The sequence below is a fragment of the Dactylosporangium siamense genome (genome assembly GCF_016862795.1).
Classification (GTDB): domain Bacteria; phylum Actinomycetota; class Actinomycetes; order Mycobacteriales; family Micromonosporaceae; genus Dactylosporangium; species Dactylosporangium siamense.
The window spans coordinates 1-113,457 of record NZ_BONQ01000107.1 but is presented as its reverse complement, the minus strand read 5'-3'; the positions used below and the strand labels follow the sequence as shown (position 1 = coordinate 113,457).

The following is a 113,457-nucleotide window of genomic DNA, read 5'->3' as shown; positions in this document are numbered from 1 at the left end:
GCACCCAGCATCCCCGCCGTCGACACCAGCGCCGAAGAACCCACGTACACCGCGCCGTCCCACTCCGTCAGCAACCGCAACAACCGCTCCACATCACCCGTCGAGTCCTTCACCCCCACCACCGGCAACGACGGCAACACCTCCACCGGCACCGCACCACCCGCCACCACCGGAAAGTGATACGCCAGCACCGGCCGCCCATCCGCCGCCGACACCACCCGCTCGTAGAACACCCGCAGATCCCCCGCCCGCCGCGGCGGCGCCACCAGCACCGCATCCGCACCCACCGCCACCGACGCCGCCGTCAACTCCGCCGCAGGACCCGCCCACGCACCACCCGCACCCGCGATCACCGGCACCCCGGGACACGCCTGCCGCACCGCCGCCACCAACGCCACCCGCTCACCATCACCCAACGCGTCCGCCTCACCCGTCGACCCCGCCACCAGGACCGCCCGCACACCGGAAGCGACAAGGCGCTCAGCGTGCCGGGCCGTGCCCGCGACATCCACCGACCCGTCCGCCTCGAACAGCGTCACCAGCGCCACCGCGACACCCCGCCACAACGGATTCCGCTCCACAGTCATACCCGAACCCTAAGCTGGGACCCGGGTGCGCAGGCCGTCGGCGTGCCAGCGCACCCACCCACACATGAAGGCGCCGCCGACCGGACCGGTCGGCGGCGCACGTCTCATGAGGGGCGAGCACCCCACCAGCAGGGACCGCCATCGGCCACCCACCACATCCTGACCCGCTCACGGCCGGCCGTCTCACGCGCCACCCACTGCGCCCTCAACAGCACCGTCCTCGCGAACGCGGCACCTCGAACACCGGCCGTCGTCGTCTCCAACCGTCGCCGCCAGGTCACCTACACCCGGCACCACGGCGCGCCCAACACCCGGCGGGCCCCGCTACACGGTGACGTCGACGTGCTCCACCGCGGTCGCGTCCGTCGCCTTCTCCGTGTCCTCCACCGGCTGCGCGGCGGTCCGCGACGCGGCGAACGCCATGATGAACGACCACGGCGGCATCCCGCCGACGTTCGTCACCGCCCCCGTCGGGGACAGGTGATAGCCGGTCAGCCCCGAGATGGCCGCCCGGTCTCCCGGTGTCAGCTGGCTGAGCACCTGCTGCGACCCGGGCAGCCCACCTTTCGGGGGCGGCGCGACCGGCTCGACGGCCGGCGGGTTCGTCGTCTTGTTCTGCGCTGCGGCGTGCGTCGCCGGCGACAGCTGTCGAATCTCCATGGGGTGCCTCCCGAAGCGTCCGTGCTTCCAGCTGATCCTCGCTGATCCTCGTGTACATCACAGCATTTCCGCAGGTGAACGGGCAGCCCGGTGACCGCAGGTACATGTCTGACCGAACGGCTGACGCGGTTCCCACCCGCCCCGGACGGTGCTTCCGCCCCGCCCTCCCCTGTCGAAGACAGGGGTTTCAAAAGGCGTGCCGTCAGGCACGTCACCTAAGGCGTCCTAGGATGCTAGGATTAGAGAACGGCGACCGAGGTCGCATCGCTAGATCAGGTTGTCGTCAGGCCTGCTCGAGCAGTGCAAGCCTGTCAGCACGGCCCTGCGCCTGCCAGATCGCGCGCGCAGCCTGCACGTGCCCATCGGCCACACCCGCGTCCTGAGCCAACGCGGACAGGCGGACGTGCGCCTGTGCAACGCCGTCCCGACGACCGACCCGCTCGAAGTCAGCCAGCGCCGCAGTCGCCATGGAAACCGCGACCTGCGGATCTGCCGTCGCTACCGCGATCCCGAGCCGGCACGTCGCCTGCCCGATCGTGTCACTCAGCTGCGAGTACAGATCGAGCGCAACGTCGAAAAGATCAACAGCGGGAGCCAGCTCGCCACGGGCCACAGCGATCTCCCCGAGGACGGTCACACAGTCGGCCTGACCTCGGCGGTAGCGCATCCGTGCGTACAGTGGCTCGGCCCGTTGGACCGCGGCACGCGCGGCCTCGAAGTCCCCGCGCGCCAACGCCACCTGGCCCTGCCCCCGAATGCAATTGGCCCGGCCAAGAACCACACCGGTGCCCTGATACCACGCGAGCGCTTCGGCGTATCGCCGATCGGCCTCATCCACGTTGTTGATCGCCAGCGCCACGTCGCCGAGGCGCCGGCTCAGGTCGGCCGCCTCGAGCCGGTCACCGATCTCGTCGACCAGCACCAGCGCCGCCTCGAACAACCTGATGGCGTCATCGTATTCAGACAATCGTTCGGACACGTCACCGCGGGTCTTGAAGCAGCGAGCCTCGCCCCGCCGGTCACCGACTGCCCGATACAATTCGGCTGCCTGCTCGAACGAGGGCAGTGCGGCCTGAAACTCCGACTGTTCGAACGCGGTGTCACCGATGTGTTTGACGGTGTGCGCCTGCCACTGGACGTCGCCTGAGGCCTCGAACAGCGGCAATGCTCTCGTGAGGAATCGTTGCGCGTCGTCGAGCTCGCATCGGCGCAACGCAATGTCGCCGAGTCGATAGAGACATTCGCCTTCAAGTGCCAGGTCACCGATTCGGTGAGATGCCTCGGCCGCAGCCTCGAGCAGCTCCGTATCGCCGATGCCGGACCAACGTGTGAACTCGCCCAACGCGCAGGCCGCCTGGATCGCCGCGGCCGGGTCGTCGTCGGTCAGGCCGATGCGCACCGTCGCGTCGAGATTTCCGCTTTCTGCGACCAGTCGCGCGCTCACCTGCGCACCGTTGTCGGAAACGACCTGCGAACCGAACTGCTTGGCGAGGTCGAGGTAATGCTCAAGGACCACCGAACGCAAGTCGGTGGACATCGGCCGCTCCCGCGCAACGTAGTCACGGATCGGCGCCAATGTCCGCAGACGTCCCTGGTCGTCGAAGGCGAGACCGACCCTGCGCAGCGTCGCCGCAGCAGTGTCCGCCGTTCCCGGCATTAGTCGCTGCAGGTCGTCCAGGTCGATGCCGTCGGGCAGCGCACCGAGGGCGGTGAGCAGACGATGGGCGACCCCGTTCATGCGGGGACTACTGAGGGTGAGTTCAACGGAGACATCCATTCCGTCCGGCCCGGGAAACCCATCGGTAACCAGGCTACGTTGCGTTGTCCATCGCCGCCAAAGGCCCCGCAGGTTCGGTTCGCCCTGGGCGACTGTGGCGAGCAGCTTCAATGCGAGTGGTACACCGTCCTGCGCCGCGACCAGGTCGCCGAGATGGTGATCGCGGGAGTACTCGTCTCCGGCGATGGACAGGAACATCTGCCGTGCCACTGCCTGATCCAGCGGCCGCAGCATCACGCGACGCACGGCGAACCCGACACTTGGCGAGGACGCGCCGCGAATGCTGGCCGCGAGTCCCAGCCCGGGTATTGCCACGAGCTGGTCCAGCAGGTCCTCGACCTGATCACGATCGTGCTCCCACGCCGTGGCGAGCTCATCGAGCGCCAGAAGCGTCGGCTCGGCGGCCAACGCGTCGATCACAGCCTCCATCAGGCCTTGACCGATCGGGATGTGCAGCGCCACAGCGATCTCAGCAAGGATCGCGTCGGCCTGCGTCTCGCCGCCGCATCTGACGAAAAACCGCCTCGGGCCGAACCGTTCAACCACGGCCGGGTGGTGCAGTGCCGCCCGCAGAACGGTGCTCTTGCCGATGCCAGGCGCACCATGCACCCAGATCGGGACCGGAGGCTGCGCCGCGACAGCCGTCGCGACCTCGGCAACGTCACCGTCGCGACCCAGGCACAGCGGCGGCGCCGGGATGCTCGGGCGCAACGCCCGCGGTCCGGGCGGTTGGGACGGGATGACCGGCGGCCGCGGCGGGGGCGTGGCGTCCGCGAGAAGGCTCACCAGGAGCCTGCCGTCGCCGGCCGCCCGGTCCACGCCCCCGAGCACCGCGTCCGTTGCGGCGACGACGTCGAATCGTTGCTGCTCCGCCTCGGTCCAGACATCGCTGATCGAGACGACGTCGGCGCCGTCGAGGAACTCTGACAGCAGTCCGGTTGCCGGCGCCGTGTCGAGGCGGGTGCCGACGATGACGAGGGGTCCCGTCCGGTGTGACGCCAAGCGGTGCAGCAGGAACCTGTCGACGCGGTCGGCCATGATGAAGGTGTCGAGTTCGTCGAGCCAGAGAACCGCCCGACGCAACGGAATGTTGGCCTCCACAACGGCGACGAACGACGCCGGGTCTCGCGGCACAACCAACGTCCGGCGCGGATGGACCCGTCGTAGGGCCTCGAACGCCGCCCTCGACCGACCGCTGCCGTGCGGTCCCTGCACGACCAGCACCCGAGCGGTGCGGAGCATGCCGTCGAGCACTTCGTCGACATCACGGCGCACGTAGGTGGACGTGGCAGCGGCCCGTGCGTGCACACCGACCAATGCCGGCTGATCGACTTTGCCGACCTGCGGCAGCGTGTTGCGTTCGTCGACGAGGCAATGGCGGACCAGAATCCCGCGCTGGTCGCCGTTGCCGTCCACGGACTTGCCCCACCAACTTGCGATGAGGTCGGCGAATACGGCGAAGGGAATTGTCAGCGTGCTGGTCAGCACCAATGTCCACATCGGGCTCGACGGCAACAGGCCCCGAGCCATCGCAATGATCAGACCGCCCGCCACAGCGACCAGGCCGAGCCCAACCAGCAATCGGCCACGCATCGGGCGGCGCCCCTCCGTCCGTTCGGGTACAACAGGTGTACCCGATTTCATCGCGGGAAGCTACCCCGCGATCATCGCCAGTGAGGAACCTCGCCGGTATCGACGAGTTTCACCACATTGCGATCGACGAGTTGAGCTTCGTAGTAGTACCTGGTCGGTGGCAGAAATTCAGCCGTCAATGCGAGAGCCTCTCGTGCTGCGGCGCGTAAACGCATCGGCGGCACGCCCAGTTGCTCTTCCGCGGCGCGAGCCAGATACGACAGCGCGTGATGGCCGAGGAAGCTGTCGTAACCGAGACTCAGGATCTGACGCGGGTCCGCACTGACGTCGCGGCCGATGACGTTTGTCGGCGGCAATCCGGACAGGCCGAGCCCGAGACGGATGCTTTCGTCGACGTAGACCCCGCAGTCGCGATACAGCAGTTCGGTGGCCGAACCGTCCAGGCGGAACGAAAGCAGCGTGTTCTGTCCGTGTGGCTCCACCGCGACACCTGTCCGCGTTACGGCACGCACCCACAGACGGACGGCGGCGGCCACGATCCGGTCGGCGACGAACGAGCCGGCGTCCTCGCCTGACGCCGCTACGAGCTGCCGCAGCAGCGACGGATCACCTGGACTCCGCACGTCCTCGCCATACAGCGCGAACAGCGGCACCGTCACCGGCAGGCGTTGCGCGCCGACCGGCACAGCGTCGCGGATCAGGAAGCCCCACGCGTCCTCGCCCTCACCGATGTAGCCACCGGCGACCTCCGGCAGGATCGGCACGTCGGCGTCAATGAGTTCGTCGGACGCCCACAGTTGCAGTTCGATCACCGGCTTGCGCAGCCGGCGGGTGAACCGCGACAGGCGGCGCGGGTAGTGCAACTTCACGAAGTGCGAGTCGACCGGGGCTCCGTCGATCTCGAGGACGAACACCGTGCGGGCGTTCGCGGAAGGCACGACCCGCAGCTGCGGGCCTCGTTCACAGTCCAGCAACTCGCGGCGCAGGACCAGGTCGTCGCTGTCCAGGGCATTCGGGTGCACCGGCAGCAGCAGATCCGCGCCGTCACGGTACAGCGCGGCGAGCGGCGACGGATGTCGTGACACCAGGAACCCGCCGAGCCCCGGCGGGATGCGGAACGTAGGCACCGTGAACGCAGCGGCACCTAGCTGCGGGTGATACTCCGTCGAGATGTCGACGTCGGCCGCGAACGGGCTGTAACTGCGGGTGCCTCCGCCGAGGTATCGCTCGGCGTACTGCCAGATGGCGGTCCCGTCGCTGTCATGTTCGCTCCAAGCGTCCAGGCGCATCCGTCGGAGCCTACCGCCACACCGGCTGGCGCCCGGTGTCGACCAGCTTCCAGTCGTTGTTGTCGTACAGGACGTCGTCGTAGTAATAGACCGTCGGCGGGAGCAGGTCCTGTGCCGTGAAGGCGGCCCGGGCGGCTGCGTGCAGCGACGACGGGCGCACGCCCCAGCGCTGCTCGGCGAGCGCCGCCACGTAGGACAGGGCGTGGTGGCCCATGAAGCTGTCGTAGGTGAGGCTGAACACCTCGTCGGCGGCCATCGGCACGTCGCGTGGGATCACGTTCGCCGGTGGCAGCGGCCCCGTCAGGCCCAGCCCGGCACGGCGGGCCGCGTCGACGTAGATCGCGCAGTCGCGGTACAGGATGCGGCTCTCGCGGCGGTGGACGTCGAAGGCGAACAGCGTGTTCTGCCCGTGTGTCTCCAGGGGGCAGCCGGTGTCGCGGGCCACCGACGCCCACAGCCGCACCATCGGCTCCACGATCCGCGAGGCGACGAACGCCGTGGGGTCCTCGTCGAAGGCGTCGACGAGCTGCTCCAGCAGGGTCGGGTCGGTCGGGTGGTGCAGGTCGCGGCCGTACAGGGCGAACAGCGGCACCGTCCACGCCGGGGCGGGGGCAAGGGGGCGGGCGGCGCGCAGCAGGAAGCCCCAGGCGTCGTCGCCGGACCCGGAACCCGGACCGGAACCCGAACCGGACCCCGGACCGAAGGCCGAACCAGACCCCGGACCGGAGCCCGCGCCGAACCAGCCGCCGCCGACCTCCGGCAGCACCGGGGCGCCGACGCGGACGAGCTCGTCGGACACCCACAGTTGCAGCTCGATCACCGGCTTGCGCAGGCGGCGGGTGAAGCGGGACAGGCGGCGCGGGTAGTGCAGCTTCACGAAGTGCGGCTCGACCGGGGTGCCGTCGATCGCGGTGACGAAGACGGTGCGGGCGTTCGCGGTCGGCACCGCGGTCAGCGTCGGGCCCGGCGGTGAGGCCAGCAGCTCAGCGCGGCCGACGAGGTCGGGGGCGTCCAGCGCGTTGGGATGCACGGGCAGCAGTCCCTGATACAGCGAAGGCAGCGGCGACGGCACGACCGGCGAGGCGACGTGCACGCTGCCGGGGACCTGGAACGTCGGCAGCTGGAACGTCGGCGTGCCCCGCTGCGGATGGAAGGCGTCGTCGATGTCGAGGTCGCCGGCGTAGGGGCTGTAGGTCCGGGTCCCGACGCCGAGATACCGTTCCGCGTACTGCCAAAGGGCGATCGGGTCAGTCGAGTCGAGCTGCATCGCCGAGAAGCGTACCGGTGCATGGACTGGAGTCGACTGGTGGTTCCCCCGCACGTGTCCGCCGCCATACTCGCCGCCGAGCGGCCGGTCTGTGCCTACGTGTACGACCGGGCCGCGCTGCACGCCAACGTGCGGGCCCTGCGCGCGGCGCTGCCGGCCGGGACCCGGATCGCGTACGCGATGAAGGCCAACGGCGACGACCGGGTCGTGGCGGCGGTGCTGACCCAGGTCGACGGCCTCGAGGTGGCCTCCGGCGGGGAGCTCGCCGCGGCCGTCGCCGCCGGGTCGCCGTTCACGGTGTTCAGCGGGCCCGCGAAGACCGACGCGGACCTGCGCGCGGCGGTGGCCGCCGGGGCCGTGGTCAACGTCGAGAGCCTGCACGAGTTGCGGCGGCTCACGGTGTACGGGCCTGCGCGGGTCTGCCTGCGGGTCAACCGGTCGCACCCGGCCCTGCCGGGCAGCCATGCGATGGCGGGGGTGCCGACCGCGTTCGGGATCGACGAGGAGCTGCTGCCCGAGGCGGTCCGGCTGGCCCGGGAAGGCGGCCTCGACGTCGCCGGGTTCCACCTGCACGCGGTGTCCAACAATCTCGACGCGGCCGCGCACGCCGCGTACATCCGCGACGCCGTCGCGTGGGCCGGCGAGGCCGCCGGACGGTGGGGCGTCCGGGCGCCGATCGTCAACGTCGGCGGTGGGTTCGGGGTCGACATCGCCGGCGACGGCAGGTTCGACCTCGAGGCGTTCCGGGACGCCCTCAGTGATCTTGATCTCCCGGACGGGGCGACGCTCGTCGTGGAACCGGGCCGGTTCGTGGCGGCCAGCGCCGGGTGGTACGCCGCCGAGGTCCTCGACGTCAAACGGACCCACGGGCGCTGGTTCGTCGTCGTGCGCGGCGGCACGCATCATTTCCGGCTGCCGGCGTCGTGGGGGTACAGCCACCCGTTCACGGTGCTGCCCGTCGACGCGTGGCCGTATCCGTTCGAGCGGCCGCAGGTCCGCGACGCGACCGTGGACGTCGCCGGTGAGCAGTGCAATCCCCGCGACGTCCTGGCCCGCGACGCGCCGGTCACCGCCGTGCGGGCCGGGGACGTGCTGGTGTTCGCCAACACCGGCGCCTACGGGTGGGAGGTGGCGCACCACGACTTCCTGCGCCATGCCCACCCGGAGCTCATCGTCATCTGAGGTCAGCGGGGCGCGAACTGCGAGCGGACCGCGCGCAGTGCCTGGCGGCGGGTGTCGCCCTTGAGCGTGTCGACGTAGAGGGTGCCGTCGAGGTGGTCGGTCTCGTGCTGCAACGCCCGCGCGAGGAGGCCGCTGCCGGACACCGTCACCGGCTCGCCGTGCTCGTCGAACCCCTCCGCGGTGGCGTGCATCGCCCGCGGCGTCGGGAACCACAGGCCCGGGATCGACAGGCAGCCCTCCTCGCCGTCCTGGGCGCCGTCCACCGCCGTGATCGTCGGGTTGACCAGGTAGCCGACCTGCTTGTTCGCCGCGTAGGAGAACACCCGCAGGCCCACCCCGATCTGGGGGGCCGCGACCCCGGCGCGGCCCGGCTCACCGGTCACGGTGTCCAGCAGGTCACGCACCAGCGCGCGCAGCTCGGCATCGAACGAGGTCACAGTCTCGCAGGGGGTGCGCAGCACCGGGTCGCCGAGCACCCGGATCGGTCGGATCGTCACGCGTCACAGGCTACTTCGGGGCGGCGTGAACGCCGGTTGACGAGGGCCTAAACTATGCCGACTTCCCACCCCCGGAGGCACACCCATGGCCTACCAGGCCGACAGGGCGGACGTGCGGTCACACCGCAAGAGCCCAGCTCAGCGCAGATCACGGCGCCTGTCGTTGATCATCGGCGCGGTCGTCGTCGTGCTCGTCGCCGGCGGCACCGCCTACGGCGTCAGCCGGCTCGTCAAAGCTTCCTGTAACGGCACCGTCACCGCGAAGATCGTCGCGTCGCCGAGCACGGCGCCGCTGCTGCAGTCCCTCGCCAAATCGTGGACGGACGGCGACCCGACCGTCGCGGGGCGTTGCGCCCGCGTCGAGATCGCCGGCCGGGAGACCGCCTCGATGGCGCAGGCCCTCGGCACCGACTGGGACACCAAGGCCGGCTCCCCGCCCGACGTGTGGGTGCCGGACTCCACCGCCTGGGTGCGCCGCGCGTCGACCGCGGCGATCGCCGAGCGGATGATGCCGGACCTGCAGCCGATGCTGGCCCGCACCCCGTCGGTCCTGGCGATGCCGAAGCCGATGGCGGAGGCGCTCGGCTGGCCCGGCGGCGAGCTGTCCTGGCAGGACGTCATCAACAAGGTCGCCGCCGACCCGCAGGGCTGGGCGAAGTACGGCAAGGGCGACTGGGGCAAGTTCAAGTTCGGGATGAGCGACCCGCTGCAGTCCACCGCCGGCCTGCTCGCCCTGATGGCGATCCTGGACGGCAACGACGACGGTGAGGTCACCGCCGAGGAGCAGGCCACCCTCGCCAAGCTCAAGCAGGAACGCGCCGTCTACACCGACACCACCGCGCAGCTGCTGGACGGCCTGGGCAAGGCCGACGACCAGGATCAGGCCGCCGCGTTGCAGTACATCTCGGCGTTCCCCGCCCTCGAGCAGGACGTCCTGGCGTACAACAAGACCAACCCGAAGGTCCCGCTGGTCGCGGTGTACCCGTCCAACGGCAGCGCCGACGCCGACAACCCGTACCTCGTCCTCGACGCGCCGTGGGCGGAGAAGGACAAGCAGGACGTGGCCCGGCTGTTCCTGGCGTACCTGCGCGGCCCGGACGGGCGCAAGGTGTTCCTCGACGCCGGGTTCCGTGACCCGAACCGCGACGCGGGCACCGCCATCAGCGGCAACAACGCGTTCAGCGCCAAGCTCAAGACGGTGCCGCGGGCGGTGCTGCTGCCCGAGTCGGTGAAGCAGTCGATGGACTCGTGGACGGCACTGACCCGGCCCACCAACGTCCTGATCGTGCTGGACATCTCCGGCTCGATGGCCGAGCAGGTCCCCGGCACCGGACGCAACCGCATGCAGCTGGCGAAGGACGCCGCCCGCGAGGCCGTGCAGCTCTTCGACGGCGACGTCGACGCCGGCCTGTGGGTCTTCTCCACCCGGCAGAACGGCCAGCAGGACTACAAGCAGCTCATCCCGATCGGCCGGGTCGGCGACCAGGTCAACGGCAAGCTCCGCCGGGACCAGATGGTCGCCGCGATCGACAAGCTCGCCCCGGTCGGCGACACCGGCCTGTACGACACCGCCGCCGCCGCGCAACAGGCGGTCGTGGACGCGTACAAGCCCGGCGCCACCAACCTGGTCGTGCTCATGACCGACGGCAAGAACGACGACCCCACCGGCGGCCTCACCCTCGACCAGCTGCGGCCCAAGCTCGAGGCGAACGCCACCAGCGACAAGAAGGTGCCGATCGTCACCGTCGGATACGGCAACGACGCCGACTTCGTGGCCCTGCAGGAGATCTCGCGGGTCAGCGGCGGCGCCCTGTACACCTCGAAGACCGCGTTCGACATCAACGAGGTGCTGCTCACGGCGATCTTCGGCAAGGTCTGATACACCGGCCCTGACCGCCGCCTCCCGCTCGTCGCGGGTCAGGCGGTCAGGGCCGCCTTGATCGGGGCGGTCTTCGCCGCGGCCTCGGCGACCTCGGCGGCCGGGTCGCTGTCCCAGACGATGCCGCCGCCCGCCCAGACGTGCGCGAGCCCGTCGGCGACCGCGACGGTGCGGATGGTCAGGCCCAGGTCGATGCGCAGCCGACCGTCGGGGCCGTGCCCGACCCAGCCGGCGGCGCCCATGCTCGGGCCGCGACCGACCGGCTCCAGGGCGCTCACCACGTCGATCGCGGCCAGCTTCGGGGCACCGGTCACCGAACCGCCCGGCCACACCGCGCCGAGCAGCGCGGCGAGGCCGACCCCGGGGGCGAGCTGGGCGCTGACGGTCGACTCGGCCTGCCACAGCCGGGACCAGCGGCGGATGGCGAAGAGCTCGTCGACACGGACGGTGCCGGTGCGGGCCACCCGGCCGAGGTCGTTGCGCTCCAGGTCGACGATCATGATGTGCTCGGCGCGTTCCTTGATGGACGCCAGCAGGTCGGTGCGGCCCTGCTCGGTCGCGGGCCGGGTGCCCTTGATCGGGCGCGTCACCGCCCGCCCGCCGGTGACCTCGACGAGCGTCTCCGGCGACGCACACGCGATCCACCAGGCCGGGGTCTCCCGGGTGCCACCACCGCACAGCACGCCGCCGTAGCGGGCACCCGGGAGGGCCGCGACCCGGCCCAGGGCGGCCCGCGGGTCACCGGCGAACGGGGCACTCGCGTGGCCAACGACGTTGGCCTGGTAGACGTCGCCGCGGGCGATCGCGTCGCGGACCGCCTCGACCGCGGCCCCGTGCTCGGCGGCGCTCCAGCTCGGCGCCCACGGACCCACCGTCCCACCGGCCCGCGCAGTGCGCGGCGCTTGCGCACCGGAGCCGGGGGGCGCCGGTGCGTGGCCGTAGACGACCGCGACGAGGTCCGGCACCGTCGGCGCCGGGGACGCGACCCGCGACGGCGGCGCGAGCAGCACCGCGGCACCGCACACCGTGTCCGTCACGGTGTGTGATCGCGAGACATCGTTGACGGGAAGTCCGGCGGCGGCGAGGAACGCCTCGAGGATCGACAGCGGATCACCGCCGTCGCGGGAATGCCACTCGAGCCGGGAACGCTCCCATACGTGTGGCATGCACGACGGGACGGACCCGGGAGGATGAAGATCCACCGACCCGGGCCGATACCCGACGACCGGTCCTAATGTGCTCATACGAATGGCGGATTATCCCCAAGTTGTGTCGCAACGTGTTCGGAATCAAGTCGTTGGCCGTAGTAGCGTGCATCCCTGGTCATGTGAACAACCACACAGGCCTCAACTGAACCTCTCAATCGGAGACCCCCGATGCTCTGCCAGCACCAACCATCGTGTCCCTCAGCCGCCGACTCCGACCACGAAGCCGCCAGGATCACGGCCGCGCACCCCGAACAGGGGTGGAGCCTCCTGTGCAACGGAGTGATCGTCTTCGAGGACACCGGAGAGCTTCTCCCCGACTGCAGCGTGATCGAACCGCACCGCGGCCCGGCCATGCATGTCCTGGTCCGAGCCGCCTGATTCGTCACCCTCAGTAGTCAATCACTCCTCGTAAGCTGACGCCGGCGGGCAGGAGCACACCAGGTTCCGGTCGCCGTAGCTGTCGTCGATCCGCCGCACCGGTGGCCAGTACTTCGCCACCGACACGCCGGCCGGATACGCGGCAAGCGACCTCGGGTAGGCGTGCTCCCACTCGTCGGCGATGACGGCCGCGGCCGTGTGCGGCGCATTGCCCAGCGGGTTGTCCCCGGCGGGCCACTCGCCGGCCGCGACCCGGTCGATCTCCGCACGGATCGCGATCATCGCGTCACAGAACCGGTCCAGCTCCGCCAGGTCCTCGCTCTCGGTCGGCTCGACCATCAGCGTGCCGGTCACCGGGAACGACATCGTCGGGGCGTGGAAGCCGTAGTCGATGAGCCGCTTCGCCACGTCCGCGACGCTCACCCCGGTCGCCTTCGTGATCGTGCGCAGATCCAGGATGCACTCGTGCGCGACGAGGCCCTCGCTGCCGCTGTACAGCACCGGGTAGTGCTCCCGCAGCCGCGCCGCCACGTAGTTCGCCGCCAGCACCGCCGTCGCCGTCGCCCTGGTCAGGCCGTCGGGACCCATCAGCCGCAGGTACGCCCACGGGATCGGCAGGATCCCCGCCGAACCCCACGGCGCCGCCGACACCGGACCGACCGGCGCCTGCGGGTCGAGGATCGGGTGCGACGGCAGGAACGCCGCCAGGTGCGCGCGGACCGCCACCGGGCCGACGCCGGGACCGCCACCGCCGTGCGGGATGCAGAACGTCTTGTGCAGGTTCAGGTGCGACACGTCCGCCCCGAACTGCCCCGGCTTGGCGTAGCCGAGCAGCGCGTTGAGGTTCGCACCGTCCACATACACCTGGCCACCCGCCTCGTGCACCTTCGCGCACAGGTCGGAGATGCCCGTCTCGTACACCCCGTGCGTCGACGGATACGTGACCATGATCGCGGCCAGCCGGTCCCGGTGCAGCTCGATCTTCGCCTCGAGGTCACCGAGGTCCACGTTGCCCAGCTCGTCACACGCCACGACGGCCACCCGCATACCGGCCATCACGGCGCTGGCCGCGTTCGTGCCGTGCGCGCTGGACGGGATGAGACACATGTCCCGCTCGGTGTCGCCCCGCGAGTGGTGATACGCGCGGATCGCCAGCAACCCCGCCAGCTCCCCCTGCGAGCCGGCGTTCGGCTGCAGCGACACCGCGTCGTAGCCGGTCACCTCCGCCAGCCACCGCTCCAGGTCGCCGATCAGCTTCCGGTACCCCTGCGTCTGCGACGCCGGCGCGAACGGGTGCACGTTGGCGAACTCGGGCCAGGTGATCGGCTCCATCTCCACGGTCGCGTTGAGCTTCATCGTGCACGACCCGAGCGGGATCATCCCCCGGTCCAGCGCGTAGTCCATGTCCGACAGGCGCTTGAGGTATCGCAGCATCGCCGTCTCCGAGCGGTGCGTGCCGAACACCGGGTGCGACAGGTAGTCGCTGGTGCGCCGCAGCTCGGCCGGCACCACGTCGGCGGTGTCCAGCTCCGTCACGTCGACGTGCGACAGCCCGAACGCCGCCAGCACGTCGCGCAGGTGACCGAACGTCGTCGTCTCGTCGCACGCGATCCCGACCCGGTCGGCGTCCACCTGCCGCAGGTTGATCCCCCGGTCCGCGGCGGCCCGCGTCACCTGCTCCGCCCGGCCCGGCACGACCGCCGTCACCGTGTCGAAGAAGGCCTCGTGCTCCGTGGTGACCCCACCGGCCCGCAGCCCCGCCGCCAGCCGCACCGCCATGTCGTGCGTGCGCGAGGCGATCCCCCGCAGCCCGTCCGGACCGTGATACACCGCATACATGCTGGCCGTCACGGCGAGCAGGACCTGCGCGGTGCAGATGTTGCTGGTCGCCTTCTCCCGCCGGATGTGCTGCTCACGGGTCTGCAGCGCCAGCCGGTAGGCCGGGGCGCCGTCCGCGTCCTTCGACACCCCGACCAGCCGGCCGGGCAGCGTGCGCTCCAGGCCCTTGCGGACCGACATGTATCCGGCGTGCGGTCCGCCGAAGCCCATCGGCACCCCGAACCGCTGGGCGCTGCCGACCGCGACGTCCGCGCCGAACGCACCCGGCTCACGCAGCAGGCACAGCGCGAGCAGGTCCGCGGCGAACGTGACGATCGCGCCCTTCTCGTGCGCTTCCGCCGTCAGCTGCTCGTAGTCGCGGACCGCGCCGGACGCGCCCGGGTACTGCAGGTGGATGCCGAAGAACTCCTCCGGCAGGTTGTCCGTGCTGAGGTCGACGGTCTCCACGGTGATCTTCAGCGGCTCGGCCCGAGTCCGGATCACCGCGAGGGTCTGCGGCAGGACGTCCTTGTCCACGACGTAGACGTCGGCCTTGACCTTCGACGACCGGCGGGCGAGGGTCATCGCCTCGGCGGCCGCGGTCGCCTCGTCCAGCAGCGACGCCCCCGCGACCGCCAGGCCGGTCAGGTCCGTGATCACCGTCTGGAAGTTCAGCAGCGCCTCGAGCCGCCCCTGGCTGATCTCCGGCTGGTACGGCGTGTAGGCCGTGTACCACGACGGGTCCTCGAGCACGTTGCGCAGGATGACCGGCGGCGTGTGGGTGCCGTAGTAGCCGAGGCCGATCATGCTGACCAGGGTGCGGTTGGCCGACGCCAGAGCCCGCAGCTCCCCCAGCACCTCGGCCTCGGACGCCGCGAGGGGCAGCGCGAGCGGCTGGTGCCAGCGGATGGAGCCGGGAATGGCGGCCGTCATCAACGCCTCGACCGAGTCATACCCGACGGTCTTGAGCATCCGGGACTGCTCGTCCGGGGATGGTCCGATGTGCCGGCTGGCAAAATTGGTCATTGGCCACACTCTTTCGGATCCGGGGTCGGGGGTGCGCGCGTCCCTCCCCCTCTGTCGTGTGGCCTCCAGAGGTGCCAACCCGTCGCGGTCCTTCTGCCTGAGAGGTTCCGGGGAGGATTTGCCCCTTCGGCGCCGTCCTGGGTGCAGACGGTCTCTCCCGCGCGGGTATTGCCGGCGTGCCCAATCTACCAAGTACCGCGAACATGACCATGGTCGCTCCCCGTGTGCGACGCCACAGCCGCTAGTGCGTCCTAGGAAGCTAGGTTATGATTCAGGGGCGGCAGCGGGCGGAGTTCGCGTCCACCATCAGCAGCGAGCTGTCGACCGCCTCGAAGTCCTTGCCGGAGAGGCCTTTCAAGGCGTTGAGCTGGTCGTTCTTCCACCGGTCGTCCTGGGTGCCGGAGAAGAACCATGCAGATCCGTTGTCGGAGAGGATCGCGCCGTACTGCTTGAGCGCCTGCGCCACCACGCGGGCCTGAGGGGGGAACTTGGAGATGTCGACGGAAGCCTTCAGGCGGAAACGGGCGCCCATCGGGGGCAGCGCCGCGTCGGTGGCCGACGAGGCGGCGTGGCGGGCCGGCCAGACATAGGCCTTCTTCGTGCGGGGCGCGGTGAAGCGGATCGCGTGGTCGATCCGGCCGGCCACGACCTCCTCGGCGCGTGGCAGCCCGGCGAGGATCGACAGCCCGGCCGCGTCCGCCGACGTCCAGCCCGCCTTGCGCAGGTCGTTGCGGCGCAGGTCGAACACGGCACCTGAGCCGGCCTTCCAGGAGCCGTCCGCGTTCGGGTGGGCGTCGAACAGTTCGTATGCCTTGCACGCCGCGGTGTCGTGGACGATGACGTGCCGGTCGCCGTCGGCGTTCGGGCCGCCTTCGACGCGGGCGTTGCGCGGGATCGGGTAGGGGCCCTTGTCGCTCTCGTCGGCGTACTCGAAGGTGACCTTGACCGTGGCCTGCCCCGCGCCGACGGTCGTGACCGGGATACCGAACGGCGCGCCGTCGATGAGCCCGGCACCGAAGTCGGGATGCGCGTGCGCGGACGACCCGATGCTGGCCACCCAGGCCGCCGAGTCCCGGTGCACGGGCAGCTTCGACACGTCGGCGTGCCAGACGTTGTCGGCCGGGAAGATCGAGCAGGCGCCCTGAGCGGCGCCGCCTGACGCCGATGGGCCGGACGACCCAGGCGAGGCGCCCGGCGACAGGCCCTGCGCGCCGGACTCGGCCGACGCGCCCGACGCGCCCGACGGGCCCGTGGCCTTGGCGGCGTCGGCACCTCCGGACGAGCTGCAACCGCTCACCGTCACCGCAACCATCACCATGACCGCCAGCGCGGCACTGCGCCTCATGATCCTCCTCGGGTCGGCCCCCGATCCTCACGGACCAGCCGGGACGATACCCGGACCCGCTGTCCGACTCATGAGCGAGGCCACCCGCCCTCGCCCGGGTACCCGCTGGTTGACCTGCGCCTAGCAGGTGTTACCTGGCCGCGTGTTCAAGTCTGTCGGGTGGTCAGGGTCTGGTGGGCGGCGAGCGCAGCCCATGCCTCGGCACGGCGGTGGAGGTCGGGGATGGCGTCGGTGGCGGCAAGGGCCCTGCGGCGAAGTGCGGCCGATAGGCAGGGTGCCAGCACGACCAGGCCCTCGGTGCGCCATTCTTGGCGGGCGACGGTGAGCATCTCGGTGAGGATCTGGTCCAGGTGCGTGTCGGCGCCCACATGAGCGAGCCAGCACAGTAGTCGCACACGCCAGCGTTCGCTGTCGAGCTCGGCGATCGCGACGAGCACGTCGGCTGCCGTCGTTGTCCGCAGCGGTTCGGGCAGGTGCGGGATCAGGTCGATCAACCAGATCGCGCGACTTTCCGGGTCGGTGACGGCGCCGACCGCACGTGCCACCTCCGTCAACGTGTCGATGGGCAGAAACGCGGCAAGGCCGACCACGGCGGCACCGGCCAGGTCCATGCCGTCGACGGTGTGGACAGCGTCGCGCAGCACGGTGGCCCGTTGCTCGCCGTGCAGGTGCGGGAGCAGGGCTCCCCAGGTCTCGAGCCGCTCTTCATCGGGGAGCCCGGCCGTCATGGCCAGCGCCGTGTCGAGCAGTGCGGGCGGCAGGTGCGGGGCGAGGATGCCGACCAGGCGGGGCCGGTCGTGCGGTGGCAGGTCCGCGACGAGGGCCAGCGCCTCGCGGAGCAGGGTGGTCCGTTGCGCTGCGGGAAGGTGCCGGGCCAGGGCGGCGGACGCCTCGACACGGCGGGGCAGGCGATCAATCGCGGCGACGGCTGCGACGGCATCGGACCGCACGGCCGGGCGTTGTCCCGGCGGCACGTGTGGCAGGGCCGCGGCCAGCGTGGTGGCCAGCCAGTATTGGTCGGTGAATGCCGTGACTGCAGGGACCGCCACGCCGAGAAGGTCGCCGGGCACACAGGGCAACAGGTGCTTCAGCGCCCATGCCCGGTACGGCTCGCCACCGATGGCGGCGGCCACGGTCAGCGCTTCGCCGATGAGCTGCGGCGGCAGGAACGGGGCGACGTCGGCGAGGGCGTTGGCCTGGACCTCATCGCGCTGGTGTTGGACGGTGGGGGCACCCTCGGCGGCGGCAATCCCGCGGGGATCGGTGGGCATCGGGTCCGGCAGACGCCGGTACAGCGCGGCGCTGCGATCACGGAGACTGTCAGGGTTCAGTGCGTGAGCAAGCGCCTGCTGCGGGGTCCAGAAACCGGCGGCCACGAGAAGACCCAACAGCTCGGCCGGCACCCGGCCGGTGAGGGGCCCGACATTCCGGGCCACGACACCGTCGTCAAACACGATGGTGGTCACGGGGGTGTCCGGGGGCGCAGGTGGTGGCGGACGCGGGCGGCCTGGCGGGTGAGGTGGTCGCGTTCCGGGAGGCTGGGGGCGGCGTGGGAGGCCTCGGCGTAGAGGTCGGCGGCGCGGGCCAGGTCGCCGGCGCGTTCGTGCAGGTGGGCCGACACGGCCGTGAAGCGGGGCACGGACGGATCCACGGCCGCCAGGGCCGCCAGGCCCGCCTGTGCGCCGTCGGCCTCGCCGAGGGCCACCGCGCGGTTGAGGCGCACGACGGGGCTGCCGGTCAGGGTGAGCAGCTCGTCGTACCACTCCACGATCTGCACCCAGTCGGTCTCCTCGGCCGAGCACGCGTCGGCGTGCAGGGCGGCGATCGCGGCCTGCGCCTGGTATTCGCCCAGGCGGTCGCGGGCCAGGGCGGTCTGCAGGATCGTCACGCCCTCCGCGATGAGGGTGGTGTCCCAGCGTGAGCGGTCCTGTGCGGCGAGGGGCACGAGGCGGCCGCCGGGGTCGGTCCGGGAGGCGCGGCGGGCGTGTTGCAGCAGCATGAGGGCGAGCAGCCCGGCGACCTCGGGCTCGTCGGTGAGCGTGGTCAGCTGCCGGGCGAGCCGGATCGCCTCGGCGGCCAGGTCGACGTCGCCGCTGTAGCCCTCGTTGAAGACGAGGTACAGGACCCGCAGCACCGTGCCGAGGTCGCCGGGCTGGTCGAGCGGCTGGCCCGCGAGACGCTTCTTGGCGCGGCTGATGCGCTGGGCCATGGTCGCCTCGGGGACCAGGTACGCCGCGGCGATCTGCCGGGTGGTCAGGCCGCCGACGGCGCGCAGGGTCAGGGCGACCGCGGCGGCGGGTGGCAGGGTGGGGTGCGCGCACAGGAAGTACAGGCGCAGCGTGTCGTCCGTGGCGAGGGCCGGGCCGTCCGGGGCGAGCGCGTCCACGGCGAGCTCACGGCCGCGGCGGGACGCCTCAGCGCGCACTTCGTCGAGGTGTTTGCGCCAGGCGACCGCGACCAGCCAGGCCTTCGCGTCGCGGGGTGGATCGTCCGGCCAGGTCGACAGGGCCTTGATGAGGGCCTCCTGCACGGCGTCCTCGGCCGACGCGAAGTCCGCTCCGCGCCGGACGAGGACACCGATCACCGCGGGCACCAGGTCCCGCAGCAGGGATACGTTCACTCCGGGTCCGTCAACGACATGGTGAGCAGGGGCCGGACCTCCAGCCACTCCTGGATCGGCCGGCCGCCGGGGCCGGGGGCGGCGGACAGTTCGCCGGCCAGTTCGACGGCGCGGTCCCAGGACTCCACGTCGATGACCATCCAGCCGGCGATGAGGTCCTTGGTCTCGACGAACGGGCCGTCGGTCACCGGCGGGCGGCCCTCGCCGTCGGACCGGATGAACGCGCCCTCGGGCGAGAGGGCACGTTCGTCGACGAGCTCGCCGGTCTCCTGCAGTCGGACCGCGAAGTCGCGCATGTACTGCACGTGCGCGTCGACCTCCTCCGGCGTCCACTGGTCCATCGGCGCGTAGTCGTGCGCCGGCTTCGGACCGCCCCGGTAGTGCTTCAGCAGCAGGTACTTCATGGTCGCTCTCCTCCGGAAGGCCGCAAGAACGCGGCGTTGCACCCCTGGGACGGAGCCGCCGCCGCCTTCTCGACACACAGGCCTGCCTGAACTGAAAAATATCAGCGTGCGGCGACCAGGCCGTAGGAGGACGGGGTCACGTTCGGGAACACGTCGCCCAGGGCGCCGAGACCGCAGCGGCGCTGCAGGATCTCGCCGATGACGGAGCGGTAGTCGGTGGTGGCGGCCAGGTCTCCGGCGGCCAGCTTCGCCGGGGCGAGGCCGGGCCAGGTGCCGTGGACACGGCCGCCGCGGACGCCGCCGCCGAGCAGGAGCATGGCGTTGCCGTTGCCGTGGTCGACGCCGCGGGAGCCGTTCTCCGCGACGCGCCGGCCGAACTCGCTCAACGTCACCAGGGTGACCCGGTTGAACGCGGCGCCGAGGTCGGTCGCGAACGCCTCCAGGGCCAGGGCGAGCTCGTTGAGGTGGTCGTGCATCCGCTGGCCCTTGACGGCGGTGCCGAGGCCCTCGTGCATGTCCCAGTCGCCGAAGTCGACCGTTGCGGCCATCAGCCCGACGTTGGCCTTGACCAGGCGGGCGACGTCGCGCAGGGCCTTGCCGAGCGCGGTGTTCGGGTAGGTGGCCGCCGGGGTGTACGCGCCGAGGGCCGCGACGGTGCCGAGGGTGCCGTTGACGGCGCGGGCCGGGTCGGCCAGGACCGCCGGGGCACCGTCGAAGAGCTTCGCGAGGGTCGCCGCCATCGGGGTCTTCGCGTCGTTGCCGGCGAGCTTGAAGGTGTCCACGGCGGCCATCGACACGTCGGGGGCCGGCCCGGCGAACAGCCGCGCGGGGCTGGTGGCGCCCATCGCGACCCCGGCGGTCGGGGCGGTGGCACCGGCGACGCCGAGCATCCGGTCCAGCCAGCCGGTGCGCACGGACGTGCCGGCGGCGGCGCGCTCGAGGTCCTCCATCGCCTGGAAGTGCGAGCGGGACGGGTTGGGCTGGCCGACGGCGTGGACCGCGCCGAACGTGCCGGCGGTCCAGCGGGCCAGCAGCGGCGCGAACGCCGGGTTGAGCCCGAAGGTGCCGTCCCCGGCGATGACCGACGCCTTCGGCACGGCGATCGTGGGGCGGGCGGTGTAGTAGTCGGGGTCACCGATCGGCACGACGGCGGACAGCCCGTCGAAGCCGCCGCGCAGGGACAGCACGACGATGGTGTCGCCGGTGTACGGGGTGCCGGCGAACGCCAGCCGGGTGGCGAGTCCCTCGCCGACGAGCCCGGTGAGGGCCGCGCCGGCACCGATGGCGGCGGCCCGGCCGAGCAGCCCCCGGCGGGACAGACCGGTCGTGTCGGGCGTGCAGCAGGAGGAAGGCAGCGTCGAGGAAGGCAGCGTCACAGCGGTCACCTGGCCAGGAAGTAGGGCGAGTCGAGGATGAGGGCGATGAGGTGCGGCAGCCGGCCGGTGACGGCGGCGTCGGTGGCCTTCAGCGGGCTCGCCGCCGTCTTGCCGACGAAACCCAGCAGCGCCGCGCTGTGCACCGGCTGCAGGGGCATGCCGACGAGCCGGGTCGCGAGGGCGTCGATGAAGGCGCCGTGCGTGGCCGGCAGCGACGGCACCAGCGACGCGAGCATGGACGCGGGGCGCACGAGGGGTTTCGGGTACCAGCCGGCGGCGAGGTTCAGGTGCGCGTTCCAGCGCACGAGCAGGCTGGACGGCGCGGTCCAGGCGGCGGCGACGTCGGGGTAGCCGTTCGGCGGGGCCCACCGCATCGGCGCGTGGCCGGCGTCGACGAGGTAGTTGTAGAGGCCGCGGACGCCGTCGGTGCCGGTCGCCTCGGGTTGCAGGCCGAGGATCCGGACGGTGGCGGCGAGGTCCTCGAACGGGGTGCGGACCTTCGCCCCGATGGCGGCGGCGAACTCCGGGGACGTGAACAACGCCCGCAGGACCGGGCCGATCGCCGACTTCTGCTGGACGTACACCTGCTGCAGCCGGGAGACGAGCGCGGCCGGTGGGTCGTCGGAGACGAAGCGGACGCAGAGCTTGCGGGCGATGCGCTCCGCGGTCGCCGGGTGCTGGGCGAGCATCTCCACGAACGCGAGGGCCGCCGCCTCGCCGCCGCCGGCGGTGGCGTTGTCGTGCCGCCAGCCGAGGACGGTGACGGCGCCGGTCGCGTGCTGGGTGGCGTCGAACTTGTACAGGCCGGTGGTCTTGTCGACGGTGAGGCCGGTGAGCAGCCGGGCGGCATCCTTGACGTCGGCCTCGGTGTAGATGAGGCCGACGGTGTGCAGCTCCATCAGCTCGCGGGCGTAGTTCTCGTTGGGTTTGGCCCTGGTGGAGCTGCGGTTGTCCAGGTAGGACAGCATCGCCGGGGCGGTCGCGGTCGCCTTGAGCAGGTCGGCGAACCGGCCGAGGGCGTGCTTGCGGATGAGGCCGTCGTAGGCGGTGCGGCTGTCCCACACCTCGCCGTAGGGGCAGGTGACGTTGAGGTGGTTGGACCACACGTCGACCATCACCTCGAGCAGCTGCCGCTTGCTCCACGCGGCCCGCGCCACGGCGGCGGAGCCGAGCTGCTGCATCGCGTCCCACGCGCCGAACTTCAGCGTGCCGGCCTTGACCTTCGCGCGGATGCCGGCGATGTCGAGGCCGATCAGTGGGTACCGGGTGAGCAGCGCGTCGCACGCCGAGTCGTCGATGGTGGCCGGGGCCAGTTGCCGGTTGAGCCACGCGGCGGCGCCGATGTCGCGGATCTCGGCCTCGGCGGCCGGGTTCGGTCCGTAGGTGGCGCGGCGCAGCAGGTGCAGGACCGGGTCCTGGGGGGTGAAAGCGGTCACGCCGTCTCACGTCGACACGGTGGCGGCCGGTCTGACGAGGGTGCCCGTCGCGCTCCCCCACGGCACCTGGTCCGCACCACGCGCCCGCCGTGATCCGGAAGACCTCGACCACCCAGGGGTGCACAAGGCCTTCCGGATCATGAGTCAGGCGGCGCGGACGGCGGCAGTGAAGGCGGCGATCGACGGGTGCGCGCCGGTGCCGGCCCGGTAGGCGAAGCGGGTCCGGCGGCGGGTTCGCAACGGCGTCAGCACCACCCCGGCCGGCGCGACCGGCGCCGCACCCGGACCGGACGGCCCGACCGGCGCCGGATCGGACGGCGAGGACGGCGCCGCCGCCGCCGCGGCGGACGGCGAGGACGGCGGGCGCAGCGCGAGCTCCGGGACGACCGCGACGCCCTGGCCGGCGGCGACGAGGGTCAGCACGGTCACGAAGTCGTCGGCGTGGTGGCGGGCCCGGGGCAGGAACCCCTCCGCCTCGCACGCCCGGATCGTCATCGTGTGGCACAGCGTGCCGGGCCCGGCGAGGATCCACCGCTCGTCGCGGCAGGCGGCGAGGTCCAGGGGCCGGGTCGCGGCGAGGTACATCGTCTCGTCCAGCAGGGGCGCCGTCTCCAGGGCCGGGTCGGGGGCGATCGGGACCAGGTCGTAGTCGTGCACGAGCGCGACGTCGAGGGAGCCGTCGCGCAGCCGGGCCGGGACCAGCGCCGGGTCGAGCTCGTCGACGGTGAGGTCCAGGCCCGGGTGCTCGCGGGCGAGGGTGGCGAGCGCCGTGGGCAGCAGGGTCCGCATCGCGGTCGGGAACGCGCCGATGCGCAGCGGCCCGGTCAGGCCGGTGCGGGTCGCGGCGAGGGCGGCGGTGGCCCGTTCGAGGGCGGCGAAGACCTCCTCGGCGTGCGCGGCGAGGACCGCACCGGCGGGGGTCAGCGTGACACCGCGGCCGGTGCGGGCCAGCAGCGCCGCACCGGCCTCCCGCTCCAGGGCGGCGAGCTGCTGCGACACCGCCGACGGGGTGTAGTTGTGGGCGGCGGCGACGGCGGCGATGGTGCCGCGGTCGGCGAGGTCGCGCAGGAGGCGCAGCTTGCGGACGTCGAGCATCAGCTCAGCTTATGCTCGCCGCGACGAACGTGAACTGGACCTTCCGCTGCACCCCCTGCACGCTTGCTTGGCATGAAGGGAATTTTCGTACCGCTGGTGACACCGTTCGACGCCGACGGGACGGTGGCGCTCGACGCGCTGTCCGCCCTCGCCCGGGACGTCCTCGACGAGGGGGCGGCCGGACTGGTCGCGCTGGGCACGACCGGGGAGCCGGCCACGCTGAGCGACGCGGAGCGGGCCGCGGTCGTCGACGTCTGCCGCGACGCCTGCGCGCGGCACGGGGTGCCGCTACTGGTCGGGGTCGGCGGCAGCTCGACCGCCGGGACGGTCGCCGCGGTCCGTGAGGTCCGGGGTGACGCGGCGATGGTCGTCGTGCCGCCCTACACGCGACCGGGCGCGGCCGGGGTCCTCGCCCACCTGCGGGCCGTCGCCGCCGCGTCGCCGGTGCCGGTCGTGGTGTACCACGTGCCGTACCGCACCGGGCAGCCCCTGGACGTGGCGTCGCTGCTGGAGATCGCCGCGATCCCGGGCGTGGTGGGGATGAAGCTGTCCGACGGCGCGGTCAGCGGCGACACGGTCGCGTTCCTCGGCGGCCTGCCGGCCGCGTTCGCGGTCCTCGGCGGCGACGACACGGTGATCGCGCCACTGCTCGCGATCGGCGCGGCCGGCGGCATCCTGGCCTCCGCGCACGTGGCGACCGGTGCGTTCGTGGCCCTCGCCGAGGCGTGGCGCGACGGCGACGTGCCGCGCGGCCGGCGCCTGGGCACGGCGCTCGCGGCGGTGTCGGCGGCGCTGTTCGCCGAGCCGAACCCGGCCGTCATCAAGGCCGTCCTGCACGCGACCGGGCGGATCCCGACCCCGGACGTGCGGCTGCCGCTGCTGCCCGCCTCGGCGGCGGCAACCACCGCGGCGCTGCGGGCCCTCGACCGTGTCACGGCGGGCGCCACGACCGGGTGAACACCACGGGCGGACATCGATGCATCGTCACGGCACGATCACCCGCCGGCGTCATCGGCGCGCTTGCCCCACGGATTCACATACCGGACGGTTCGACCAGCTTGGCACGGTGGCACGTTCGGGGGATACCCGGTTGTTGAACAGCACGTACCGTCGAGTTGTCACCAAGCGTTAGCAACTGAGGGGGAACACCCATGAGCGACTTCGACACCGGCGCCGACTACGGCCACGTCGAGGCGGGTCAGGAGCACGAGTCGCTGGACCAGCTCCACCAGGTCGAGGGCAGCGAGAACAACTACGACTCGCAGTTCGGCGTCTTCGAGCAGGACCACGCCTCGGCCGAGTCCACCAGCTTCGACCAGGGCCACCACGTGGAGTACACCAACCCGTCGGGTGCGCACTACGAGGAGTCGGACTTCACCTCGTACGACCACAACGAGGCCGAGACCGACCACATCTTCGCCGCCGAGGGCTCCGAGTCCGCGAGCTCGTCGGAGTTCGGCCAGCTCGACGCGCTCCAGCACCAGCTGGACACGTCGTTCGCCTCCGCCACGGAGCTGCACACCGGTGGTGCCGGCGAGCTCGGCGTCGCCTCCAACTAAGCGCCTCCAACTAAGCACCTCCGTCTCAGCGCCTCACCCCGAAGCCGGTCAGCCCCGCAGCTGGCCGGCTTCGTCGTGATCCGGAAGACCTTGACCACCCAGGAGTACACAAGGTCTTCCGGATCACGGGACAGCGGCGCCGCTGATCCACTAGAGAGCCCTAGAAAGCCCTGGAAAAGCCCAGAAAGCGTTGGCCGGTGTACCGCGGGGAGGGCTGATCCAGCCGCGGACATCGGCCAACGCTCTACGAGGCGAGGCAGGCGGTGCCTCTGCGTCTCAGCTGCCGGGTCAGCAGCTGGACGCGAACCCGATCACGGCGACCGAGTTGCACGACACGTTGATCGGCATCTGGAAGGTGTTCGAGGACTGGTTGCCGTTGCCGAAACCGACGTTGTAGCCCGTGGTCCAGTTGCCGCCGTTGCTGTTGTACGCGTACGCGCCGCCGCCACCGTTGCTGCCGTTGCCGTTGCCGTACGAGTTGTTGTGGTAGTACGAGTTGTTGTCGTCGTACGAGTTGTTGTTGCCGTACGAGTTGCTGTTGGCGCTGTGCTTCTTGTGCTTCTTCTTCTTGTGGCTGGTGGCGTTCGCGTTGCCATTGCCGTTGCCGTTGGAGTTCCCGGCACCGCTCCAGCTGCCGCCGTCGCCGTTGTAGGCGTAGGCGCCACCGGAGCAGTTGGCGTTCGCGAAGCCGACGATCGCCACTGCGTTGCCGCAGATGTTCACCGGCACCTGGACCGTGGTCGAGGACTGGTTGCCGTTGCCGAACCCGACATTGGGCCCGCTGACCCAGTCGGCGTGGGCGGCGGTGCCGGTGAGCGCGAGGCCACCCAAGGACAGCGCGGCGATCTGCACCGACCGGATGAGCCAGCGATTCATGATGACGACCTTTCGACGAGTGATCGACGGTGAACGTCCGTCGCGACCCCCACTTAACCCGAAATGCGAGTCCTGGACGGATATTTCACGAAAAACAGTCACGCAATGCACCCGCAAGGTTACGTAATGTAGCCGGCTCCGGCGTGGCGCCAACGGGTCAGCGACACCCACCGATCTTCGCGATACTCGTGTCCATGCGCCCCGCCCGTCTCCCCGCAGCCGCGCTCGTCGCGGCGCTTGCCCTTGGTGGGCTGTCGGCGTGCTCGCCGCCCTCAGAACCCCTGCTCGCCGTCGGGCGCAACCCGGCCGGCCGCCCGATCCTGCACATCCAGGCGTGCCCCGGCGGCACCGTGCACGGCGTCTACCTGCGCGGGCCGGAACCGGCGCCGTCCGCCCCGCCGTCCGCCGTGACACCGGCGCCAGGCGGCACGGCACCCAGCACGGCTGGCGGGGCCAGCGGGTCGTGGCCGGCCGGATGGGCCGTCGGCGGGCCTGCGACCGGCGGCGCCCAGGGTGACATCTGGCGGGTCGCCAACGTCAGCGACACCGGCCAGGCGTGGACCATCGAGATCGGCACCACCCCGCAGGGCTGGCAGGACACACCGATCTGGGGACTGCCCCCCGGTCCGCCACACCTCTCGTCCACCGGCAGCTACACCGCCTACGTCAGCAGCGCCCAACCCGACATCACGTGGGTCGACTTCACCCTCGACGACCTGGACGGGCTCAAGGACGGCGAGGTGTGGACGCACAAGGGACACAGCCTCGACGAGCGGGCCATGACCCTCGAGGCGTTCCGCGAGCAGGCCACCGCCGCCTGCTGACCCGGGTCACCGGACGGCCCGGCGGCGGCGGCGCCACACGTACACCAGCGAAAACGACAACACGAGCAGCGCGGCCAGCACGATCGCCGGCGTCTCGTAGCGGTGCACGAAGGTCCGGACCCGCTCGAGGTTGCCGCCGGCGAAGGCGCCGACCGACACCCACAGCGCGGTCCACAGCGCACCGCCGATCGCGTCGCGGACCGCGTACTGGCGCCAGGGCAGGGCGATCGCACCGGCGATGAGGCCGTTGGTCTGGCGCAGGCCGTCGATGAACCGGGCCACGACGACGATGTTGCGGCCGCGGCGGGCGAAGAACTCCTCGGCGCGGGTGAGCCGCGGCTCGGTGAGACCCACCCGGCGGCCCCACCGCAGGATCACCGGGCGGCCGGCCCGGCGGCCGAGCCAGAACCCGAGGTTGTCGCCGGCGACGGCGGCGGCGAAGGTGATCACGACGACCAGCGGCAGGCTCATCGAGCCGTGCCCGGCGAGCACCGCGGCGGCCACCACCACGCTCACCGCCGGGGTGGGGATGCCGATCCCCTCCAGCAGCACGAGCAGGGCGAGGGCGGGATAGCCGTAGCGCTCCAGTTGTTCCACGGGACAATGAGATCATGTCGAGTTGGTACGAGTCGCACATCGACCGGCAGATCCGCGAGGCCCAGGAGGCGGGGGCCTTCGACGACCTGCCGGGGGCCGGGAAGCCGCTGCCGGACCGCGGGGAGCTCTACGACGAGGACTGGTGGATCCGTGACCTCGCCCGGCGGGAGGGTCTGCCGGGTGGGGTCCCGCCGACGCTGCGGCTGCGCCGCGAGGTCGAGGACCTGCCGTCGTTGCTGCCGACGCTGCGGACCGAGGAACGGGTGCGCAAGGTCGTCGCGGACCTGAACACCCGCATCGAGCAGGCCCGGCGCGGGATGCTGGACGGGCCGGCGACCATCCTTCCCCCGCTGGACGCGGAGGAGATCGTGCGGCAGTGGAGAACGGGCCGTTGACATGACCGCCTGAGGGCACCTACGGTTCCACCAACTGTTAGTCAATCTGCCTATTAGTTGGGGGCGACAGCAAATGCCGCTGGGCGGATCCTCAAAGCTGCTCAAGGCGCTCAACGAGGCGGCCGCGCTCGGGCACCTGCTCGACCACGGCCAGCTCACGCGCGCCGAGCTGCGCTCCCTCACCGGACTGTCCAAGCCGACGATCTCCGAGGCGGTCAAGCGGCTCGCCGACGCCGACCTGGTCGTCGGCGCCGGCCACGAGACCGGCCGGCCCGGCCCCAACGCGGAGGTGTACGCGGTCAACCCCGACGCCGCCTACGCCGTCGCCATGTCGGTGCGTGACGGCGCGCCGTCGCTGACCGCGTCGCTGCACGACCTGCGCGGCGTCCAGCGGGCCAGGCTCGCCGTCCCGGTCGACTTCACCCACACCGACCCGGTCACCGCCGTCACCGGCACCATCGACGCGCTGTGCGCGGCGGCCGGCGTCGGCCGGGACCCGGTCGCCCACGTCCAGCTCGCCGTGGCGGGCGCGTTCGACCCCCGGGACCGGGTCATCCACCACGTCGACGTGCCCGGCTGGAGCCGCCGCGGTCTCGTCGACGACCTCGCCTCGGCGGCCGGCGTGCCGGTGGAGGTCGACAACGACGTCAACCTCGCCGCACTCGCCGAACGCGCCCACGGCGCCGCGCAGGGCTACGACTCGGACGGGTTCGCGCTGCTGTGGCTCGGCGAGGCGGGTCTCGGCCTCGCCATCGACCTCGGCGGCGGGAAGCTACTGCGTGGTGCCCGGGGCGGCGCCGGCGAGATCGGCTACATGCCGGTCGCCGCCGACGGCTTCCGGGACTTCCACGACCTGGTCAGCGGCGACGCCGTGCACGCCCTCGCGGCGGAGCGAGGGGCACCGCTCACCGACACCGCGCTGCTGCGCGAGCTGGCCGAGCGGATCGTGCTCGGCCTGGCCGCCATCGTCGCGGTGCTCGACCCGCCACTCGTGGTGCTCGGCGGGGAGATCGGCCGGGCCGGCGGGGCCGCGCTCGGCGAGGCGGTCGCGAAGGCGCTGTCGCGGGCGGCGCCCCTGGACACCGAGATCGCCGTGAGCACCGTCGAGGACGACGCTCCCCTGCTGGGCGCCGCGGACGCCGCGCTGTCCGCCGTGCGCCGGGCCCTGCTGGACACCCTGCGGCAACCGGGCGCATAGCCGCCCCCTGAACCACGGACGTCGGCCGATCTGGCGGCATCGACCGACGTCCGTGTGCTACCTCCACAATCCCCCATGCAAGTGATGTCGGTCAATACATGTGTAGGCCGGCCACTTCCGCACGCCCAGGAGGACCCCCTTGCGTCGCATCGTCCCCCTCATCCCATTACTCACTGCAGTGGCGCTCCTCGCCGCGGCCTGCACCCCCGGCCCCAAGGACAAACCGATCGCCGACCCCGGCGCCGACGTCTCCGGCACCGTGGAGTTCTGGCACTTCTTCACCGACCGCGAGGCCACCGCCATCGACGGCGTCGTCGCGGACTTCCAGGCGTCCCACCCGAAGATCAAGGTCGTGGTCAAGTCCGGCCAGGACGACTCGAAGATGACCCAGGCGATCGGCGGCGGGCAGGGCCCCGACGTCGGGCTGTCCTACTCCACCGACATCGTCGGGCAGTTCTGCGCCAGCGGCGCCTGGCTGGACCTCGGGCAGTACCTGACGCGCGACAAGGTGTCCCTCGACGGGTTCCCGCAGACCGTCAAGGAGTACACCCAGTACAAGAACAAGCGGTGCGCGATGCCGGTCCTCGCCGACGCGTACGGCCTCTACTACAACAAGAAGCTGTTCGCCGAGGCCGGGATCGCCGGCCCGCCGAAGACCCTCGATGAGTTCGCCGACGCGGCGAAGAAGCTCACCAAGCGCTCCGCCGACGGCACCATCCAGGTGGCCGGGTTCCTGCCGCTGTGGGGCTTCTACGAGAACGCCCCGTCGCACCTCGGGCCGATGGTCGGCGGGCAGTGGCTCAAGGGCGACGGCACGTCCGCGATCGGCGGCGACCCCGCCTGGCAGACGTTGCTGAAGTGGCAGAAGGACCTGGTCGACTGGTACGGCTACGACAAGCTCGAGGCCTTCCGCGCCTCCCTGGGCGACGAGTACTCCGACGCGAACGCCTTCCAGAAGGGCCAGGTCGCGATGAACTTCGACGGCGAGTACCGCATCGCGTTCGCCAAGGACCAGGCGCCGGACCTGCAGTTCGGGGTCGCCCCGATGCCGACGTCGAGCCCGGACCGGTACGGCTCCGGCTACGTCACCGGCAACGTCATCGGCATCTCCCGCACCGCGAAGAACCCCGAGGCGGCGTGGGAGCTCATCAAGTATCTGACCACGGACACGAAGGCGATCGTGAAGCTCGCCAACACCCTCAAGAACATCCCGACCACGAAGGACGCCCTGGCCTCGCCGGACCTGCACCTGGATCCCGAGTTCAAGGTGTTCGTGGACATCTTCAACCACCCGAAGACCAGCACCACGCCGCCGTCGTCGGCCGGGCCGGCCTACCAGGAGACGTTCCAGACGTTCTGCGACACGTGGCAGAGCGGCGGCGCCGCCGACCTCGGCAAGGGACTGTCCGATGTGGACAAGCAGGTCAACTCGCTGCTGCAGCTGGGCGGGTAGCGTGCCCCACAAGCTCCGCCACGCGCTGACCGTCGCCTCGTTCATGGCGCCGGCGACGGTCGGCATCGTGGTCTTCTTCCTCTACCCGCTGGGCTCCGCGGTCTACTTCTCGTTCACGAAGTTCGACCTGCTCAGCACCCCGGAATGGGTCGGGCTGCGCAACTACCGGCACCTGTTCGACGACCCGTTCCTGACCCGCGCCGCCACCAACACCCTGTGGCTGTGCGTGATCATGGTCCCGGCCCGGATGCTCGGCGGACTCGCCACCGCGATGCTGCTCACCGGCCTGCGCCGCGGTTCGGGGATCGTGCGCACGATCTTCTACCTGCCGGCGCTCGCCCCGCCCGTCGCCGCCACCCTCGCCTTCGTCTACCTGCTCAAGCCCGGCGTCGGCCCGGTCAACACGGCGCTGGCGCAGGTCGGGATCGACGGGCCGCTGTGGTTCAACTCCCCCGACTGGTCCAAGCCGTCGCTGGTGCTGCTGTGCCTGTGGGCCGTCGGCGACGTGATGGTGCTGTACCTGGCGGCGCTGCTGGACGTGCCGCAGGCGCAGCTCGAGGCGGCGCGGATCGACGGCGCCAACGCGTGGCAGCGGTTCCGTGCCGTGACCCTGCCGAACATCGCACCCGTCGTCACGTTCACCGCGGTCATCGGCGTCATCACCACGCTGCAGTACTTCGCGCAGGCCGCGGTCGCCGCGTCCGCGGCCAGCGGCCAGGCCACCACCGGCGCCGGGATCTCCTCGACCTTCGGCTACCCGGAAGGGTCCACGTTCACCTACCCGCTGTGGCTGTACGTCGTGGGCTTCCGCTACGGCGCCCTCGGCTACGCCAACGCGATGGCGGTCGTGCTGTTCCTCGTCGCCTTCGCCGTCTCCCTGCTGCTCCTGCGCCGATCCCTGAAGGTGACATGAACCGCTGGTTGTTGTGGACGGCCAGGTACAGCCTCGCGATCGCGCTGTGCGTCATGTTCGTCGCGCCCGTGGCCTTCCTGCTGCTGACCTCGCTGATGACCGACTCGCAGGCGCTGACCGCGTCGTACTGGCCGCACCAGTGGCGGTTCGCCAACTACGCCGACGTGTTCAGCAAGACGCCGCTGCCGCGGTACCTGCTCAACACCGTCATCTACGCCGTGGCCGCGACCGGGTTCATGCTCCTGTCCAGCGTCCCCGCCGCGTACGCCCTGGCGAAGCTGCGCTGGCGGGGGCAGAACGCCTACCTGGTCGTGATCGTGTGCATGATGATGATCCCGCCGCAGGTGACGACGGTGCCGCTGTACCTGATGTGGGCAAATGTCGGGCTCACCGGCACGCTGGTGCCCCTGGTGCTGCCGATGCTGCTGGGCGACGCGTTCTCGATCTTCCTGCTGCGGCAGTTCCTGCTCACCATTCCCGGCGAATACCTCGACGCGGCCCGGGTCGACGGCTGCGGCGAGTGGCGGACCCTGCTGCGCGTGGTGCTGCCGATGGCCCGGCCCGGGATCGCCGCCGCAGCATTGTTCCAGTTCTTCTACGCCTGGAACGACTACTACGGCCCGCTGCTCTACACCAGTGAGAACGAGCACAACTGGACGCTCTCTTTGGGCCTGGCGTCCTTCAAGACCCTGCATCATGTGCAGTGGAACCTCGTCAGCGCCGCGACCATCCTCACGATGGTGCCCGTCGTGGTGCTGTTCTTCTTCGCCCAGCGCGCGTTCGTGCAGGGTGTCACGCTGACAGGAGTCAAAGGTTGAAAATCGCCGTCGTCGGGGGTGGCTCCACGTACACCCCGGAGCTCATCGACGGGTTCGCGCGGCTCGCCCCGTTCGCCTCGGAGATCGTCCTGCTGGACCCCGCCCACGAGCGGCTCGAGGTCGTGGGGGCGTTCGCCCGGCGGCTCATGGCCGCGCACGGGCACCCGGCGAAGCTGCGGTGGACCTCCGACGTCGACGACGCCCTGGCCGGGGCGTCGACCGTGGTCATCCAGCTGCGGGTCGGCGGGCAGGCGGCGCGGATCAGCGACGAGACCTTCCCCCTGGCGTGTGACTGCGTCGGGCAGGAGACGACCGGCGCCGGTGGACTGGCGAAGGCGCTGCGGACGGTGCCGGTGGTGCTGGACATCGCCCGGCGGGCCGACCCGGGCGCGTGGATCGTCAACTTCACCAACCCGGTCGGGATCGTGACCCGGGCGCTGCTGGACCACGGGTTCAAGGCGGCCGGGCTGTGCAACGTGGCGATCGGCTTCCAGCGCCGCTTCGCCGCGACGCTCGGGATCGACCCGTCGTCGGTGGTGCTGGACCACGTCGGGCTCAACCACCTGACGTGGGAGCGGGCGGCGTACGTGGACGGCGTCGACCAGCTGCCCGGACTCCTCGCTTCGCATCTTTCGGACATTTCATCCGAAGTCCAGATTCCGGCGGAGGTGCTGGCCTCGCTCGGCAACGTGCCGTCCTACTACCTGCGGTACTTCTACTGCCACGACCTCGTGGTCTCCGAGGAGCGCGGGCAGCCCACGCGGGGTGCGAAGGTCGCCGAGATCGAGGCCGCACTGCTGGACATGTACGCCGACCCGACCCTGACGTCAAAGCCCGAACTGCTCGGCCAGCGGGGCGGGGCGTTCTACTCCGAGGCGGCCGTCGGGCTGATCGCGTCCCTGCAGCACGACGACGGCGGGATCCACGCCGTGAACGTCCGCAACGCCGGCACCATGCCGTTCCTGCCCGACAACGCCGTCATCGAGGTCACCTGCCGGGTCGGCGCCGCCGGCGCGACCCCGCTGCCCGCGCCCCCGCTCGACGCGCACCAGCGCGGCCTGGTCGGCGCGGTCAGCGCCTACGAGGAGCTGGCCGTCGACGCGGCCGTGCACGGCGGGCGGGACCGCGTCTACCGCGCGCTGCTCGCCCACCCCCTGGTCGGCCAGCACACCCAGGCGACCCGGCTCACCGACGACCTGCTCGCCGCCAACCGCGACCACCTCGCGTGGCTGCGGTGACCGCTCAGTTTCCAGCTCCCCCGGCTCCGCCGGCGGTTCCGTGGGGGGCTGCGCCACCCCACACCCCCCATGCTGCGCACTCAAGCCTTTTTGCCGCGCTGGACGGCGGCAACTCCAAGACCGACGTGGTCCTCGGCGACTCCGACGGCCGGATCCTCGCCCGGATCCACGGCCCTACGATCTCCCCGCACGTCATCGGGCTGCAGGGTTGCCTGGACCAACTGGGCGACCTGGTCCGGCGAGCCAGGGCCACCGCCGCGGTCCCCGCCGGGCTGCCGTTGAGCCGGCTGTCGGCGTACCTCGCCGGCGCCGACCTGCCCGTCGAGGTCGAACGCCTCAACGCCGGCGTCACCGCACTCGGCCTCGCCGACGCCGTCACCGTCGACAACGACCTCTTCGCGTTGCTGCGCGCCGGGACCGCCGACCCCGACGCGGTCGGCGTGGTCTGCGGGGCCGGGATCAACGCCGCCGGCCGCCGCCGCGACGGGCAGACGTCGCGCTTCCCCGCCCTCGGCCAGCTCTCCGGCGACTGGGGCGGCGGGCAGCACCTCGCCCCGCTCGCGCTCTACCACGCGGTGCGCGGCGAGGACGGCCGCGGGCCGGCCACCGGGCTGACCGCGGCCGTCACGGACCGGTTCGGGCTGCCGAGCGCCGAGGCGGTCAGCGTCGCGCTGCACCTCGGTGACCTGCCCGCCGGCCGCATCGACGAGCTGTGCGAGGTCCTGTTCACCGTCGCCGCCGCGGGCGACGCGGTCGCCGCCCGGGTCGTGTCCAGGCTCGCCGCGGAGATCGAGGCGTTGGTACGGGTGGCCGCCGGCCGCCTGTCGCTGCTGGACGCCCCGTACACCGTCGTGCTCGGCGGCGGGGTGCTCACCGCCCGCCATCCGCTGCTGCACACGGACATCCTCGGCAGGCTGGCCAAGCTATCGCCGCGGGCGTCGGTGACGGTGCTGTCCTCGCCGCCGGTGGCGGGCGCGGCGCTGCTCGCCCTCGACGCCCTGCACGGCGGGCCCGTCCCCGCCACGATGGAGGCAGCCGTCCGCGCCGGCCTGTAGGGACAGACAGAGCGTATCGATCCCCATTACCGTGCGTCTGGTGACCGGCACGGTGGACGGGGGTCTGTGATGCGGCGACAGAGCGTGGTGTGGCTGGCGGCCGGGGTGCTCGCGGTGGCCGCGGCGACCGGGGCGGTCGCCGCGGCCTGGCCCTTGAGGGCAGAGCCACCCGCGAAGCGCATCTCGATCGACGCGGTCTACGCCGACGGGAGCGCGTTGCGGGTGCACCTCACGTTTTCCAGCTGCGACCAGGTCGACCGGATCGACGTCGTCGAGGAGGCCAGGGCCGTGCGGCTCAGCGCCTACGTGCGCGACCGGCCGTCGCCGACGTGCGGCACGGCACCGATCGACCAGTTGACCGTGGACGTGCGACTGAACGACGCCCTGGACGACAGGTCCGTCGTGGACGACGCGACCGGGGGCAACGTCCTGGTCCGCTGAGTCCCGGCGCTCACAACCGGGCGCCGCCAGCCGATGAGGCTGTGAGGTCAGGCACAGAACTGGCCGATCGGTCAGGTTCTGACCGATCGGTCAGGCATGCTGGCCGTCGGAGGTGACCCATGGCCCGGAGCAAGACCCGCGACGAGATCCTGACCGCCGCAACCCGTCAGTTCGCCGAGTCCGGCTACAAGGGCACGTCGCTGCAGGACATCGCCGCCGAGGTGGGCTGCTCCAAGGCGACCCTGCTGTACCACTTCGACAGCAAGGACGCGATCCTCGCCGAGCTGTGCGCACCCGCCATCGCCGAGCTCCGTGACCTGCTGGACCAGGTCGCCGCCGCGCCCGACCCCGACACCGCGCGGAAGATCGCGGTGCAGGGCTTCGTCGATCTCGCGATGCGGCACCGCCGGGAGATCCAGGTCATCTACGGCGACCTGCCGGCCCTGCTGCTGCAGCCCGCCCTGCAGCCGGTGCAGGTGCTGACCGAGCAGCTGCACGCGACGCTCGCCGGGACCTCCGGCTCGGCGCAGTCGCGGCTGTCGGCGAAGTTCGTCCTCGCCGGGCTGCCGGCCGTCATCTTCGCCTGCACCGAGTTCGACGACGAGACCCTGCGGGCGGCGCTCATCGCCACCGCCGGCCGGGCGCTGGAATCCCTCTCGTAACCCCTCACGACAAGGACGACCGATATGGCAACCGTGCTCTACCGGCTGGGGCGGGCCTCGTTCCGGCACCGCTGGCTCGTGCTGATCATCTGGGTGGTGGTCCTCGGCGGGCTCGGCGGTGCGGCCGCCGCGTTCAGCGGTGCCACCTCCAGCGACTTCACCATGCCGGGCACCGAGTCGCAGCGGGCGATCGACGCGCTGAAGTCACAGTTCCCGGAGGCCAGCGGCGCCACCGGCACGATCGTCGTCGCCGCCCCGCAGGGCCAGCAGCTGACCGCGTCGAAGAGCACCGTGGACGGGCTCGTCGCCGAGGCGTCGAAGCTGCCGGGCGTCCTCGGTGCGCTCGACCCGTTCCAGACCGGTGCCCTGTCGCAGGACGGGCGGTACGCGCTGATCACCGTGCAGTTCGCCGACCGGGCCGACAAGGTCACCGACGAGCAGCGCACCGCCTACGAGAACAGCGGCGCCGCGGCACGGCAGGCCGGGCTGACGGTCGAGCACGGCGGCGAGGTCATGAACAGCGAACCCGAGGTCGGCGGCACCGAGGGCATCGGCGTCCTCATCGCCCTCGTCGTGCTCGTCGTGACGTTCGGCTCGCTGGTCGCGGCCGGCATGACGATGCTCAACGCGCTCATCGGCGTCGGCGCCGGCATGGCCGGGCTGTTCGCGCTCAGCGGCGTGGTCCAGCTCACCAGCACCGCGCCGGTGCTCGCGCTGATGCTCGGCCTCGCCGTCGGCATCGACTACTCGCTGTTCATCACGTCCCGGCACCGGCAGAACCTGGTCGACGGGCTCGCCCCCGACGAGGCCGCCGGGCGGGCCGTCGGCACCGCGGGCTCCGCGGTCGTCTTCGCCGGCGCCACCGTCGTCATCGCCCTCGCCGGCCTGTTCGTCGTCAACATCCCGTTCCTGACCGTCATGGGTCTGGCCGCCGCGGGCACCGTCGCGGTCGCGGTCCTCGTCGCGATCACGCTGCAGCCGGCGCTGCTCGGCTTCGCCGGCCGGCGGATCCTGCCGAAGCGCCTGCGCAAGACCGGCGAGACCAGTGACACCGTCGTCCACCACGTCGAGGGCTTCGGCTTCCGCTGGGCCCGGGCGATCACCCGGTTCCGCGTACCGGTGCTGCTCATCGGCGTCATCGGCCTGGGCGCACTGGCGATCCCGGCCGCGGACATGCGCATCGCGCTGCCCGGGGCCAGCGCCGGCCCCACCGACTCCCCGGCGCGCAAGGCCGCCGACCTCATCGACGAGGGCTTCGGCCCCGGCTTCAACGGCCGGCTCGCGCTGGTCGTGTCCACGGACTCGGCCGACACGACGAAGGCGAAGGCGCAGGAGGCCCTCGGCGTCCTGCAGGGCACCACGAACCTCCTGGCCGCGACCCCGCCAAACTTCAGCCGCGACGGCAAGACCGCGCTGCTGGCGATCATCCCGAAGACCGGACCCACCGACGAGGCCACCGAGACGCTCGTGCACGACGTGCGCGCCAAGGTCAAGCAGGTCCAGGGCGCCGACATCGCGCTGACCGGCCAGACCGCCGTCGGCATCGACGTGTCGGAGAAGCTGTCCGACGCCATGCCCCGCTACCTGCTGCTGGTCGTCGGGCTGTCGGTGCTGCTGCTGATGCTCGTGTTCCGCTCGATCCTGGTGCCGTTGAAGGCCGCGGCCGGGTTCCTGCTCACCGTCGGCGCGACGTTCGGCATCACCGTCCTGGTGTTCCAGCAGGGGCACCTGGCCTCGCTGGTCGGGCTCGACACGCCCGGCCCGCTGGTCAGCTTCCTGCCGATCCTGCTCATCGGCATCCTGTTCGGCCTCGCCATGGACTACGAGGTGTTCCTGGTCTCCCGGATGCGGGAGGACTACGTGCACGGCGCCGGCCCGCAGGAGGCGACGATCAGCGGCATGGGCCACGGCGCTCGGGTCGTCACCGCGGCGGCGCTCATCATGACCTCGGTGTTCGCGGGCTTCATCCTCCTCGACGACCCGGTCATCAAGTCGATGGGCTTCGCCCTCGCCATCGGCGTCGCCATCGACGCGTTCGTGGTCCGCATGACCATCGTGCCGGCGGTCGTGTCGCTGCTCGGCCGCGCCGCGTGGTGGCTGCCGGGCTGGCTGTCGAAGCTCCTGCCGAACGTCGACATCGAGGGCGAGAAGCTCCGCGAGCACCTCGCCGCCGCGCCGGAGCCCGAACCCGCGCACGTCTGACGCACCGCTCGGGCGGCGACAATTCGCTCGCCGCCCGAGCGGCCGGTCACCACACTGGGCGCCGTGGACGACGCGTTTCACGACAACATGCTGTGGCCGGTCCGGGTCGTCCTGCCGAACCGCAGAGGTCCCGGTCAAGCCGGAGCGGATCGCCGCGGCCGCGAAGACCGCGGTGGAGCGGATCGGGGCGCTCGCCGCCTGGAACCCGGGCGCGGTACGCTGAGGCGGATTTCGAAAGGACGTGGTCGCGAGACACGACAAGCCGGAGACGGGGCCCTGGTCGGGGAGCTGACCGAGGGTCGGGGTCTTGTGCCGTTCCCTAGTGGGCAACGGCGTCGCTCCCTTGTACTTCTCGCCCGGCGCCAGCGTGCGCCGCGATCACCCTTTGGAAGATCATGATTCTCGTCACCGGTGCCACCGGCACCATCGGCTCCGAACTCGTCCCCCTGCTCGCGCGGCGCCACGCCGTGCGGGCCATGACCCGCCGCCCGTCCTTCCTCGGCGCGGTCTACGGTGACCTCGACCGCCCGGAGACCCTGCCCGCCGCGCTCGACGGCGTCACCTCCGTGTTCGTCCTGGTCCCCGGGTACGGCCCGGACGGTCCCGTCCAGGAACGCGCGCTCGTCGCCGCGGCCCGCGCCGCCGGCGTCCGGCACCTCGTGAAGCTCTCCACCAGCGGCGTCACCTTCGGCGCCACCGACGCGATCTCGACCGGCCACCGCGCCGGCGAGGACGTCATCCGCGAATCCGGGATTCCGTGGACGATCCTGCGGCCGGGGACGTTCATGACGTACCTGGAGCAGTACGCGCACGGCATCGCCCACGACCGCACCATGACGGTCACCGAAACCGACCCGGCCTCGGCGATGGTGCACCCCCTCGACGTGGCCGCCGTCGCCGCGACCGTGCTCACCCGCCCAGGCCACACCGGGCAGGAGTACACGATCACCGGGCCGTCGGCGCTGTCACCGGCCCAGCAGGCGGACACCGTCGCCTCGGCGATCGGCACACCGGTGCGGCTCGTGGTGCGCACCGTGGCGCAGACCCGCGCGGCGTTCGAGGCCCGCGGCTGGGGTGGCCCCCGGTTGGAGGCGCTGCTCGAGCTCAAACGCCAGTCCGGCGCCTGGGATCACACGGTGTTCGACACGGTGCCGCGGGTGACCGGCCGGCCCGCGCTGACCCTGAGCGACTGGGTCGAGGACCACGTGGACCTGTTCACCGGCGCCTGACCACCACATCCATCTCCAGGTCCCGGCCGAGCGCGCCGCTCAGGCCGGGCAGCAACGCCTCGCCGCGCCGGCGGTGGTCGCGCAGCCGCGGTGACGGCGGCACCCAGGTCGAACAGGGCCCGCGGCGACCCGATCAGGAACAGGGTCGCCGCGGCGCCGGCCACCAATGGCAGGGCGTCCCGGCCGCGCCGCACCGCGCGCCGGCTCCTCAGCGGGGTAGCGCACAGCCCTGCACCACGTACTGCTGCCAGGCGCTTCCCACCAGCGGCAACTGTGCCTTCGCCGTGCGCTGCACGCCGTCCTGCGTCATCACCGGCAGCTCGACCGGCAGCGGCATGCTGCCGGCGCCCTCGCCGCAGGTGATGGTGGCACTGACCGCGAGCCAGGCGGTCGCCCCCGGCGGGATGCGCCGATGCCCCCAGACCATGACGTCCGCGGGCTTCTCCGCCCCGAGGAGCTCGATCGTCCTCGGCCCGCCGTTCGCAACGGCGACGGTGCCCTCGACGACAAACCGTCCGCTCCCGCCCGACGCCGACCCCATCCCCGCGACGCTGAGGTGGAGCGAGACCTCCGACACCTCGCGGTCCCGCTGCCGCCCGGCCTCCCACCGCTGCCCTGCCACCGCCCCGGCGAGCAGGCTCACCAGCCCGACCAGCACCAGCATTCCGGTGGGCACCCGCTTGGCCGCCAGCCGCCGCCACGGCGGGACCGAAGGGCCCGGCCGGTCCTCGGCCACATCGAGGTCGATCACCAGGTCCAACGAAGTCTCCCCCATCGCACCACGCTACCGAGCCCGTCGCCGGCGCCACGTGGGTCGGGGTCGGCTGCGTCGTGGACGCGCTCGACGACCCGCGGCTGCGCCGGGACCTGCGGGTGCGCTCCCTGCTGCACCGCCGCGATCTCTGACGCGAACGAAGAGGGTCCTTTACAAGAACCGTAAACAAACTTAATAATGGCGAGCACCGTCGATGGAGGTCCACCCCCATGAAGCGCATCGCGCTCATCCTCGGCGCCGCGATCCTGCTGGTGACCGGTCTGCTCGTAACCACGAATGCCTATGCCGCCAACCTGTTGACCAACCCCGGGTTCGAGAGCGGCTCGCTGAGCGGCTGGTCGTGCACCGGCTCCGGCTCCGGGGTCGTCACCACGCCCGTGCACGGCGGGTCGTATGCCCTCAACGGCAACGCCACCGCCTCCGACACCGCCCAGTGCACGCAGACCGTCACGGTCCAGCCGAGCACCGCATACACGCTGACCGGTTGGGTCCGCGGCTCGTACGTGTACCTCGGCGTCACCGGCGGAGCGTCCACCTGGACCAGCGGCACCGGCTACAGCAAGCTGACCGTGCCGTTCACCACCGCCGCCGGGCAGACCTCCGTCCAGGTCTACCTGCACGGCTGGTACGGCACCGGCGCGTACAACGCCGACGACATCTCCCTCGACGGCCCGGGCGGCCAGCCCAGCCCGACGACCGCCTCGCCGTCGCCCAGCCGGTCCACGAGCCCGTCGGCCAGTCCCAGCGCGTCTCCGTCGAAGTCTCCGTCGACCTCCCCGTCGCCGTCGACCTCGCAGCCGCCGGTGACCGGGTTGCCGAAGCACGCGCTCATCGGCTACCTGCACGCCAGCTTCGCCAACGGCTCCGGATACGTCCGGGTCGCCGACATCCCGGCCGCCTGGGACATCATCAACCTGTCGTTCGGGGAGCCGACCTCGGTCACGTCCGGCGACATCCGGTTCAACCGCTGCCCGGTCGCCGAGTGCCCGAACGTGGAGTCCGACGCCGACTTCCTCGCCGCGATCAAGGCCAAGCAGGCCCAGGGCAAGAAGGTCCTGATCTCCATCGGCGGGCAGAACGGCCAGGTGCAGCTCACCACCACGGCGGCCCGGGACGCGTTCGTCAACTCGGTCAGCGCGATCATCGACCGGTGGGGCCTGGACGGCCTCGACATCGACTTCGAGGGTCACTCGCTGTATCTGAACGCCGGCGACAGCGACTTCCGCAACCCGACCACGCCGGTCGTGGTGAACCTGATCGCCGCGCTCAAGACGCTGAAGGCGAAGTACGGCACGAAGTTCGTGCTGACCATGGCGCCGGAGACGTTCTTCGTGCAGCTCGGGTACCAGTTCTACGGCGGCACCAGCGCCGGGGACAACCGGGCCGGTTCCTACCTGCCGGTCATCCACGCGGTGCGTGACTTCCTCACCGTGCTGCACGTCCAGGACTACAACTCGGGTCCGATCACCGGGCTGGACAACCAGTACCACCAGATGGGCGGCGCCGACTTCCACATCGCGATGACCGACATGATCAAGGCCGGGTTCCCGGTCGCGAACACCGGTCAGACGTTCCCCGGGCTGCGCGCCGACCAGATCGCGTTCGGCGTGCCGGCCGCGGTCAGCGCCGGGAACGGCTATGTGGCGCCGGCCGTCGTCCAGGCCGCCGTCAACTGCCTCGTCAAGGGGACGGGCTGCGGGTCGTACACCTTGCGCGGGGGCACCTCACCGGCCTTCCGCGGGCTCATGACCTGGTCGATCAACTGGGACCGGTACTACAGCTGGGAGTTCATGAACACCCAGGAGCCGTTCCTCAACGCCCTGCCGTAGTTTCGACGGTGTGAGCGCACTGGATCTCGTCAGCACCTGGCCAGTCACCACCGCGTCGGTCGCGGTCGTGGGTCCCGAAGGGGTCCGCGACCGCACCGGTCCGGACGATCCCCTGCCGTGGGCGTCGGTGACGAAGCTGCTGACGGCGCTGACCGTGCTCGTCGCGGTCGACAAGGGCGACGTCACGCTCGACGAGGAGGCCGGACCGGAGGGCTCGACGGTCCGGCACCTGCTCGCGCACACGTCCGGGGTCGCGTTCGACGACGACACGCGGGTCGCCGCGCCCGGCCGGAAGCGGGTCTACTCCAACCGCGGGTTCGAATACCTGGCGGACTTCGTCCTGACCCGCACCGGCGGCACGTTCGCGGAGCTGCTCACCGAGTCGGTGCTGCGGCCGCTCGGCATGGGTGGCACCACCCTGGAGGGCTCACCGGCCGCCGGTGCCCGCGGCCCGCTGTCCGACCTGGCCCTGCTCGGCCAGGAGCTGCTCGACCCGAGTCTGGTCCCCGACCTCATGCCGGAGGCCGTGTCCGTGCAGTTCCCCGGGGTGTCGGGGGTGCTTCCAGGCTTCGGCCGTCAGGACCCGAACGACTGGGGTCTGGGCTTCGAGATCCGGGACGGGAAGTCCCCGCACTGGACCGGTTCGCGCAACTCCCCCGCCACCTTCGGCCACTTCGGCCGCAGCGGCACGTTCCTGTGGGTCGACCCGGTCGCGGGCCTGGCCTGCGCCTGCCTCACCGACCGCGACTTCGGCGACTGGTCCGCCGAGGTGTGGCCGGTCCTGTCCGACGCCGTCCTGGGCTGACGACACCGGTCCGGACACGGCGGCGGGGCGCCCTCGTGGGTGAGGGCGCCCCGCCTTGTGCGGTGCCGGGAAAGCGTCACGACCAGCTGGACGTCGACCAGTCGTCGGCGGACCAGTAATGGCCGCTCCAGTAGTGACCGGACCAGTAGTGACCGGTCCAGTACTGCTCGGACCACTCCGGGTCGCTCCACGAGCCGGAGCCGGTCCACGGCGTGCCCTGCCACGAGGCGGCGGCCCAGGTCCGCGACGCCGACGGCGGGACCCAGCGCTGGTTGTCCTGGTCGAGGCAGTCCCAGATCTGCAGCTGGATGCCGTTGGTGGAGTCGAAGGCGGTCACGTCGAGGCACTTGCTCGAACCGACGTTCACCAGCTGGCGGGCGCTGTTGACGCGCCACTGCTGGGCCGGGGTGCCGTTGCAGTCGTAGAGCTGGACCTTGGTGCCGTTGACGGTGCCCGCGGCGGTGACGTCCAGGCACTTGCCGAGGGCCTGCGCCGTGCCGTCCGCGGCGAGGACCCAGTACTGCGCCGGGGTGTTGTTGCAGTCGTACAGCTGGATCGGCGTGCCGTTGATGTTCTGCCGGTTCTGCACGTCGATGCACTTGCCCGCGAAGCCGGTGATCTGTCCCGTGCCGCCGGTGCCGCCGGCCCCGGTCCAGGTGTCGCCGGCCATGCGGTACCCCATCCACATGCCGCCGTTCCAGGACGTCTTGCTCGCGGCGAGGTTGGCCCAGGCGGTGCCGTTGAACGGGCCGAAGATGGAGTTCTCGCCCTTGAGCTCGATGTTGTTGAACGACAGGTGGTTGCCGCCGCGGGTGGTCTCCAGGGAGCCGGTGCCGGTGCCCTTCGCGATGGTCTGCGTCGCGGACGGGGTGGCCGCGGCGACGGCGGCGGAGACGTTGAGCTCCTTGAGGCCCTGCGTCTTCGCCGCGCCCGTGGTCAGCGCGGTCGCGCTGCTGGTCAGCAGCTTCTTGACCTGGTCGGGGGTGAGCGACGGCCGCTGCTGCAGCAGCAGCGCCACCGCGGAGGCGGTCACGGCCGCGGCCTGCGACGTGCCGCTGCCCTTGAAGCCGGTGTCGCCGACGCGCGCCGTCGGGTACTGCTGGTCGACGTTGGAGCCCGGGTCGCGCAGCGACACGATCGACGTGCCGGGCGCCAGGATGTCGACCTTGCGGGCCTGGTTGGAGTTGTTGGTGTAGGTGGCCAGGTCGTCGTCGGTCATGGCGATGGTGTTGTTGGTGGTGGACGCGCCGACCGCGAGGACGAACGGGTCCATCGCCGGGTTGGTGAGCGCGGTGGTGGTGTTGCCGTCGTTGCCGGCGGCGACGACGACCACGATGCCGGCCTGCCACGCCTGCTCGACGGCGAACATCAGCGGGTCGACGGTGGAGGCCGACATGCCGCTGCTGCCGTAGGACAGGTTCAGGACCCGGATCGGGCTGGCCGGATCATGGTTGCGGTTCTGCACGACCCAGTCGATCGCGGCGATCATCTGCGACACGTCGTTGGCGCCGGTGGCGGTGCCGACCTTGACGGAGGTCACCTTCGCCTTCGGGGCGAGGCCGATCGTGCCGGAGGCCGCGTCGTTGCCGACCATGATGCCGGCCATGTGCGTGCCGTGGCCGAACGTGTCCAGGTAGCGCAGCTGGCCCGACTGCGACTCGAACGACAGGTCGGGGCCGTTCACGACCTGCGCCGCCGGCAGCCCGGCGACCGGGGCGACCCCGGTGTCGATCAACGCGATGCCGACCCCCTGACCGGTCAGCGACGCCGCGGCACCGCTGTCGGCCTTGATGATCGACCGCACGCTCTTGAGCGTGGTGCCGGCACCCGCCGGCCATTCGTCGGCGGACCAGCCGCCACCCAGACGGCTCGCGCCGGCCTCCGGGCTGGTCACAGCCGCGGCTGGAACGCCGACCCCGATCAGGCCCAACGACGTCGCGACGGCTACCAACCCCGACGCGCCAGCGCGCAGTCGACGACGGCCCGTCATCGGCTTCATCATCCGCATCTCCCCATCCATGGAGCACGAACACACTCACTCCGTGCGTTCGAATCACCACGATGCGGTGTCATACACCGAAAGTCACGGGCCGGTGACCAGAATGCGCCGAACACCCGACAGGCTTTCCGACCTGCTGTCATACCCCCCGCCGGTGGCCACCGGCGAACACCTGACAGCGGGGCGCTGGCATACTGCGGCCGTGGTGTTGTCCCGGCGGTGGTCCCTGTTGCTGATCGTGGTCGCGGTGTGGAGCTGGCTGATCTGGCCGCGGTTCCTGCTGGCCATCTGGGACGACGAGCGGTCCTGGACCGTCCCGCACGGCTCGGCGTTCTTCTGGATCCACGTCCTGCTGATCACCGTGTCGCTCCTGTTCGGCACCGCGGTCGGGGTGCTCGGACTCCGCGGCCTGCGCGCCGCACGCGTTCGCGACCTGTAAGGACGGCGGCGGGCGGCACCCCATAGGGTTGGCGCATGGCGGAAACCGTGGACGTGGTGGTGGTCGGGCTGGGTGTCGGCGGCGAGGAGGTCGCCGGGCGCCTCGCCGAGGCCGGCCTGAGCGTGGTCGGCGTCGAGGGCAGGCTCGTCGGCGGCGAGTGCCCCTACTGGGGCTGCGTGCCGAGCAAGATGATGATCCGGGCCGGCAACGCCCTCGCCGAGGCCCGCCGCGTGCCGCAGCTCGCCGGCGCCGCCGACGTGCGCGCCGACTGGGCCCCGGTCGCCCGGCGCATCCGCGACGAGGCCACCGACTCGTGGGACGACAAGGTCGCCGTCGACCGCCTGGTCGGCAAGGGCGTGACGTTCGTGCGCGGCTGGGCGACGATCACCGGCGCCGGCGAGGTCACCGTCGGCGACCGCGTGTTCCGCGCCTCCCGCGGCATCGTCCTGGGCACCGGCACCGAGCCGGCGGTCCCCCCGATCGACGGCCTGGCCGGCACCCCGCTGTGGACCAACCGCGAGGCCATCGAGGTCGAGACCCTCCCCGCGTCGCTGATCGTGCTCGGCGGCGGCGCGATCGGCGTCGAGCTGGCCCAGGTCTTCGCCCGCTTCGGCGTGACCGTCACCGTCGTGGAGGCCCTCGACCGGCTCGTCGCGCTCGAGGAGCCGGAGTCGAGCGACCTGGCCCACGACGCGCTGACCCGCGACGGCGTCACCGTGCACGTCGGGGTCAAGGCCGCCGAGGTCCGTCATGACGGTGGCGGCTTCACCGTCAACCTGTCCGACGGCCGGACCGTCAGCGCCGAGAAGCTCCTCGTCGCCACCGGCCGCAGGGTCGACCTGTCCAAACTCGGCGTCGACCGGGTCGGCCTGGACCCGGCCGCCCGCAGCGTCACCGTCGACGAGCGGATGCGCGCCGCCGACAAGGTCTGGGCCGTCGGCGACGTGACCGGCCACGGCGCGTTCACCCACATGGCGATGTACCAGGCGGGCATCGCCGTGCGCGACATCCTCGGCCAGGACGGCCCGCCGGCCGACTACCGGGCCACGCCGCGGGTGACGTTCACCGACCCGGAGATCGGCGCGGTCGGCCTCACCGAGGCGCAGGCCCGCGCCGCCGGCACCCGGGTCCGGGTCGGCACCGGCCAGGTCCCGTCGTCGTCCCGCGGCTGGATCCACAAGGTGGGCAACGAGGGCTTCATCAAGCTGGTCGAGGACGCCGACCGGGGCGTCCTGGTCGGCGCGACCTCGGCCGGCCCGGTCGGCGGCGAGGTCCTGTCGGCCCTGGCGGTGGCGGTCCACGCGCAGGTCCCGGTGGAGACGCTGCGCCACATGATCTACGCGTACCCCACCTTCCACCGGGGAATCGAGGACGCGCTGCGCGACCTGCACTGACGAAGCCCGCCTTTGCTCAGAATGCCATCCGGCACGCCGATAGGATGCGCACGACGAGAAGGCTGGAGGTGCCCGGGTGGTCCTGCGCCGCGACCGGCTCTGGCTCGCGCTCCTGGTGCTCGGCGCCCTGTGCACCGCACTGTTCGCGCTGGACGTCGCCGCCGACCTCGCCTCCGCGGTGATCGGCGTCGTGTGCATCGCGGCCTGGGCGTTCGGGCCGCGCCTGCACGCCGTGCACCCGCGCCGCCCGTGGCGGCTGATGACGGCGGCCGCGTCGTTCTTCCTCGTCGGGATCATCGTGCGGGCCCTGCTGGTCGACCAGCCCGCACCGGTCGCGCAGATCGGCGACGCGTTCACCATCTGCGGGTTCGGGTTCTTCATCGCGTCGCTGGTCACGTTCCAGAGCCGGTGGGGCATCGACCGGCACGCGCTGGTCGACGGGCTCATCGTGTGCGTCGGCTCGGCGCTCGCCTCGACGCTGCTGTTCGTGCAGCCGGCCGCGTCGATCCCCGGCCGGCCGCTGATCGTCACCCTCATCGCCGGGCTGTATCCGCTGCTGGACACCGTCACCGTGCTGCTGGTGGCCAACCTCGCGTTCACCACGGCCAAGCGGCAGCCGTCGTTCATGCTGATGGGCGCCATGATGGTGCTGGTCTTCGTCGGTGACCTGGGCTACGCGATCATCGGCCGGCACGGGGACGTGACCGGGCCCCGGTTGATGGCACTGCCGTTCCTGCTGGCGTTCACCCTCGGCGGCGCCGCCGCGCTGCACCCGACGGCGAAGGCCCTCGCACGGGCCACGCCGCTGCCGATCCAGGCGTGGTCGGTGCCGCGGATGCTGCTGATCGGGCCGGCGGTCGCGACGCCGTTCGTGCTCACCGTCACCCTCAGCGCCGACACGCCGGTGAAGCGCTGGGCACTCGGCCTCGGCGGCGCCGCGATCGTCGCGCTGCTGCTGGCGCGGGCCTCCGCCGCGGTGCAGAGCCACGCCGCCGCGCAGCGCCGCTTCGAGCACCAGGCGACCCACGACCCGCTGACCGACCTGCCGAACCGGCGGATGCTCAGCATCATGGTCGAGCGGCTGCTGGCCGACGAACGAGGCGACCAGCGCGGCGACCGGGCCGCGAACGTGTGGATGTTCTACCTCGACCTCGACGGGTTCAAGCTGGTCAACGACTCATGGGGGCACCCGGCCGGCGACCAGCTCATCGTCTCCATCGGCACCCGGCTGCGGCACGCGCTGCCGGACACGGCGACGATCGCCCGGGTCGGCGGCGACGAGTTCGTCATCGTGCAGCGCTGCACCGAGCCGGAGGCCATGGCCAACGCCCGGCGGATCATGGAGTGCGTCGAGCACCCCCTGACGGTCGTCACCGCCGAGGGCGGCACCGCCGAGGTGGTGATCGGCGCCTCCATGGGGATCGTGCAGGCGCCCAGGAACACCCGCGCCGACCGGGCCGACGCGCTCATGCGCGACGCCGACACCGCCATGTACCGGGCGAAGGAGTCCGGTCGCAACCGCTGGACCGTCTTCGACGCCTCGATGCGCGACGCGGTCCGCGAGCGGGTCGAGATCGAGGTGGCGCTGCGCGCCGCCGTCGCGCAGGAGCAGCTCAGCATCGCCTACCAGCCGATCGTCGCGATGGACACCGGCCGGCCCGCCGGCGCCGAGGCGCTGTGCCGGTGGCAGCACCCGGTCCGCGGCTGGATCGGACCCAACATGTTCATCGCCGTCGCCGAGGACTCCAACCTCATCTCCGCGCTCGGCGCCTGGGTGCTGCGCGAGTCGCTGCTCCAGCTGGCCCGGTGGCGCGCCGGCGGCGTGGTCGACGACGACTTCTGGATGTCGGTGAACGTCTCACCACGGCAGCTCGGCGATCCGGCGTTCGCCGAGCGGCTCGGCCGCACGCTGCGGCAGACGGGGGTGCCGGCCGCCAACCTGGTCCTGGAGATCACCGAGTCGGTCATGGTCGAGGGCAGCGACCTGACCGAACGCGTCCTCGTGGAGCTGCGCGCCCTCGGCGTGCGGATCTCCGTCGACGACTTCGGCACCGGGTTCTCCGCGCTGGGTTACCTGCGCCGGCACCCGGTCACCGGGGTGAAGATCGACCGGTCGTTCGTCAACGGTCTGGGCACCAGCGCCGAGGACGAGGAGATCGTGCGGGCCGTTGTCGCGATGAGCAGCGCCCTGCATCTCGCGGTCGTCGCCGAGGGCGTGGAGACCGAAGCGCAGCGTGATGTGCTCCTTGCGCTGGGTGTACCCCTCGCGCAGGGCTGGCTGTGGGGCCGCGCCGTCGACCCCGACGCGTTCGCCGCCGCCTGGGCGGTCCGCGTGGCACTGCCGGCGGCCGCTCCGTCAGACTGAACGGATGACCGACACGATCACCGCTGAGGACGCCCACCTCTGGCTCGAGGAGGTCGACGGCGCCGACGCGATGGCCTGGGTCCGGGACCGCAACGCCGAGACCGTCGCCGCGCTCACCGGCGAGGCCCGCTTCGCCGAGCTGCGCGACGGAATCCGCGTCGTGCTGGACGCCGACGACCGGATCCCGATGATCGCCTGGCACGGTGAACGGGTCTACAACCTGTGGAAGGACGCCGCCCACCCCCGTGGCCTGTGGCGGCGCACCACCCTGGCGGACTACCGCGCGGGCGAGCCCACCTGGGACACGGTCCTGGACCTCGACGCGCTCGCCGCCGCCGAGGACGAGAACTGGGTCTGGCAGGGCGCCACCTACCTGCGCCGCGGCCCCCTCGCCGGCGACCACCGGGCGTTGCTGTCGCTGTCCCGCGGCGGCGCCGACGCGGCCGTCGTGCGCGAGTTCGACCTGGATCGCAAGGAGTTCGTGGCCGACGGCTTCTTCCTGCCCGAGGCGAAGAGCGACGTCAGCTGGATCTCGATCGACGAGATCTTCGTCGGCACGGACACCGGGCCGGGCTCGATGACGTCGTCGGGCTACCCGCGGCAGGTCCGCCGGTGGCGGCGGGGCACGCCCTTCGCCGACGCCCCGCTGGTCTTCGAGGGCACCGACGACGACGTCTCCGTCCGCGCGTCCAGCGACCCGTCCGCCGCCGGCGAGCGGGCCGTGATCCGCCGGTCGCTGGACTTCTTCCACGCCGAGCGGCACCTGCTCGCCGGCGGCGTGCTGACGAAGCTCGACGTGCCCGACGACGCCGGCGTCGACCTGCACCGCGACTGGCTGCTCATCCGGGTCCGCACCGACTGGGCCGTCGGCGGCGCCACCCACCCGGCCGGGTCGCTGCTCATCGTGAACCTGGACGCATTCCTCGCCGGCAGCCGGGACCTGACGACCCTGTTCACGCCCGACCCGCACACGTCGCTGTCCTACAGCGACTGGACCCACGACGGGCTCATCCTGGTCCTCCTCGCCGACGTGCAGAGCCGCCTCGAGCTGCTGACGTTCGTGGACGGGAGCTGGGAGCGCACCGTGCTGGGCGGCCTCGAGCTGGGCCAGACCGACGTGTGGGACACCAACGCCGACGCCGACGAGCAGTACCTGCTGCTGTCCAGCGGCTTCACGCTCCCGCCGACGCTGCGCCACGGTGTCCTCGGCGGCGACCCGCCGACCACGCTGAAGCAGGGCCCGTCCTACTTCCCCACCGACGGGATCACCACCAGGCAGTTCTTCGCCACGTCCGCCGACGGCACGCAGGTGCCGTACTTCGTGGTCGGCAACCCCGCCGCGGGACCGGGGCCGACCCTGCTGAGCGGCTACGGCGGCTTCGAGGTGTCGCGGGTCCCGTCCTACAGCGCGATCATCGGCCGCGGCTGGCTGGCCCGCGGCGGCACCTACGTGGTGGCGAACATCCGCGGCGGCGGCGAGTACGGGCCGCAGTGGCACCGCTCCGCGCTGCGGGAGAACCGGCCGCGGGCCTACGAGGACTTCGCCGCGGTCGCCACCGACCTCGTCGAGCGGGGCATCACCACGCGCGCGCAGCTCGGCATCGAGGGCGGCTCCAACGGTGGCCTGCTCATGGGCGTCATGCTGACCCGCTACCCGGAGCTGTTCGGCGCGATCGTGTGCGCGGTGCCGTTGCTGGACATGCGCCGCTACCACCTGCTGCTGGCCGGGGCGTCGTGGATGGCGGAGTACGGCGACCCCGACGTCGCCGACGACTGGGCGTATCTGCGGCTGTTCTCGCCGTACCAGAACATCAGCGAGGGCGTGCCGTACCCGCCGACGCTCATCACCACCTCGACCCGCGACGACCGGGTGCACCCCGGCCACGCCCGCAAGATGGTCGCCCGGCTGCGCGAGCACGGCCACGACGTCCGCTACTACGAGAACATCGAGGGCGGCCACGGCGGCGCCGCGGACAACGCGCAGCTGGCGTTCAAGTGGGCCCTGGCGTTCGAGTTCCTGTGGCGGACGCTGGCTACGGAGTGACCGGCAGTGCCTCGCCGCGGCGGATCGCGGCGAGGTGCTCCGGCGGCATGATGCGGCGGGTGGTGCGCCGGTAGCGCCACACCTGGGCCGCGCCGAGCCCCCACAGCAGATACTGGATGGCGAACGCCCACTTGTACGCCCCGAGCGTCGGGTGGGCGGCGCCGTCGCGGGTCTGCAGGTCCAGCAGCACCCCGATGCCGATGATCACGACGATGGACGCGGCGAACCCGCCGACGTTGACGATGCCGGTCGCCCCGCCGATCCGCGCCGCCGGGTTGAACGACCGCGCGTAGTCGAACCCGATCATCGACCCGGGCCCGTTCACGGCCAGGACCAGGACCAGGCCGGTGAGCACGGCGACCGGCGCCCGGCCGGGCCACAGCAGCACCACGGCCCACGCGAGGGCCGAGCTCGCCACGATGCCCAGCACGAGGGTCGAGCGGTGATACGGCAACCGCCCGCAGAAGTGCCCGACGACCGGCCCGAGGACGATCCCGCCGACGGTCAGCAGCGACAGCAGCAGCGCCGCGGTCGCCGGGGCGAGACCCTCGCCCTGGGTCAGGAACGGATACCCCCACAGCAGCGCGAACACGCTGCCGGAGAACTGCGCGACGAAGTGCGTCCACAGGCCGAGCCGGGTCCCGGGGTGCTCCCAGGAGCGCTTGAGGCCCTTGTCGGCGCTGTTCGCGTCCGTTGCCTGGGGTGTCGCCGCCTCAGGCGTGTCCTTCAGCGTGAACGCCACCAGGGTGATCGCGGCGGCGCCCAGCCCGGCCGCGCCGACGAACGTGGCCGTCCACCCCGCGTCGCGCAGCAGCACCACCAGCGGCACCGCCGACGACAGCGCGCCGAGCTGCCCGACCATGCCGGTGAGCTGCACCATCAACGGGTTGCGGCGCGGCGGATACCACATCGCGACGACCCGCAGCACGCTGATGAACGTCATCGCGTCGCCGACACCGATGAGCACCCGGGCCGCGATCGCGGGACCGATGTCGTCGGCGTATGCGAACAGCAGCTGCCCGGCCACCATGAGCAGCCCGCCGCCGACCAGCATGCGCCGCGACCCGAACCGGTCCAGCAGCACCCCGACCGGGATCTGCATACCGGCATAGACGGCCAGCTGCGCCACGGACAGCAGCGCCAGCAGGGACGTGCCGACCCCGAAGCGGTCCGCCGCGGCCACCCCGGCCACGCCGAGCGAGGACCGGTGGAACACGGCGATGATGTACGCGGTGAGCCCGATCGCCCACATGACATGTCTGCGCATGGCACCTGCGACGCTAGCGCCGCGCGGCGGTTTCCGGACCGGTTTGTGACGCCGCTCAAGTGTGGGCTTGCGGACACCCCATACGCTGTCCAGGTCCACTTTGTCTCGCGTCTTGAGGGCTCCCAGTCATGAGCGACCTGACCGCCACACCCATCCGGTGGGAGCACTCGGGTGACGGCGAGTTCCCCTATCACGCCGAGGTCGACGGTCGCACCCTCACCGTGCGGGTCAACGACTTCCCGGCGGAGCCCCTGTACACCCTCATCGTCGACGGGTCCGAGCTGGTCGACCTGGACGACTGGCCCACGGTGTGGCGCCGCCCGCCGGCGCCCGCGCACCTGCTGGACCTGATCGCCCGCCCGATCACCACAGATCTGCTGTGGACCTGGTCACGGCGGATCTGCGGGGTCACCACCGAGCACCCGGCGGAGGTCGCCGCGCTGCTCGGGCTGCCCGCGCCGACGCAGGACGACTTCGGCCGGCTGTTCGTGCAGCCGAGCCCGCCCGGCACCGCCCGGCTCGAGCTGTCCTTCGACCGCGCGGGCCTGTCCGCCGTCGTCATCCACTTCACCGAGCCGGCCCTCACCCGGGCCGAGCTCGACGCCTGCTTCGGCCCGAGCCAGGACCTGCCCCGCATCCACTGGGACTCCGCGCACGTGACCGCCCACCGGATCACCGCCCCGGAGGCGCCGCTGACGTGCGTGCTGCTCGCGTCGTTCAGCACCCAGCCGGCCCCACCGACCCGCGCCACCAGGATCACACTGCGCCGCGACCACCACTGACGGTCTCTTCGCCCTTCTCGGCGCCCTTGCCCGCGCCCGCGCCTGCTTCGGCGCCCTTGTCCTGTCCGGCGTTCGTGCTTTCGTTGGCGCTGCTGCCTTCCGCGGCGTTGCTGCCTTCCTCTGCGTGCTTGTCGGCCTCGGCGCGCTTGTCGGCCTCGGCGTGCTTGTCGGCCTCGGCGACCGCGGCGGCGACACGGGCGTTGGTGATCTGGAGGGCGGCATACCCACCCGCGGCGACCGTGAGCAACCCGGCCACCACGATCGGGGTCCGCAGGTCGCCGGCTCCGACTTTGGCAAGCGCACCGCCGGACAGCGCACCCAGGGGCATCACGCCCCAGGCGACCACCCGGTAGATGCCGATGGTGCGGCCGAGCAGCGCGTCCGGGGTCAGTCGCTGCCGGAGCGAGCCGTACACCACGTTCCACACCAGGATCGCCCAGCCCGTCAGCGCCCACCCGAGCGCCGCGACATACGCCGAGCGGGTGGCGGCCGCGAGCAGCAGGCCCAGCCCCGTGACGATCGCCGCGAGGGCCATCGTCCGCCCGCGCCCGGCCCGCGCCGCGACCCACGCGGCACTCTGGCTGCCGGCCAGCGCGCCGACCGCCGACGTCAGCAGGAAGAACCCGAACGCCGCCTCCGGCACCCCGAGCGTCTCCCGGGTCCACAGCACCACCAGCGCCGTCCCCATGGCGTTGGCGAACCCCAGCACGACGACCACGGACAGCAGGTCCCGATGCACCCGGTGCCCGCGCACGAACCGCAACGCCTGCCCCATCGCCCGCACCATCCGCTCCGGCTGCCCAGCCGTCGCCCGATACGTGCCGGGCAACGCCAGCATCAGCACCACCGCAACGGCGTAGCAGGCGACGTTGACCCCGAACGCGGCCCCCGCCAGCAGCGCGAACACGGCACTGGCCAGCGGCGGCCCGATGAAGCTCTGCGCCAGCAGCTCCGCGCCCAGCAGCCTGCCGTTCGCGGTCTCCAGCCGCTCCCGGTCACCGACCACGGCCGGCACCATCGAGCCGACCGCGTTGTCATACACGGTCTCGCAGGCGCCCAGCACCAGCACCACCGTGTACAGCAGCCACAACGACGCCCGATCGACGGCGACCGCGCCCAGCAGCACCGCGAGCACCCCGGTGCGCACCACACCGACGAGCAGCGCCAGCCGCCGCCGGTCATACCGGTCGACCAGCACCCCGGACGGCAGCCCGAGCACCAGCCACGGCAGGAACCCGAGCGCGGTCAGCACCGAGAACGCCAACGGGTCGCTGGTCAGCCGCGCGGCCAACAGCCCGATCGAGACCCGATACACCCCGTCGCCGAGATTGCCCGCGGCCACGGCCGCCCACAACTGGTTGAACCGCCGGCCGAGCCCCCGCTGCGCCATCTTGCCCACCTAACCGGACACCACGCCCCGACACCACCCGGAAATCCACGATCGTGAACCTTTACGCTCTCGGCGCAGCGCCGGCCACGGCGCACCGTCGCGGCCTCGTGGTGCACAACGGCTGGGTGGCGCATTTCGGTGAAAACGTGCAGCGCAGGGGGCGTCCACAAGCCCCCACCCCTTCACTTCCTGGCGAACATCCGCGCGACATTCGACGCCGGCATGGTTGCCGTCCACGACGCCCGTCGCCCAGACCGCCACCTGCCGGCGGTCGGGCGGGCGTGATCGAAGTCGTGCACGGGCTGTGCGGACAGCCGGCCCGCTACTTCGAGCACCGGGGAGATCCACTCCTAGCGCGCAACAAGCGGGCAAAGCGGCCGATCCGGGCGCGGCAGCACCGGATCGCGCGTGCCGGGCGCGGAGGTCGTTGCCGGATTTCTCCACAACGCGCAGAACCCGGGCACCTGAACCCGGACATAGTTCGGCTTGTCGCGCCACCACCCGCTGGGACCCCTGGACAGATCGACGTCGTGGACCGGCCGTCCGGAAGGGCCACGAGACGCTTCGATCCCGCCGTGCACGGGCATCACGACCGCGTACGCGGGCTACAGGATGCAAACGGCGGCGCGGCCGAAACGAGTCCTGTCTGGAAGCGCGGGTCCGCCATCACTCCGCAACCGCGAATGCCCGAAGCGCGCAGGCCAGCCCGGCCGTACACCCACCACGCGGACACGACCCGATGGGCGCCGTTCCACCAGCGGAAAGGGACGTGTAGGTGGCCGGGTCGCCACGAGCCCCGGTCTCTGACGAGCCTCCGGCTGACCGGGCCACCATCGACTGAAGTCGGAGCCCTCCCGCGCCCGGCTGATCAGCTGTGGTGCCCAGGCAGGGCGCAACGCGCAGTACGGTCTTCGGGTGAACGTCGTGCACGGGGTCATCACCACGGAAGGCCGGCTCGCCTGCTGGGCGGAGACGCCGGCCGGGCCCGGCTCGGGTCTGCAGCGCCGTCCGCGGCGGGCGGTCCCGCACCCGTTCGCGGCGCTGCCCCCGCTGGACGGCGAGGTGGGCACCGCCGATCTGGCGCTGCCGACGGTCGGCGCCCGTCCCGCCCCGTCCCCGGAACTGTCGGCCGCCGCGCCGGCGGACGCTGCCCGGACGATGCTGTGGACCGTCCCCGTGGTGCACGTCCCGGCCGGCGTCGAGCTCGAGCCCCTGCCCGTCACCGACATCGACGCCTACGAGCCCGAGATCGTGCCGGTCACCGACATCGACGCCCCCGAGCCCCAGATCGTGCCCGCCACTATCGGCGAGGCCCTCGAGCCCGAGATCGTGCCCGCCACGGACGGCGAGGCCCTCGCCGGCGGCCCTGGCGCCCTCACCGGTGGGCCGGCAGCGGGCCCGGGCCGCGGGTCGGTGGACGACGTCCGGCCGGGCGCGTCGATCGGCGCGCTCACGGATCTGGTGACCTTCGCCGTCGACCTGGTCCGGCGGGGTCGGGTCCTGCCCGACCTGCTCGACCATCCGATCGAGGCCCGCTGGCGCCCCGTGCTGTGGGGCGACGACGCGGTCACCTTCGAGGCGCTGTGGCGCGCGATGCCGGGGATCGCCTGCGCCGCCGGTGACTGGACCGCGGAGGAGGCGGTCCGGGCAGCGCTGGACTTTCAGGTCGACGCGCTCGTGCGGGCGGCCCTCGGCGACCGGCAGATCCTCGCCGAGGGGCAGGTCCGCCAGGACGGCACCGTCCGTGCCTGGCTGGCCGCGCTCACCGGGCCCGACCCAGCCCTGCGCGAACGCCCGACCACCGCGCCGAACGAGACCGCCGGACCGGGCCGCGGCGCCGGGCAGGACGGCGGCGGCAACGGGTGGCACGCCGACACCGCCACCAGACTCGGCCTCGGCACCGGCCACGGCACCGGCACCGGGACTGACACCGGGACTGACACTGGCACCGGCGAGCCGACGGGCACCGGTGGGCGCGTGGTGCGGGAGAGCACCGACGTGCGGCGGGTGCGCGACACGATCCGCAGGTGGACGGCGAGCGGGCGGCCCGCCGCGGTGCGGTTGTGCTTCCGGCTGACCTTCGTCGAGGAGTTCGACGACGGCGAGGACGACGCTCGGGGGCCGGCCCCGGGCGGCGCGGTGCGGGTGGACGACGGGCGGGACGCCTCCGGGTGGCTGCTGGAGTTCCTGCTCCAGCCGGTCGCCGAGCCCGGGCTGCTCGTGCCGGCGCAGGACGTGTGGCGCGACGCGTCCTCGCCGCTCTTCCGGTGGGTCGACTACCCGCAGGACGTGCTGCTGGAGGACCTTGGGCGGGCCAGCCGGCTCTGGCCCGAGCTGGACGAGGCGCTGCTCCAGGCCCGGCCGGAGTCCCTGCGGCTCGACACGATCGGCGCCTACGGCTTCCTGCGGCACGCGGGGATGCTGCACGACGCGGGCTTCGGGGTGTTGCTGCCGGCGCAGTGGCAGCGGCGGCAGGATCTGGGGCTGACGCTGACGACGCATACGGCGCAGCCGGCCAGCCCGGTGCTGCGGGACACCACGGCGAACCGGGACGCGATCGTGCGCTACCGGTGGGGTCTGGCGATCGGCGACGAGTTCCTCAGCGAGGCCGACCTGCAGGAGCTCGCCCGGGCGAAGGTGCCCCTGGTGCGGCTGCGTGGCCGCTGGGTGCACCTGGACCGGGAGCGGTTGCGGGCCGGGCTCGCGTTCCTCGCCCGCGGCGGGCAGGGGCACATGTCGGCCGGGGAGGCGATGCGGCTCGTCCGGCTCATCCCCGAGAGCGAGCTGCCGCTGCCGGTCACCGGCGTCGACGGGACCGGGTGGCTGGCGGACCTGCTGACCGGGCGGGCCGTGGAGCGCCTCGAGCTGCTGGACCCGCCGGCCTCGCTCAACGCGACCCTGCGCCCCTATCAGCGCAAAGGCCTGTCGTGGCTGGCGTTCCTCGACGGGCTCGGGGTCGGGGCGCTGCTCGCCGATGACATGGGCCTGGGCAAGACCGTGCAGGTCCTCGCCCTCGAGGCATTGCTGCGCGACCGGAAACGCAGGCCGCCGACGCTGATCGTGTGCCCGCTGTCGGTGCTCGGCAACTGGCGGCGCGAGATCGGCCGCTTCACGCCGGGGCTGCGGGTCGCGGTGCACCACGGCACCGAACGGGCGCTGCGGGACGACGTGGACCTGGTCCTCACCACCTATCAGGTGGCCACCCGCGACGTGGACCGGCTCGCGGCCAAGGACTGGGACCGGATCGTGCTCGACGAGGCGCAGCACGTGAAGAACAGCACCAGCGCCGCGGCCCGGGCGGTGCGGGAGATCCCGGCGCGGCACCGGGTCGCCCTCACCGGCACGCCCGTGGAGAACCGGCTCACGGAGCTGTGGTCGATCGCCGACTTCCTGAACCCCGGCATCCTCGGGCCGGCGAGCATCTTCCGGGCCCGCTACTCGGTGCCGATCGAGCGTTACGCCGACGCCGACGCGGCCGCCCGGCTGCGCCGGGTCACCCGGCCCTTCCTGCTGCGGCGGGTGAAGACGGACCGGGCCGTCATCGCCGACCTGCCCGACAAGCTCGAACGCCGCCAGTGGTGCAACCTCACCCTGGAACAGGCGACGCTCTACAAGGCGGTCGTCGACGAGCTCTTCGTCAAGCTGCGCGAGGGGCGGGCCGGTGACCAGCGCAAGGGCCTGGTGCTGTCGGCGATGACCAAACTCAAACAGGTCTGCAACCATCCGGCGCACCTGATGGGTGACGGCACGCCCCTCGCGGGGCGGTCGGGGAAGCTGGCCCGCCTCGAGGAGATCCTCGCGACCGCGCTCGACGCCGGGGACCGGGCGCTGGTCTTCACCCAGTTCGCCAAGTTCGGCCACCTGCTGACGCCCTACCTCGCCGCGCGGCTCGGCACCGGCGTCGAGTTCCTGCACGGGGGCACCGCGAAGGGCGCCCGCGACGCGATGGTGCAGCGGTTCCAGTCCGGGGAGGGTCCGGGGGTGCTGCTGCTGTCGCTGAAGGCCGGCGGGACCGGGCTCAACCTCACCGCGGCCAACCACGTCGTGCACGTGGACCGGTGGTGGAACCCGGCGACCGAGCAGCAGGCCACCGACCGGGCCTTCCGCATCGGGCAGCGCCGCGACGTGCAGGTCCACACCTTCGTCTGCGTCGGCACCATCGAGGAACGCGTCGACACCGTCATGGCGGAGAAGCGGACCCTCGCCGGGGTCGCCGTCGGCAGCGGTGAGGGCTGGCTCACCGGGCTGTCCACCGACGACCTGCTGGACCTGATGACGTTGCGGCCGGAGGCGGTTGATGAGTGACACCAGGTGGTCCCACCAGTTCATCGCCATGCTGGAATCCTTGCGGATGGGCACGACATTTTCCGTCGGCCGCCGCTACGCCCGCGCCGGCAACGTCCGCTCGTTGACCATCTCCAGCAGCGTGGTGACCGCGCTGGTGCTCGACGAGGACGGCGAGACCTACCGGTCCCGGATCGGCACCAAGGCGTTCACCGCCGCGGACTGGGCCCGCATCGAGCGGGCGCTGTCCCAGGAGGCTCGCTACGCGGCGAAGCTCCTCGCCGGCCAGCTGCCGCAGGATCTCGACAGGATGCTCGAGAGTTACGGCCTGTCGCTGTTCCCGCAGAGCCTCGCCGACCTCGTCATGGACTGCGACTGCCCCGGCTGGCAGAAACCGTGCCGGCACCTCACCGCCGCCTGCTACGTCCTGGCCGAGGAGTTCGACAACGACCCGTTCCAGATCCTCGCCTGGCGCGGCAAAGGCCGGGACGAGCTGCTCGAACAGCTCCGCGGCCACCGGGTGTCGGCGCTGAGCCACGTCGGCGACAAGGAAGCGCCTCAGCAGCACACGCCCAGCGCGGGGTTCTGGACCGCCGGCCCGAGACTGCCGAAACCCGCGGAACCGTTGCCCGGCACCGAACGACGCAGCGACGCCATCCTCGACCAGCTCGACCACCTGGGGCTCACCGCCGGCCGGTTCGAGGTCGGTGACCTGCTCCGTGACGTCTACCGCACACTCGGTTGCGGCGACGCCGAGCGAGACGGTACCGTCGAATCCAATCGCGGCTGAAAACGTCGCGGTCGCGGTCGAGAGGCGCTGCGACGGGCCCGGAAGGGTTCGCCACGCTCGGCCGTTGACTACCCTTGACCCAAGGGCGCCTCCTGTCACCGGGAGGTGACCTTAGGCTATGCACAAGTTCCTGCAGACGCGCAACGGGATCGAGTTCGCCGTTGCCGACCTCTCACTCGCGGCCGCCGGCCGCACCCAGATCCGCCTCGCCGAACACGAGATGCCGGGCCTGATGGCGACGCGGCGGGAGTTCGCCGACGCGCAGCCGTTGCGGGGCGCGCGGATCGCCGGTTCCCTGCACATGACCGTGCAGACCGCGGTGCTCATCGAGACGCTCGTCGCGCTCGGCGCCGAGGTCCGCTGGGTCTCCTGCAACATCTTCTCCACCCAGGACGAGGCGGCCGCCGCGGTCGTCGTCGGCCGCGACGGCACGCCGGAGGAGCCCAAGGGCACGCCGGTGTTCGCGTGGAAGGGCGAGACCCTCGCCGAGTACTGGTGGTGCACCGACCAGCTGTTCGACTTCGGTGACGGCCTCGGCCCGAACATGATCGTCGACGACGGCGGCGACGCCACGCTGCTGGTCCACAAGGGTGTCGAGTTCGAGGCCGCCGGTCAGGTGCCGCAGCCCACGGCCGAGGACTCCGAGGAGTTCGCGTTGGTCCTCGGCACCCTCGCCGACAGCCTCGCCAAGGACAACCGGCGCTTCACCAAGATCGCCGCCGGCATCCGCGGTGTCACGGAGGAGACCACCAACGGCGTCAAGCGGCTCTACAAGCTCGCCGAGTCCGGCGAGCTGCTGTTCCCCGCGATCAACGTCAACGACTCGGTCACCAAGTCGAAGTTCGACAACACGTATGGCATCCGGCACTCGCTGCTGGACGGCATCAACCGGGCCACGGACGTGATGCTCGCCGGCAAGCTCGCCGTCGTCTGCGGCTACGGCGACGTCGGCAAGGGCGCCGCGGAGGCGCTGCGCGGGATGGGCGCCCGGGTCGTCGTCACCGAGATCGACCCGATCTGCGCGCTGCAGGCCGCGATGCACGGCCTGCCCGTGGTGCGGCTCGAGGACGTGGTGGAGACCGGTGACCTGTTCATCACCACCACCGGCAACAAGGACATCATCATGGCCGCCGACCTGGCCCGGATGAAGCACAACGCGATCGTCGGCAACGTCGGTCACTTCGACAACGAGATCGACATGGCCGGCCTGGCCAGGATCCCCGGCATCGTGAAGAACGAGATCAAGCCGCAGGTCGCCGAGTGGACGTTCCCCGACGGCCACGCGGTGATCGTCCTGTCGGAGGGCCGCCTGCTCAACCTGGGCAACGCGACCGGACACCCGAGCTTCGTGATGTCCAACAGCTTCACCAACCAGACGATCGCGCAGATCGAGCTGTTCACGAAGCCCGACGGTTACGAGCGCCAGGTGTACCGCCTGCCGAAGCACCTCGACGAGAAGGTCGCCTCGCTGCACCTCGAGGCGCTCGGCGTGCGGCTCACCGAGCTGAGCAAGGAGCAGGCGGAGTACATCGGCGTGGACGTGGCCGGCCCGTACAAGCCGGAGCACTACCGCTACTGAGGCTCAGCGGCTCTCCTCGCAGAACCGCTTGAACCCTTTGAGGTCCATGTGCAGCCGGGCGTGCAACGCGGCGTCCGGCTGCCGCTCATACATCCGCACCAGGCTGTCGTCCAGCTCCGCGACCGCGACCACGTCGGTGGCGTCGTCGCCGGCCGCCGACAGCCAGAACGACTCGACCAGCGCGTCACTGTCCCAGCGGACGAACCGGCCCGGCTCGACGTCGGCGAGGACCGCGTCGATCTCGACCCGCCGCCCGCCGATGTCCAGCGCCAGGTGCGCCGCGGTGTCGTGCACCGGTGTGACGCCGAGGACCCCGGACATGAAGCGTGCGTATTCGCTGAACCGCACCAGATGCTCATACGCGGACATCGGCGACACGGCCACCCGCATGGTGTCCTGGGTGACGATCATGAGACACCACCCCCTTGGCAGTTCAACCGTACGCCCAGAAATGAGCAGCGCATGATCCGGCAGTTCCAGTGGTCTGACTACGACGCCGTCGTCTCCGTGTGGGCGGCGACGGGCCGGGACGTCGTGCCCCGCGCCGAACTGGAGGCCAAGCTCACCCGCGACCCCGAGCTGTTCCTGGTGGACGAGGTCGACGGCGTGGTCACCGGCGTGGTGCTCGGCACCTACGACGGCCGCCGGGGCTGGATCCTGCGGCTCGCCGTACACCCGGACCAACGACGGCAGAAGATCGCGACGCGACTCGTCGAGGAGCTCGAACGCCGCCTGGCGCACCTCGGCTGCCCACGGATCAACCTCATGGTGCTGCCGGACAACGCCGCCGGGCTCAGCTTCTGGCAGCGACTGGGCTACCTGCCGGTCCCGGACGTCCTGTGCACGAAGCCGTTACGAGCGTAGGGCGGCCGTCGCGAAGTCCCGCATTCCCTCGTCGAGGCCGACCCGGGCGGTGAAGCCGAGCTCCGCAGCGGCGCGGGCCGGCGACGCGACCACGTGGCGCACGTCGCCGGCGCGGTAGTCGCCCGTGACGACCGGCGCGGGCCCGTCCATGGCGGCGGCGAGCGCGGCGGCCATGGCACCGACCGTCGCCGGCCGGCCGGATGCGACGTTGAAGGCCCGGAATCCGTCAGGAACAACGCCGACGGCGAGGACGTTGGCGGCGGCGACGTCCGAGACGTGGACGAAGTCGCGGCGCTGCGCGCCGTCCTCGAACACCCGCGGCGCCCGCCCGGCGGCAAGGGCCGAGCGGAAGATGGCGGCGACCCCGCTGTACGGCGTGTCGCGGGGCATGCCCGGCCCGTAGACGTTGTGGTACCGCAGCGCGACGGCGGTGCCCGCACCGGCGATCGACCACGCCTGCACGAGGTGCTCCTGGGCCACCTTGGTCGCGGCGTACACGCTGCGGGGGCGCAGCGGCGCGTCCTCGTCGACGTCGACCGGCTCCAGCCGGCGCCCGCACGACGGGCAGCCGGGCTCGAACCTGCCCGCGGCGAGGTCGCCCTCGACGCGTGGGGCGGGTGCCGTCGGTCCGTGGGCGGAACATTGATAGGCGCCTTCGCCGTACACGACCATCGAACTGGCCAGGACCAGCCGCCGAACGCCCGCGCGGGCCATCCCGGCGAGCAGCACGGCGGTGCCGAGGTCGTTGCAGCCGACGTACTCCGGCAGGTCGGCCAGGTCGACGCCCATGCCGACCATCGCCGCGTGGTGGACGACCACGTCGACCCCGTCCAGCGCGGCGTCGACCGCGTCCCGGTCCCGGACGTCGGCCCGCGCGAACGTGGGGTCCGGGCTGCTGTGCGCGGCCGGGTGCAGCACGTCGAGCACCGTGACGTCGTGGCCGGCATCGTGCAGGGCGCCGGCGACATGGGTGCCGATGAATCCGGCTCCGCCGGTGACAAGGATCCGCATGCCCCGACGCTAGGCAGCTCCGGATCGCACCAAAAGCCGTGTTCGCGGTTCGTAATGGTTGGTTCGCGGCACGTAAGATCTTTGCCTGCTCACCCTCGGTAGCGTCCGATCCGTGCCAGATGTCGTGTTGCCTTGTCTCAACGAAGCCGCCGCGTTGCCGTGGGTGTTGTCCCGGCTGCCGGACGGCTACCGCGCCGTCGTCGCCGACAACGGCTCCACCGACGGGTCGCCGGCGATCGCCGCGGCGCACGGAGCCGTGGTCGTCCACGCCGCCCGGCGCGGGTTCGGCGCCGCCGCGCATGCCGGCCTGGAGGCCGCGACCGCGGACGTCGTGTGTTTCATGGACGCCGACGGCTCCTTCGACCCCCGGCAGCTTCCTTTGGTCGCCGAGCCGGTCCTGGACAATCGTCTCGACCTGACACTGGGCCGGCGCCGCCCGACGAGCGTCCGGGCGTGGCCCGTGCACGGCCGGATCGGCAACGCCGTCGTGGCGTGGCGGTTGCGGCACGCAGCCGGGATTCGGGTGTACGACCTGGGCCCGATGCGCGCGGCCCGACGCGAAGCGCTCCTGGGGCTCGGCCTGCTGGACCGCAGGTTCGGCTACCCGCTCGAGATGGTGGTCCGGGCGGCGGAGGCCGGGTGGCGCATCGCCGAGGTCGACATCGACTACGCGCCGCGGATCGCCGGCGGCCGGTCGAAGGTCACCGGCACGGTCCGCGGCACCGCCCGGGCCGTCCGGGACATGACGAAGGTGCTGGCCCGATGACCACGCCCCGGGTGCAGCTGCTGCTGCTCGCCAAGACCCCCGTGCCGGGCCGGGTGAAGACCCGGCTCTGCCCGCCGTGCTCCCCGGATCAGGCCGCCACGATCGCCGCGGCGATGCTCGCCGACACCGTTGACGTGCTCACCGCCGCCCCGGCCGCGAAGAGGACCCTCGTGGTCGACGGCGACCTGCCCGCGCCGCCCGGCTGGGACCGCCGGCCACAGCGCGGTGACGGGCTCGGCGAGCGCCTGGCCGCCGCGTACGCCGACACCGCGCTCCCGGGCGTCGCCACGCTGCTCGTCGGCATGGACACCCCGCAGCTGCGCATCGGGCACATCGTCGCGGCGTGTGCGGCGCTCGCGACCGCCGGCGCGGTCCTGGGCCCGGCCGAGGACGGCGGCTGGTGGGCGCTCGGCCTCCAGGATCCGGCGATGGCCCGGGTCCTGGCGGATGTGCCGATGTCCACATCGGACACCGGGGCGGCGACCCGGGCCGCCTTGAGCGGCCTCCAGGTGGCGACGCTGCCGACGCTGCGCGACGTCGACACTGCCGCCGACGCGTGGGCCGTCATCGGGGACTGCCCCGACAGCCGTTTCGCACGATCGGTCGCGGTGCTGTGACCGCCCCGATGGCCGTGTACGGCGCGGCATTGCGCCGTGCCGCCCGCGGGGACGACGCGGCAATGGACCTGGTCGACCCGGACGGGACCGTGGTCCGGCCGCTGGACGCCGGCGCCTGGTCGGGCCGGCTCAGGCCCGGCGACCACCGGCTCATCGACCGGTGCGCGGACGGCACCCTCGACCTCGGTTGCGGGCCCGGCCGGCTCATCGAGGCCATCGCCGCGACCGGCCGCCGCGCCCTCGGCGTCGACATCAGCCCGCAGGCGGTGCGGTACGCCCGGCGCCGCGGCGCACCGGCCATCCGCGGCAACCTGTTCGGCCCGCTGCCGGGCGAGGGCGGCTGGGCCTGCGCGGTCCTCGCCGACGGCAACATCGGCATCGGTGGCGACCCGGCCCGCCTGCTCGCCCGCTGCCACGCCCTCATCGCCACCGCCGGCAGCGTCCTCGTCGAGGTCGACCCGCCCGGCAGCCGGACCTGGAGTGGGCACGTCGCCCTGACCGGCGCCGACCGGACCAGCTCCACGTTCGCGTGGGCGTTCGTCAGCGCCGACGACATCACCGCCGTCGCACGCGACGCCGCGCTGCGGCTCGCCGGGACCTGGACGGAGGCCGGCCGATGGTTCGCCCACCTGACGCCCTGACCGCGCTGTCCCGCCGGTTCACCTCACCGCTGCGCTCGCCGCGGCTGACCGCCCACCTGGGACTGTGGCTCGCGGCGGCCTTCACCGTGTGCTTCGCGACCGGCCTGCTCAGCCACGCGATCCAGCACCCACCAGGCTGGTTCCATTGGCCGGCGCGGCCGGTGCAGCTGTACCGCATCACCCAGGGACTGCACATCGCGACCGGGCTCGCCTGCTTCCCGCTGCTCACCGCCAAGGTGTGGTCGGTGTTCCCGAAGCTGTTCGCGTGGCCGCCGGCCCGCAGCGTGCCGCACGCCCTGGAGCGGGGTGCGGTGGCGCTGCTGTCCGGCGCGGCCCTGTTCGAACTCGTCACCGGGCTGCTGAACATCGCGTACTGGTACTCGCTGATGCCGTTCGGGTTCGTCGGCGCGCACTACTGGACCGCGTGGCTGCTGATCGGCGCGATGCTCATGCACCTCGCGGCAAAACTGCCCGTCATCCAAGCGGCGCCGCCCGCGGACCGGTCCCGTCGTAACGTGCTCGCACTCGTCGGCGCCGCGGCCGGCGTCATCACCGTCGCCACCGTCGGGCAGACCGTCCGGCCGCTGCGGCGCCTGTCCGTGCTCGCCCCGCGGCTGCCGGACGTCGGCCCGCAGGGCCTGCCGGTCAACAAGACCGCGGCCGCGGCGGGGGTCGCCACGGTGGACGCCAGCTACCGGCTGCAGGTCAGCGGACCTGGCGGCCGGCACGCATTCAGCCTCGCCGACCTGGAGGCGCTGCCGCAGCACACCGCCACATTGCCGATCGCGTGCGTCGAGGGGTGGAGCGCCACCGCCGAGTGGACCGGGGTCCGGGTCGTCGATCTGCTCCGGCTCGTCGGCGCCGCCGACCTGGACCTGCCGGTCGCCGTCGAGTCGCTGCAGCCGGCCGGCGCGTACCGGACGTCCACCTTGGAGGCGGGACCGGCCCGGGACCCGCTGACCCTCCTCGCGCTCAGGGTCGGCGGCGCGCCGCTGCACCCGGATCACGGCTACCCGTGCCGGCTGATCGCGCCGAACCGCCCGGGAGTCCTGCAGACGAAGTGGGTCGGTGCCCTCACCGTGTTGTCCGCGTGAGGCCCGCGCTGCTCGTCGCGGGCCTCGCCGTCACCGGCTACGGCGCCTACGGCTGGCTGACCCACGACGGCGCACAGCCGTTGGGGCAGCTGGTCTTCCTCGCCGTCCTGCTCGTCACCCACGACTTCGTCGTCGTCCCCGCCGTCATCCTGGCCGGCGCGGCGCTCGCCCGCTGGGTGCCGGGACCGGCGCGCACCCCGGTCCGGGCGGCGCTCGTCGTCAGCGCGGCGGTGAGCGTGGTGGCGCTGCCGTTCATCGTCGGCGCCGGCCGGATCGCCGACAACCCGTCCGCGTTCCCGCAGCACTATGGCCGGGGGCTCGCCCTCGTGCTCGCCGTGGTGTGGACGGCCGCGGCGGCGTGGACGGCGGTCAACCTCAGGAGGCGGCGGTGACCGCCCGGAGGATCGCCGCTGCCGCGTGTCTCGCCGCGACGGTCGCCGCGGTGTTCCTCCCCGGCCGCTGGTACCTGCTGATGTGGGTGCCGTTCGCGGCCGGCGCCTACCTCGTGTGCCGCCTCGACCGCCGCGCCGCGCTGGTCCTCGTCCTGCTCGGCGGGGCCGCACTGCCCCTCGCCGCCGCGATCGAACCGCCGAACAGCAGCGACGACATGTACCGCTACGTCTGGGACGGCCGCGTCCAGCGCGCCGGCATCGACCCGTACCGGTTCCCGCCGTCCGCGCCGGAGCTCACGGGCCTGCGCGACGGTTTCCTGTGGCCGGACGCGTCGAACTGGTGCGTGCCGAGCGGCTGCACCCGGATCAACCGCCCGGACGTCCCGACCATCTACCCGCCCGTCGCCGAGGCCCTGTTCGCGGCGGTGCCGCCGGGCAACCGGGAACGGCCGATGCAGCTGACGATGGCCGCGTTCGCGTTCGGGACGGCGGCGTTGCTCTGGTACGCGCTGCGCCGGCTCGGCCGGGACCCCCGCCGCGCGGTCCTGTGGGCGTGGTGCCCGCTCGTCGCGCTCGAAGCGGGCAACAACGCCCACGTCGACGTGGTTGCCGTGGGTGTGGCTGCCGGTGCCCTGTTCGTGCTGGCCCGGGCCCGGACCCGGCGGGCCGCCGCGCTGGGTGGGCTGCTGCTCGGCCTGGCCGTCGCCACCAAGCTCACCCCGGCGCTGCTCGGCCCGGCGGTCCTGCGCCGGCGGCCGGTGACGGTCATGGTCGCCGCCGCCGGTGCGGTCGCCGCCGTCTACCTGCCGCACGTCCTTGCCGCCGGTCCCGCCGTCCTCGGCTACCTGCCCGGTTACCTGCACGAGGAGGGCTACGCGAACGGTTCCCGGTTCGCGTTGCTGAGCCTCCTGCTGCCGTCGGCGGTGGTCGCGCCGGCCGCGGTGCTGCTGCTGGTCGTGGCCGCCCTGCACACGCTGCGGACCTCGGACCCCGACCGGCCGTGGCGGGGCGCCGCCGTCATGGTCGCCGCCGCGCTGCTCGTCACCGCACCCGCCTACCCGTGGTACTCGATGCTGCTCGTGATGCTCATCGCATACGGCGCCCCCGCCGAATGGCTGGTCCTCGCCCTCGCCGGCACGTTCACGCAGCTGTCGTCCGACCTCGGTCTCGCGACGTCCACCGTGCAGCGCGCCGGGTACGGCCTCGCACTTCTCGTGATCGTCGCCGGCATAGGATCACGACATGCGTCTCGGCGTGCTGCTCCTCCCGACCGACCCGTGGCCGCAGACCGTCGCCCGCGCGCGGCATCTCGAGGCGCTCGGCTACGCACACCTATGGACTTATGATCACTTGTCGTGGCGGCGGTACCGGAACCTGCCGTGGCATGCGGCGCTGCCGTGGCTGACCGGGCTCGCCGGTGTCACCAGCCGGGTCCGGCTCGGCACGATGGTCACCTCACCGACGTTTCGCCACCCGGTGTCCCTGGCGAAGGAGGCGATGACCCTCGACCACGTCAGCGACGGCCGGCTCACGCTCGGGATCGGCGCCGGCGGCACCGGTTTCGACGCCACCGTGCTCGGCGAGGAGGTGCGCACGCCGCGGCAGCGGGCCGCACGGCTCACCGAGTTCGTCGAGGTCCTCGACGGGCTGCTGCGCGAGCCGGCGTACTCCCACCGCGGCGAGCACTACACGGTCGAGGACGCGCGGATGGTCCCGGGCTGCGTGCAGCGGCCCCGGCTGCCCCTCGCGATCGCGGCCGCCGGCCCGAAGACCCTGGCCCTCGCCGCCCGGCACGCCGACGCGTGGATCACCTACGGCGAGCCGGACGCGGCCGACCAGTCCCCCGCCGCGATCGAGGCCGCGGTCCGGAAGCAGGCCGCGATCCTCGACGAGCGCTGCGCGGAGATCGGCCGGGACCCGAAGACCGTGGACCGGATCTACCTCGTGGGCAACACCGAGGAGCGGCCCCTGGCCAGCGTCGCGGCGTTCGAGGACTTCGTCGGGCGCTACCGGGCGCTCGGCTTCACCGACATCGTCTTCCACGACCCGCGCCCGGACGACCCGGTGTGGACGGAGGACCCGGCGATCGCCGATGCGATCGCCGAGCGCCTCATCCGCTGAGAACCTCTACCAAAAAGCTCACCACGCGAACCGCTCCCGGTGCAGGCGGGCGGGCGGGACCCCGAGCTGCCGGGCGGCCCGCAGCACGGCGTCAGTCCAGGCGTCGGGGCCGCACACGTAGACGTCGTGCTCGGCGATGTCCGGGGCGAGGTCGCGCAGCGCCTCGGTGTCGGTGTAGTCGGCGTAGCCGGCCGGCAGCCACGAGCCGGGTGCGGCGCGCGGGCCGACGAGCGGGACCAGCCGGACCCCGCGCCGGCGGGCCAGCCACTCCAACTCGGGCAGGAACGCGACCTCGTCGGGGCGCCGGGTGCGGTAGACGAGCGTGGCCTTGGCGTGGCCGTAGGGCAGGTCCCACAGCAGCGCCAGCAGCGGCGTCACGCCCACCCCGCAGGCGAGCATGGTCACCGGGCCGCCGGAGTACGTGTCCGCGGTCATCCGCCCGTACGGCCCTTCGATGAGCACCCGCGTGCCGGCGCGCAGCGCCGCGACCCTGGCGGTGCCGTCACCGACGGTCTTGACCGTGATCCGGAGCCGGTCGGCGCGGGGCGGCCCGGACAGCGAGAAGGGGTTGCCACGCAGGGCGCCGCGGCCGTCGAGGAACCGCCACACGAAGTACTGCCCCGCGCGGGCGTCGAGCCGGTCGAGGTGCCGGCCGGTCAGGTACACCGACACGAGCCCGGGCGCCTCGGTGACGACCCGGTCGACGGCGAGCCGGTGCCGCAGCGTCCGCCAGATCGGCAGGCCGACCCGGAACACGACGACGGCGCCGGCCGCGGCCAGGTAGGCGCCCCACCAGTACGCCCGGGCCGCCGGTGCGCGGAAGTCGCTGCCGAGCACGAGTTCGTGCGGCAGGGCGAGGGCGACGCCGAGGTAGGCGTAGAGGTGCAGGAGGTGCCACGACTCGTACCGCAGCCGCCGCCGCACCGACCGCACGGACGTGACGACGACGAGCACCAGCGCGGCGAGGGCCAGCAGCGCCAGGATCATGCTGGGACCGGTGAGCAGCGTCCACAGCCGTCCCGGGTCGGCGCCGGCGCGGGCGGTCAGGGCGAGGACGACGTGCGCCAGGAGCAGCTGAAACGAGGCGTGCCCGGCCCACCGGTGCCAGCGGGCGACGGTGTCCCGGCCGTGGGCCCGCTCCAGCCACGGGATCCGGGCCATCAGCACGACCTGCAGCAACAGCAGGTCCGCCGACCACAACGCGGCGAGCCGCCCGGCGGCGGCGATCCCCTGGGGCGCCGCGTCGAGGCCGGCCGCCCACAGCACGGTGACGATCATCAGGCTGGCCGCCGCGACAATGCTCACGATGGTCGAATGTACGAATCACGCCCCGCCCGCGGCACTGGTTGTGAGCATGCCGACGATACTGGAATAAGCGTTATCGGATGCCCCCGGAATCGTCGCGGGAATACGGTTGAAAAACACCGATCGCCCCGCCGTCGACGGCGGGGCGATCGTGCGTTTCAGTGCGTTTTTGTGCGGTCCTGTCAGCCGCCGGCAAACTTGGGCTCGATGCCACACTTCGCTTTCGCGTCGAGGCAGATCTTCACCAGCGGGCCGAGGTTCTCCGGCTTCCACGCGTTGACGAAGTCGCCGTGCATGGAGGAGGCCATGCCGGAGGACAGCGCCAGGCCGTTGCCGCCGAGCGACTCGTAGTTGACCATGAACGACAGGTTCGGGATGGCGACCGGGTACTGGCCGGCGCACTTGCCGTTCTGGGCGGGTCCCATGTGCGACTTGTGGTCCGGCGAGTCGATGTGCTTGCCGTCCCAGCAGTCCTGGAAGACCAGCTGGAAGATGAGGTTGCCACCGGGCGCGCAGACGGGCCAGTTGCCGTCGGCGCTGCGGCCGGTCTCGGCGCTGCCGGCGCACCAGAACTGCCCGCCGGCCCCCTTCGGCGTGGCGACCTGGCGTTTCGCGTCGCCGTGGACCATCACCAGGCCGGGCGGGAAGGGCACCGTCACCGACGGGTCGGGCAGCCGCGAGCCGTAGTACACCCGGAAGCTCTTGATCTTCACCGGCTGCCCGTCGCGGGTCAGCTGCGGCACCCAGTAGGCGCTGTTGTCGCCGGGCGCGTTGCAGTTCGTCGACCGGTTGAACAGGTCGGCGGGCCTGGTCGCCGCGTCCACGGTCGGGCCGAAGAAGGTGTGCAGGTGTGAGGCCCCGGCGAGGCCGGGCAGCACGATCGGGTCGTCCTTCGCCTCGTTGGCCACCGCGCAGTCGGTGTGGAACTCCGCGACCCGGGTCGTGCCGGCCGGCACCGGCAGCTGCTTGATCGCGTTGAACGCGGCCAGTTCCCGCTGCCAGGCGGCCTGGTCGACGGGCACCCACCCGGCGGTGGCGGCACCACCTGACGCCGATGCCGACGCCGAGGGCGCCGGGGCGCTGCTGGCCGGCGGCGCGACGGTCGCGGTCGCCGGCGGCCGGGTCACCGGGCCGAGCGTGAGGTAGTTGATGTTGACGAAGTCGGCGGGCTGCGCGCTACGCATGACCGCGACGATGGTCTGCCGTCCGGCCGGGACGCTGCCCGCCCTGGCGGTGACGGTGGTCCACCGCTGCCAGCCGCCGGTGTAGGCGACCGGGAACGTGGCCAGCAGCGTGCCGGTCGGGGTGCCGAGGTGCAGTTCGATGGACCCGCCCGCCCGACTCTGCGCGGCGATCCGGGCGGTCAGGTCGGCGCCGCCGACGGTCACGTTGTCGAACTGCAGCCAGTCACCGTCGGCCAGCCAGCCGACGTTCTTCCCGCCGCCGGTGTCGGCGGTGTTCTCGGTCTTCGCGCCGGACTGCGCCGAGAACGACTCCGCCTCCAACCGGGCGGCCGGCGGGGCGGTCTCCTCGGCGCTGGCGGTGGCGATGTAGGTGCCGGTGGCGCCGAGCGCGAGGACGACGGCGACCCCGACGGCCACCCTCCCCCGCCGCCTCGTGCGCCCCGGAGGTCTGCTCGAACCTGATTCTTCTGCACGCATTGAAGGTCCTTCGTCTTGCCGTGCGCTGCAATGTCTGGGCACGTTGCGCAGGCAAGTATGGTTCCGCCGCGACACTTGATTCAAGACATAAAGGAAGAATTCGAAATGGTCCGCGACAACGCACCAGGTGAGCGGTTCCGACCCACTCGATTACACTTTTCCCGGACCCGTTTCCTTAATTCTTTCTTAGAAGTGCACCGGTCAACTGATACGAGGTAGCGCCGCGATCAGCGCGTCGAACACCGCGGGGTCGTGCCGGTCCGCCCTCGCCGCGGGCAGCACGGCGGGAAGGCCGTCCGGCGGCAGTTCCCAGCGCACCCGGCCGGGTGCGGCCAGCTCCAGCGCCTGGTACCACTCCCGCAACGGTTCCGCCAGCCGGACGTGCAACGCGAAGTTGCGACGTTGACGGGTCGGGTCGCCGTCCCGGCGCCGGTGCAGTTCCTCAACGGACGGCAGGGAAACCAGCACCACGTCGGCGAAGCCGAGACGGCCGGCCGCGATGGCAGCCCGGTTCGCGGCCACCTCGAGCGCCCACAGCTCCGGACTGGCCGCACCGATACGGACCAGCGACCAGGAATAGTGCAGCTTCAACGGGTCGTCGTCGCAGACGGCCAGGCCAGAGGCCCGCTCCCGCGCTACCGCGGCCTGCCACCGGCCGCAGTTCACCTCCGACCAGAAGGCAGCCTGCGCCGGCAGGTCCCCGTCGTCCGGTTCCGCGCCGGTCGGCGCGTACTCGGCGACCAGATGTTCGGGGTGGTGGCGTCGGCACCACGTGGTCTTGCCGGCCGCGCTCGGGCCGGTCACCGCGACGATCACACCTGACATTCTGCCCAGCAACCAGCGCGAGTCTCGCAACACCCTCAGCGCTGCAGCCGCGCGGTCCACTGGTGGCCCGGGTGCACGCGGGCGAGGAGCCCGGCGAGGTTCGAGCGCTGATCCGGGCTCAAATGCGGCACGGTGCCGTCAAAGTCGGCCTGGTCCTTGGGCCGGGCATGTTTGGCCTTGAACAGCAGGACCAGCTCGGGCGCCAGATACGGGATGCCGTCCGGGGTGTGCCGGATGATCTCGCGGTAGGGCAGCCGGACCGTGGGATCGCGCCGGCAGATCCAGGTGTCGCCGTCGTGGGGTTCGCGGAAGACGTCGAGCAGGTAGTCGCCGGTGGCCGGATCCCGCAGCCAGGTCTGGTGGGTGGCGGCCAGCACGTCCGGGGTGGGGTCCACGCAGATCCGGCCGCTGCCGACCGCGTCGAAGGCGTAGCCGGGGAACCGGGCGCTGACCTCGGCGAAGTCAGCGGCCGGAACGGCGATCTCGATGTCCCCGTGGGCTCGGGTCTGCTTGCCACGGAACAGATCCAGGGCCCAGCCGGCGGCCACGCACCAGGTGCTGCCGATCCCGGTCAGGCGCCGCGCGACCTCGGCCGGCGTCCAGCACGACGCCCATCTGGCGGGGAGGGCATCGAGCTCGGCTGCGGAAAGCTTGACGCCCGGCGGGTGGTCCACGACACCATTCTCGCAAGGCGCCGCCCCGGCGCGCGACGTAGGATGACGGGCAGTGCTGGTTCGCCCCTCCACCCCGAGGGGCGTCGTAAGAGGGAACCCGGTGTGAATCCGGGGCTGCCCCGCAGCGGTGAGTGGGAACGACCGCCGTCATGAGCACTGGGTCCGCGAGGACCTGGGAAGCGACGGCCAGTAGGAGACCGGAGACGGTCGCGCCCGCGAGTCCGAAGACCTGCCCGCACCGCGTGCGCGACCCCGCGCACGCCGCCGACGGCTGCGCGGGCTGGCCACGGGCGACCCGGTGCCGTTCGACGCCCCGGTCTGCCCACGTGCCCCTCCCGGGTGGTCGTCGACCACCTCGAGGGAAGGGAACACCGGCGTGACGACAACGCCATTCGGCCTGAGCACCGTGCTCGGCTACCCCCGCATCGGCCCGGACCGGGAGCTCAAACGGGCCCTGGAGTCCTACTGGGCCGGCCGGATCGACGCGACCGCCCTGCACCGGATCGGCGCCGAGCTGCGCGCCGCCGTGTGGCGGGACCTGCGGCACATCGGCGTGGACGCGATCCCGTCGAACACGTTCTCGTACTACGACCACATGCTCGACGCCGCGGTCGCCGTCGACGCGGTCCCGGACCGGTTCCGGCGCCTCGGCCTCGACGAGCTCGACACGTACTTCGCGATGGCCCGTGGCACCGCCGGCGAACCGGCCCTGGAACTGACGAAGTGGTTCGGCACCAACTACCACTACCTGGTCCCGGAGATCGGCCCGGACACCGTGTTCGTCGCCCGGCCCGGCAAGCCCGTCGCCGAGTTCGCGGAGAGCCGCGCGCTGGGCATGACCACCCGGCCGGTGCTGGTCGGGCCGGCCACGTTCCTGCTGCTGGCCAAGGCCGCGAGCGGCGCACCGGAGGGGTTCCGCCCGTTCGATCGCCTCGACGATCTCGTCACCGTCTACGCGGAACTCCTCGCCGAGCTTGCCGACGCCGGTGTCGCGTGGGTACAGCTGGACGAGCCGGCGTTCACCACGGACCGCACCGGCGCCGAGATCGACGCGTTGCGCGGTGCGTACGCCCGGCTGGGCGCGGTGCGGCAGCGACCCCGGCTGTTCGTGGCGTCGTACTTCGGGGAGCTCGGCGACGCGCTGCCCGCCCTGCTCGCCACGCCCGTCGAGGCGGTCGGCATCGACCTGGTCGCCGGGCCCGGTGACGTGAACCGGCTGGCCGGCTGCGGACCGATCCCGGGCCGCACGATCGTCGCCGGCATCGTCGACGGTCACAACATCTGGCGGACCGACCTGCGCGCCGCAGCGGCCCGGGCCGCCGTGCTCACCGGCGTCGCCGACGACGTCGTGGTGTCCACGTCGTGCTCGCTGCTGCACGTGCCGGTCGACCTCGACGCCGAGCCGGACCTCGACCCGGACCTGCGGGCGCGGCTGGCGTTCGCCCGGCAGAAGGCGGGCGAGGTGGCCCAGCTCGGCCGGGCGCTGCGCGACGGGGTCGCGGTCCTGCCCGAGCCGCCGGGCGCGGCGCCGGCCGCGTGGCGCGACGAGCGCGTCCGGTCCCGGCTGGCCGAGCTGCCGGTGCGCCGGCGCGAGGCGTACCCGCAGCGCGCGCGGGCACAGCAGGACCGGCTCGGCCTGCCACCGCTGCCGACCACGACGATCGGGTCGTTTCCGCAGACCGACCAGCTGCGCAGGGCCCGGGCGGAACTGCGCGCCGGCACCCTCGATGCCGACGGCTACGCCGAGCGGATGCGCACCGAGATCGCCGACGTCGTCGCGCTGCAGGAGCGGCTCGGCCTGGACGTGCTCGTGCACGGCGAACCGGAACGCAACGACATGGTGCAGTACTTCGGTGAGCAGCTCGCCGGGTTCGCCGCCACCGCCAGTGGCTGGGTCCAGTCCTACGGATCCCGGTGCGTGCGCCCGCCGATCATCTACGGCGACGTCAGCCGGCCCGCGCCGATGACGGTCGGCTGGGCCGGCTACGCCCAGTCGCTGACCACGCGGCCGGTCAAGGGCATGCTCACCGGCCCGGTCACGATCCTCGCCTGGTCGTTCGTGCGCACCGACCAGCCCCTCGCCGACACCGCCAACCAGGTCGCCCTCGCCCTGCGCGACGAGACCGTCGACCTCGAGGCCGCCGGCATCCAGATCATCCAGGTCGACGAGCCGGCGTTGCGGGAGCTCCTGCCGTTGCGGCGGGCCGGGCAGCGGGCGTACCTGGACTGGGCGGTGACGGCGTTCCGGATCGCGACCGGCGGCGTCGCCGACGGCACCCAGATCCACACCCACCTGTGCTACTCGGAGTTCGGCGAGGTGCTGCCCGCGATCGACGCCCTCGACGCGGACGTGACCAGCATCGAGGCGTCCCGGTCGAAGATGGAGATCCTGGCCGACCTGCGCGCCGCCGGTTACGGGCGGGGCGTCGGGCCCGGCGTGTACGACATCCACTCGCCGCGCGTACCGGCGCAGCACGAGATCACGGAGGCGCTGCGGCTGGCGGTCGCGGCCGTGCCGGCGGACCGGCTGTGGGTGAACCCGGACTGCGGGCTGAAGACGCGGGGTTACCCCGAGGTCGAGCGGGCCCTCGCGGGTCTCGTCGCGGCCGCCGCAGAGGTCCGGGCCGAACTGCGCTGACCAGGCCGTGGCGGGGGCCTGCCGGTCCCCGCCACGGCGTGACGCCCGTCGATGGGCGAGCGCGGGTCACCTACCATCCGGGCAACCGCCAAAAGGGGGCCGGAATCCATGAGTGACCCAGCCGATACCCGCGGGCCGTTCCCGTTCCGCCAGGACGACCTGCCGGAGAGCCGCCTCCTGGCCGGCGTCGCGCACACCCTCGCCGACTTCCGGACCTGGAGCGACACCCATCCGGCCCTGGTCGAGCGGTACACCGACCGCTGCACGGCGCAGGTCCTGGCCGCCGGGTCGCGGCGCCGCAGAGACCAGCAGCAGGCGCGGGAGGTCGCCCACTTCAGCGTCTTCAACCTCGCCGAGCTGCCACCGGCGGTCACCAGGGGCCTGCCCAGCGTCCGCGAGGTCCTCGCCGGCATCGATGAGCGCCGCGGGGTCCGCGGGGTGGTCGGCACGCTCGCGCGGCACCTGCCGGCGCTGCGGGGCAGCACCGAGCTGGACTGGCTCGCCGCGCGCCTCGAGCACCTGCACCGCATCCTGCCCGACACGGTCGTCCGGGCCGGCGGCATGGGCAAGGTCGTGCGGGCCACGACCGGCGTGCTGCTGATCGCCGCGCACGAGACCGCCGGCGCCGACCCTGGCACCGCGCGGGCGCACCTGGCCGGCGTCGTGCGCGGCGCGTACGGGTTCGGCGCTGCCTACGCCATCGTCGACGACACGCTGCACGACCTGCCCGGCGACCATCTCCCGGCGGAGCACCGCGAGCGGCTGCACGAGCTCACCATCAAGGGCCTCGCGACCGGGCAGCCCGCCGACCCCGCCGAGCTGCCGGACCACCCCCTCGCCGAGGAGCTGCACGCCGTGCACGGGTGGCTGCTGGACGCGTACCCCTTCGACGAGCACCGGCACCTGTACCACGCGGCCGAATCGATGTACCTGGCCCAGCACCGCGACGCCCAAGGGTTGTCGGCGCGGCTCTACCCGGACATGTTCGTCAAGGCCGGGATGAGCCGGGTGATCGCGAACCTGCTCGCCCGCCGCACCGTCGGCGACGAGTTCTACCGCCGCAGCATCAACACGACGTTCATCAGCCAGCTGCGCGACGACCTCATCGACGCCGCCGAGGACGAGCGCGCCGGCCGCCGGACCCCGTTCACCGACCCGGGCGGCTCCGACCCGCTGTATGACCTGTTCGCCTACCCGGCGTACGTCGCGGAGGAGGTCTACGGCGGTGACCCGGCCGTGGCCGACGCGCTGGCGTACTACACCGCGACCCGGCTGAGCCATCACCTCGCCGCCGACGCGGCGCGGGCCCGGACGCGGCGGTTCGCGCCCACCGGCGCCGTCGAGCGGTTCATCAGCGCGACCCCCGGCCGCCGCCGGGACGTGGCGGAGCAGCGGCTGCGGGAGCGGGCCGGGCAGGTGCTGCGGCACCGCGCACCCACCTCCGTCGACTGCCGGACGTTCATCGCCGACCGGCTGCCGTACCTCAACGGCCTGCTGCACCGGCGCTGGCCGGTCCGGAAGGGCGACGACCTCGACGCGGTCGTCGGCTACGCCCTGGCCGGCTCCGCGAAACGGCTGCGCCCCGCGCTCGGGCTGATGCTCGCCGAAGGACTCGGCATCGCCCCGGCCGCGATCGAACCGGTCCTCGTCGCCGGCGAACTGTTCCACACCGCGAGCCTGATCTTCGACGACCTGCCCGCCCAGGACGGCGCGACCCTGCGCCGCGGCCGGCCCGCCGCGCACACCGTGTTCGGCGAGGCCAGCGCCCAGCTCGCGGCGCTGTCGATGATCTCCTCCGCCTTCGGCCTCGTCGCGCAGCTCGACCGGGCGTTCCCGGCCCGCCGGGTCACCGCCGTCATCGACTACGTCGGCACCGTGCTCGGACCCGCCGGCCTCTGCCGGGGCCAGGACCTCGACCTGCGGCTGGGCCGCGACGGCGGCCCGGTCAGCCCGGCGCAGATCATCGACATGTACAGCCTGAAGACGTCGACCGCGATCGAGGCGTCCCTGGTGCCGCTGCTCATGCTGGCCGGCCACCCGGCGGAGCAGATCGACCTGCTGAAGCGCTACGCCCACCACGCCGGCGTCGTGTTCCAGCTGCACGACGACGTCCTGGACGCGACCTCGTCCACGGCGCTGCTCGGCAAGGACGCCGGCCACGACACCGCCAAGGCCAACATCGTGCGCACCTGCGGCCTCGCCGAGGCGCGCCGCCTCACCGACGCCCACCTGGCCGAGGCGATCGCCTGCTGCGACCGGCTGCCGTTCAACACCGACCTGCTCGCCTGCGCGGTCCGCCACTTCGCCACCCGCCGCCACTGACCCGTGCGCCGCCGCCGCGCTACGCCCCGGCGCCCGGTTGGGTCCGCTCGGCGCATTTCGCCGAGCCGCAGCCGCAGCCGCACGCGTCACGACGGCCGGGGCGTTCGGGGTCTACCCCGTGGGTTGCGGGCCCAGGTCGGTGGCGGCGGCCTTCCCGGGCCGGATCAGTGACAGCGCGACGAGCGTGGCGGTGGCGGCCAGGCCGAGGAGGGTCAACCAGTGCAGCGGCCACAGCACGTATCCCGCCCAGGGCGGTCGGAGGTAGCGTTCCGGCTGGCCGAGGGACCACAGCCCCAGGTAAGCGACCAGGGTCGGCAGCAGGAACAGGGCCATCGCACCGGTCGTGAGCAGGGCGGCGAGGACCTGCACCATCACGCCGTGCCGGCGGATCCGGTAGATGGTCGCGGCGGCGAACAACCAGCCGCCGAGCGCACCGATCAGCCAGCCCGCGGCGAACCCGGCCGGCGCGAGGGCGGGCTCCTCCTGGACGATCTCGATGCTGAGGAACGTCCCCGGCGGCTCCGCCGACGCCGGGATGTCCATCCAGCGCACCCAGATCACCAGGCCGTCGCGGGACGCCGACACCGCGGACCCGGCGGAGGTGAGCGGCGGGTCGACGGCCGGACGGAACTTCCAGCCGGCGGCGGTGAGCCGGCGGGCGACCACGTCGGTGGTCGAGCCGGGCACGTCGCGGGACTCGACGTTGCCGACATACGCCGGGCTGCTGCCGTCCGGTGGGACCAGGCCGCCGAGCAGGCCGACGGACCGGTTCAGGTCCTGGTCGTAGGGCACGCCCATGGCCGTGCCGATGATCTGCTTGGCCTCCGCGTCGCCCGGCAGCCCGGGTGAGGTGAGCCAGGCGGCCCAGCCGCCGGCGGCCGCGCCCATCGCGCCGACGACGAGGGCCGCGAGGACCGCGACGACCCGCGGGGCGATCCCGATCGGGAGCCGGAACCGTTGCCGCAGGCCGCCCTTGACGAGGTCGGCCGCGGCCCGGCGGGACGGCCGGCGCTGCCCCGGCTCGGCGGCGTCCAGCAGCGTGGTCACCAGCTCGGCGCCCACATCCTTCCGGAACGCCCTCGGATACCAGCGCAGCAGCCGCCGGTAGCGCCGTTCGAGCTCGTTCGTCGGTTCCTCCATGGCTGGCACGCGATCAACGTACAGCCGCCGCTATACAACGTCAACCGTACTATCACCGGACGGCGATCACGACGTTGCCGACCTTGCGGCCGCTGTCGACGTACCGGTGCGCCTCGACGATCTCCGCGAGCGGATACGTGCGGTCGATGACGACCCGCACCTTCTGCTGGGCGAGCAGCTCCCGCAGCTCGGCGAGCGCCGCGTGCTTGCGCACCGACATGCCGGTGCGCACGCGCGGCCCGCCGGTGACCGCGGTCCGCCACGCGTGCACGGTGTTGACCAGGCCGGTCGTCGGCAGGTAGCTGCCGCGCGGCGTCAGGACCGGGCGGCACCGGGCGAACGAGCTGCGGCTCACGGTGTCGAAGATGATGTCGTACCGTTCGCCGCTCGTGGTGAAGTCCTCGACGGTGTGGTCGTAGACCCGGCCGGCGCCGAGCGACTCGACGAGCTTCGCGTTGCGCCCGCTGCACACGGCGTCGACCTGCGCCCCGGCCGCGGCCGCGATCTGCACGGCGTAGGTGCCGATGCTGCCGGACCCGCCGATGACCAGCACCCGCTGTCCGGCCTGGACGCGGGCGAGCCCATGCAGGAAGTGCCACGCCGTGGTGAACCCGTCGACGCTGGCCGCCGCCTCCGCGTAGTCGACGCCGTCCGGGACCGTGGTGAACGACGCCCGCTCCGGCAGGCACTTGTACTCGGCGTTCGCGCCGACCCCGAAGCCGGTGAACCCGAAGACCCGCTCGCCGACCCGGGTCCGGCGCACGGCCGGCCCGACCGCCGCGACCTCCCCGGCGAACTCGAGGCCGAGCACCCGGATCCCTTTGCGGGGCCGCCGTGGCCCGAGGATCAGCCGACCCCACCTCGGCTCACCGCGCCGCATCCCGCACTCGGCGGACGTCACCGTGGTCGCGTGCACCCGGACCAGGACCTGGTCCCCCTTCGGCACCGGTGCCGGCAGCTCCGCCTGGGTGAGCACCTCGGGCGGGCCGTACGCCTCAAACATGACCGCTCGCATGCGCGCCATGATGCGACAGTGCGACTGTTACGACGCTGAGTGCGCGTCAGTCCTCCCAGACGTCGACCCGCGGCAGCCCCCGTCGCTCCCGGGCCGCGTCGACCATCCGCTGGATGAGGGCCGTTTTCGCGCGGGTGTACGTGTCACCGTCGTGCCCCGCCGCGGCCAGCTCGCGCTTCAACGCGCCGTACGCCTCCCGGTCGGCCGGTTCCTGGAGCAGATGGTCGCGCAGCAGCCGCTCGTTGCGGGTGTCCCACGACGCTTCGGTGACGACGTGCAGGTGGTAGGCGACGGGTTCGCCGTCCCGCCGGTAGAACAGCCGCTCCCGCATGCCGGTCTCCAGCCGGTGGTAGCCGAGGCCCGCCAGGACGTCCTCGACCGCGAGGACCGCGTCGAGCGCGGGGGTCGCGGCCATCAGGTCGATGACCGGCTTGGCCGCCAGCCCCGGCACCGCCGTGCTCCCCACGTGCTCCACGGCCCCGGGCAGCGCCGCGGCCAGCTCCTCGATGGCCCGGCGGGCCGCACTGGGCCAGCCCGGGTCGTGGTCGCGGACCTCGATCGTCACTCCCGGACCTTATCCGGCGGCCACGGCCCGGCATCCGCTGTACGGTCCCGCGCCGGACCGTGGGCATGCCGCATCGCGGCCCAGTCGAACGCGTCGAGTCCGTCGGACTCCGCCGCGGCGGAGATCGTTCCCGGTCGGCGGGCGAGGTTCCGAGCTCGCGCACGACCAGCACGTCCGCTGGTGGCTTGGCTATGTAGAGTGGCGGTATAGTGGGGCGATGCGAATCACTGTGCCGACGGCGCGGGTGCTGGCGGCGTTGCTCGCCGATCCTGGCGCCGACCACTATGGGCTTGAGCTCATGCAGCAGTGCGAACTGGCCAGTGGCACGTTGTATCCGATCCTGCACCGGCTGACCGAGGCGGGATGGCTGGAGCGGCAGTGGGAGGGCGTCGACCCGGCCGAGGTGGGGCGGCCCGCGCGGCGGCTCTACCGGCTCACGGCTGAAGGTGCGACCGAGGCGCGGCAGGCGCTCGCGGAGCTGCGCGCGCAGCTCGGCGGGGCGGGCGCGGCGACGGACCCGAGGCCGGCGTGGTGACCGGGCTGCTGCTGGCCACCGCCGCCCGGCGCTGGCCCGCCGACCAGCGCGCGGCGCCTGAGCAGCGTTCAGTGGCCGAGGTGCGCGGCAACTGAGCGCTGCTCAGGCGCCGCGCAGGCTGTCGAGGATGCGGGTCAGGGTGCGGCGGCCGGTCGTGCTCATCGCGAGGTTGCTCCGGTCGTAGTACCAGACCAGGCCCATCGACTGCACGAAGGCCCAGGCGCGGCCGCGGTCCCATTCGAGGTCGTCGCCGCCGAGGCGGTCCCGCAGCGCCTGCCGCGGGCCGGGCTCCAGCAGGTGCCAGGCGCCGAGCAGGTCGAGGGCCGGGTCGGCCGGGCCGAGACCACCGACGTCGAGGACCCCGGCGAGCCGCCCGTCGCGCACCAGGACGTTGCCGGGCATGAGGTCGGCGTGGTTCATCAGGTCCGGTCGCCCGCCCCGGGGCAGCAGTCGCATCGTCGCCCACGCGCGCCGCAGCGCCGGCACGTCCAGCAGGCCCTCGCTGTGGTGCAGGCAGGTCTCGATCCACGCGTCGTGGTCCTGCAGCGCGCCGCCGCGCCCGTGCCCGCCGAAGGTGCGGCCCGCGGTGTCGATGGTGCGGACGCCGGCGATGAACTCGGCCAGATCCTCCGCGAACGGCACCGAGTCGCCGGGATCGAGCGCGGTGGCGATGGTGCCGGGCAGCCACGTCTGGATCGACCACGGCGACGGGTACCCGGCGCCCGGCGCGCCGATCCCGACCGGCTCCGGTGTCGGGAACCGGGTGCGGTGCAGCAGCTCACGGGCGGCCCGCGCCTCCACCTCCAGCGACCGCCGGTCCTGCGGCTGCAGCGGAAACCGCGCCGCGAGCAGGTCGCCGACCCGGAAGATGGCATTGACGGTCCCCTGCGAGGACAGCGGCCGGACCGGCAGGTCGCGCAGGTGCGGGAACTGGGCCGCGATCAGCGCACCCGCCGTTTCGGTCGACACGTGGAGCTGGTCGTCATGCATCTGCACGCCCAGACCATGTCCGCCGGGCCCGGGCGGTGGCAACCCGATTTCGAGCCGCGCCGGCACCGGGCGCCGGGTGGTCCCGCGGCATTGACTACTGTGACCGGCGATGAGGTCGACGGGGGACGACCGCGGCCGTGAGGTCGATCCGGCCCTGGTGCGCCGTGCCCAGCGGGGCGACGCGCTCGCAATCGACGAGCTGTTGCGGATCCTGGACCCGTATGTCGGCCGGCTGTGCGCGCCGATCGCGTTGCAGGACGCGGCCGACGCCGCGCAGGAGTCGATGATCGTCATCTTCCGCAGCATCGGGCAGCTCAGGGAGCCCGCGGCGCTGTTCGGCTGGGTGCGCACCATCTGCACCCGGGAGGCGGTGCGGGTGGCGCGGCGCCGCACGGGCACTCTCGCCGCCGAGCTGAGCGACCTGCCGGCGCCAGGGGATCCGCAGCTGCGCACCGACATCCTGGACGTGCTGCGGCGGCTCAGCCCGGAGCACCGCGCCATGCTGGTGCTGCGCGACCTCGAGGGGCTCGACGAGAAGGCGGTCGCGGGCATCCTCGACCTGCCCCTCGGCACGGTCCGGTCGCGACTGTCCCGGGCCCGCAGCGCGTTCCGCGATCGCTGGAGATAGCCGGGAAGGTTTCGGCGGGAAGCGCCCTCTCACAGCACGGGGTCCCGCACCTGGCCGGGCCCGACCGTCGAGAGAGGCCCGCACATGACACCCAACCGTCCGTTCCCCGAGGTCGCCGGGGTCACCCATCGCTTCGTGGACGTCCGCGGGACCCGCCTGCACGTGGCCGAGGCGGGCGCCGGCACCGCGCTGGTGCTCCTGCATGGCTTCCCGCAGCATTGGTACGCCTGGCGCCACGTCATCGCCCTCCTGCCAGTCGGCTACCGGCTGATCTGCCCCGACCTCCGTGGCTTCGGGTGGTCGGCGCCGTCGCGGGGCGGGCACGGCACCGAGGACCGGGCGGCCGACGTCGTGGCACTGCTCGACGCCCTCGGGCACGACCGGGTCGGGCTCGTCGGGCACGACTGGGGCGCCTGGGCCGGGTTCGCCGCGTGCCTGCGCGCGCCCGAACGCTTCAGCCGGTTCATCGCGTTGAACATGATGCATCCGTGGCCGGCCCGGCGGGCGCTGATCACCCAGGCGTGGCGGTTCTGGTACACGGCGGTCATCGAGTATCCGCTGCTGGGGCGGCTGGTGCTGCGGCGCTGGCCCGGGTTCACCCGGTTCCTGCTGCGGCGGGCGGCGGCCGATCCGGCGGTCACGTGGCGGCCCGGTGAGCTCGACGAGTTCGCCGCCGCCGGCCGGGAGCCCGGTGCCGCGCACGCGGGGCAGGCGCTGCACTGGAGGTTCGTGGTCGACGACATCCCGCGGTTGCGCCGGGGCTGGTCCGGCGGCGCGCGGCTGCGGGTGCCGACGCTGATCGTGGGCGGCGCCCGGGACGTGGTGATCCCGCCGGCGCTGCTGTCCACCGCCGGCGGGCACGCCGACGACCTGACCGTGGAGGTCGTGCCGGGCGCCGGCCATCAGCTGCCGGATGAGCGCCCGGACCTGGTGGCGGCCCGGATCCGCACGCTCTTCCCGCACTGAACCGGCACCGGCGGCACGGTTCAGCCGGTCTGTGCCGATCCGGTCGCGCGCTCGTCCAGGAGCCGTGCCAGGTTGCCCACCATCCGCCGCGCGGACGTGCCCGCGAGGGGCAGGAACACCAGCCGGCGGGTGCGCCGCAGGCGCCCACGGGTCCCGCCGAGCACCGCGAACCTGGTGCCGTCGCCGTCGGGTACCGCCGCCATCCCACCGATCACGGACGGACTCTGCATCAGGCACCAGCCCGTCTCCAGCGCGACGTCGAACACGGCGCGGTGCCCGAGGCGGCCGACCGCGACGGCTCGAAGGGGCGCCGCGGTGCCGTCGACGAACTCGAACGAGCGCATCGTGCGGATCCACTGCGGCAGATGATTGGGCAGGTCGGCGGCGACCGACCAGACGTCGGCGGGCGGCTCGGCGAAGTGCGCCTCCGCGTAGAGCGGGGCGCGCAGCGTCTCGCTCAGCACCCGCAGCCGCTGGACCGCGTCCAGTCGGGCGGTCGGCCAGGTCGACGTCATGAGGCCTCCCAGCTTAGTGCGCCCTGGACAGGCCACTCAACCGGACAGTATTGTCCGGTTTCTCGCCGCAGGAGGCACGATGCCGCAGTTCCATCCAGACCTGACCCGCGCCCGGTTCATTCCCCGGATCAAACTGCGCCCGTGGCTCGTCCGGTTCGCGCAGCGGGTCAAGGCTCCGGGCATCCGCACCCCGGACGGCATGACGATCGAGAACCTGAGCGCGCCGGGTCCGGCGGGACGGCCTCCGGTGCGGGTGCGCGTCTACCGGCCGGTGGGGCTGCCACGCCCGGCGCCGGCGCTGTACTGGATCCACGGCGGCGGCTTCGTGCAGGGCCGGCCGGAGCAGGATGACCGGTCCTGCATCGCGTTCGCGCGGGAGCTCGGCGCCGTGGTCGCCTCGGTGGACTACCGGCTCGCGCCCCAGCACCCGTTTCCGGCGCCGCTCGACGACGTGTACGCCGGACTGCAGTGGCTGGCCGGCAACGCGGCGGAGCTCGGGGTCGATCCGGGCGCGATCGCGATCGGCGGCGCCAGCGCGGGCGGCGGCCTGGCGGCCGGGCTGGCGCTGCTCGCCCGGGACCGGGGCGTCGTCTCGCCGGTGTTCCAGCTGCTGGTGTATCCGATGCTCGACGACCGCACGGTGCTGCGGACCGGCGTCGACACCACCTACCTGCGCGCCTGGACCCCGCAGAACAACCGTTTCGGCTGGTCGGCCTACCTCGGACGGGAGCCCGGCGGCCCGGGAGTGTCCGACTACGCGGCGCCGGCCCGGTGCGAGGACCTGTCCGGGCTGCCGCCCGCCTGGATCGGGGTGGGCACGAACGACCTGTTCCACGACGAGGACCTCGACCACGCGCGGCGGTTGCGGGCGGCGGGGGTCGCCTGCGACCTGACCGTCGTCGACGGCGCGTTCCACGGCTTCGACGCGATCTTCGCCAAGACCGGGGTCGCGCGGGCGTTCCTGGACGCGCAGATCGCGGCATTGCGGGCAAAGCTTTAAATCTTTGGTCGACATCGAGGGAAAGTTCGCCGATCTCCAACAAAACATCTAGACATCGAAATGAAAGCCTCGGTAGATTTGCCGCGCCAGGCATCGGCGTGCCAGGCAACCCGCAGGACATCGACAGTGGTGCCCGCCGGTTGTCCGCGCGCCGCCCTGAACGGTTGCCGTGCCTCCGGTGGAGCACTCTCGCTCTCTCCCTGGAGGACCCGTGTCCGTCCCGCCCCGGCGCACGCGCAGCCCGATCCTGGGTGCGCTCGCCTCCACCCTGGTGGCCACCGCCCTGGTCATACCGTCAAGCGCGTCCGCCGCGCCGCCGGCGCAGGAGCCCGGCGTCACGCTGCGCACCTTCGACCTGCAGACACCCCTCAGCACGCTCTGCACCCTCAAGCCCGCGCAGACCCCCAACGTCGACAAGCTCATGCCGACGATCGACTGGACCACCTCGGCCCAGTTCGGGCTCGAGGACAACTTCCTCACCCAGGCGATCGGCAACGTCAACATCGCCACGGCGGGCAGCTACACGTTCCGGCTCATCAGCGACGACGGCTCGCGTCTCAGTATCGATGACAACGTTGTCATCAACAACGACGGGCTGCACGGCGCGACCGCCAAGGACGGCGCCGTCCAGCTGGGCACCGGCTACCACTCGCTGCTCATCGAGTTCTTCGAGGCCGGCGGCGGGCAGCAGCTCACGCTGCAGTGGCAGACGCCGGGCTCGTCGTCGTTCGTGACGGTGCCCAACTCCGTGCTCAGCACCGACGCCGGGGTCGTGCGGGTCACCGCGCCCGGCAAGAAGGAGTGCGAAGGCACGGGCGACTCCGCCGGCGACGGCCTGCCGCTGACCGCCGTCCACCCGAACTTCACGCTGACGAACCTGCGCCCCAACAGCAGCTTCCAGCCGAAGGTCACCGGCATGGACTGGCTGCCCGACGGGCGCCTGGTCGTCTGCACCTGGGGCGGCAGCGACCAGTCCGGCACGTCGCAGGCCGGCGAGGTGTGGATCCTCGGCAACACCGGCGGGGCGACCTCGCCCGGCAACGTGACGACGAAGCGCATCGGCAGCAACCTCAAGGAGCCGATGGGCCTGAAGGTCGTCAACGGCGTCGTCTACGTGTCGGAGAAGCAGCGGCTGACCCGCCTCGTCGACACCAACGGTGACGAGGTCGCCGACCAGTACCAGACGGTCGCGACCATGCCGTTCGACGGCAACTTCCACTCGTTCGCGTTCGGCCTGCTCTACGAGGCGGGCTTCTTCTACCTGAACCTGTCGGTGTCGATCGACTACGGCGGCGCGACCACGAACCCGCAGGGCGTCGTGAACCGCGGCACCACCATCAAGATCAACCCTGCGGACGGGACCTACACCTACGTCGCCGGTGGCCTGCGGACCCCGCACGGCATCGGCTGGGGCCCCGAGGGCGGCATCTTCGTCACCGACAACCAGGGCGGCTACCAGCCGTCGTCGAAGCTGCTGCACATCAAGCAGGGCCGCTTCTTCAACCACTACCTCAACCCGCAGGCCCTGTTCGACGACAACCCGGTGACCCAGCCGGTGCTGTGGCTGCCGCAGAACGAGATCGGCAACTCGCCGAGCACGCCGCTGTACATGCCGTCCGGCCTGTACCAGGGCCAGTTCCTCATCGGTGACGTCACCTACGGCGGCCTGCAGCGCGCGTACGTCGAGAAGGTCAACGGCGAGTACCAGGGCGCGCTGTACCGCATGACCCAGGGTCTCGAGGCCGGCATCTCGGAGGTCGCGCTCGGCCCCGACGGCGCGGTCTACGTCGGTGGTCTCGGCGCCGGCGGCAACTGGGGACAGACCGGCAAGCTCACCTACGGCCTGCAGAAGCTGACCCCGAACGGCGCCAACTACTTCGACATGCTCGCGACCCGGGCCACGCCCAACGGGTTCGAGATCGAATACACCCAGCCGCTGTCGGCCGCCACGGCCAGCGCACTGGCTTCGAAGTACCGGGTCAAGCAGTGGCGCTACGTGCCGACCGCGGCCTACGGCGGCCCGAAGGTCGACGAGGAGACGCTGAGCGTGTCCTCGGCGACCCTGTCCTCCGACGGCAAGAAGGTCACGCTGGTGATCCCGGGTCTCAAGGCCGGCCGGGTCGTGCACATCCGCTCCCCCAAGCCCTTCGCCGCCTCGAACGGCCAGTCGCTGTGGAGCACCGAGGTCTGGTACACGCTCAACGCCATCCCCGGCCAGACGCCGCCGGTCAACCTGGCCCTCGGCAAGCCCGCCACCTCCGACAGCAACTGCTCCACGTCGGAGAAGGCGGCCCGCGCCGTCAACGGCACCACCACCAACGGCAACCTCGACAAGTGGTGCTCGCAGGGCGCCACCAAGTGGCTGCAGGTCGACCTGGGCTCCACCCAGAGCGTCAACAAGTTCGTCGTGCAGCACGCCGGCACCGGCGGTGAGAACACGGCCTGGAACACCCGCGACTTCAACATCCAGGTGAGCACCAACGGCACCAGCTGGACGACGGTGTCGACCGTCACCGCCAACACGGCCAGCACGACCACCCACACCATCGCGGCGACCCAGGCCAGATACGTCCGGCTCAACGTCACCACGCCGGCGAGCGACGGCAACACGGCCGCCAGGATCTACGACTTCGAGGTCTACGGCGGCACCGCACCCCCCGCCACCGGCAACCTCGCGCTGAACAAGACAGCCACCGCCGACAGCTCCTGCGGCACCGCCGAGGGCCCGGAGAAGGCCGTCAACGGCAGCGTCAACGGCGGCAACGCCGACAAGTGGTGCTCGCTCGGCGCCAGCAAGTGGCTGCAGGTCGACCTCGGCTCCAGCCAGAACGTCAGCCGGGTCACGCTCAAGCACGCGAGTGCCGGCGGGGAGAACCCCAGCTGGAACACGCGTGACTTCACCGTGCAGACCAGCACCAACGGCACCACGTGGACGACGGTCGCGACCGTCACCGGCAACACGGCCGGCACGACCACGCACAACTTCACCACCACGTCCGCCCGGTACCTGCGGGTCAACATCACCACGCCGGCGAGCGACGGCAACGGGGCGGCCCGGATCTACGAGTTCGAGGCCTACAGCACGACCGGCACCAACCGGACCGTGCTGTTCGACGGCACGAACATGAACAACTTCGAGGGCTCCGGCGGCTCCGCGGTCACCTGGCCGCTCGGCAACGGCGGCGTCGAGGTCCTCGGCGGCGACATCCGCAGCAAGGAGAGCTTCGGCGACTTCAAGCTGCACATCGAGTTCTGGCTGCCGAACCTGCCGGGCAGCGTCACCGGCCAGCAGCGCTCGAACAGCGGCATCTACCTGCAGGACCGCTACGAGCTGCAGGTGCTCGACTCGTTCGGCGTCGCCTCGGCCCCGGGCATCGACACCTGCGCGTCGATCTACAACAAGATCGCCGCGACCAGCAACGCCGCGACCGCCCCGGAGACGTGGCAGACCTACGACGTGACGTTCCGCGCGGCCCGGTACAACGCCTCCGGGACCAAGACGGAGAACGCCCGGGTCACGGTCGTGTGGAACGGCGTCACGGTGCACAACAACGTCGCCATCGACGGACCGACCGGCAACGGCGCCGCCGAGACCGCGTCGGCGGGCAAGATCCGCCTGCAGGACCACGGCGACGCCGGCGCGAACCTGTACTACCGCAACATCTGGGTCGAGCCGGTGGCCTGACCCTCCCTGCCGCACCCCGGCGCCGCTGCTCGACGGCGGCGCCGGGTGTGCCGTAGGAATGGGGCGGTGACCATCGAGACCCTGATCACCGCGGCGCGTGTGCCGCGCACGGCGGTCGAGCCCACGCCCGCGGCCGACCTCGAGCGTGCCTTCGGCACCCGGCTGCCGGCCGACTACCCGCACTACGTGGCGGCGGTCCCGAAGGGCTACTTCCGGGGCTATCTGGAGGTCCTGCGACCGTCCTTCCTCCCGTTCGCCGGCGAGGTCCAATGGACCCGCGACCAGCTCCGCGCCGCCGGCGCGCCCGCGCACCTCCTGCCGTGGGCGAGGATCTACCCGGACTACTACGCGTGCTGGGACACCGGCACCGGCGACCCGGACTCCTGGCGCACCGGGGTCTTCGACGTCTACGCCGGCGGGACGTGGTACCCCTTCGACGGCGGCCTCACGGAGTTCCTGCTGGCGTTCGTGACCGGCGGCACCGGCATCGACGCGCTCGCCTTCGCGTACCGCGATGAAAGCGCACCCCTGTTCAGCGAAGACCCCACGACACCGCCGGCCCGCGTGGACCCGGCCGGTTGGAGCGGTCGTGTGCCGCTCGACGAACCACTCGATGCCGCCGCCGTCCTGCTGGAATCCTGCCCCGGCGAGCCGGCCGAAGTCAGCGACAACCTTCCCGGCGACTACCGCCGGCTCCTGCACGCGGGCGTCGCCGCACGGATCAGGTTCGCCCAGCTCGCCCTCGACGTCTTCGACCTGAGCACGCAGCTGCACGAGCGGATGCTGGCCGCGATGAACACCCGGGGCGGCCTGCGCCCGCCGTACCACCCCGAGCCCGACGGCCTCATCGCGTTCGCCACCTACGACAATGGCGCCACGGCCTGCTGGATCCCGGTCGGCGCCGACCCGGACCGCTGGCCGGTCATGGTCGTCGACGTCACCTTCAGGACGCTGACCGAGCACCGGTTGACCGCGACCGGGCTCCTGGCTCAGGTCTGGCTGACCGAGCCGCTCTCCACGGCGGACGCCATCGCGGCCGCGGCGGCGTTCCTCGCGTCCGACGGCTCCGAGGACGTCGAGATCGAGCCGCTCCCGGGCTGGGAGGTGCTCGAAGACCCGCCCGGGTTCGTGCCGGAGCCGGTGCGGGTCCAGCCGGAGGCCGCCTTCGCAGACGGCCGCCGGATCATCGTGCCGTACAACTCGATCGCCCTGCTGGACCACGGCGACCTGGAGGCCGAGCTGGGTGGCAACGCACCGATCATGGTCGACCTCGACACGCACGAGTGCCGCTACATCGACCTCGGCGAGACCTTTGCGTACCGGGAGCGCGGCTTCCACGTGTGAGTTGACGCAACCGTTTGATTGCTATACGTTCGTAGCAACTGAATGGTTGCTACTAGGAGGCGGACATGACGTTCCCCGACAAGATCGAGCGCACGCTGGAGCTGGCCCACTCGCCGGAGCGGGTCTGGGCGGCGCTGACCACCGCGGAAGGCCTGGGCACCTGGTTCGGCAACCGGGCCGAGGTCGACCTGCGCGTCGGCGGCAAGGCGACCCTCATCTGGGACAGCGGCGACACCGCCACCCTCACCATCGAGCGCCTCGAGCCGCCGCGCGTGTTCGCCTACACCTGGCCGGTGTACGGCCTGCCCGATGGCGACCCGCGCCGCACGTACGTGGAGTTCACCCTGGAGCCCAAGGGCGGCGGGACCACGCTCACCATGGTCGAGACCGGGTTCGCGCAGGTGCCGGACGCCGAGGCGCACACGACGGCGTACAACGGCAACACCAAGGGCTGGCTCAACGAGCTCGGCGAGCTGGTCGCGTACCTCGATGGACAGGCCTGACCCGGAGGCGGTGGCGCAGGAGGTCTTCGCCGCCCTGGCCGACCCGAGCCGGCGAGGCATCCTCGCCGCGCTCGCGGCCGGGGGGCCGGCCACCGCCACGCACCTCGCCGGGCAGCTGCCGATCACCCGGCAGGCCATCGCCAAGCACCTGGCCCTGCTCACCGACGCCGGCCTGGTCGTGCCCGAGCCGGGCGAGCGGCGCCGGGTCCGCTATCGGCTGGACTCGGCGTCGATGAAGGTCGCGCAGCAGTTCCTGGCCGCGCTCGCCCGCGACTGGGACAGCCCCCTCGCCGCGCTGCGGCACCGGCTAGGATGATCTTCGTGGTGACGCGCGTACTGGTGCTGGGCGCCGGATTCGGTGGGCTGGAACTGTCGACGACGGTGGCGCAGGCGTGCGGCCCGGACGTCGAACTGACGCTCGTCGACCAGGCCGACGGGTTCGTGTTCGGCTTCTCCAAGCTCGACGTCATGTTCGGGCGCACGGGGCCCGAACAGGTGCTGCACCGCTACACCGGCCTGGCCGGCCCCGGCGTCCGGTTCGTCGCCGCGACCGTCACCGCCATCGACCCGGCGGCCCGGCGGGTCGAGACCACCGCCGGCCCGTTCGACGCGGACATCCTCGTCGTGGCGCTCGGCGCCGACCTGCACCCGGAGGCGACACCCGGCCTCCTCGACGGCGGCCACGAGTTCTACACCGTGGCCGGCGCGTTCGGCGTCCGCGACGTGCTCGACGGCTTCACCGGCGGCCGGGTCGTCGTGGGCGTGACGTCGACGCCGTTCAAGTGCCCGCCGGCGCCGAGCGAGACGGCGCTGCTCATGCACGAGTTCCTCACCGCGCGCGGGCTGCGCGACGGGTCGGAGATCTCCCTCGTGATGCCGCTGGGCACCCCGATCCCGCCGTCGCCCGAGGCCTCGGCCGCCGTGCTCGCCGCCTTCGAGCAGCACGGGATCCGTTGGTACCCGGAGCGCCTGGTCCGCGCCCTCGACCCGGCGCGTCGGGTCGCACTGCTCAGCGACGGCGGGGAACTGCCCTACGACCTGTTCCTCGGCGTGCCCGTGCACCGGGTGCCGGACGTCGTGGCCGGCTCCGGACTGGCCGTCGACGGCTGGATCCCGGTCGACCCGCGCACGCTCGAGACGGCATTCCCCGGCGTCTACGCGGTCGGCGACGTGACCAGCGTCGGCACCCCGAAGGCGGGCGTCTTCGCCGAGGGACAGGCCGCCGTCGTCGCCGAGCGGATCGTCGCCACGGTGCGGGGCGGCACCCCGGACGCGCAGTACGACGGCCGCGGCGTCTGCTACCTCGAGTTCGGACACGACCAGGTGGCGAAGGTCGACGTCACGTTCCGCTCGGGCGAGCGCCCGGTCGGCGGCCTGGAAGGCCCGTCGACGGCGCTGGTCGCGGACAAGACCGCGTTCGGCACGGACCGGATCCGGCGCTGGTTCGGCCGGGACTGGATCCCGACGGCGTGATCACGCGACAGGACGGGCCGGCAGCACGGCGAACCACGTCCTGGTGCGCTCGCTGAACAACAGGACGAGGCACACCGCCGGCCAGAGCAGGTCGATGCTCGCCGCCGTGGCGTCCCGCGTGGAGGTCGCCGTGAGCAACAGCACCGCGAAGTTGGCGCCGTGCAGCGCGACCAGCGCCCACCACGCCCACCGCTTGGCCTGCGCCACCGCCCAGGCGAGGACCACGTACACCGGGCTGAGCAGCGCATACGTCCAAGCGGGCAGCCCACTGTAGGGCCCGGCACCGTCCGCCGCGGCGAGGAGAAGCGAGACGATCGCACCGAGCACCAGCAGCACGGACAGCGCCGTCACGCGTCGCGGCCGGGCCATCCGCACCGGTTCGGAGTCGATCACGCCCGGTATTGCATCACACGCGGCTGAGCAGCAGGTACCGCTCGTCGGTCACGGGTTTGCCCCACAGGGTCTCGTCGGTCAGCATGCGCACGTCGGCCTGCTCCCGGCGCCCACGGACCAGCGAGACGCAGTCGGCGGCGGTGATCCCGGCGCCGGTCGACCAGCGCCCCTCGATGAGCACGAGCGTGCCGCCCGGCCGCAGCAGCGCGATCCACCGGTCCAGGACCGCGCCGGGGTCGGGCAGCGCCCAGAGCACGTGCCGGGTCAGGACCACGTCGAACCGCGCGGGCTCGAACGGCGGGTCCGCCGCGTCACCGACGACCAGGTCCACCGCGACGGCGTGCCGAGCGGCCTTCTCCCGCGCCACGTCCAGCATCCCGGGCGACGAGTCCACGCCGTGCACGTGGTACCCGGCCTCGGCGAGCAGGGTCGCGATGCTGCCCGTGCCGCATCCGGCGTCGAGCACCGCAGCCGGCGCGGGTGGCAGCACCGGCGTCAGCAGCGCCGCCCACGCGGCCCGCACGGCCGGGTCGCGCAGCCCGTGGTCCGCCTCGTCGTCGAACGTCGCCGCGTGCGCGTCCCAGCTCTCCCGCGTGTCCTCGCCCATCCGGCGAACCTACCGGGGCCGGGCCAGGTACGCGGTCTTCGCGTCACCCGAGAACCCGCACGCCCGGTAGAACGCGTGCGTCGACGGCCGGCGCGAGCCGGTCATCAGCATCGCCTTGTAACAGCCCGCGTCCCAGGCCGCCTGCAAGGTGCCGGCCACGATCTGCTTGCCCAGCCCGGTCCCGCGCAGCGACTCCTCGACCACGACGTTCTCGACGACCGCGTACGGCGCCGCCGACCGGCTGAGGTTCGGGATCACGTTGAGGTAGGTGGTGGCGACGAGCGCACCGTCGAGGTCGAGCACGAACAGGTGCAGGCCCTCGGTGCGCAGGATCCGGTCGAAGACCGCCGGGCCGACGCCGTCCGCGAGCTCCGGATCGTCGGCGTTGAGCTGTCGGTACAGCCTGAGCACGCCCGCGAAGTCGCCGGGTCCGGCCGCCCGGAACACGGCGCTCAACGCTGGTGCACCGGCCGGACCGCGGCCGGGTCGCAGGCGGCCGGACAGGCCAGCAGGTGGACGTCGTTCAGGTGCTCACCTCCGAAGGCGGGCACGTCCGTCGGGATGTCGAACGGCAGGATCGACGCCATCCGCTGCCCGCACCCGCACACCGGCCAGTCCTGCCCCTCCGCCAGGATCGGCCGGCCACCGGCGGTGTTCCGGTCCCCGGCCACGGCCGGCGTCGACGTGATCTCGATCAGGTGCACGCGCCGAAGGTACCGGCGATCACCACAACGGCAGCTGGCCGGGGTGGACGTCCGCGGCCAGCACGCGGCAAACCGCCCGGTCGTGCGGCAGTCCGGCCTGCCGGAAGACGTCGCCGAGGCGGGCATTACGCGGGTCCCACAGGTGGTGCACCGCGGCGGTCCGCGCCGCCGGATCGTCGCCGGTGAGCGCGGCCAGGTGCCGGGCCGTGCCGCGGGCGTTGTGCAGCGAGCCGAGGCGCGCATCGTCGATCTCCACCGGTTCAACCTACGGTTACGATGCGGCCGTGGATCCGCTGCAGCTGTATCCGGCCGAGTTCGAGGCGATGGTGGGTGCCGGTGAGACGGTGCGGGCGGCCGCGCACTGCCAGCGGGCGTTCGGCAGTGATCGGCTGGAGCGCTCGCCGCAGGAGCTGGAGCGGCTGGTCGGGTTCCTGCCGGCGCGTGTGCGGGACCAGGCCCTTGCCGCGCTGAAAGCCGAGCCGCGGCCGGAGAAGGCGTGGGAGCGGGTCGTGGCGGTCCTCGTGGGCGCGGACTCGGTCATCCGCTTCGACGTCGACCGGGCCATCGGCGGGATCGCCGCCGCGGGGCACGCCGGCTCGTGTGCGGCGCGGCTGGCCGACGGGATGCGCGACGCCGGCATGGTCCACCTCGTCATCACCAACCAGCGGCTCGTGCTGGCCGGCATGGATCTCGACCCGGTCGCGTTCCACCCCTTGGCGGACGTCCCGATCGGCGCGGTGCTGAGCGCCCGGCGGGAGGGCAGGTTCCTGCAACGCGGCCGGGTCGTCATCGACTTCGTCGACCTGTCGCAGCTGGCCCTCATGACCGGCGTCTTCGGCACGGGCCGCGCGGACCGCATCGTCGGGGCGCTCGCGGTTCGATAACGCGCCCCCCACGCGGAGGCATCGGCTGCTATACATCTCGGCGTGAATTCACGGTATACGGGACTGGTCGTCCGGTTCGTGCTCGCGGGGGTGCTGCTGCTCGCCGGGTGGCAGATGCTCGCCCACGGCAGCACGACCGAGGCGCAGCGGGCGCGGGAGTCGGCGGACCTCATCGCCGACTACACGCCGACCTGCGACGGCAAGACAATGGGCCGGCGCGACACGTGCCTGGTCTTCGGGGGCAGCGGCGACGAGGGCGGCTCCTACCAGCACATGACGGACAGGTACGCGGCCGCGAACTCGCCGGAGAAGCTGGCCGAGCGGGACCGCAACTGGCGCGTCACCGGCACGGTGGCGCTGGGCATCGGCGGGCTCACGTTGCTGTTCTTCATCCTGTCGCTGATCGAGGCGGTCCGGTTCGGCCTCGGGCAGCCGCAGGAGGCGACCCTCTCCTACCAGCGCAGGATCGTCGGGCTGTTCGTCGCCGTGGGCATGGCGGTCGGCGGGGTGGCGCTCATCGGCGAGGTCGGCAACTTCTGGAGTTGGCTGCTGGCGGTGGCCGGGGTGCTGTTCACGGCCGGCGCTCTGGCCAGTCTGGTCTCGGCGTGGCGGACCCGGGTCGGCCGGCCCAGGTGGGCGAAGAAGCACGGCTACGCCTACGAGCACTTCAACAAGGACCTGATGGACCGGCTCGGCTGGAGCAACGTGCGGCCGTACGCCGGCGGCGTGGTCACCGGCACGCACCGCGACCGGGCGTTCCTGGTCTTCGACTACGCCGAGAAGGACGCCCGCCACACGGGCCTGGTGCTCGGGCTGCCGGACGAGGTGCCGCCGCTGGTGGTCGAGGCGCAGGAGAAGATGGGCGCGCGGCTGCTCAACGGCACCGCGCAGCACTGGGCGAACCACGCGACGCAGGTCGTCGCCGCCGCCGACCGGCACTACCCCTGGGCGTTCAAGGCCAGCGGCAAGACGATCTGGGCGAAGTACGACGAGTTCATCAGCCCCAGCGGCAAGCGGCTGAGCAAGCGCCTGGACGGCCTGCACCGGGTCGGCACGGACCTGGTCGCGCTGCCACCGTCCTGAGCGGGCCATCGAGAAGTTGATCACTTCTGAGATTCGGCACGGACCGCCTGACCAGCGGCGCGGCGTTCCGGCGCCGCGCCGCTCGATTGACACGCTGGTACGGCGTCCGTACCGTCCGAAAGGAAACGTGACAGTGAACGGAAGCCGGTGCAAGCCCGGCACGGTCGCGCCGCTGTAACCACCCACCCGTGGGAGTCAGACCCGGTCACTGTCACGACAACGCTCGATGGGACGCGAAATCCCGCAGGAGGCTGAATCTGATGAGCTCGATCACGGCTCTTCCCACCCCGGTCACGGCACCGGCCCCGATCCCGCTGCGGCAGATCCTGCCGTGGGCCGCCTTCGGCGCCGTGCTCGCCGTCGTGCTGCTCTACTTCGTCGGTGCGGAGCAGGGCGTGACCGCGCTCATCTCCGGCGAGACCGTCCACGAGTTCGTCCACGACGGCCGGCACCTGCTCGGCTTCCCCTGCCACTGAGCCGGGGGACCCAGCATGAGCGCCCGCACCCTGCTGGTCCGCGGGATGATCGTCGGCGCCGTCGCCGGCGTCGCCGCGTTCCTGTTCGCCTACCTGTTCGGTGAAGGCCCGATCAACGACGCGATCGCGTTCGAGGAGGCCCACGCCGCTCCCCTGGCCCCCGGCGAGCACGAGCACGAGCTCGTCAGCCGGACCGTGCAGAGCACCATCGGCCTGGCCACGGCCTCGGTCGTGTACGGCGTCGCGCTCGGCGGCCTGTTCGCCATCGCGGTCGCGGTCACCCTGGGCCGCATCGGCCGGATCAGTGCCCGCGCCACCGCCGGGCTCGTCGCCCTGGCCGGGTTCGTCGGGGTGGCCCTCGTGCCGTTCCTGAAGTACCCGGCCAACCCGCCGGCCACCGGCAACCCGGACTCGCTGCAGCAGCGCACCGGCCTGTACTTCCTGATGCTGGTCATCGGGGTCGCCGCGGTCATCGGGGCGATCGTCGTCAGCCGGCAGCTGCAGCCGCGGTTCGGCACCTGGAACGCCACGATCGCCGGCACCGTCGGCGCCGCGGTCGTCGTCGGGATCGCGGTCGCCCTGCTGCCGGCGGTCAACGAAGTGCCGGACGGCTTCGCACCGGTGCTGCTGTGGCAGTTCCGGTTGGCGTCACTGGGCACCCAGGCTGTCATGTGGTCCACGCTCGGCCTGCTGTTCGGGTATCTCACCGAACGCAGCGAGCGCACGGCCGCCGTGGTGAGGGCCCAGCCGGTCACCGCCTGAACCGTTTACCGAAGAAGCGCGGCGGAGCTCCGGCTCAGCCGCGCTTCTTGCGGTTTCAGGAGATCAGGGCCGGCTCGGCGTCGCGCTCGGTGGCGCAGGCGGTGCACTGCACGGTGTGCTTGACCCGCAGCGGGATCAGCGGCACGAAGAACAGCGACAGCTTCAGCACCTTCTTGTACAGCGGATGCGCCACCGTGTTGCCGCAGTACGGGCAGCGAAGGGTCAGCGTGCGCAGGTGCTTCACCCGCCAGCCCCAACCGAAGATCAGCACGCGGGCAGCCTACCGGGCGACCTTCCCGGCTTCCGCCCGGCCCGTGGCCAGGCTCGCGACCGTCAGGATCACCCCGCCCAGGCAGGCGAGGAACAGCATCGCCACGTACGGATCCTGGATCTCGATCCGGCTGTTGGCGAGGCGGTCGGCCGGGGTCAGCGCGGCCGGGACCAGGTCGGGGATCAGCCGGGCCGGGCCGTAGCCGGACATGAGCACCACCGACGCGAACACCAGCAGCGGCCCCAACAGGCCGACGCTCAGCGCCGACAGCAGCGTGTCCCGTGAGCGGCCCGCCTTCGCCAGCAGCAGGGTCACCGCGGCGACGCCGCAGCCGATCGTGAAGACCGCGCCGCCGACGTTGGCCGGCACCGGCGGGAACAGGAACTGGCCCGCCACCCAGACGCCGACCGCGGCGAGCGACGCGGCGGCCCCGGTGGCGATGGCACGGCCGGGCACCGCGGTCCGGCGGGCGGTGAAGGCGAGCAGGCCGACCAGGTAGCTGGTCAGGAACCCCGCGAAGACCGGCACCCCGAAGCTGGCCTGCTCGGCCGGCGGGCCGTGGGTGGCCATCCTCGCCACGAACGCCGCCGTCATCGCGGCGATGAACAGGCATCCGCCGGCGCGGACGGCACGGGCGGCCAGGCCGTCGCCGACCGGGCCCAGCAGTCCGGGTCGGCGCCCCCACAGCGCGACGACGTGCAGCAGCGCGATGAGCCCGACCAGGCCCCACCGCAGCGGGCCGTACTCGATGCCGGCCGACCAGCGCAGCACTGCGGCGAGGACCGCCACGGCGGCGAGCGGATACCCGACGGCGCGCACCGCGGCGGGCTGTGCCAGGACCGCGCCGGCGCAGCCGAGGGCGTGCGCCCAGCGCTCCCGGCCGGCCGGCAACGCGGCGGTCTCGGCCCGCATCGCCTCGCCCCAGTCGCGGTGCCGGGCGGGCAGGAGGCGCACCACGAGCGCGAGGAGCGCGTCGGTCACCACGCACCCCGCGGCTCCGGTCGGACCCGCGGCGCGGGGGTCACAGCGGGGTTCGCGGCCGGGGCGAGCGCCGAGGCCAGCTCCAGTCCCGCCGCGGTCAGCCGGTACAGATGGCGCGGTGGCCGGCCCTGCGGCGGGTCGGCTTCCCAGGACGCCTCGAGCTGGCCGCGGTCGGACAGCCGGATGAGGATCGGGTAGAGCGAGCCCGCCTTGAGCCCGACCTCCTGGCCGAGCTCGTAGCCGTAGCGCCACTGCGCGGGGTCCGCGGCCAGGGCGCGCAGCACGGCCGCGGTCTGCGGGGATGGTTGCCTGGCGCGCGTCACCCCAGTAACTCTATATACGTAGAGAACTGTGCGCTAGGCCGCCGCCCTCGCGCGCCGTTCCGCGGCGTGCACCAGGACCGAGCCCCACATCCGGTACGGGCGCCACGCCTCGGTCAGGCGGGCCACCTCGGCGTCGGACGGCAGTTCCGGCAGGTCGTACCACCGCCGCAGGCCGGCTCTGGTCAGCTCGTCGCCGGGCGACACGTCGACCAGGCCGGCGCCGCGCATCACGATCGCGACGGCGAAGAAGTCGCCGACCCCGCGCAGCCGCTTCACGTCCGCCAGGGCCTCGGGCACCGGCAGCGAACGCAGCCGGGCCCGGTCCAGCCGGCCGTCGAGGGCGGCGGCCGCGATGCCGTGCAGGCGGGTCACCTTCTCCTCGTTGATGCCGGGGAACTCGGTGATGCGCAGCAACTGCTGCGGCGACGGGAACGCGTGCACGGTGACGCCGCCGATCTCGAACGCCTCGCCGTGCGCGCGGGCCATCCGCTGCCGGATCGCGCGGCCCTGCTCGATGCGCAGCCGGTGCGCGATGATGAACGCGCACGCCGCCTCGTAGGGCGAGTGGAACAGCACCGGCCGCAGGTGGGCGTGCTCGCGCTGCAACGCGCCGAGCACCGGGTCCCGCTCGCCGACCAGCGGCCAGCCGCTGCCGTCCACGTCCAGCGACAGCACCGCGAGGGCCTGCTGCCAGGCCTCCTCCGGTCCCTGCACCTCCCCGGTCATGGTGCCGGGCGCGCTCTGCCGCAGCAGCACCGCCGCGGAGTGCGTCCAGCCCTCGACCGGGAACGCCATGACGATCGTGCGGGCGTCCCCGACCGGCTGGGTCCAGCCGCCGAAGTACTCGTTCTGCCGGGCCAGGTCGTACGGGCCGGTGATGTGTGCGTCCATGCCTCGAAGCATCGCGCGTCAAACAGGACATCCTCTGTCATGTTTGACGGATATGCTTCGACGGTGCGCGCCGATCGCCTGTTGTCGCTGGTCCTGCTGCTGCAGGCCCGGCCGGACGTGGCCGCCCCGGAGCTCGCCGACCGCCTCGGCGTCTCCGTGCGCACCGTGCTGCGCGACGTGGACGCCCTCAGCGCCGCCGGGATCCCGGTCTACACGGAACGCGGCCGGTTCGGCGGGATCCGGTTGCTCGACACGTACCGCTCGGGCCTGGCCAACCTGAGCCGCGCCGAGGGTGCCGGCCTGGCCGTCGGACAGTCCCGCCTCGCCGGCGACCTCGGCCTCGGCGACGCCCTCGACTCCGCCATCGAGAAGATCATCGGCGCCGGCGGCCAGGCCCTGCGCGGCGGCCTCACCCAGGGACGCCGGCACGTGCTCGTCGACGTCGACCCGTGGATGCGCGCCGGCGAGGCCGTGCCCCTGCTGCCACTCATCCACGACGGGCTGCTGCGCGGCCGGCGCCTCTCGCTCGACTACCGCGACAGCGCCGGAGACCGGCAGCTGCGCACGGTCGCCCCGGCCGGGCTCGTCGCGAAGGCCGGCACCTGGTATCTGGTCACCGCGGAACCGGCGTTGGTACGGGTGTCGCGCGTGCTCGCCTGCACCGTCCTGCCGCAGCCGGCACCACTGCCGCCCGGGTTCGACCTCGACGCCGCCTGGTCGCGGCTGCGGGACCGGGTCGAGGTGCGCCCGCGCGACCTGCCGGTCGTGGTCACCGCGGCGCCCGATGCCGTCGCGATGGTCCGCCGGGTCCTGGCCCGGCACCTGCGCGACGACGACGGCAGCTCCCCCACCGTCCGGCTCGCCTTCGCCGCGGTGCAGCACGCCGTCGGCAGCCTCCTGGGCCTCGGCACCCGGGTCGAGGTCGTGTCACCACCGTCGGTCCGCACGGCGATGCGCACCGCCGCCCTGGCCGTCGCGGACCTGTACCGGCCCGGTTGATCCGGACCGGCACTGGCTCACCCGATCACGACGTCAGTCGCCCCGCACCGGCAACTCGCTGAGCAGCGTGAACTCGAACTCGATCTGGCTGGCGTCGGCACTGTCGTCCGGGCTGACCAGGTAGGACTCGACCCGGAAGCCGAGGTTGAGCACGTCCGCGGCCCGGATGTGCTCGACGAGCTCCTCCGCGGCCGTGAAGTATGCGGTGTAGATGATCGACGGCCCGTCGCCGGGGTCGCCGACCGTCTCGAAGGTCTCCTCGGCGTCGCTGTCGCCGGGGGTCTCAGCTGCGATGTCAACAGTCACGAGCGGCGAGCTTACGTCACCCTCGCTCCGCCCGCGCGGTGGCAGTTTGCCGGGCCGCGTGAACGGGCCCGGTCGACCTTCGCCATCGGGGGGACCCGAATGGCACCGGTAACCCGTCTAAGGATTGTGGCCGGGCTTCGAGGTGGAGGATCAGTGCAACGGGACGAGAACTTCTCCGCGTACGCGGGTGCGCGCTGGCCCGCGCTCGTCCGCTCGGCCGTGCTGCTGGGCTGCACGGTGCAGGACGCCGAGGACCTGGCGCAGACGGCCCTCATGCGCTGCTACGTGTCGTGGGCCAAGGTCATGAAGGCGGGCGACCGGGACGCCTACGTGTACCGGATCCTGGTGAACGCCCATCACGACAGCCGGCGACGCCGATGGTGGGGCGAGAAGCCCGCCGCCGACGTGCCGGAGAGGGCGGCACCGGACGACGCCACCGGGAGTGTCGACACGGCGGACACGGTGCGCCGCGCGCTCAGCGGCCTCAGCCGCGTCAATCGCGAGGTCATCGTGCTGCGGTACTACGCGCATCTCAGCGACCCGCAGATCGCCGAGGCGCTCGGCATCGCCCCCGGCACCGTGAAGAGCCGGGCCGCCCGCGCCCTGACCCAGCTCTCGGCCGACGCCAACCTGGCCGACCTGCGCGGCGGCGCCGGCCATGCGTGATCCGATCTTGACCCATCCAAGCCGGGGAGCCCGCCCATGAACGACGAGGAAGCAAGCCGCCTGCTCGAACGACTCGCCGACCACGTGCCCGTCCGTCCCGTGCCGACGGAAGCGCTGCTCCGCGGGGGCAGGGCCGCGCGACGCGGGCAACGCCGCCTGAACGTCGTGGCCGCGACCGCCGCGGTCGCCGTGGTGCTGGGCGGCGGTGTCGCGGCCCGGGGTCTGTGGGGCGGGAGCGGTGACCTCGGCCAGGCCCCACCAGCGACCCCGAGCCCGGCGACGAGCTTTGCGGCGACGCCGTACAACCCGATCACGGGCCGGACCGGAGCGCTGCCGGAAGGCGGCATCTTCGACTGCGTGGAGCGCTACTCCCCGGAGACCGTCGCGACGCGGGCGTTCGCGTTCGACGGCGTCGTGGCCGCGATCGGCCCGGCTCGCTCCAACCGCCCCGACATGGGCCAGCTGGACCTGGTGGCGGTCACGTTCACCGTCGGTGAATGGTTCGCGGGTGGCTCGGAGCCGAACGCCGTCGTCGACATGTATCCGGCCGTGAACATCAATGGCACGGCGGCATGGGCGATCGGTTCGAGGCTGCTGGTCAGCGGCGGCCCCCGCTGGGGCGGCGCTCCGCTCGACGCCGCCATCGCCTGGCCGTGCGGCTTCACCCGGTACTACGACCCGGAAACCGCGAAGTCCTGGCGACGGTAGCTCCCGGGACGCCCCGTCTCCGTGATCCGGTAGATCTTGCGCACCCCTGGGCGCCCGAGGTCTACCGGATCACGGGAAGCGGTGCGTCAGTCGGCCAGGGCCGGGCAGTATTTCGCGGCCTCGGTGGTGGCCTTTTCCATCTCCGCCTCGAACGCCTCGTCGGCGAAGGTCGTGCCCGACAGCATCTTGCCGAACGTCGCCACGAACTGCTGCAACGCTGCCTTGGCCTGCGGGTCGGCGACCTTGGCGATTTCCGGCTCGACGGCCTTCGCGAGCCGGTCGAGGATGACCTTGCCCTTGGCCTCCGCCGCGGCCACCGCGGCCTTGTCCTCCTTGAGGCTGGCCGCGGCCAGCTCGCTGATGACGCCGACGAGCTCGACCTTCTCCTTGTCATAGGCGGCCACGATGTTCTTGCAGGCCGCCTCGGTGTTGCCCTTCGCGCCCGCCGGCTGGCTCGCGGCGCCACTGGCACCGCCGCTGGAGCCGCCACTCGAGCCTCCGGCGCCGCTGGAGCCGCCGGAGCCCGTGGCACCGCTGCTGGCGGTCGCCGCGCCCTGGGGCGTGCTGCCGGAGTCCTGGCCGCAGGCCGCGGTCAGGCCCACCGCGGTGCACAGGGCCAAGGCCAGGACGATCCGTCGAAACTGCATGTCAGTGCTCCCCGTGTGGATGAACCAGGCCAGGAGAGCATAAGGACGGGCACCGACAATTTCGCCGTGAGGTCCGGCACCGAAGCGTACGGTGATCATGGGATGACCACACGCAGTGGGCGGTGAGGTGCGATGACGACGACCCGCCCGGTGTCCGCGCCACCGACCGGGCTGACGTCGGCGCAGGTCGAGGCGGCCCGCCGGCGCGGGGACACCAACCGCACCACGGCGCGCGCCTCCCGCACGTACGTCAGGATCCTGCGGGCGAACCTGTTCACCCTGTTCAACAACTTCCTGTTCGTCATCGGCCTGACGCTGCTCGCCCTCGGCCGGACCAAGGACGCCGTGGTCAGCGTCGGCCTGGGACTGGTCAACTCGCTGATCGGATCGGTGCAGGAGGTGCGGGCCAAACGGAAGCTCGACCGGCTGAAGCTCCTGCACCGCGCACCGTGCCGGGTAATGCGTGACGGCGTCGAGCAGGAGGTGCCGGCCGAGGACCTCGTCCGCGGGGACCTCATCCGGGTCGCCGCCCGCGACCAGATCGTCGTCGACGGCCCGGTCACCGGCGACGGCCGGCTCGAGGTCGACGAGTCGTTGCTCACCGGCGAGCCGGAACCGGTCGTCAAGCACCAGGGCGATCAGCTGCTGTCCGGCAGCGTCTGCGTCGGCGGCACGGGATGGCAGACCGCGGAACGGGTCGGCGGCCAGAGCCACGCCGCGTCGGTGACGTCGGCGGCCCGGTCGTGGAGCGTGGAGCCGACGCCGCTGCAGTGGCGCATCGACCTGGTGATCCGGATCGTCATGCTCACCGTCGCGTTGATGAGCGCCGCGATCCTCGCCCAGGCCACGCTCAAGGGACTGCCGCTGGTGCGGGTCGTGCAGACCGCCGCCGTGCTGTCGGGCCTCATCCCATACGGGCTGTTCTTCCTGATCACCGTCTCCTACGCGGTCGGGGCGGCGACGATCGCGCGGCGCGGGGCGCTGATCCAGCAGATCAACGCCGTCGAGTCGCTGTGCAACGTCGACGTGCTGTGCACCGACAAGACGGGGACGCTGACCACCGGGCGGCTCAGCCTCGAGGACGTCCAGGTCCTCGACGGCGCCGACCCCGGCACGGTCCGCCGCCGGCTCGGCGAGGCGGCCCGCAGCATGAGCGGCACCGGCCCGACCGTCGCGGCGCTGGTCGAGGCGCTGCCCGGGACCCGGTTGGCCGTGCGGGACGAGGTACCGTTCTCCTCCGCCCGCTGCTGGAGCGCCGTCAGTGTGGAGGGCGCCCGGCCGGCCGTACACATCCTCGGTGCGGCGGAGGCACTGGGCGAAGCTTCGGCGGACGCGGCGATCGGCGAGCTGACCGGACGCGGCCTGCGCGTCCTGGTGTACGCCACCGCCGAGGACCCGGACGCCGACCTGCACGGGCGCGACGGCACGCCACGGCTGCCGTCGCTGCACCCGGTGGCGCTGGTCGCGTTGCGGGACGAGCTGCGGCCGGGCGTCCACGAGACGCTGCGGGACCTGATCGACCGTGGTGTCGCCGTGAAGGTCATCTCCGGTGACGACCCGCGCACGGTCGCCGTCCTCGCCCGGCGGATCGGCCTGGACGACGCCGAGCCCCGCACCGGCGCGGAGCTGGAGGCGATGACCCCGGAGGCGTTCGGCGACGCCGTCGCCACCGGCGTGGTGTTCGGCCGGGTGGCGCCCCGGCTCAAGGAGCGCATGCTGGACACGTTGCGCCAGCAGGGCCGGTACACCGCGATGATCGGCGACGGCGTCAACGACCTGCCGTCGCTGAAGAAGGCCCACGTCGGCATCGCCGTGGAGAGCGGCAGCAGCGTCGCCTGCGACGTCGCGGACGTGGTGCTGCTCGACGACGCCTTCGACGCCCTCGCCCCCGCCCGGCACGAGGGCCGGCGCATCGTGTCCGGCATCACCACCTCGATGTACCTGTACCTGGCCCGGGTCAGCGTCTCCATCCTCGTCATCATCGGTGTGGCGATCCTCGGCCTCGGTTTCCCGTACGAGCCGGCGCAGGTCGCCATCGTCCTGTTCACCGTCGGCCTGCCGACCCTGGTGCTCACCGCTTGGGCGCCGCCCCGCGCACCGGATCCCGGACTGCTCGGCTCCCTCGGCCGGTTCGTCGTGCCGTCGGCAGTGGTCACCGCCGTGTTCGGGGTCGCGCTGTACGCCACCCTGTTCCGCTTCGTGCAGTCCGGCATCATGGCCCATCACGTGCCGCCGGAGCTGGTCAAGCGGTTCGAGGAGTTCACCGGCCTGGTCCGGTCCGACGCCACGTTCGCCGATCAGGTCGCCACCGTCGTGGCGCAGACCGGCCTGACCGTCTTCACGTCCCTGACGGCGTTCGCGCTCATCCTGTTCCTGGAGCCGCCCTGGCGGATGTTCGCCGGCTGGACGACCGTGCGGGCCGACAAGCGACCCGCCGCGCTCGTCGCGGCCCTGGTGGCGATCCTGCTGGTCATCCTCTCGGTGCCGGCCCTGTCGCGCTATTTCAGCCTGGTGCCGAATCCACTGATCTACATCGGTGTGGCCGTGTTCCTCCCGCCGTGGTTCCTGGCGCTGCGCACCATCTGGCGGCGCAACCTCCTGCGGCGCGTCCTGGGCCTGAAGGATCCAGCCGGACGCTGACCGGCAGGTCAGGACGCCGGCGTCGCAGCGCTACTCGAGGTTGTCCCGGGAGATCGGCGGCCCGACCCGGAGGTCGCGAAACGTGGCCCGCAGGCCGGCCCGCTCCGGCGAGCAGCACATGACGCCGATGTCCACGGTCGCCGGGAGGTCGAGGTGGCCGAGGCGCAGCAGGTGCCATGGTGCGTCGCCGCTGCGGTAGTGGACGGTCACAGCGGCCCCGAACCGGGAGATCCGCATCGAGACCTCGCCGGCCGGACCGGCGACCGGCGCCATCGACACGTCGGAGTGGCCGCGGGTGTAGACCGTGCTGATCTGCACGGCGCCCGACGTGACCTCCAGGCCGGTCTTGAGCCAGTTGCGCTCGTCGGCGCGCAGCATCATGCCGGCCTGGTCGAACCGGGTCGTGTGGGCCGCGGACACGACGGCCTCGGCGGTGAAGTCGCCGGTCACCGGCCGGTGGAAGAAGTGCCCGTTGTCGGTGGTCCAGCCGTAGAAGGTCTCGCGCCAGAAGTCGGTGCGCAGCTCGGTGACCGCGTGCAGGACGCCGTCCTCCAGTGACCATTCCCGCGGCTCGTTCAACCACTGCATGTCATCCAGCACGGGCCAGAGCGTAGTCGCCGGGCCGCGCCCGCACCGACCCTCAGTCGCGGGAGGTGCCGAAGACCGCCCGGAACAGGTACCTGACGCAGTAGCAGAAGGCGGGCATGAACACTGCCATCCCGGCCAGGAACACCAGCCCGCCGAGTCCGCCGAGCCACCTGCTGGTGTTGGACCGGCCGTAGGAGCAGCCGGAGTCGTCGCAGCGCTCGCGGATCGTCACCTTGCGACCGACGTCCTTGCCGGTGACCACGGACCGGTCGACGGTGGCGTGCACGTCGACCTTGTCGTCGTGGTACGTCACCTCAAGGTACGGCCGGACCGCATGGGATCAGGCGAAGCCGAACACGGGCGGGAAGACGAGCACGACGATCCAGGCCCAGACGGCGTACACGGGCAGGTGGCGGGTCTGCCAGCGCTCCAGGGCGGCGAACTGGCCCTGGCGGCGGATGAACCGCAGCAGGAGCAGCGCCGAGCCGGCGAGGTTCACCAGCAGGATCACGTTCTCGCCCAGGGCGGCGGCCTTGTTCGGGGTGCCGCCGTATTCGGCCAGCCGGCCGGTGATCTCGAGCAGGACCAGGGTGTCGATGGCGAGGGCGCTGAACACCAGCGCGAGCTGCAGCTTGTCGAACAGCCCGGGCGGTGCGAGCGGGTCGCGGGCGGAGATCGAGTACAGCAGCAGGCCCAGGACCACGACCAGCAGCAGGTCGAACAGGATGAGCGCCTCACGCTCGACGTCGATGCGGTTGGCGGTCACGCCGACGGCGACGAGGAAGGCGAGCAGCACGGCGGTGAACAGCGGGGTGAACAGGCGGGTCAGGACGGGCGCGATGTTCTCGACCACGCTCTGTTTGGCTTCCACCAGCCAACCCGCGACGACGATCGAGGCCATGGCACCGCACGGCACCACCCACTCGCTGATGAACTCCTGCGGTTGGACGCCGATGGCCCTGAACGTGCCGACGGTGAACGCGATGAGCACGCCGCCGCCCAGGGCGATGAGCACGAAGTAGACGAACACCTCGCCGGTGAAGCGGATGAAGTCCATGTGCCGGCGGGTGGAGCGCCAGTCGTCGGCGACATACGCCACGCCCACCACCAGCCACAGCGCGATCGGCAGGTGGATGCTGGTGATGACCAGCGACTGCGAGTCGCCGGTGAGCGGGTAGACGTTGGCCGCGACGCCGCCGAGGACGAACAGGGCCGCCACGACCGCGATCAGCGGGCGCGGTGCCTGCCGCCGCCAGGCGAGGAACCCGGCCAGCCACGGCAGCGTGAAGAGGCTGATGTTCGCCGCGTAGAACTCGCTGTTGCCGTCGAATCCCGCCCCGAACAGCTCCGGGACCTTGATGGACGCGGCGGCGCCCGCCGCGCAGCCGACCATCACCCACAGGGTGCGCCGCGACCGGGTGCCGGCCGCCGAGGCGCCCGGGGCGGGTTCGCCGGTGAGGACGAGCTGCTTCCACAGCCGCTCCGAGTGCTCCCGGGCGAACTCGCGGGACAGCTCGTCGAGGCTGCCCATGCGTTTGACCGCGACGAGGAACGCCTCGTCCTCGCTCAGCCCGGCGGCGACCAGCTCGTCGACGGAGCCACGGAGGTGGTCCTCGAGCTCGTCGGCGTCGGCGGTCTGCAGCTCGCGGCGGCGTTGGACGTACTGCCGCCACTGCCCGATCTGCGCTTCCAGGCCGTCCGGTGTCATGCGAGGCCCTCCTGGGGGCGGACGGTGGCGCCCAGCCACAGTTCCTTGAGCGTGTCCACGACGGTGTCCCACTGCCGGCGCTGCTCCGCCAGCTCGGCCAGGCCCTGCTCGGTGACGCGGTAGTACTTGCGCCGCCGCTCCCCCGTCACCGACTGCCAGGTCGACTCGACGTGGCCGAGCCGCTCGAGCCGGTGCAGCAACGGATAGAGCAGGCCCTCGGTCCAGGCCAGCTCGCCGCCGGAGAGCTCGTTGATGCGCTTGAGGATGGCGTAGCCGTAGCTCTCGCCCTCGGCGAGGATGCCGAGCACCATCGGCGTCGCCGACGCGGCCACCAGATCTTTGGCAACCTTCACGAGCCATCACACCCCTAAGACTTCGATGCATAGTACTGCTAGGTATTCACCGGCACCAGAAATACCCATGGTTTGTATATACCGATGGTCGGTATAGTGGCGGGCATGGCGATGCACGAGCCGACGTTCTTCATCCTCACCGCCCTGGCCGAGGGCCCGCAGCACGGCTACGGGGTCATGCAGACCGTGGCCCGCCTGTCCGGGGACCGGGTGACACTGCGGGCGGGCACGCTCTACGCGGCCCTCGACCGGCTGACGACCGAGGGGCTGCTCACGGTGGACCGGGAGGAGGCGTTGCAGGGCCGGCTGCGCCGCTACTACCGGCTGACCGACGCGGGATCCGCCGCGCTCGGCGCCGAGGTGGTGCGGATGCGCTCGGCCGCGTCGATGGCCGCCGCCCGGCTGCGCACCCACGGCGGCTTCGCGCTCGCGGCCGGCGGCGCCACGCTCGCGGCGAGCGGTCTGGCGCTCGCGGCAGGGGGTGCGGCGTGAACGACGAGCCGGCGCTGGAACGCGCCTACCGGCGGCTGCTGCTCGCCTACCCGCGCCGGTTCCGGCGGGACCGCGGCACCGAGATCCTGACCACCCTGCTCGACGCCGCCCCGCCCGGCCGGCGCCGCCCGACCGCGTGGGACGCCGTCGACCTGATCGTGGGTGGCATCCGGGCCCGGTTCCTGCCGCCGCCCGGAGCGCTCAACGCCGTCACCGCCACCCTCGCCGCGCTCCTCGTGGGCATCGGCGGCGCCGCCGCCACGGGCTGGCTCGGCTGGCAGGCGTCCACCACGATGCCGTCCGCCCAGGCCGCCGCCGCGACCGCGCATACCGCCTTCGGCGAGCCGGCGACCGATCCGGTCGCCGACCCCGGCGACCCGCTCGACCAGGACTGGCTCGGCATGCGGACCTCCCCCGGCGACGAGGGCAACACCGGCCCGCACCCCGCCCCGGGCGCCGTCCAGGTGCGCCTCCGCACCGGATCACAGGACCCCGTGAGCGTCCTCGCCGGTGCGCGGGAGCGCATGGTGGCGGCCGGGTGGCGTACCGACGGATCCACCGCCGACAACGTCTTCTGGGCCTCGAAGGGTGACCAGGTCGTGCGCGTCACCGCCCGCGCCGGCGACCGCACGCCGGACGGCGGCGGATCCTGGAGCGAGGGCGACCCGGTGTCGCTCATGGTCAGCGTCCATCGCCCCGCGCCCGGCGCCGTCACCGTCCTCACGCTCGCCGGCCTGCTCGCCGGCGCCGTCACCGGCTGGCTCGCCGCCGCCTGGGCGCTGCACGCCCGGGCCCGGCACCGCTCACGGCTGCGCGTCGCCACCCTGGTGCTGGGCCTGTCGTCGCTCACGCTCGGCGTCACCACGGTGCTGCTGCCGGCCCTCGCGGGTGTCGCCGGGCTCGCCTCGATCGACGGCTGGTCCCCGCACGACTCCCTGGTCGCCGCGGCGGCGGTGCGTGGCGCGGGCGTCCTGGCCTACGTGACGGCGCTGGGCCTGGCCGGCACCGCCGTCCTCGCCGTCCTGGCCCCCGCTACCCCCGCACCCGCCGGTCCCCTGCCCCGGGCCAAACATCCGGTGCTGTGGCTGGTCGCGCTGAGCCTGCTGGTCGCCTTCCTCGGCCTGTCGGGCCAGATCGCCCTGTGACGACTATCGGCGCAGGGCGGCCTGGAGGGCTTCGAGGCCGCCGGGGCGGGTGATGGCGGTGCCGACGCCGACGGCCGCGGCGCCGGCGTCCAGGAAGGCACGCGCGTTGGTGGCGTCGATGCCCCCGGTGGCGACGAAGCGCGCCTCCGGGAACGGGCCGCGCAGCTCGCGGAGCCAGCCGGGGCCGAGCGAGCCGGCCGGGAACGCCTTGAGCCAGCCGCAGCCGGCGCGCAGCGCGTGATGGACGTCGGTGGCGGTGGCGACGCCGGGGAGGTGTGGCAGGCCGGCGGCGTGGCTGGCGGCGGCGACCTCGGCGTCGAAGCCGGGGGCGACGGTGAACGCGGCGCCGGCCGCCACCGCGATCGCGACGTCCGCCAGGGAGCGGACGGTGCCGGCGCCGACCGGCGTGCCGCGGGACGCGAGGTCCCGCAGCACGTCGACGGCTTCGGCGGTCTGGATCGGCACCTCGACGACGCCGATACCGCCGGCCTGGACGGCGGCCGCCAGCTCGGCGGCCCGCGCGAGGGGTACCCCGCGCAGGATCGCCATCAGCGGGCGGCCGCCGAGCAGGTCGTCGAAGGTCACAGGCGCTCGATCCAGAACTGGACCGACGTCGGGGGCAGGGTGAGGGTGAGCACCGGGCCGGTCTTGTCGGTCAGGTTGGTGTTGCGGGCGGTCGGCGTGTACTGCTGCCCCTGGAACGCCCGCGCGCTGCCGGTGTCCACTGTGTACGTCACCGTCGACAGGCTGCGGTTGGTCATCGCGAAGACCAGCTTGCCCTGCGGGGTCTTCCACGCCATGATCCGCTGTTCGGTGCGCTGGGTGCCCTCGTCGACGTGGTAGCGCACCGAGTTCCACGGCAGGTACTTCACGAAGCCGTGGATGCCGTTGAAGTTGCGCGGGTTGTAGTCCCAGTGGCCCTTGGCGATGTTCGGGTACTTCGTGAAGTCGTCGTCGTCATAGGGGCGCCAGAAGCCCAGCGAGTAGCCGGAGGCCTCCGAGTTGTAGGTGGGCTTGAGGGCGTGCAGCCAGAACCAGGTCGGCGAGTTCTGGAACGTCATCCAGTTCATGATGGACTGGGCGGTGTTGACCATTTTCCAGTCGCTGGTCGGCACCTGGTACTCGAACTCGTTGCTGAACACGGGTTTGCCGGCGGCGTCGCTGGTGTAGTTGTTCTGCAGCTGGTCGTTGCTGTCGCTGCCGATGCGGTGGAACGACCAGCCGTCCACCTGGGACAGCGCGGTGGCGTCGGCGCGGATGAGGGCGCCGCCCCGGCCGCGCTGGCCGTTCTCGGCGTCGGCGTGGATGAAGATGCCCGGGAACTCGGCGCGGATCTTCGGCGCGATCGCCTTGAACGCCTTGTAGTACTGGTCGTTGGTGTAGGAGCAGCAGGAGTACGCGACGTAGTCGATGCTCGGCTCGTTCTGCAGGCTGAACATCTTCACCGGCACGCCGTTGTCGCGCAGGTAGGCGAGGTCCCGCACGATCGCGTCGCCGTACTGGTCGAGCCAGCCCGGGTCGGTGGAGGCGATCGTGCCGCCCACGTAGCTGCCGTTGGACTTCCAGCCCGGCGCCGGCGACCAGTACTCCGCCGACACGCCCTCGATCCCGGACACGGCGATCAGCTCGGCCAGCTCCGCCAGCTGCGTCGGCCAGCGGCCGATGATCTGCTTCTGGGTGCTGTCCAGGCCGCGCAGGTACAGGCCGAGGGCCAGCCGGAGGTACCGGAAGCCCCGGTCGTCGCGGATCTTCAGCAGGTCGGTGTACATGCGGGTGCGCTCGGACGCGACCAGGTCGTGCGGGACGGAGGTGGTGGCGGTCGGCAGGCCGTTGTTGCCGGAGCCGATCGAGTCGGACTGGATCTCGACGCCGAGGCCGAGGATGGTCTGGCGGGGCTGGTCGTGGCGGATGACGTAGTCGGCGACCGCCGCAGCGGCCAGGTCCGGACGGACGGTGGCGCCGGCTACGACACCGGCGGCGGTGGCGGCGAGGGCGGTTCTGCGGGTGAGTGGCATCAGGACTCCTCTGAACGAGGGGCCTCCGTGAGTGGCGGGAGGCCGAGGCGGGCCCGTGGGCCGGGTCTGAGCAGGGCGGCGGGCTGGACGGCGGTGGCACCGCCGTCCAGGACGATCTCGGTGCCGGTGAGCAGGGCGGCGCCGGCCGAGACGGCGAACGCGACGGCGGCGGCGACGTCCGCCGGCTTGCCGGGCCGCTGGGTCTCGGCGAGGCGGGTGAGGTCGGCCGGGTCCTCGACGCGGGTGAGCGTGTCGGGGGTGCGGACCCAGCCGGGGCTGATGGTGAGGGCGCGAATGCCGTGGTGGCCGTAGTCCACGGCGAGCTGGCGGGTGAAGGCGGCGAGGCCGGCCTTGGCGGCGGCGTACGCGGGATAGCCGGGGGCGAACACGCGCCCGTGGACCGAGCCGATGGTCACGATGACGCCCCGGCCGGCGGCGAGCATGCCGGGCAGTGCGTGTTTGGCGCAGAGGAAGGCGGAGGTGAGGTTGGCGTCGATGACCGCGTGCCAGTCCTCGACGGTGGTCTCGTGCGCCGGCGCGCCGGCGGTCACGCCGGCGCAGGTGACGAGCGCGCCGACGGTGCCGAGGTCACGGAACGCGTTGGCGACGGCGGCCTCGTCGGTGAGGTCCGCCTCGGCCCGGTCCAGGCCGACGACGTCCCAGCCGTCGGCCCGTAGCCGTTGCGCGACGGCAGATCCGATGCCGCCGGCCGCTCCCGTGACCACCGCGAGTTCAGGCACGGAACACCTCATAGTGGGCGACCAGGTCCTCGTCCAAGGTGACGCCGAGGCCCGGGCCGTCGGGCACGACCAGCGCACCGTCCACCAGGGACGGTGGCGCGGCCAGGTCGTCGCGGAGCGGGTTGGGCAACCGGTTGTATTCGTAGATCGGCACGTTCGGGGTGGCCGCCGCGAACTGCAGGGCGGCGGCGAGGCCGATCGCGGAGCCGACGCCGTGTGGTGAGACGTCGACGTGGAAGGCGGAGCACAGGGCCGCGATCCGGCGGGCCTCGGTGATGCCGCCGGCGCGGGTGAGGTTGGGCATGACGATGTCGGCGGCCCGGGCGAGCAGGAAGTCGCGGTAGCCGTACCGGATGAATTCGCTCTCGCCGGTGACGACGGGGATCTGCACGGCGGCCCGGACCTCGGCGAGGCCCGCGACGTCGTCGGTGGCGAGGGGTTCTTCGAGCCAGCGCACGCCCAGGTGTTGCAGGGCGTGGCCGAGGCGGATGGCGGTCTTGACGTCGTAGGCGCAGTTGAGGTCGACGTGCAGGGCGGCGCGGCCGTCGAGGGCTTCGGCGACCGCCGTGGCGTGGGCCAGGTCGGTGGTCTCGCCACGGCCGAGCTTGAGTTTGACGGCGTGGAAGCCGTCGTCCACGAAGGACAGTGCACGTTGGACCGATTCCGAGGTCGACGGCAGGAACGGGATCGGGGAGGCGTAGACCGGGACCGATGTGCGGACCGGGCCGCCGAGCAGCCGGTGGACCGGTTGCCCGGCGGCCTTGCCGCGCAGGTCCCACAGGGCGAGGTCGATCCCGCTGATCGCCTCGAGGTAGAACCCGCCGGTGCGTCCGGCGCCGGCCTGGGCGCCGAACATGAGCTCCCACAACGCCTCCGACGCGCCCGCGTCCCGACCGACCAGCATCGGGGCCAGGAGCGAGCCGATGATGGTCGCGGTGACGCGGGGTTCCGGCAGGCCGTAGGCCTCGCCGATCCCTTCGAGACCGTCGACCGTTCGGATCCGGACGAGGGTGGTGTACTGGCCGAGGCGCGGCAGCACGCGGTGGCTGGACGCCGGGGTCGTGAGCCAGTCGGGCACGTCGTGGAACATCCGCGCGAACGGCGCGGCGAGGGCGACGGCCTCGACGGAGGCGATGGTGAGCTTCA

The 113,457-nt window shown here is 72.3% G+C and carries 107 protein-coding genes and 2 riboswitches (1 of these 109 only partly in view); of the genes, 56 read left to right on the top strand and 51 right to left on the bottom strand.

Annotated elements, in window-relative coordinates:
* The 5 genes from Dsi01nite_RS33860 to Dsi01nite_RS33840 form a co-directional block, all read right to left on the bottom strand.
* Window positions 1–587, bottom strand: partial view of a dihydrodipicolinate synthase family protein gene (locus Dsi01nite_RS33860; protein ID WP_203850398.1) — the 5' portion only. The gene continues 187 nt to the left of window position 1, outside the view; 587 of the gene's 774 nt are visible here — the first part of the coding sequence; the start codon lies at window positions 585–587; the stop codon falls past the left edge of the window.
* A 324-nt stretch (window positions 588–911) separates the two neighbouring features.
* Window positions 912–1,247 carry a hypothetical protein gene (locus Dsi01nite_RS33855; protein ID WP_203850397.1) on the bottom strand — a complete coding sequence of 112 codons (336 nt, stop codon included), beginning with the start codon at window positions 1,245–1,247 and terminating at the stop codon, window positions 912–914.
* Between the two features lie 283 nt (window positions 1,248–1,530).
* Entirely contained in the window at window positions 1,531–4,617 is a 3,087-nt protein-coding gene (locus Dsi01nite_RS33850) for a tetratricopeptide repeat protein (RefSeq protein WP_203850396.1), read from the bottom strand.
* A 71-nt stretch (window positions 4,618–4,688) separates the two neighbouring features.
* Window positions 4,689–5,906 (bottom strand): IucA/IucC family C-terminal-domain containing protein, encoded by a 1,218-nt coding sequence (locus Dsi01nite_RS33845; protein ID WP_203850395.1) that lies wholly within the window; start codon window positions 5,904–5,906, stop codon window positions 4,689–4,691.
* Window positions 5,907–5,916: 10 nt separating this feature from the next.
* Entirely contained in the window at window positions 5,917–7,173 is a 1,257-nt protein-coding gene (locus tag Dsi01nite_RS33840) for a hypothetical protein (protein WP_203850394.1), read from the bottom strand.
* Between the two features lie 54 nt (window positions 7,174–7,227).
* Here Dsi01nite_RS33840 and Dsi01nite_RS33835 point away from each other — a divergent pair, with 54 nt between their 5' ends.
* A complete protein-coding gene (locus tag Dsi01nite_RS33835) occupies window positions 7,228–8,355 on the top strand; it encodes an alanine racemase (protein WP_239136363.1) in 1,128 nt (375 codons plus the stop codon).
* A 2-nt stretch (window positions 8,356–8,357) separates the two neighbouring features.
* Here Dsi01nite_RS33835 and Dsi01nite_RS33830 read toward each other — a convergent pair whose 3' ends face one another.
* Window positions 8,358–8,852, bottom strand: a complete 495-nt coding sequence (locus tag Dsi01nite_RS33830) for a peptide deformylase (protein ID WP_203850392.1) — start codon at window positions 8,850–8,852, stop codon at window positions 8,358–8,360.
* Window positions 8,853–9,015: 163 nt separating this feature from the next.
* Here Dsi01nite_RS33830 and Dsi01nite_RS33825 point away from each other — a divergent pair, with 163 nt between their 5' ends.
* Window positions 9,016–10,731, top strand: a complete 1,716-nt coding sequence (locus Dsi01nite_RS33825) for a substrate-binding and VWA domain-containing protein (RefSeq protein WP_203850391.1) — start codon at window positions 9,016–9,018, stop codon at window positions 10,729–10,731.
* 38 nt (window positions 10,732–10,769) lie between these two features.
* On the opposite strand, the gene Dsi01nite_RS33820 is transcribed toward Dsi01nite_RS33825, so the two are convergent.
* The gene (locus Dsi01nite_RS33820) at window positions 10,770–11,975 is read right to left on the bottom strand and encodes a chorismate-binding protein (protein WP_373318886.1); all 1,206 of its coding nucleotides are present in this window, start codon (window positions 11,973–11,975) and stop codon (window positions 10,770–10,772) included.
* 132 nt (window positions 11,976–12,107) lie between these two features.
* Between Dsi01nite_RS33820 and Dsi01nite_RS33815 the strand changes: the two genes are divergently transcribed.
* A complete protein-coding gene (locus Dsi01nite_RS33815) occupies window positions 12,108–12,317 on the top strand; it encodes a DUF5999 family protein (RefSeq protein ID WP_203850389.1) in 210 nt (69 codons plus the stop codon).
* Window positions 12,318–12,338: 21 nt separating this feature from the next.
* On the opposite strand, the gene gcvP is transcribed toward Dsi01nite_RS33815, so the two are convergent.
* The 8 genes from gcvP to Dsi01nite_RS33775 all read right to left on the bottom strand — a co-directional run bounded on the left by gcvP (window position 12,339) and on the right by Dsi01nite_RS33775 (window position 23,437).
* Window positions 12,339–15,161 (bottom strand): aminomethyl-transferring glycine dehydrogenase, encoded by a 2,823-nt coding sequence (gene gcvP / locus Dsi01nite_RS33810; RefSeq protein ID WP_203850388.1) that lies wholly within the window; start codon window positions 15,159–15,161, stop codon window positions 12,339–12,341.
* A gap of 75 nt (window positions 15,162–15,236) precedes the next feature.
* Window positions 15,237–15,331: riboswitch (glycine riboswitch) on the bottom strand.
* A gap of 101 nt (window positions 15,332–15,432) precedes the next feature.
* A complete protein-coding gene (locus Dsi01nite_RS33805; RefSeq protein WP_203850387.1) occupies window positions 15,433–16,506 on the bottom strand; it encodes a hypothetical protein in 1,074 nt (357 codons plus the stop codon).
* Window positions 16,507–16,652: 146 nt separating this feature from the next.
* A complete protein-coding gene (locus tag Dsi01nite_RS33800) occupies window positions 16,653–17,972 on the bottom strand; it encodes a hypothetical protein (RefSeq protein WP_203850386.1) in 1,320 nt (439 codons plus the stop codon).
* Window positions 17,969–19,126: an RNA polymerase sigma factor gene (locus Dsi01nite_RS33795; protein WP_203850385.1), complete on the bottom strand. Its 1,158-nt coding sequence runs from the start codon at window positions 19,124–19,126 to the stop codon at window positions 17,969–17,971. The genes Dsi01nite_RS33800 and Dsi01nite_RS33795 overlap by 4 nt, the downstream gene beginning before the upstream one ends.
* A complete protein-coding gene (locus Dsi01nite_RS33790) occupies window positions 19,123–19,530 on the bottom strand; it encodes a YciI family protein (RefSeq protein ID WP_203850384.1) in 408 nt (135 codons plus the stop codon). Before Dsi01nite_RS33790 ends, Dsi01nite_RS33795 begins: the two co-directional genes overlap by 4 nt.
* Before the next feature lie 101 nt (window positions 19,531–19,631).
* On the bottom strand, window positions 19,632–20,906 hold the full coding sequence (locus Dsi01nite_RS33785) for a DUF1501 domain-containing protein (protein ID WP_239136362.1): 1,275 nt from the start codon (window positions 20,904–20,906) through the stop codon (window positions 19,632–19,634).
* A gap of 5 nt (window positions 20,907–20,911) precedes the next feature.
* Window positions 20,912–22,342: a DUF1800 domain-containing protein gene (locus Dsi01nite_RS33780; protein WP_203850383.1), complete on the bottom strand. Its 1,431-nt coding sequence runs from the start codon at window positions 22,340–22,342 to the stop codon at window positions 20,912–20,914.
* 144 nt (window positions 22,343–22,486) lie between these two features.
* Window positions 22,487–23,437, bottom strand: a complete 951-nt coding sequence (locus Dsi01nite_RS33775) for a LysR family transcriptional regulator (RefSeq protein ID WP_203850382.1) — start codon at window positions 23,435–23,437, stop codon at window positions 22,487–22,489.
* Between the two features lie 72 nt (window positions 23,438–23,509).
* Here Dsi01nite_RS33775 and Dsi01nite_RS33770 point away from each other — a divergent pair, with 72 nt between their 5' ends.
* A complete protein-coding gene (locus Dsi01nite_RS33770) occupies window positions 23,510–24,394 on the top strand; it encodes a dihydrodipicolinate synthase family protein (protein WP_203850381.1) in 885 nt (294 codons plus the stop codon).
* 194 nt (window positions 24,395–24,588) lie between these two features.
* Complete coding sequence (locus tag Dsi01nite_RS33765) at window positions 24,589–24,996, top strand: hypothetical protein (RefSeq protein ID WP_203850380.1); 408 nt, start codon at window positions 24,589–24,591, stop codon at window positions 24,994–24,996.
* Between the two features lie 288 nt (window positions 24,997–25,284).
* On the opposite strand, the gene Dsi01nite_RS33760 is transcribed toward Dsi01nite_RS33765, so the two are convergent.
* On the bottom strand, window positions 25,285–25,872 hold the full coding sequence (locus tag Dsi01nite_RS33760) for a chaplin family protein (RefSeq protein ID WP_203850379.1): 588 nt from the start codon (window positions 25,870–25,872) through the stop codon (window positions 25,285–25,287).
* Between the two features lie 194 nt (window positions 25,873–26,066).
* Between Dsi01nite_RS33760 and Dsi01nite_RS33755 the strand changes: the two genes are divergently transcribed.
* The gene (locus Dsi01nite_RS33755) at window positions 26,067–26,696 is read left to right on the top strand and encodes a hypothetical protein (RefSeq protein WP_203850378.1); all 630 of its coding nucleotides are present in this window, start codon (window positions 26,067–26,069) and stop codon (window positions 26,694–26,696) included.
* A 6-nt stretch (window positions 26,697–26,702) separates the two neighbouring features.
* Here the strand turns inward: Dsi01nite_RS33755 and Dsi01nite_RS33750 are convergent, their stop codons facing one another.
* Window positions 26,703–27,293, bottom strand: coding sequence for a DedA family protein (locus Dsi01nite_RS33750; RefSeq protein ID WP_203850377.1), 591 nt, complete (start codon window positions 27,291–27,293; stop codon window positions 26,703–26,705).
* Between the two features lie 14 nt (window positions 27,294–27,307).
* On the opposite strand from Dsi01nite_RS33750, the gene Dsi01nite_RS33745 reads away from it, so the two are divergent.
* The 11 genes from Dsi01nite_RS33745 to Dsi01nite_RS33695 all read left to right on the top strand — a co-directional run bounded on the left by Dsi01nite_RS33745 (window position 27,308) and on the right by Dsi01nite_RS33695 (window position 38,897).
* Window positions 27,308–27,688, top strand: coding sequence for a DnaJ family domain-containing protein (locus Dsi01nite_RS33745; protein WP_203850376.1), 381 nt, complete (start codon window positions 27,308–27,310; stop codon window positions 27,686–27,688).
* Between the two features lie 73 nt (window positions 27,689–27,761).
* Entirely contained in the window at window positions 27,762–28,886 is a 1,125-nt protein-coding gene (locus Dsi01nite_RS33740; protein ID WP_203850375.1) for an ROK family transcriptional regulator, read from the top strand.
* 139 nt (window positions 28,887–29,025) lie between these two features.
* A complete protein-coding gene (locus Dsi01nite_RS33735) occupies window positions 29,026–30,339 on the top strand; it encodes an ABC transporter substrate-binding protein (protein WP_203850374.1) in 1,314 nt (437 codons plus the stop codon).
* Between the two features lies 1 nt (window position 30,340).
* A complete protein-coding gene (locus tag Dsi01nite_RS33730; RefSeq protein ID WP_239136361.1) occupies window positions 30,341–31,252 on the top strand; it encodes a carbohydrate ABC transporter permease in 912 nt (303 codons plus the stop codon).
* Window positions 31,249–32,070, top strand: coding sequence for a carbohydrate ABC transporter permease (locus Dsi01nite_RS33725; protein ID WP_203850372.1), 822 nt, complete (start codon window positions 31,249–31,251; stop codon window positions 32,068–32,070). Before Dsi01nite_RS33730 ends, Dsi01nite_RS33725 begins: the two co-directional genes overlap by 4 nt.
* Complete coding sequence (locus Dsi01nite_RS33720) at window positions 32,067–33,308, top strand: 6-phospho-beta-glucosidase (protein ID WP_203850371.1); 1,242 nt, start codon at window positions 32,067–32,069, stop codon at window positions 33,306–33,308. The genes Dsi01nite_RS33725 and Dsi01nite_RS33720 overlap by 4 nt, the downstream gene beginning before the upstream one ends.
* A gap of 98 nt (window positions 33,309–33,406) precedes the next feature.
* Window positions 33,407–34,363 (top strand): N-acetylglucosamine kinase, encoded by a 957-nt coding sequence (locus tag Dsi01nite_RS33715; RefSeq protein WP_345006091.1) that lies wholly within the window; start codon window positions 33,407–33,409, stop codon window positions 34,361–34,363.
* 69 nt (window positions 34,364–34,432) lie between these two features.
* The gene (locus Dsi01nite_RS33710) at window positions 34,433–34,804 is read left to right on the top strand and encodes a hypothetical protein (RefSeq protein ID WP_203850369.1); all 372 of its coding nucleotides are present in this window, start codon (window positions 34,433–34,435) and stop codon (window positions 34,802–34,804) included.
* A gap of 119 nt (window positions 34,805–34,923) precedes the next feature.
* On the top strand, window positions 34,924–35,466 hold the full coding sequence (locus tag Dsi01nite_RS33705) for a TetR/AcrR family transcriptional regulator (protein ID WP_203850368.1): 543 nt from the start codon (window positions 34,924–34,926) through the stop codon (window positions 35,464–35,466).
* Between the two features lie 24 nt (window positions 35,467–35,490).
* Window positions 35,491–37,668 (top strand): MMPL family transporter, encoded by a 2,178-nt coding sequence (locus Dsi01nite_RS33700; protein WP_203850367.1) that lies wholly within the window; start codon window positions 35,491–35,493, stop codon window positions 37,666–37,668.
* Between the two features lie 395 nt (window positions 37,669–38,063).
* A complete protein-coding gene (locus Dsi01nite_RS33695; RefSeq protein WP_203850366.1) occupies window positions 38,064–38,897 on the top strand; it encodes an NAD(P)H-binding protein in 834 nt (277 codons plus the stop codon).
* A gap of 208 nt (window positions 38,898–39,105) precedes the next feature.
* Here Dsi01nite_RS33695 and Dsi01nite_RS33690 read toward each other — a convergent pair whose 3' ends face one another.
* Window positions 39,106–39,672, bottom strand: coding sequence for a hypothetical protein (locus Dsi01nite_RS33690; protein ID WP_203850365.1), 567 nt, complete (start codon window positions 39,670–39,672; stop codon window positions 39,106–39,108).
* Between the two features lie 209 nt (window positions 39,673–39,881).
* Between Dsi01nite_RS33690 and Dsi01nite_RS33685 the strand changes: the two genes are divergently transcribed.
* Window positions 39,882–41,501: a chitinase gene (locus tag Dsi01nite_RS33685; protein ID WP_203850364.1), complete on the top strand. Its 1,620-nt coding sequence runs from the start codon at window positions 39,882–39,884 to the stop codon at window positions 41,499–41,501.
* Between the two features lie 10 nt (window positions 41,502–41,511).
* Window positions 41,512–42,306 carry a serine hydrolase domain-containing protein gene (locus Dsi01nite_RS33680; RefSeq protein ID WP_203850363.1) on the top strand — a complete coding sequence of 265 codons (795 nt, stop codon included), beginning with the start codon at window positions 41,512–41,514 and terminating at the stop codon, window positions 42,304–42,306.
* A gap of 76 nt (window positions 42,307–42,382) precedes the next feature.
* On the opposite strand, the gene Dsi01nite_RS33675 is transcribed toward Dsi01nite_RS33680, so the two are convergent.
* The gene (locus Dsi01nite_RS33675) at window positions 42,383–44,296 is read right to left on the bottom strand and encodes a S8 family serine peptidase (RefSeq protein ID WP_203850362.1); all 1,914 of its coding nucleotides are present in this window, start codon (window positions 44,294–44,296) and stop codon (window positions 42,383–42,385) included.
* Window positions 44,297–44,507: 211 nt separating this feature from the next.
* Between Dsi01nite_RS33675 and Dsi01nite_RS33670 the strand changes: the two genes are divergently transcribed.
* The 4 genes from Dsi01nite_RS33670 (at window position 44,508) to Dsi01nite_RS33655 (ending at window position 50,547) form a co-directional block, all read left to right on the top strand.
* Window positions 44,508–44,744: an SCO4848 family membrane protein gene (locus tag Dsi01nite_RS33670; RefSeq protein ID WP_203850361.1), complete on the top strand. Its 237-nt coding sequence runs from the start codon at window positions 44,508–44,510 to the stop codon at window positions 44,742–44,744.
* Window positions 44,745–44,779: 35 nt separating this feature from the next.
* Window positions 44,780–46,138, top strand: a complete 1,359-nt coding sequence (locus tag Dsi01nite_RS33665) for a dihydrolipoyl dehydrogenase family protein (RefSeq protein WP_203850360.1) — start codon at window positions 44,780–44,782, stop codon at window positions 46,136–46,138.
* A 76-nt stretch (window positions 46,139–46,214) separates the two neighbouring features.
* The gene (locus Dsi01nite_RS33660; RefSeq protein ID WP_203850359.1) at window positions 46,215–48,503 is read left to right on the top strand and encodes a putative bifunctional diguanylate cyclase/phosphodiesterase; all 2,289 of its coding nucleotides are present in this window, start codon (window positions 46,215–46,217) and stop codon (window positions 48,501–48,503) included.
* A gap of 4 nt (window positions 48,504–48,507) precedes the next feature.
* A complete protein-coding gene (locus Dsi01nite_RS33655; RefSeq protein ID WP_203850358.1) occupies window positions 48,508–50,547 on the top strand; it encodes a prolyl oligopeptidase family serine peptidase in 2,040 nt (679 codons plus the stop codon).
* On the opposite strand, the gene Dsi01nite_RS33650 is transcribed toward Dsi01nite_RS33655, so the two are convergent.
* Window positions 50,537–51,814, bottom strand: coding sequence for an MFS transporter (locus Dsi01nite_RS33650; protein ID WP_203850357.1), 1,278 nt, complete (start codon window positions 51,812–51,814; stop codon window positions 50,537–50,539). The genes Dsi01nite_RS33655 and Dsi01nite_RS33650 overlap by 11 nt on opposite strands.
* 128 nt (window positions 51,815–51,942) lie before the next feature.
* On the opposite strand from Dsi01nite_RS33650, the gene Dsi01nite_RS33645 reads away from it, so the two are divergent.
* A complete protein-coding gene (locus tag Dsi01nite_RS33645; protein WP_203850356.1) occupies window positions 51,943–52,596 on the top strand; it encodes a hypothetical protein in 654 nt (217 codons plus the stop codon).
* Here the strand turns inward: Dsi01nite_RS33645 and Dsi01nite_RS33640 are convergent.
* A complete protein-coding gene (locus Dsi01nite_RS33640) occupies window positions 52,571–53,986 on the bottom strand; it encodes an MFS transporter (RefSeq protein WP_203850355.1) in 1,416 nt (471 codons plus the stop codon). The two genes, Dsi01nite_RS33645 and Dsi01nite_RS33640, sit on opposite strands and share 26 nt — an antisense overlap.
* A gap of 915 nt (window positions 53,987–54,901) precedes the next feature.
* On the opposite strand from Dsi01nite_RS33640, the gene Dsi01nite_RS33635 reads away from it, so the two are divergent.
* From Dsi01nite_RS33635 to ahcY, 3 genes are all read left to right on the top strand, one after another.
* Window positions 54,902–58,291, top strand: coding sequence for a DEAD/DEAH box helicase (locus Dsi01nite_RS33635; protein WP_239136359.1), 3,390 nt, complete (start codon window positions 54,902–54,904; stop codon window positions 58,289–58,291).
* Window positions 58,284–59,060 (top strand): SWIM zinc finger family protein, encoded by a 777-nt coding sequence (locus tag Dsi01nite_RS33630; RefSeq protein WP_203850354.1) that lies wholly within the window; start codon window positions 58,284–58,286, stop codon window positions 59,058–59,060. The genes Dsi01nite_RS33635 and Dsi01nite_RS33630 overlap by 8 nt, the downstream gene beginning before the upstream one ends.
* Window positions 59,061–59,178: 118 nt before the next feature.
* The gene (gene ahcY, locus Dsi01nite_RS33625) at window positions 59,179–60,639 is read left to right on the top strand and encodes an adenosylhomocysteinase (RefSeq protein WP_203850353.1); all 1,461 of its coding nucleotides are present in this window, start codon (window positions 59,179–59,181) and stop codon (window positions 60,637–60,639) included.
* A gap of 3 nt (window positions 60,640–60,642) precedes the next feature.
* Here the strand turns inward: ahcY and Dsi01nite_RS33620 are convergent, their stop codons facing one another.
* A complete protein-coding gene (locus Dsi01nite_RS33620) occupies window positions 60,643–61,050 on the bottom strand; it encodes an SRPBCC family protein (RefSeq protein ID WP_203850352.1) in 408 nt (135 codons plus the stop codon).
* A gap of 51 nt (window positions 61,051–61,101) precedes the next feature.
* On the opposite strand from Dsi01nite_RS33620, the gene Dsi01nite_RS33615 reads away from it, so the two are divergent.
* The gene (locus Dsi01nite_RS33615; protein WP_203850351.1) at window positions 61,102–61,503 is read left to right on the top strand and encodes a GNAT family acetyltransferase; all 402 of its coding nucleotides are present in this window, start codon (window positions 61,102–61,104) and stop codon (window positions 61,501–61,503) included.
* Here Dsi01nite_RS33615 and Dsi01nite_RS33610 read toward each other — a convergent pair.
* Entirely contained in the window at window positions 61,492–62,514 is a 1,023-nt protein-coding gene (locus tag Dsi01nite_RS33610) for an NAD-dependent epimerase/dehydratase family protein (RefSeq protein WP_203850350.1), read from the bottom strand. The two genes, Dsi01nite_RS33615 and Dsi01nite_RS33610, sit on opposite strands and share 12 nt — an antisense overlap.
* 112 nt (window positions 62,515–62,626) lie before the next feature.
* On the opposite strand from Dsi01nite_RS33610, the gene Dsi01nite_RS33605 reads away from it, so the two are divergent.
* From Dsi01nite_RS33605 to Dsi01nite_RS33575, 7 genes are read left to right on the top strand one after another with little or no spacing between them, the layout of a single operon-like run.
* Window positions 62,627–63,280 (top strand): glycosyltransferase family 2 protein, encoded by a 654-nt coding sequence (locus Dsi01nite_RS33605; protein ID WP_203850349.1) that lies wholly within the window; start codon window positions 62,627–62,629, stop codon window positions 63,278–63,280.
* The gene (locus Dsi01nite_RS33600) at window positions 63,277–63,897 is read left to right on the top strand and encodes a TIGR04282 family arsenosugar biosynthesis glycosyltransferase (protein ID WP_203850348.1); all 621 of its coding nucleotides are present in this window, start codon (window positions 63,277–63,279) and stop codon (window positions 63,895–63,897) included. The genes Dsi01nite_RS33605 and Dsi01nite_RS33600 overlap by 4 nt, the downstream gene beginning before the upstream one ends.
* Entirely contained in the window at window positions 63,894–64,538 is a 645-nt protein-coding gene (locus Dsi01nite_RS33595; RefSeq protein WP_239136358.1) for a class I SAM-dependent methyltransferase, read from the top strand. Before Dsi01nite_RS33600 ends, Dsi01nite_RS33595 begins: the two co-directional genes overlap by 4 nt.
* Window positions 64,514–65,632 (top strand): molybdopterin-dependent oxidoreductase, encoded by a 1,119-nt coding sequence (locus Dsi01nite_RS33590; protein ID WP_203850347.1) that lies wholly within the window; start codon window positions 64,514–64,516, stop codon window positions 65,630–65,632. The genes Dsi01nite_RS33595 and Dsi01nite_RS33590 overlap by 25 nt, the downstream gene beginning before the upstream one ends.
* Window positions 65,629–66,024, top strand: a complete 396-nt coding sequence (locus Dsi01nite_RS33585) for a hypothetical protein (RefSeq protein ID WP_203850346.1) — start codon at window positions 65,629–65,631, stop codon at window positions 66,022–66,024. The genes Dsi01nite_RS33590 and Dsi01nite_RS33585 overlap by 4 nt, the downstream gene beginning before the upstream one ends.
* Window positions 66,021–67,370, top strand: coding sequence for a glycosyltransferase 87 family protein (locus Dsi01nite_RS33580; protein WP_203850345.1), 1,350 nt, complete (start codon window positions 66,021–66,023; stop codon window positions 67,368–67,370). Before Dsi01nite_RS33585 ends, Dsi01nite_RS33580 begins: the two co-directional genes overlap by 4 nt.
* The gene (locus Dsi01nite_RS33575; RefSeq protein WP_203850344.1) at window positions 67,267–68,145 is read left to right on the top strand and encodes an LLM class flavin-dependent oxidoreductase; all 879 of its coding nucleotides are present in this window, start codon (window positions 67,267–67,269) and stop codon (window positions 68,143–68,145) included. The genes Dsi01nite_RS33580 and Dsi01nite_RS33575 overlap by 104 nt, the downstream gene beginning before the upstream one ends.
* 18 nt (window positions 68,146–68,163) lie before the next feature.
* On the opposite strand, the gene Dsi01nite_RS33570 is transcribed toward Dsi01nite_RS33575, so the two are convergent.
* The 4 genes from Dsi01nite_RS33570 to Dsi01nite_RS33555 all read right to left on the bottom strand — a co-directional run bounded on the left by Dsi01nite_RS33570 (window position 68,164) and on the right by Dsi01nite_RS33555 (window position 72,610).
* Window positions 68,164–69,450 carry a ferredoxin reductase family protein gene (locus Dsi01nite_RS33570; protein ID WP_239136357.1) on the bottom strand — a complete coding sequence of 429 codons (1,287 nt, stop codon included), beginning with the start codon at window positions 69,448–69,450 and terminating at the stop codon, window positions 68,164–68,166.
* Between the two features lie 182 nt (window positions 69,451–69,632).
* Window positions 69,633–71,051, bottom strand: coding sequence for a DUF1996 domain-containing protein (locus Dsi01nite_RS33565; RefSeq protein WP_239136356.1), 1,419 nt, complete (start codon window positions 71,049–71,051; stop codon window positions 69,633–69,635).
* Window positions 71,052–71,312: 261 nt separating this feature from the next.
* A complete protein-coding gene (locus tag Dsi01nite_RS33560; RefSeq protein WP_203850342.1) occupies window positions 71,313–71,927 on the bottom strand; it encodes a hypothetical protein in 615 nt (204 codons plus the stop codon).
* Window positions 71,928–71,971: 44 nt separating this feature from the next.
* Complete coding sequence (locus Dsi01nite_RS33555; RefSeq protein ID WP_203850341.1) at window positions 71,972–72,610, bottom strand: nucleotidyltransferase domain-containing protein; 639 nt, start codon at window positions 72,608–72,610, stop codon at window positions 71,972–71,974.
* A gap of 39 nt (window positions 72,611–72,649) precedes the next feature.
* Window positions 72,650–72,861: riboswitch (cobalamin riboswitch) on the top strand.
* A 125-nt stretch (window positions 72,862–72,986) separates the two neighbouring features.
* Here Dsi01nite_RS33555 and metE point away from each other — a divergent pair.
* Both metE and Dsi01nite_RS33545 read left to right on the top strand, forming a co-directional pair.
* Complete coding sequence (gene metE, locus Dsi01nite_RS33550) at window positions 72,987–75,248, top strand: 5-methyltetrahydropteroyltriglutamate--homocysteine S-methyltransferase (protein ID WP_239136355.1); 2,262 nt, start codon at window positions 72,987–72,989, stop codon at window positions 75,246–75,248.
* Between the two features lie 108 nt (window positions 75,249–75,356).
* Window positions 75,357–77,570, top strand: a complete 2,214-nt coding sequence (locus Dsi01nite_RS33545) for a polyprenyl synthetase family protein (RefSeq protein ID WP_203850340.1) — start codon at window positions 75,357–75,359, stop codon at window positions 77,568–77,570.
* A 111-nt stretch (window positions 77,571–77,681) separates the two neighbouring features.
* On the opposite strand, the gene Dsi01nite_RS33540 is transcribed toward Dsi01nite_RS33545, so the two are convergent.
* The 3 genes from Dsi01nite_RS33540 to Dsi01nite_RS33530 are packed head-to-tail and all read right to left on the bottom strand — an operon-like array spanning window position 77,682 to window position 80,290.
* The gene (locus Dsi01nite_RS33540; protein WP_203850339.1) at window positions 77,682–78,719 is read right to left on the bottom strand and encodes a hypothetical protein; all 1,038 of its coding nucleotides are present in this window, start codon (window positions 78,717–78,719) and stop codon (window positions 77,682–77,684) included.
* A gap of 43 nt (window positions 78,720–78,762) precedes the next feature.
* The gene (locus Dsi01nite_RS33535) at window positions 78,763–79,725 is read right to left on the bottom strand and encodes an NAD(P)-dependent alcohol dehydrogenase (RefSeq protein WP_203850338.1); all 963 of its coding nucleotides are present in this window, start codon (window positions 79,723–79,725) and stop codon (window positions 78,763–78,765) included.
* A gap of 46 nt (window positions 79,726–79,771) precedes the next feature.
* Window positions 79,772–80,290, bottom strand: coding sequence for a GrpB family protein (locus tag Dsi01nite_RS33530; protein WP_203850337.1), 519 nt, complete (start codon window positions 80,288–80,290; stop codon window positions 79,772–79,774).
* A gap of 217 nt (window positions 80,291–80,507) precedes the next feature.
* On the opposite strand from Dsi01nite_RS33530, the gene Dsi01nite_RS33525 reads away from it, so the two are divergent.
* Window positions 80,508–80,825 carry a PadR family transcriptional regulator gene (locus Dsi01nite_RS33525; RefSeq protein WP_203850336.1) on the top strand — a complete coding sequence of 106 codons (318 nt, stop codon included), beginning with the start codon at window positions 80,508–80,510 and terminating at the stop codon, window positions 80,823–80,825.
* Window positions 80,826–80,927: 102 nt separating this feature from the next.
* Here the strand turns inward: Dsi01nite_RS33525 and Dsi01nite_RS33520 are convergent, their stop codons facing one another.
* Entirely contained in the window at window positions 80,928–81,815 is an 888-nt protein-coding gene (locus Dsi01nite_RS33520) for an aminoglycoside phosphotransferase family protein (protein WP_203850425.1), read from the bottom strand.
* 109 nt (window positions 81,816–81,924) lie between these two features.
* Here Dsi01nite_RS33520 and Dsi01nite_RS33515 point away from each other — a divergent pair, with 109 nt between their 5' ends.
* Window positions 81,925–82,443, top strand: a complete 519-nt coding sequence (locus tag Dsi01nite_RS33515) for an RNA polymerase sigma factor (RefSeq protein ID WP_203850335.1) — start codon at window positions 81,925–81,927, stop codon at window positions 82,441–82,443.
* Between the two features lie 84 nt (window positions 82,444–82,527).
* The gene (locus tag Dsi01nite_RS33510) at window positions 82,528–83,409 is read left to right on the top strand and encodes an alpha/beta fold hydrolase (RefSeq protein WP_203850334.1); all 882 of its coding nucleotides are present in this window, start codon (window positions 82,528–82,530) and stop codon (window positions 83,407–83,409) included.
* Window positions 83,410–83,429: 20 nt separating this feature from the next.
* On the opposite strand, the gene Dsi01nite_RS33505 is transcribed toward Dsi01nite_RS33510, so the two are convergent.
* Window positions 83,430–83,924: a hypothetical protein gene (locus Dsi01nite_RS33505; protein WP_203850333.1), complete on the bottom strand. Its 495-nt coding sequence runs from the start codon at window positions 83,922–83,924 to the stop codon at window positions 83,430–83,432.
* Between the two features lie 79 nt (window positions 83,925–84,003).
* Here Dsi01nite_RS33505 and Dsi01nite_RS33500 point away from each other — a divergent pair, with 79 nt between their 5' ends.
* The 6 genes from Dsi01nite_RS33500 (at window position 84,004) to Dsi01nite_RS33475 (ending at window position 91,929) form a co-directional block, all read left to right on the top strand.
* Window positions 84,004–84,924, top strand: a complete 921-nt coding sequence (locus Dsi01nite_RS33500; protein ID WP_203850332.1) for an alpha/beta hydrolase — start codon at window positions 84,004–84,006, stop codon at window positions 84,922–84,924.
* Between the two features lie 211 nt (window positions 84,925–85,135).
* On the top strand, window positions 85,136–88,609 hold the full coding sequence (locus tag Dsi01nite_RS33495) for a galactose-binding domain-containing protein (RefSeq protein ID WP_239136354.1): 3,474 nt from the start codon (window positions 85,136–85,138) through the stop codon (window positions 88,607–88,609).
* A 66-nt stretch (window positions 88,610–88,675) separates the two neighbouring features.
* Entirely contained in the window at window positions 88,676–89,953 is a 1,278-nt protein-coding gene (locus Dsi01nite_RS33490; protein WP_203850331.1) for a hypothetical protein, read from the top strand.
* 65 nt (window positions 89,954–90,018) lie between these two features.
* Window positions 90,019–90,456: an SRPBCC domain-containing protein gene (locus tag Dsi01nite_RS33485; protein ID WP_203850330.1), complete on the top strand. Its 438-nt coding sequence runs from the start codon at window positions 90,019–90,021 to the stop codon at window positions 90,454–90,456.
* Window positions 90,443–90,772, top strand: coding sequence for an ArsR/SmtB family transcription factor (locus Dsi01nite_RS33480; protein ID WP_203850329.1), 330 nt, complete (start codon window positions 90,443–90,445; stop codon window positions 90,770–90,772). Before Dsi01nite_RS33485 ends, Dsi01nite_RS33480 begins: the two co-directional genes overlap by 14 nt.
* A 5-nt stretch (window positions 90,773–90,777) precedes the next feature.
* On the top strand, window positions 90,778–91,929 hold the full coding sequence (locus tag Dsi01nite_RS33475; protein ID WP_239136353.1) for an NAD(P)/FAD-dependent oxidoreductase: 1,152 nt from the start codon (window positions 90,778–90,780) through the stop codon (window positions 91,927–91,929).
* Here Dsi01nite_RS33475 and Dsi01nite_RS33470 read toward each other — a convergent pair whose 3' ends face one another.
* Genes Dsi01nite_RS33470 through Dsi01nite_RS33450 form a run of 5 tightly spaced genes read right to left on the bottom strand, consistent with a single transcriptional unit; the run spans window position 91,930 to window position 93,889 of the window.
* The gene (locus Dsi01nite_RS33470; protein WP_203850327.1) at window positions 91,930–92,322 is read right to left on the bottom strand and encodes a hypothetical protein; all 393 of its coding nucleotides are present in this window, start codon (window positions 92,320–92,322) and stop codon (window positions 91,930–91,932) included.
* A gap of 13 nt (window positions 92,323–92,335) precedes the next feature.
* Window positions 92,336–92,929, bottom strand: coding sequence for a class I SAM-dependent methyltransferase (locus tag Dsi01nite_RS33465; protein ID WP_203850326.1), 594 nt, complete (start codon window positions 92,927–92,929; stop codon window positions 92,336–92,338).
* 9 nt (window positions 92,930–92,938) lie between these two features.
* Window positions 92,939–93,376: a GNAT family N-acetyltransferase gene (locus tag Dsi01nite_RS33460; RefSeq protein WP_203850423.1), complete on the bottom strand. Its 438-nt coding sequence runs from the start codon at window positions 93,374–93,376 to the stop codon at window positions 92,939–92,941.
* Window positions 93,377–93,381: 5 nt separating this feature from the next.
* Complete coding sequence (locus Dsi01nite_RS33455; protein ID WP_203850325.1) at window positions 93,382–93,633, bottom strand: hypothetical protein; 252 nt, start codon at window positions 93,631–93,633, stop codon at window positions 93,382–93,384.
* Between the two features lie 19 nt (window positions 93,634–93,652).
* Window positions 93,653–93,889, bottom strand: a complete 237-nt coding sequence (locus Dsi01nite_RS33450) for a hypothetical protein (protein ID WP_203850324.1) — start codon at window positions 93,887–93,889, stop codon at window positions 93,653–93,655.
* Window positions 93,890–93,917: 28 nt separating this feature from the next.
* On the opposite strand from Dsi01nite_RS33450, the gene Dsi01nite_RS33445 reads away from it, so the two are divergent.
* The 4 genes from Dsi01nite_RS33445 to Dsi01nite_RS33430 all read left to right on the top strand — a co-directional run bounded on the left by Dsi01nite_RS33445 (window position 93,918) and on the right by Dsi01nite_RS33430 (window position 96,838).
* On the top strand, window positions 93,918–94,517 hold the full coding sequence (locus tag Dsi01nite_RS33445) for a hypothetical protein (protein ID WP_203850323.1): 600 nt from the start codon (window positions 93,918–93,920) through the stop codon (window positions 94,515–94,517).
* A 42-nt stretch (window positions 94,518–94,559) separates the two neighbouring features.
* Window positions 94,560–95,600 (top strand): hypothetical protein, encoded by a 1,041-nt coding sequence (locus tag Dsi01nite_RS33440; RefSeq protein WP_203850322.1) that lies wholly within the window; start codon window positions 94,560–94,562, stop codon window positions 95,598–95,600.
* Window positions 95,601–95,860: 260 nt separating this feature from the next.
* A complete protein-coding gene (locus Dsi01nite_RS33435; protein WP_203850321.1) occupies window positions 95,861–96,076 on the top strand; it encodes a CbtB domain-containing protein in 216 nt (71 codons plus the stop codon).
* A gap of 15 nt (window positions 96,077–96,091) precedes the next feature.
* Window positions 96,092–96,838 carry a CbtA family protein gene (locus tag Dsi01nite_RS33430; protein ID WP_203850320.1) on the top strand — a complete coding sequence of 249 codons (747 nt, stop codon included), beginning with the start codon at window positions 96,092–96,094 and terminating at the stop codon, window positions 96,836–96,838.
* A gap of 55 nt (window positions 96,839–96,893) precedes the next feature.
* On the opposite strand, the gene Dsi01nite_RS33425 is transcribed toward Dsi01nite_RS33430, so the two are convergent.
* Genes Dsi01nite_RS33425 through Dsi01nite_RS33410 form a run of 4 tightly spaced genes read right to left on the bottom strand, consistent with a single transcriptional unit; the run spans window position 96,894 to window position 99,304 of the window.
* Complete coding sequence (locus Dsi01nite_RS33425) at window positions 96,894–97,109, bottom strand: zinc ribbon domain-containing protein (RefSeq protein WP_203850319.1); 216 nt, start codon at window positions 97,107–97,109, stop codon at window positions 96,894–96,896.
* Window positions 97,110–97,118: 9 nt separating this feature from the next.
* Entirely contained in the window at window positions 97,119–98,090 is a 972-nt protein-coding gene (locus Dsi01nite_RS33420) for a hypothetical protein (RefSeq protein ID WP_203850318.1), read from the bottom strand.
* Window positions 98,087–98,413, bottom strand: coding sequence for a PadR family transcriptional regulator (locus Dsi01nite_RS33415; RefSeq protein ID WP_239136352.1), 327 nt, complete (start codon window positions 98,411–98,413; stop codon window positions 98,087–98,089). The genes Dsi01nite_RS33420 and Dsi01nite_RS33415 overlap by 4 nt, the downstream gene beginning before the upstream one ends.
* A gap of 33 nt (window positions 98,414–98,446) precedes the next feature.
* Complete coding sequence (locus tag Dsi01nite_RS33410; RefSeq protein ID WP_203850317.1) at window positions 98,447–99,304, bottom strand: DNA-3-methyladenine glycosylase family protein; 858 nt, start codon at window positions 99,302–99,304, stop codon at window positions 98,447–98,449.
* Between the two features lie 63 nt (window positions 99,305–99,367).
* Here Dsi01nite_RS33410 and Dsi01nite_RS33405 point away from each other — a divergent pair, with 63 nt between their 5' ends.
* Window positions 99,368–100,303, top strand: coding sequence for a helix-turn-helix transcriptional regulator (locus Dsi01nite_RS33405; RefSeq protein ID WP_203850316.1), 936 nt, complete (start codon window positions 99,368–99,370; stop codon window positions 100,301–100,303).
* Between the two features lie 33 nt (window positions 100,304–100,336).
* Here the strand turns inward: Dsi01nite_RS33405 and Dsi01nite_RS33400 are convergent, their stop codons facing one another.
* Entirely contained in the window at window positions 100,337–100,609 is a 273-nt protein-coding gene (locus Dsi01nite_RS33400) for a hypothetical protein (RefSeq protein ID WP_203850315.1), read from the bottom strand.
* 153 nt (window positions 100,610–100,762) lie between these two features.
* Here Dsi01nite_RS33400 and Dsi01nite_RS33395 point away from each other — a divergent pair, with 153 nt between their 5' ends.
* Both Dsi01nite_RS33395 and Dsi01nite_RS33390 read left to right on the top strand, forming a co-directional pair.
* Complete coding sequence (locus Dsi01nite_RS33395) at window positions 100,763–101,275, top strand: SigE family RNA polymerase sigma factor (protein ID WP_239136351.1); 513 nt, start codon at window positions 100,763–100,765, stop codon at window positions 101,273–101,275.
* A gap of 36 nt (window positions 101,276–101,311) precedes the next feature.
* On the top strand, window positions 101,312–101,983 hold the full coding sequence (locus Dsi01nite_RS33390; protein WP_203850313.1) for a hypothetical protein: 672 nt from the start codon (window positions 101,312–101,314) through the stop codon (window positions 101,981–101,983).
* An 86-nt stretch (window positions 101,984–102,069) separates the two neighbouring features.
* Here the strand turns inward: Dsi01nite_RS33390 and Dsi01nite_RS33385 are convergent, their stop codons facing one another.
* A complete protein-coding gene (locus tag Dsi01nite_RS33385) occupies window positions 102,070–102,729 on the bottom strand; it encodes a hypothetical protein (RefSeq protein ID WP_203850312.1) in 660 nt (219 codons plus the stop codon).
* 33 nt (window positions 102,730–102,762) lie between these two features.
* Between Dsi01nite_RS33385 and Dsi01nite_RS33380 the strand changes: the two genes are divergently transcribed.
* Window positions 102,763–105,270 carry an HAD-IC family P-type ATPase gene (locus Dsi01nite_RS33380; protein WP_239136350.1) on the top strand — a complete coding sequence of 836 codons (2,508 nt, stop codon included), beginning with the start codon at window positions 102,763–102,765 and terminating at the stop codon, window positions 105,268–105,270.
* Between the two features lie 30 nt (window positions 105,271–105,300).
* On the opposite strand, the gene Dsi01nite_RS33375 is transcribed toward Dsi01nite_RS33380, so the two are convergent.
* Genes Dsi01nite_RS33375 through Dsi01nite_RS33360 form a run of 4 tightly spaced genes read right to left on the bottom strand, consistent with a single transcriptional unit; the run spans window position 105,301 to window position 107,919 of the window.
* Complete coding sequence (locus Dsi01nite_RS33375; protein WP_203850311.1) at window positions 105,301–105,870, bottom strand: DUF1349 domain-containing protein; 570 nt, start codon at window positions 105,868–105,870, stop codon at window positions 105,301–105,303.
* Window positions 105,871–105,910: 40 nt separating this feature from the next.
* On the bottom strand, window positions 105,911–106,171 hold the full coding sequence (locus Dsi01nite_RS33370) for a DUF6346 domain-containing protein (protein WP_203850310.1): 261 nt from the start codon (window positions 106,169–106,171) through the stop codon (window positions 105,911–105,913).
* 27 nt (window positions 106,172–106,198) lie between these two features.
* Window positions 106,199–107,566: a permease prefix domain 1-containing protein gene (locus Dsi01nite_RS33365; RefSeq protein WP_203850309.1), complete on the bottom strand. Its 1,368-nt coding sequence runs from the start codon at window positions 107,564–107,566 to the stop codon at window positions 106,199–106,201.
* A complete protein-coding gene (locus tag Dsi01nite_RS33360) occupies window positions 107,563–107,919 on the bottom strand; it encodes a PadR family transcriptional regulator (RefSeq protein WP_203850308.1) in 357 nt (118 codons plus the stop codon). Before Dsi01nite_RS33360 ends, Dsi01nite_RS33365 begins: the two co-directional genes overlap by 4 nt.
* A gap of 105 nt (window positions 107,920–108,024) precedes the next feature.
* On the opposite strand from Dsi01nite_RS33360, the gene Dsi01nite_RS33355 reads away from it, so the two are divergent.
* Both Dsi01nite_RS33355 and Dsi01nite_RS33350 read left to right on the top strand, forming a co-directional pair.
* Complete coding sequence (locus Dsi01nite_RS33355; RefSeq protein WP_373318884.1) at window positions 108,025–108,411, top strand: PadR family transcriptional regulator; 387 nt, start codon at window positions 108,025–108,027, stop codon at window positions 108,409–108,411.
* Complete coding sequence (locus Dsi01nite_RS33350) at window positions 108,408–109,556, top strand: hypothetical protein (protein WP_203850307.1); 1,149 nt, start codon at window positions 108,408–108,410, stop codon at window positions 109,554–109,556. The genes Dsi01nite_RS33355 and Dsi01nite_RS33350 overlap by 4 nt, the downstream gene beginning before the upstream one ends.
* A gap of 3 nt (window positions 109,557–109,559) precedes the next feature.
* Here the strand turns inward: Dsi01nite_RS33350 and Dsi01nite_RS33345 are convergent, their stop codons facing one another.
* From Dsi01nite_RS33345 to Dsi01nite_RS33330, 4 genes are all read right to left on the bottom strand, one after another.
* Window positions 109,560–110,141 carry a bifunctional 4-hydroxy-2-oxoglutarate aldolase/2-dehydro-3-deoxy-phosphogluconate aldolase gene (locus Dsi01nite_RS33345; RefSeq protein WP_239136349.1) on the bottom strand — a complete coding sequence of 194 codons (582 nt, stop codon included), beginning with the start codon at window positions 110,139–110,141 and terminating at the stop codon, window positions 109,560–109,562.
* Window positions 110,138–111,571 carry a glycoside hydrolase gene (locus tag Dsi01nite_RS33340; protein ID WP_203850306.1) on the bottom strand — a complete coding sequence of 478 codons (1,434 nt, stop codon included), beginning with the start codon at window positions 111,569–111,571 and terminating at the stop codon, window positions 110,138–110,140. The genes Dsi01nite_RS33345 and Dsi01nite_RS33340 overlap by 4 nt, the downstream gene beginning before the upstream one ends.
* Window positions 111,571–112,311 carry an SDR family NAD(P)-dependent oxidoreductase gene (locus tag Dsi01nite_RS33335; RefSeq protein WP_203850305.1) on the bottom strand — a complete coding sequence of 247 codons (741 nt, stop codon included), beginning with the start codon at window positions 112,309–112,311 and terminating at the stop codon, window positions 111,571–111,573. The genes Dsi01nite_RS33340 and Dsi01nite_RS33335 overlap by 1 nt, the downstream gene beginning before the upstream one ends.
* Window positions 112,304–113,457 (bottom strand): mandelate racemase/muconate lactonizing enzyme family protein (locus Dsi01nite_RS33330; RefSeq protein WP_203850304.1); only part of this gene is annotated, 1,154 nt, incomplete at its 5' end. The genes Dsi01nite_RS33335 and Dsi01nite_RS33330, both read right to left, overlap by 8 nt.

Excerpts from the sequence above, each read along its gene's own strand:
- Dsi01nite_RS33770 (WP_203850381.1), top strand. The coding sequence starts at position 23,510 with ATGAAGGGAATTTTCGTACCGCTGGTGACACCGTTCGACGCCGACGGG.
- Dsi01nite_RS33745 (WP_203850376.1), top strand. The coding sequence starts at position 27,308 with ATGTCGAGTTGGTACGAGTCGCACATCGACCGGCAGATCCGCGAGGCC.
- Dsi01nite_RS33690 (WP_203850365.1), bottom strand. The coding sequence starts at position 39,672 with ATGGGGGAGACTTCGTTGGACCTGGTGATCGACCTCGATGTGGCCGAG.
- Dsi01nite_RS33775 (WP_203850382.1), bottom strand. The coding sequence starts at position 23,437 with ATGCTCGACGTCCGCAAGCTGCGCCTCCTGCGCGACCTCGCCGACCGC.
- Dsi01nite_RS33340 (WP_203850306.1), bottom strand. The coding sequence starts at position 111,571 with ATGCCACTCACCCGCAGAACCGCCCTCGCCGCCACCGCCGCCGGTGTC.
- Dsi01nite_RS33525 (WP_203850336.1), top strand. The coding sequence starts at position 80,508 with ATGCGAATCACTGTGCCGACGGCGCGGGTGCTGGCGGCGTTGCTCGCC.
- Dsi01nite_RS33850 (WP_203850396.1), bottom strand. The coding sequence starts at position 4,617 with ATGCGTGGCCGATTGCTGGTTGGGCTCGGCCTGGTCGCTGTGGCGGGC.
- Dsi01nite_RS33845 (WP_203850395.1), bottom strand. The coding sequence starts at position 5,906 with ATGCGCCTGGACGCTTGGAGCGAACATGACAGCGACGGGACCGCCATC.
- Dsi01nite_RS33590 (WP_203850347.1), top strand. The coding sequence starts at position 64,514 with ATGGTTCGCCCACCTGACGCCCTGACCGCGCTGTCCCGCCGGTTCACC.
- Dsi01nite_RS33630 (WP_203850354.1), top strand. The coding sequence starts at position 58,284 with ATGAGTGACACCAGGTGGTCCCACCAGTTCATCGCCATGCTGGAATCC.
- Dsi01nite_RS33815 (WP_203850389.1), top strand. The coding sequence starts at position 12,108 with ATGCTCTGCCAGCACCAACCATCGTGTCCCTCAGCCGCCGACTCCGAC.
- Dsi01nite_RS33435 (WP_203850321.1), top strand. The coding sequence starts at position 95,861 with ATGAGCTCGATCACGGCTCTTCCCACCCCGGTCACGGCACCGGCCCCG.
- Dsi01nite_RS33665 (WP_203850360.1), top strand. The coding sequence starts at position 44,780 with ATGGCGGAAACCGTGGACGTGGTGGTGGTCGGGCTGGGTGTCGGCGGC.
- Dsi01nite_RS33365 (WP_203850309.1), bottom strand. The coding sequence starts at position 107,566 with ATGACACCGGACGGCCTGGAAGCGCAGATCGGGCAGTGGCGGCAGTAC.
- Dsi01nite_RS33655 (WP_203850358.1), top strand. The coding sequence starts at position 48,508 with ATGACCGACACGATCACCGCTGAGGACGCCCACCTCTGGCTCGAGGAG.
- gcvP (WP_203850388.1), bottom strand. The coding sequence starts at position 15,161 with ATGACCAATTTTGCCAGCCGGCACATCGGACCATCCCCGGACGAGCAG.
- Dsi01nite_RS33760 (WP_203850379.1), bottom strand. The coding sequence starts at position 25,872 with ATGAATCGCTGGCTCATCCGGTCGGTGCAGATCGCCGCGCTGTCCTTG.
- Dsi01nite_RS33705 (WP_203850368.1), top strand. The coding sequence starts at position 34,924 with ATGGCCCGGAGCAAGACCCGCGACGAGATCCTGACCGCCGCAACCCGT.
- Dsi01nite_RS33685 (WP_203850364.1), top strand. The coding sequence starts at position 39,882 with ATGAAGCGCATCGCGCTCATCCTCGGCGCCGCGATCCTGCTGGTGACC.
- Dsi01nite_RS33755 (WP_203850378.1), top strand. The coding sequence starts at position 26,067 with ATGCGCCCCGCCCGTCTCCCCGCAGCCGCGCTCGTCGCGGCGCTTGCC.
- Dsi01nite_RS33505 (WP_203850333.1), bottom strand. The coding sequence starts at position 83,924 with ATGACGTCGACCTGGCCGACCGCCCGACTGGACGCGGTCCAGCGGCTG.
- Dsi01nite_RS33510 (WP_203850334.1), top strand. The coding sequence starts at position 82,528 with ATGACACCCAACCGTCCGTTCCCCGAGGTCGCCGGGGTCACCCATCGC.
- Dsi01nite_RS33410 (WP_203850317.1), bottom strand. The coding sequence starts at position 99,304 with ATGGACGCACACATCACCGGCCCGTACGACCTGGCCCGGCAGAACGAG.
- Dsi01nite_RS33485 (WP_203850330.1), top strand. The coding sequence starts at position 90,019 with ATGACGTTCCCCGACAAGATCGAGCGCACGCTGGAGCTGGCCCACTCG.
- Dsi01nite_RS33535 (WP_203850338.1), bottom strand. The coding sequence starts at position 79,725 with ATGCGAGCGGTCATGTTTGAGGCGTACGGCCCGCCCGAGGTGCTCACC.
- Dsi01nite_RS33650 (WP_203850357.1), bottom strand. The coding sequence starts at position 51,814 with ATGCGCAGACATGTCATGTGGGCGATCGGGCTCACCGCGTACATCATC.
- Dsi01nite_RS33610 (WP_203850350.1), bottom strand. The coding sequence starts at position 62,514 with ATGCGGATCCTTGTCACCGGCGGAGCCGGATTCATCGGCACCCATGTC.
- Dsi01nite_RS33645 (WP_203850356.1), top strand. The coding sequence starts at position 51,943 with ATGAGCGACCTGACCGCCACACCCATCCGGTGGGAGCACTCGGGTGAC.
- Dsi01nite_RS33480 (WP_203850329.1), top strand. The coding sequence starts at position 90,443 with ATGGACAGGCCTGACCCGGAGGCGGTGGCGCAGGAGGTCTTCGCCGCC.
- Dsi01nite_RS33740 (WP_203850375.1), top strand. The coding sequence starts at position 27,762 with ATGCCGCTGGGCGGATCCTCAAAGCTGCTCAAGGCGCTCAACGAGGCG.
- Dsi01nite_RS33600 (WP_203850348.1), top strand. The coding sequence starts at position 63,277 with ATGACCACGCCCCGGGTGCAGCTGCTGCTGCTCGCCAAGACCCCCGTG.
- Dsi01nite_RS33700 (WP_203850367.1), top strand. The coding sequence starts at position 35,491 with ATGGCAACCGTGCTCTACCGGCTGGGGCGGGCCTCGTTCCGGCACCGC.
- Dsi01nite_RS33575 (WP_203850344.1), top strand. The coding sequence starts at position 67,267 with ATGCGTCTCGGCGTGCTGCTCCTCCCGACCGACCCGTGGCCGCAGACC.
- Dsi01nite_RS33355 (WP_373318884.1), top strand. The coding sequence starts at position 108,025 with ATGGCGATGCACGAGCCGACGTTCTTCATCCTCACCGCCCTGGCCGAG.
- Dsi01nite_RS33725 (WP_203850372.1), top strand. The coding sequence starts at position 31,249 with ATGAACCGCTGGTTGTTGTGGACGGCCAGGTACAGCCTCGCGATCGCG.
- Dsi01nite_RS33515 (WP_203850335.1), top strand. The coding sequence starts at position 81,925 with ATGAGGTCGACGGGGGACGACCGCGGCCGTGAGGTCGATCCGGCCCTG.
- Dsi01nite_RS33430 (WP_203850320.1), top strand. The coding sequence starts at position 96,092 with ATGAGCGCCCGCACCCTGCTGGTCCGCGGGATGATCGTCGGCGCCGTC.
- Dsi01nite_RS33380 (WP_239136350.1), top strand. The coding sequence starts at position 102,763 with ATGACGACGACCCGCCCGGTGTCCGCGCCACCGACCGGGCTGACGTCG.
- Dsi01nite_RS33765 (WP_203850380.1), top strand. The coding sequence starts at position 24,589 with ATGAGCGACTTCGACACCGGCGCCGACTACGGCCACGTCGAGGCGGGT.
- Dsi01nite_RS33710 (WP_203850369.1), top strand. The coding sequence starts at position 34,433 with ATGCGGCGACAGAGCGTGGTGTGGCTGGCGGCCGGGGTGCTCGCGGTG.
- Dsi01nite_RS33675 (WP_203850362.1), bottom strand. The coding sequence starts at position 44,296 with ATGACGGGCCGTCGTCGACTGCGCGCTGGCGCGTCGGGGTTGGTAGCC.
- Dsi01nite_RS33840 (WP_203850394.1), bottom strand. The coding sequence starts at position 7,173 with ATGCAGCTCGACTCGACTGACCCGATCGCCCTTTGGCAGTACGCGGAA.
- Dsi01nite_RS33695 (WP_203850366.1), top strand. The coding sequence starts at position 38,064 with ATGATTCTCGTCACCGGTGCCACCGGCACCATCGGCTCCGAACTCGTC.
- Dsi01nite_RS33805 (WP_203850387.1), bottom strand. The coding sequence starts at position 16,506 with ATGAGGCGCAGTGCCGCGCTGGCGGTCATGGTGATGGTTGCGGTGACG.
- Dsi01nite_RS33465 (WP_203850326.1), bottom strand. The coding sequence starts at position 92,929 with ATGGGCGAGGACACGCGGGAGAGCTGGGACGCGCACGCGGCGACGTTC.
- Dsi01nite_RS33820 (WP_373318886.1), bottom strand. The coding sequence starts at position 11,975 with ATGAGCACATTAGGACCGGTCGTCGGGTATCGGCCCGGGTCGGTGGAT.
- Dsi01nite_RS33855 (WP_203850397.1), bottom strand. The coding sequence starts at position 1,247 with ATGGAGATTCGACAGCTGTCGCCGGCGACGCACGCCGCAGCGCAGAAC.
- Dsi01nite_RS33520 (WP_203850425.1), bottom strand. The coding sequence starts at position 81,815 with ATGCATGACGACCAGCTCCACGTGTCGACCGAAACGGCGGGTGCGCTG.
- Dsi01nite_RS33620 (WP_203850352.1), bottom strand. The coding sequence starts at position 61,050 with ATGATCGTCACCCAGGACACCATGCGGGTGGCCGTGTCGCCGATGTCC.
- Dsi01nite_RS33500 (WP_203850332.1), top strand. The coding sequence starts at position 84,004 with ATGCCGCAGTTCCATCCAGACCTGACCCGCGCCCGGTTCATTCCCCGG.
- Dsi01nite_RS33790 (WP_203850384.1), bottom strand. The coding sequence starts at position 19,530 with ATGAAGTACCTGCTGCTGAAGCACTACCGGGGCGGTCCGAAGCCGGCG.
- Dsi01nite_RS33615 (WP_203850351.1), top strand. The coding sequence starts at position 61,102 with ATGATCCGGCAGTTCCAGTGGTCTGACTACGACGCCGTCGTCTCCGTG.
- ahcY (WP_203850353.1), top strand. The coding sequence starts at position 59,179 with ATGCACAAGTTCCTGCAGACGCGCAACGGGATCGAGTTCGCCGTTGCC.
- Dsi01nite_RS33390 (WP_203850313.1), top strand. The coding sequence starts at position 101,312 with ATGAACGACGAGGAAGCAAGCCGCCTGCTCGAACGACTCGCCGACCAC.
- Dsi01nite_RS33545 (WP_203850340.1), top strand. The coding sequence starts at position 75,357 with ATGAGTGACCCAGCCGATACCCGCGGGCCGTTCCCGTTCCGCCAGGAC.
- Dsi01nite_RS33640 (WP_203850355.1), bottom strand. The coding sequence starts at position 53,986 with ATGGCGCAGCGGGGGCTCGGCCGGCGGTTCAACCAGTTGTGGGCGGCC.
- Dsi01nite_RS33385 (WP_203850312.1), bottom strand. The coding sequence starts at position 102,729 with ATGATCACCGTACGCTTCGGTGCCGGACCTCACGGCGAAATTGTCGGT.